The following is a 112,993-nucleotide window of genomic DNA, read 5'->3' on the forward strand; positions in this document are numbered from 1 at the left end:
TCCACATCAACGAGCTGCGCGAAATCACCGATGACGTCATCCAGGCCGCCGCCTCAACCCTCGTCATCGGAGCGGCCAATTAACGTGCAAAAATCAGTGCCACTTACCGTGAAAAGTCACACTCGGGCTGCGGTCGCAGCGCGGGTCAGCCGCGGTTCTTGCGGTTCTCTGCTACCAAGACTTCCATCTGATCAGCAGGCAGGTAGCCGCGCAGCAGTTCACCGCCCAGAACAAATGTGGGCGTGCCGGAGATCGACAGACGCTGGGCCAGATCGCGGGTCTGGCGCAATTCGCGGGTGACGTCCTCGGAATCCATATGGGCGAGGATGGCGTCGGCATCCAGATCCAGACCATCCGCCAGACGGCGCAGGGCGACTTCCCCCGGCTCGCCGGTCATCTCCATCAGGGCTTCGTGCACGGATTTGTACGCATCGCCGCCAGCCAGCTGTTTGGTTGCAACAGCAAAGCGCGACGACAGCACCGAGGCTTCGCCCAGGATCGGGAATTCCTTCACCACCCAGCGGATGTTGCCATCCTTGGCAAGCAGCTCTGCCACCTCGGGCGCGGCGCGGCGGCAATAACCACAGCGATAGTCCATGAACTCGACCAGGGTGATGTCGCCCTCGGGGTTGCCGCCGACCCAGGAATAGCCATCGTTTTCCAACTCCTGCAGGTTGTCGGCAACCAGCGCCTGATCGCGGGTGGCTTCGGCGGCGGCCTGACGTTGCTCCAGCAGGTTCACGGCCTCAAGGATCACCTCGGGGTTTTCCATCAGGTATTCCCGCACCTGAGCGCCAAAGGCTTCGCGTTCGGTGGCGCTCATGTTCGAAAGGTCCAGCGCCTGCGCGGGGGCGCCAAGCAGCGCAAGAGCAGTGGCAGCGCCTGCTGCTGCACGTGTAACACGGATCATTTTCGTTTCCTTTTCTGTGTTTTCTCATAGGCCACCAGCACGTCCTGCGCCCGGCGCCAGGCTGGCGATCCGGTGGGCAAAAGCGCGGTGGCGCGTTTGGCATGCAGACCGGCGTCGTCCAGACGCCCCTGCAGGGCATAGCGTTCCGCTGTCACCAGCGCGGCAAGCCCGGTCTGTTTGGTTTTAGCATAGGCCTGCGCCATGTCCCGCAGCAGCACCGTGTTGCGAAAATCGATGCTGCGGGATTTTTCCAGCGATTTGAGCGCGGCCCGAGGCTGCCCAGCAGCAAGCTGCGCCCGGCCATAACTGGCCAGCACAAGCGGGTCCGAGGGGGCCAGCGCGACCGCCTGCCCGTAACTGGAAAGCGCGGCATTCCAGTCGCGGTTTTCCATCAGGATCTGACCTTTGAGATCGTGATAAAACGGATCCTTGGGGCGCAGCGCGATGGCGCCGTTTATGGCGGTCAGCGCCTTCTTGCGATTGTTGAGCCGGTGATAGGCGATCGCCTCCCGCATGAGCCGGACATCCTTGTGGCTCTCGCTGCCTGCGCGCCGCAGCGTCCACTTCGGAGAGCGGACAAAGGCAGACAGCTTGCCGCGCAGCCGGGCGAACCAATACTCGGCCTCTGGATCGGTCGCGATGTCGGTGCCATGGCTGGCGACATAGGCCTGCGCCGCGCGAATGCGGTCGCGGCTGAGTGGATGCGAGCGCATGTAGGGGTCCTGATGCTGGGCGCTCAGCACTTCTTGTCCGGCAAAGGTCTGGTGCAGGTCGACCAGCCCCTGCGGATTGACGCCGGCGCGGCTGAGGTAGCCTGCTGCCGAGCGGTCAGCCGAGGATTCCTCGGCGCGGGTGTGTGACAGGAAGCCGCGCAGGGCCGAGCTTTGCGTGCCGATAGCGATCCCGGTCGAAGCCTCGCTTCCAGCGCCCGCAGCGGCGGCCAGAACCGCCAGCGCCATGCCCAGCCCGGCGGCACTTCCGGCCGAACGCATGTTCTGCATCCGCCGGGCCAGATGGCCGTTTGCGATATGGGCTGCTTCATGGGCCAGAACGGCCTGCAGCATCTCGGGGCTGTCGGACTTGAGGATCAGGCCGTAATGCACGAAAATCGTGCGGTTATCCAAAACAAAGGCGTTGTAGCTCGACTCGTTGACCACAAGGATCTTGGTGCGCCGGGCGTTGAGCCCCGCCGCCTGCAGAACCGGCGCCGCAAGCCGGTTCAGCGCCTGTTCCACATCTGCGTCCCGCAACAGGGTGATCGATGCCGCCTGCACAGCCGTCGCCGCATAGGCCAGCAGGCAAAACACCAGAGCCGGGATTGACGCCAGACGAGAGAAACGGTCAAAAGTCATGCGCGCACCATGGGAGAACATCATGCGAAACTCAACCCGCTCAGAGGTCGATCCGTTTATTGTGATGGATGTCATGGAGGCCGCCCGCAAGGCCGAAGGGGCCGGGCGCCGGATCATTCACATGGAGGTCGGCCAGCCTTCGACCGGGGCGCCGGTGGCGGCGCAGCAGGCGCTGGTGCAGGCGCTGCAAAGTGATGCGCTAGGGTATACCGTGGCGCTGGGGATTCCGGCGCTGCGCGAACGTATCGCACGCATGTATGGCGAATGGTATAACGTGGATCTGGATCCCGGGCGCGTGGTGGTGACCTCCGGCTCGTCCGGGGCGTTCCTGCTGGCCTTCACGGCGCTCTTTGACAGCGGTGACAGGGTCGGCATCGGCGCGCCGGGCTATCCGTCCTACCGGCAGATCCTGCATGCACTGGGGCTAACGCCGGTGGATATTGAAACGGCAGCGGAAAACCGCCTTCAGCCGGTGCCAAGCGATCTTTCCGGGCTTGATCTCGCCGGGCTGATGGTGGCCTCTCCGGCGAACCCGACCGGCACGATGCTGAACCGCGATGCCATGGCGGCGCTGATCGGCGCGACGCAAGAGGCTGGCGCAGCCTTCATCTCGGATGAGATTTACCACGGGATCGAATATGAGGCCAAAGCGGTCACCGCTCTGGAGCTGACCAATGATGCCTATGTGATCAACTCCTTCTCCAAGTATTTCTCGATGACTGGCTGGCGCGTTGGCTGGATGGTGGTGCCCGAGGATCATGTGCGGGTGGTGGAACGTCTGGCTCAGAACATGTTCATCTGCGCGCCGCACGCAAGCCAGGTGGCGGCGCTGGCCGCGATGGATTGCGAGGAGGAACTGCAGGCAAACCTGGCGGTCTATGCCCGCAACCGGCAACTAATGCTGGAGGGGCTGCCCAAGGCGGGTTTCAGCAAGATCGCACCGCCGGACGGGGCATTCTACGTCTACGCGGATGTGTCGGAGCTGACGCAGGACAGCCGCGCCTTTGCCGCCGAGATTCTGGAAAAGGCCGGGGTCGCGGTGACGCCGGGGCTGGATTTCGATCCGGTCCGGGGAGCCACAACGCTGCGGTTCTCTTATGCGCGCTCCACCGCCGATATCGAAGAAGGGCTGTCGCGTCTGCGCAGTTTCATGGAAAACCGCTAAGGTCCCCGTCAAAGGCGATGGGGGCGGTGGGTGCAAACACCCGCTGGTCAGAAGCAAAACAGAATGGGCAGGAACAGGATGACAGGCAGGATATTGGCGATCATCGCGGCGCTGTTTCTGGGTGGCGCGGCCATGGCGCAGGGGTTTTCCGGGCTCGCGCGCATTGATGCCGAGCAGAGCCGCATCAGGGATGCGGGGCAGGGGGCAGAGATTGATCTGCACCTTAGTCAGGGGGTGCCCTACCGCCTGTTCACGCTCGACAACCCTCCGCGTCTGGTGCTCGATTTTCAGGAGGTGGACTGGACGGGGCTGCGTCGCGAGAACCTGATCCAAGGCGAAAACCTGCGCGATGTGCAGTTCGGCACCTATGTGCCCGGCTGGTCGCGTATGGTTCTGGCGCTGGCCGGACCGATGCAGGTTAGTGCTGCTGGGATGGAGGTTGATCCGGTGACAGCGGGCGCAATCCTGTCGGTCACGCTGGACAAAACAGATGCCGAACAGTTTGCCGCCAATGCGGGCGCCCCGCAGGATCGGCGCTGGGACCTGCCCGCGCCCGAGCCGCTGACACCGGCTGCTCCGCGTGATGACAATGCGCCGCTGCTGGTGGTGCTGGACCCGGGGCATGGCGGCATCGATCCCGGTGCGCAGGTCGAGGGCGGCCTCGATGAAAAGACCCTGATGCTGCAATTTGCCTTTGAACTCGGTGAAATGCTGGTGCGCTCGGGCCAGTTTTCGGTGCAGCTGACCCGTGATGGGGATTACTTCGTATCGCTGGAGCGCCGGATTGCGCTGGCGCATCAGGCGGGGGCGGATCTATTCATCTCACTGCACGCGGATTCCCTCTCCGAAGGCGGCGCGCGGGGATCGACAATCTATACCCTGTCGAAAGAGGCTTCGGACAAGGCATCGGCCACCCTGGCCGAGCGGCACGACCGGTCGGATCTGCTGTCCGGCACCGACCTCAGCGCGGCGGATGATCTGGTGACGGATGTGCTGCTGGATCTTGCCCGGCAGGAAACCCAGCCACGCAGCGAGGCGCTGGCGCGCGCCATCGTCGAAGGGCTAGCGGAGCAGGGCGGGCCGCTCAACCGGCGGCCCATGCGCTCGGCCGGATTTTCGGTGCTGAAATCGGCGGATATCCCGTCGGTCCTTATCGAAATCGGCTTCCTGTCCAGCGCCCGCGATCTGAAGAATCTGAAGGACCCGGAGTGGCGCGCTCAGGCGGCGCGCGGTGTTCTGTCTGGCCTGATCGAATGGCGTATCCGCGATGATGCGCTGCGCCCGCTGGTACGCCAGTAGCCGGAAAGTAGGAAAAAGGCGCCCATGGGGATCGGCGCGCAGGTGCCGACCCATGGTTCGCATGCAACCACGCCTGTTGCTTTGGCGTCGAATCCTCTATGGTTTTCCTGATACCGGCGGCATATATTCGCCGCTTCCCGTTTTGACCCCGGTAACAGGGGCTCCTATATAGGCGGGACCGTGCGAGAGAGGCTTTATTCCGTGCTCAGGTTCATTCTATCCTTCTTCGGCTCCATTTTCAGTACCATCACGCTTGGCGTGGCGGTGGTTGCACTGACCATTGGCGCGGTCTTCTGGATGTATGGGCGCGACCTGCCCAGCCACGAATCCCTGGCGCAATACCAGCCCCCGACCATCAGCCGGATCTATTCGGGCGAAGGACAGCTGATCGACGAATTCGCCGAAGAACGGCGCTTGTTCACCCCGTCGCACGAGATCCCGGCGCTGGTGAAACAGGCCTTCGTCTCTGCCGAAGATAAGAATTTCTATTCCCACGCAGGCTATGATGCCCGTGGTATTGCTGCCGCCGCGATTGAAGCGGTTCGCTCGCGCGGGTCCAACGTGCGCGGTGCCTCGACCATCACCCAGCAGGTGATGAAGAACTTCCTTCTGTCCGGTGACCGTAAGGCCGAGCGCAAGATCAAGGAAATCATCCTCGCCACCCGGCTTGAGGAAACGCTCGACAAGGACCGAATTCTTGAGCTCTATCTGAACGAGATTTTCCTGGGTCAGAATTCTTACGGGGTCGCGGCGGCCTCGCAGACCTATTTCAACAAGACCCTTGGCGAATTGGCCCCGCACGAAGCTGCCACGCTGGCCTCCATGCCCAAGGCGCCGTCAGATTATCACCCGGTTCGGCGCAAGGACCGGCTGCTGGCCCGGCGCAACTACGTGCTACGCGAGATGTACGAGAACGGCTATATCTCCGAAGACGTCTACAAGGTGGAGGTCGAACAGCCGCTGCGCTCGGTCCAGAATGGCGATTTCGAAAGCTTCCGTACCGCTCTGCCGCCGCGCGATTATTTCACCGATGAAATCCGCCGCCAGCTGTCGCAGGACTTTGGGGAAGGCGAGTTCTTTACCGGTGGTTTCACCGTCCGCGCCACCATCGACGAGGAAATGCAGACAGAGGCCGCGCTAGCGATGCGCAAAGGTCTGGAGAAATATGACCGTTCGCGTGGGATCTGGAAGGGCACAGGGGTAACCCTCACCGAAGAGGAACTCGCCTCCGAAGAGATCTGGCGCGAGGCGCTGGGACAAGCCGATGTGTCCCGCGACATCGACCTGGGTGGGAAATGGCTGCCTGCCGTGGTGCTGACAGTGGCCGATCAGTCGCTGACCGTTGGCGTAGAAGGCGTCGCCGAAATCGGCAGCGTGCCGCGCTCTGACATCAAGTGGATGAAGGGCAATTTCAAGGACAACTTCACCCGCGGAGACGTGGTGCTGGTCCGCGCTGAGATGAAAGACGATGCCTTTAGCCATTGGTCGCTGCGGCAGGTCCCCGAAGTGCAGGGCGGTTTCGTTGCAATGGACGTCAACACCGGCCGCGTTCTGGCGATGCAGGGCGGGTTCTCCTATCAGCATTCGGTGTTCAATCGCGCCACCCAGGCGCAGCGACAGCCTGGGTCCAGCTTCAAACCTTTCGTCTATGCGGCGGCGCTGGACAGTGGATACAGCCCTGCGACCATCATCGTCGACGCCCCGATCGAGATCAACACGCCGCAGGGTCTGTGGCGGCCCAAGAACTCCAGTAACAAGTTCTACGGTCCGACGCCGCTGCGCACCGGGATCGAGATGAGCCGGAACCTGATGACCATCCGTCTGGCGCAGGAGGTCGGCATGCCGGTGGTCGCGGGCTATGCGGAACGCTTTGGCGTCTATGACAATATGGGCACCTATCTGGCCAACTCGCTGGGGGCCGAGGAAACCACGCTCTACAAGATGGTTGCAGCCTATGCGATGTTCGCCAATGGCGGCCAGCGGGTGCAGCCGACCCTTGTGGACCGCATTCAGGATCGCTTTGGCAAGACGATCTACCGCCACGATGACCGCGACTGCGTCGATTGCGCCGTGGCTTCCTTGGAGCCTGGACGGGCACCGCGTATCGTTGCCGACCGCGAACAGGTGATGGATCCGATCACCGCCTATCAGCTGACCTCGATGATGAAGGGGGTTGTCGACCGCGGCACCGCCTCCAGCGTGATCAACCTGCCGGTGCCCACCGCGGGCAAAACCGGCACCACCAACGATTCGCGCGATGTCTGGTTCGTCGGCTTCACCTCCAATATTGTTGCGGGTTGCTACATGGGCTTTGACCAGCCTCGCCCGATGGGACGTGGCGCCTATGGCGGCACCATGTGCGGGCCGGTGTTCCAGCAGTTCATGACCAAGGCTGTCGAGAAATTCGGCGGCGGTCCCTTCGAAGTGCCCGAAGGCGGCCATTTCATCAAGATCGACCGCTATACCGGCGCGCCTTTGCCGGATGATGCTTCGGGTGCCTATGTGGTGGCGGAATACTTCCGCGACGGGGCTGAACCGATCTTTGGCATGACCTTCGATGGCGGCTTTGCCATGGGCTCCAGCCTGCCGTTGATCGAAGAGGTCGAACAATCCGGGCGCAAGGTTACCACCTCAAGCGGTGGAACCGCGGTTCTGGGGCCAAAGGCCAGCTTTGGCACCATCAGTTCGGGCGGCCTTTACTGACCGCCCGCCTGTGCCTTTGCGGGCACCGGCTTTGACGGGGGTATTGCGCGCGGGGCGCGATTGTCGGCCGCCTATACGCACTGCTTGGCGATGGACAGGCGCAGACCCTTGTTCTGCCTTGGTCTCTGGGCTATCACGCCAGCCTGAACGTCATGACAGGATACTCCCAAGATGCGCGCTGAAACCCAGAATATCGTGACCGAGATTGAAAAATCGCTGGAGCTTCTCGCCCAGCGGCTCGATTGGGAAACTGCGGAGTTCCGGCTGGAGGAATTCAACGCCCGGGTCGAGGATCCGGGACTGTGGGACGATCCCGAAGCGGCGCAGAAACTGATGCGCGAGCGTCAGATGCTGGTCGATGCGATTGATACCTACAAGGGCATCAAGCAGGATCTGGCAGACAATATGGAGCTGATCGAACTTGGCGAGATGGAAGAGGACGAAGAGGTCGTCACCGACGCTGAGGACGCTCTGAAGGCGCTTAAGGACAAGGCCGCCGAGAAGGAGCTGGAGGCGCTGCTGGACGGCGAGGCGGACGGCAACGATACTTTCCTTGAGATCAACGCAGGTGCCGGCGGCACTGAAAGCTGCGATTGGGCTTCGATGCTTGCGCGAATGTACGTCCGCTGGGCCGAGAAGAAAGGCTACAAGGTCGAGCTGCAATCCGAAAGCGCTGGTGAAGAGGCAGGCATCAAATCCGCCGCCTACAAGATTTCCGGCCCCAATGCCTATGGCTGGCTGAAATCCGAAAGCGGCGTGCACCGTCTGGTGCGGATTTCACCCTATGACTCGGCTGCCAAACGCCACACGTCCTTCTGTTCGGTCTGGGTCTACCCGGTGGTGGACGACAATATCGACATCGAGGTGAACCCGGCGGATATCCGTATCGATACCTACCGTTCGTCCGGTGCGGGCGGTCAGCACGTCAACACCACCGACTCGGCGGTGCGGATCACCCACCATCCCACCGGGATCGTGGTGACCAGCTCGGAAAAATCCCAGCACCAGAACCGCGACATCGCCATGAAGGCCCTGAAATCGCGCCTGTATCAGCTGGAGCTGGACCGTCGCAACGCGGCCATCAACGAAGCCCACGAGAACAAGGGCGACGCGGGCTGGGGTAACCAGATCCGGTCCTACGTGTTGCAGCCCTACCAGATGGTCAAGGATCTGCGCACCGGGCACGAGACCTCTGACACCAAGGGCGTTCTGGATGGCGATCTCGATGGGTTCATGGCTGCGACCTTGGCGCTGAACGTCTCCGGCAAAAGCCGCGCGGACGCGCAGGCGGAGTAAGCGCTTTTTGTCCAAACGACCGTATTGGCCGAGATTTCACAGGTTGGAGCTAACTGTTATTGTTCCGGCTTGGTTCTTTGTGTTATTCGGCGGGCTTTTCTTTCAATTTCTTGTTGGCGGTGTCGTCCTTGATGCGGAAGTCCGCGATGGGGCATATCTGTTCGAGATGCGTGGAAGTGATGAACCCAATTTCTGGCAGCCGACGAACTGGTTCATGTTTTGGTGGTGGAAAGCTAACCTTTACGTTGGCATCTCCTGCGTGAGTTATGTCGCCCTGCGATATCTGATTAGCTGGCTCACAGCGCCGGGGGACGAAGGCGCGTGAACGTATCAGGAGCGAACTGAGACAAGTCACCGCTTTCTTTTGCAAAAATCTGTCGCTAGGCTTTGTTCATTCCCGGAATGGAGCCCAGTCGATCATGACCCAGTACAGCTCTGCCAGCGATCTTCTGGCGCAATTGCATGATGGCAGCCTGACGGCCACGGCGCTGATGGAGCGCACACTGGCGCGGATTGCGGCGGTGAACCCGGATCTGAATGCCATCGTGGCGCTCAGGCCCGCCGATGAGCTGATGGAGGAGGCCCGCAAGGCCGATGCCATGCGCGCGGCCCATGTACCGCTAGGTCCGCTTCATGGCCTGCCCATGGCGGTCAAGGATCTGGCCAATGTCAGGGGCATCGTGTCCAGCCAGGGCTCGCCGCTTCTGAAGGATTTCGTGCCCTCCGAGGATGAGCTGTTCGTTTCGCGCCTGCGGGCGGCGGGGGCGATCCTGATCGGCAAGACCAATACGCCTGAATTCGGGCTGGGGTCGCATACTTTCAACCCGGTTTATGGCGCGACGCGAAACCCCTTTGATCAGGGGCGCACCTGTGGTGGCTCTTCGGGCGGGGCGGCTGTGGCGCTGGCCGCTGACATGGTGGCGCTGGCGGATGGCTCCGACATGATGGGGTCGCTGCGCAATCCGGCGGGCTGGAACAATGTCTACGGCTTTCGCCCCACCTGGGGCTGGGTGCCCTCCGAACCAAAGGGGGATCTGTTCATGCACCCCCTATCGACCCTTGGCCCCATGGCGCGCAGCCCCGAGGATATCGGTCTGCTGCTGGACGTGATGAGTGGTCCGGACCCGCGTCAGCCGCTGGCCTCGGGCGGGGCGCCGGTGATGCCTTTGCCGGAGGCTGAAAAGATGCGGATTGGCTGGCTCGGCGACTGGGGCGGGGCCTTTCCGATGGAGCCGGGAATCCTTGAGCTATGCGAGGCGGCTGCCAAGACATTCGAAGACTTGGGTCATACGGTTGAAGCCGTGGCGCCCCCGTTCCCGGCTGAACGCATCTGGGAGGCCTGGATTACCCTGCGCTCCTTTGCCGTGGCGGCGGGCCTGCGGGTGTTCAATGATCGCCGCGAGCATCTGAAGGACACCGCCATCTGGGAGCTGGAGCGCGGCCTTTCGATGACGGCGCAACAGGTGCAGGAGGCATCCGATGCGCGCTCTGACTGGCAGCGGGCCGCGGCGCGGCTGTTCCAGGACTACGACGCCCTGATCCTGCCGACGGCGCAATGCTGGCCGTTCCCGGTCGATATCGATTACCCGCGGGAGATCGCAGGCGTTGAGATGGACACCTATCACCGCTGGATGCAGGTGGTGGTGCCGGTCAGCCTGCTGGGGTTGCCCTGTCTTGGTGCGCCTGCGGGGTTCAGCGAGGCGGGCCTGCCGATGGGCATCCAGATCTTTGGCGCACAGGGGCAGGATCAGAATATCCTGGCACTGGGCCAGCAGTATCACGCGGCCACGCAATGGCCGCAAAACGCCCCTCCACAGGGTTAAGGAAGGACCCGGGGGAGGGGAAACGTTTCGGGGAGGAAGCGTTTCGATGACAGAAAAGGCATTTGGTGTACCGGAAATGCAGCCGATGACCGCAGAAATCCTGCGCGAGGCGCTGCGACGCGGATGGGCGGATTTCCTGGCCAAGCCCGGATACGGGTTGTTCTTTGCCGGGTTTTACGTCTTGGCGGGCTGGGCGATGGCCTGGGTTACGGCACAGACCGGCACCACCTTCTGGCTGGTGCTGGCGGCCATCGGATTTCCCCTGATCGGTCCCTTTGCTGCCGTAGGGCTTTATGAGGTCTCACACCGGCGCGAACAGGGGCAGGCAATGGATGCCCGGGCCATTCTGGGGGTGGTTCTGCAGCAAAGCCGCCGCCAGCTGCCGTCGATCTGTGCCATCATCATTGTGGTGTTTCTGTTCTGGTTTTTCCTTGGCCACATGATCTTTGCCCTGTTTCTGGGGCTGTCGACCATGACCAATATCTCTACCTCTCTGGATGTCTTCCTGTCGGTCGAGGGGCTTACCATGCTGGCGGTCGGAACTGTCGTTGGCGCGTTGTTCGCGCTGCTGCTCTATATGATCACGGTGATCTCTCTGCCGCTGCTGCTGGACAGAGAGGTGGATTTTGTCACAGCTATGATCACCAGCTTTACCTATGTGCAGCAGAATTTTGCGCTGATGATGCTCTGGGCGGTGCTGATTGCGGTGCTGACCTTTGCGGCCATGCTGCCCGCCTTTGCCGGTCTGCTGGTGGTGCTGCCGTTGCTTGGCCACGCCACTTGGCACATTTACCGTCTCGCCACATCACCGACCTAGGGCGGCGGGGCTTCTCTGGTCAGGAGAACGGTTCGTTGATGCGCAGCAGGCGGCGGTGGTAGGGCAGCAGGTCCTCTTCGCTCACAAAGCCCGCATTGCGGGCCACGGCCAGCGCAGGCCCCATGTCGCGGCCGAGGTATTCATAGACCATCCGGGTGACCCGCTCATCGCCGCTTTCGCGCACGGTGCGGGCCACGTAGCCAACCCAGAAATTGTTTTCAAGCGAGGCCACGCGCGCCAAATAGTTGAAGGAAAAGGTCATCGCGCGGCGCCGTGAAATCAGGAAGGCGACGCCGTCCTCGTGACAGCTGAGCACGCCGCGGAACTCACGCGATGCCGGGTCTTCGGGCAGGCCCTGAAACCGCATCGCATCCTTGGCCTCAAAACCCTTGATATAGGCGACGCCGCCTCCATCGCGGCTTACGCGTACCAGGCCAACGACAAAACTGTCACCGTTGATGAAGCTGCGCCGGGTAAAACGGTAATAGCCAGAGGGGAAGATCTGCTCGCTCAGCTGCTCGATCCCATGGCCCAGAAAATCATTGAGGAAGGCGCCGTGCAGGATCTTGTCCTGTTTGCCAACTGTGTCGACCGGCTCCAGCAGGATACGCGCATCCACATCAAAGAAGCAGCAGATCCGGTCCAGAACGTCCGGCCGCGGAAAGCTTTCGCCGGACATGTAGCGATTGAACTGCGTCCGGTTGATACCAAGGCGCCGCGACAATTCGGAGATGGAGGGGTATTGCTGTGCCAGATGACGCAGGTTGGCGCCAAACATGTCGCGCAATTCTGCGGGAGAACGCGATTGCCGGGCGCGGTTGTCATCTCTTGCTGTTGCTATGGCAGCCATTGTGGCCTCAATCCCCGACCGCTGATCGCGACAAATATTTCCATTTTACGATGGGTTGTCGCTTTATCGCGTCAATGTTGTCTCTAAATCACGTCGGGATACTATCCTCGCTGACACAAATTGCAATAGTCCGACGCAGTATTTGCCATGTTGGCGCCTCTCCAATTGGCCCAGAATTGAGCGATAAACGAACGAGGCTTGCAACATGATCGGATATGTACTTTGGAGTGATGTCGCCGTCGGAAAAGCAATTATCTGGTGTGAGGATCAGGGGGATCTGGCCTATTATTCCCGGCACAGAGATGCCTCACAGACGGCGGTGTGTAAGGGAGATTGGGTACAGTTTGACCTGACCGAAAAAGGCAATATGCGGTTGGCAGCCAATGCGGTCATTCTGGAAGAGGTCGGGTATCCTGACCTGTGCGAGATGCTGGTCGAGGCAGCACCGCTGCCAAAAGCGGCTTTAACAGCGGTGACGGCCGATCATCAGGTTCGCACAACAGGTGCAGGGCGGAGTTTTGAAGCGTCTGGCGGTGTCGAGGTGGTAACGGAAGACAATGTGATACCCTTTCCGGCTTTCTCAAAATGGCACACGGCCGCGCGGTACGGGTAACCCCCGTACTGTCGGAACAGTCTGGCGCAGCGCTTTGTTACAAGCGGACATGGCGCTGCAGGCCCCGTAATTTTCTACTGACCCGGACGTCGCAAAAAGGCCGCCCAGATTGGGCGGCCTTTTGTATCATCGGTGCAAGACATGTGATCGGAAGGGGCAGGTGGTCCCTGCCGGCGCGGCAATCAGGTGCCGCGCAGCAGGGCAGCGACGCCGGTACGGGCGATTTCGATCAGACCCAGCGGGCGCATCAGGTCGGCAAAGGCGTCGATCTTGTCCGGGGCGCCGGTGATTTCGAAGATGAAGCTTTCCAGGGTGCTGTCCACGACATTGGCGCGGAAGATATCGGCCAGGCGCAGGGCTTCGACCCGCTTGTCGCCATCGCTCACGACCTTGAGGATTGCCAGTTCCCGCTCGACCGCGGGGCCTTCGACGGTCAGATCGTGCACCTCGTGAACCGGCACGATACGGCCCAGCTGCGCCTTGATCTGCTCGATCACCTGCGGGGTGCCGGTGGTGACCACGGTGATGCGGCTGAGGTGTCCGGTGTGATCGACTTCGGCGACGGTCAGGCTTTCGATATTGTAGCCGCGGCCGGAGAACAGGCCGATGACACGGGCCAAAACGCCGGGTTCGTTTTCAACCAGCAATGCCAGCGTGTGACGTTCCTGTGCGTCGGAAAACGTGGGCCGCAGGTTATACGCCGAATGTTTGCTGGCGCCTTTTTTGATGTGTAGGGCAGACATGGAATTGTCCTTTTTCATTCCTATCGGGCCGTGTCGGCGATTGCCGGGCCCATCAATTCGGTGAAGGGGAGCGGCGTGGATCAGACCAGCACCGCACCTCCGGCCTGAATGGCGCCCTGGGTCTCGGCTTCGCCCAGCAGCATTTCGTTATGGGGCTTGCCCGAGGGGATCATTGGGAAGCAGTTTTCATGCTTTTCAACCAGGCAATCAAAGACAACCGGACCGTCGTGGTTGATCATCTCCATGATCGCATCGTCCAGATCCTTGGCGTCCTTGCAGATGATGCCCTTGGCGCCAAAGGCCTCGGCGAGCTTCACGAAATCGGGCAGTGCTTCGGACCAGGAGTGGCTGTAGCGTTCACCGTGCAGCAGTTCCTGCCACTGGCGCACCATGCCAAGGCGTTCGTTGTTGAGGATGAACTGTTTTACCGGCAGGCGGTATTGCGCGGCGGTGCCGAGCTCCTGCATGTTCATCAGCCAGGACGCTTCGCCGGCGACGTTGATCACCAGTGCGTCCGGGTGCGCCATCTGCACGCCAATGGAGGCCGGGAAACCATAGCCCATGGTGCCAAGTCCGCCTGAGGTCATCCAGCGGTTGGGATCCTCAAAGCCAAGGAACTGCGCCGCCCACATCTGGTGCTGCCCAACCTCGGTGGTGACGTAACGGTCGTGGCCCTTGGTCAGCTCCTCAAGGCGTTGCAGCGCGTATTGCGGTTTGATGGTGCCTTCGGACGGGGTGTAGGACAGGCAATTGACCGCGCGCCATTCGGAGATCTTGGCCTGCCATTTGGCCAGCGCCTCCTTGTTGGTCTTGCGACCGCGGGATTTCCAGACCTTTAGCAGATCTTCCAGCACGTGGCCCACATCACCGACGATGGGGATATCGACGCGGATCACCTTGTTGATCGAGGAAGGATCAATGTCGATATGCGCCTTGGTTGATTTGGGGCTGAAGGCATCGATGCGGCCGGTGATCCGGTCATCGAACCGCGCGCCGATATTGATCATCAGATCGCAGTCATGCATCGCCATGTTGGCCTCATAAAGACCATGCATACCCAGCATGCCGAGCCAGTTCGGGCCAGACGCAGGGTAAGCGCCAAGGCCCATCAGGGTCGAGGTCACGGGAATGCCGGTGGCATCCACCAGTTCGCGCAGCAGTTGGCTGGCGCCGGGGCCGGAGTTGATCACGCCGCCGCCGGTATAGAACACCGGGCGTTTGGCGGTCTCGATGGCGGCCACCAGTTCGGTGATCTCTTCCATATCGCCCTTGACCGGCGGCTGGTAATGCGAAGCCGAGGGGCGCGGTGTCGTGTAGGTTCCGGTGGCGAATTGCACGTCTTTCGGAATGTCGATCAGAACCGGACCGGGGCGGCCCGAGGTGGCGACATGGAACGCCTCGTGCAGGGTACCGGACAGCTTGTCGGTGTCCTTCACCAGCCAGTTGTGCTTGGTGCAGGGGCGGGTGATGCCAACGGTGTCCGCCTCCTGGAAGGCGTCCGAGCCGATCATGAAGGTCGGCACCTGACCGGTCAGCACCACAAGCGGAATGGAATCGAGCAGCGCATCGGTGAGGCCGGTCACCGCGTTGGTTGCACCGGGGCCGGACGTGACAAGAACGACGCCCGGCTTTCCGGTCGAACGCGCATATCCTTCGGCGGCATGCACCGCGCCTTGCTCGTGGCGGACCAGAATGTGGCGGATATCGTTCTGCAGGAAGATTTCATCATAGATCGGAAGCACGGCGCCACCGGGGTATCCGAATACCGTGTCCACACCCTGATCCTTCAGGGCCTGAACAACCATTTTTGCGCCGGTCATTTCACGTGTCATCTGCTTTTGCTCCAGTTGGCGGCAACGTCCATTCCGCATAAAAAAAGCCCCCGATTTTCTAAGTCGGAGGCGCATGGGTCAGATTATGGTCAACCGTTACCGGCCCATGCGCTTGGTTCCTACAATGACGACTAGGGAGGTCATTTACCCCAGGCTCCTCTTTTGCGTTGAAGCGCAGACTATGACCGGCCGGCAGGGGCGTCAACAGGCAAACCCATCAAAAATGCTCGTCTTTCGACATTTTCTTGCGCTCAAGGGGCGTGTTGCGACATTTCTCAAAAGGAGACTCCCGGAAATGTGACCGAAACCCGAGCCGCAGGGACTCAGCCGCAGGTGTCGCGTGCTCCAGATAATGGGGGGAGCAGGGGCTACAGCCCGACGCCAGTGCCCTGTAGAACGCCGTGTTGCAGCGCATAGCGGGTGAGGCCGGCGGTCGAGGAAATGCCCAGCTTGCGCTTGATGTTCTTGCGGTGGGTTTCCACTGTGCGCACCGAGATATCGAGCGCAAGGGCAACTTCCTTGTTGGATTTGCCCTGAGCCAGTTCCAAGAGGATGGTCTGTTCGCGCCCGGTCAGCGCCTCGCGCAGGCCGCTGTCCTTGGGCTTCAGCGACCCTTCGGCGCCGGTGCAGAGATAGCGTTCACCGAGCATCACCGCGTCGATAGCGTCCTTGATCTCTTCGGTGGGCACGTCCTTCAGCACATATCCCATGGCGCCATGGCTGAGCGCGGTAGAGATATATTCCGGGCTGTCGTGCATCGACAGGATCAGGATACGAGTGCTGGGGCTGCGCTCCAATATGATTTCGGTGGCGCCGAGGCCACCCAACCGGGGCATGTTGAGATCCATGAGGATCACATCGGGCGCCAGCTCGGCGACGCGGCTCACCGCTTCTTCGCCGTCGGTCAATGATCCGACCACCGCGATGTCATCGTAGCTTTCGAGAATCGACTGGATGCCCTCGGCGACCATCGGGTGGTCGTCCACGATCAGGACACGCACAGGCTCGCAATTTCCGTCTTTCAGCAGAGTGCCATCCCCCAACTGCCTATATGCTTCGGACCCGGCAGAGATACGGATCCTGCATCTGCCACTACGACACGCGTTTCGGAGCGGCTTCGTTCCCCGGTGGCAGCAGATGGCTCAAAGGGAGTGTTGCTTCGATCACCGTGCCGCTCTGGGTGCCCCGTGATGACAGAATCCGCAAGGTGCCGTCAAGCTGATCGATCCGCTCTTGCATGTTGCGCAGGCCGATGCCCGGCTCGCCTTCGGGCTTTTTCTGGGGCAGGCCACGGCCATTGTCGCTGATGCGCATGGTGGCGCCGCGGGCGTGGCCACGCAGGTCGATACTGACATGGCTTGCATCCGCGTGCCGTTCGATATTGGTCAGCGCCTCCTGCGCGATGCGGTACATGGCGATCTTGGCATCCTGATCCAGCCGGTTGCGGAATACCACAGTGGTAAAATCCGTTTCGATTCCAGTGCGGGCCGCAAAATCATCGGTAAGCGCCTTCAGCGCAGGACCAAGGCCCAGATCATCCAGCACTCCCGGGCGCAGATCCCGGCTGATGCGGCGCACTTCGGAGATGGCGATGCCAAGGTGTTCGATGCCTTTGTCGAGCGGATCCGAAGCGCCATCGTGATCGCCCCGCATCAGGCGCCGCCGGGTGTTGTCCAGCGCATAGCGTACCCCGACGAGCAACTGGCTGATCCCGTCGTGCAGCTCGCGGGCCACGCGTCCACGCTCTTCTTCCTGCGCGTCGAAAACCCGCTGTGTCAGTTCCTTCAGCTTGGCATCGGCAAGGCGGCGTTCGCGGATGTTCAGAACCATGCCCGATGCAAAGACAAGGACCAGTGCGACAAGGGTAATTCCGCCAATATAGATAAAGGTCCGGCGCACCCGGGCTTCCACCTCGGCGCGGCTGGCGGCGACCGAGGCCAGTACATCGTCGATGAAGACGCCGGTCCCGACCGCCCATTGCCAGTCCTGCAGGCCAAGGACGTAGGTTACCATCTGCGCTTCTTCGCCAGTCGATGGTTTTTCCCACATGAAACTGTGCCAGCCTGCGCCTTGGCGCGCCTGCTCGATGAAGGTGTCCACGACTGGCGTGCCCTGGCTGTCGGTAAGCCCGCGCCAGTTCTGGTTGATGAACTCGGTTTGCCGGGGGCTGACCAGATTGTTGCCGTCGTAGTCATAGACGAAAAAGAAGCCGTCCTGGCCGTAGATCATCGCGCTAAGGATTTGCGTCACCCGCTCCTTTGCATCCGCATCATCCGGCGCAGCCAGACCATAGATATGGGAAAAGGCATTGCGGGCCTGGGTGACATAGTTGCGCAGTTCGGCCTTCTTGGCTTCGATCAGCTGGCGCTCCAAGGCCTTGATCTCCCGCTCGGCGAGGGCGCGGGACTGATTGGCCACCAAGAGCGCAATCGCAGCCACTGCCACCACAAGAGGCAGCGTCGCCAGAAGCGAAAGTTTCTGCGCATAATTCGGTCGGAACAGGCTGGAAAACAGGCTGGAGAACGGGGGCATAGGGCTGTCCGGCGGCTGTGAGAGAGGGAAGGCGAATCGTTACGCAATCGAAATCCGAAAGCAAAGGGGGCTTTGAGGCAGATTTTGCCGTCACCTGCGTAACAAAAGAAGCCTGCGCTCAAAATTAGTGCAACAATCGGACTGAAACTTACAAAAAAAGCGCCGATCTACGCAGTACTAGGTATTCACAAGTTTGGCCCCGTGGCTAGGCTGACGCCACTCGAACCGATCCGCCCAAGGCTTTGCTGCGGGCAATCCATATATCTGGGAGGAAAACATCATGGATCGTCGTTCCTTTTTGAAAACATCCGCTCTGGGCGGTACCGCCGCTGCTGCGTCCACTCTGGCAGCTCCGGCTTATGCTCAGGGTAAGCGCACCCTGACCATGGTTACCACCTGGGGTCGTGGTCTGGCTGGCGTGTTTGACGCCGCGCAGCGCGTTGCAGACAACGTCACAGCCATGTCCGATGGCAACCTGACTGTCGACATCAAAGCCGCCGGCGAACTGGTTGGCGCGTTTGAAGTGTTTGACGCCGTTTCCTCGGGTCAGGCTGACATGTATCACGGCGCCGACTACTACTTCGTTGGTCAGCACCCGGGCTATGCCTTCTTCACCGCCGTGCCCTTCGGCATGACCGCGCAGGAACTGTCCAACTGGTACTACTTCGACGGCGGCATGGAGCTGCACGACGAGCTGGGTCAGATCTTTGGTCTGAAATCCTTCCTCGGCGGCAACACCGGCGCGCAGGCTGGCGGCTGGTTCTCCAAAGAGATCAACAGCCCCGAAGACTTCAACGGTCTGAAGTTCCGTATGCCGGGTCTGGGTGGCAAGGCACTGGGTAAACTGGGCGCTTCCGTTCAGAACATCCCGGGTTCCGAAGTGTACCAGGCTCTGTCCTCTGGCGCCATCGACGGCACCGAGTGGATCGGCCCCTGGGCGGACGAAAAAGCCGGCTTCCAGGAAATCACCAAGACCTACTACACCGCTGGCTTCCACGAGCCGGGTGCAGGTCTGTCGGTTGCAACCAACCGCGACGTATTCGAGAGCCTGAGCCCCGCGCATCAGAAGATCATCGAAATCGCATCGGCTGAATGCCACCAGTGGAACCTGGCACAGTTCCTGGCCAACAACGGTGCCGCTCTGCAGCGTCTGCAGGCCGGTGGCGTGAAACTGATGGAATTCCCGGACTCCGTCTGGGATGCCTTCGGTAAGGCTTCCATGGAAGTGCATGCGGAAAACATGGGCGACGATCTCTACAAGAAGATCCACGACAGCGCCATGGCTTCGATGAAGTCCTCCTCCGCCTGGATCAAGACTTCCTCGGGCACCTACGTGTCGCAGCGCGACCGCGTTCTGGGCTAAGCGGCGTACCTACGCTTTCATCGGATCCTCCGCCATTGTGCGGGGGATCCCTTTTCCATTGCAGCAGGTCGAACCGGGCAAGCCAGCTCCTTGTGGAGCACCGCCAGCTCATCTAAAGACCCGCCGCAATCAATGATCCCGGGGGAACAATGCAGGACGACAGTGGCATTTCCTTTTTCGGCGCCCTGTGGGGTGGTCTTGTCTGGCTGGTCCAGAACATCGCTGGCGCCTTTTACAATCTTGGCTACGCGCTCTCCCATACCAGCGAATGGCTGGCATGGACCGGAGGGCTGGAGTCCGTAGAGGACAAACAGTCGCTTATGCGCTTTGTCTACTTCGGTGGCTCGGTCGAGTTCTTCTTTGTAGTGTTTACCGCGTTTCTGGTTCTGACAGCGGTGGGGATTTACCAGCGCCAAGTCATGTGGGGCGTGGTGCGCGGGCTGGAAGGCTTTGCCAATACCATCGGCCGCCTGTTCGCCTGGGCCGGTCTGATCATGGTCATCCAGCAGATCATCATCGTTTTCATGCAGCGGGTCTTTGCCCGACCGGACATGAGTTTCGGTCTGGGGATCGAACTGCAGATGGACATCTCGTGGTTTGCCGAAGAGTTGAAGCTCTATAACGCGTTGGTGGTCTGTATGTGCGTTGCCTACACATTCGTGCAGGGCGGCCATGTGCGGGTTGACCTGATCTACTCCGGCATCAGCTTCCGCGCCAAGCGGGTGATCGACATGATCGGCTCGCTGATCTTCATGATGCCTGCGGCTGTTCTGACCTGGATGTATGGCTGGTTCTTCCTGTGGCGCCACCTGATCGTGCCGAAGCCTTCGGCCTCTGATGGGCTTGACCGGCTGGTAATGAAAGCACGTGCGCTGCGCTGGAACGTGGAAACCATCGGGTTCAGCCCGAACGGCTTCAACGGGTACTTCCTGTTCAAAATCCTGCTGGTCTCGTTTGCAGGCATCGTCTTCCTGCACGCCATTGCCTTCTTCTACCGCTCGTTCCTCGAGTTCGTCGAAGGTCAGGGTAGTGAAAACAAATACCTCGACAAGGATACCCTTGGAGAGGGCGAAGAAGCCTATGAAGGCGCGCATTAAACTAAGGGACAGCTGACATGCTATTCGGTCTTGATGGCGTCGAAATCGGCCTGATCATCGTATTCTTCTGCCTTTTCGGAGGCATTCTTTCCGGCTTCCCGGTGGCCTTTGCCATCGGCGGCGCCGGCATCATCTCCTTCGGGATTATCGCGGCGCTCGACAGTGCCGGGCTTCTGGTTCACCAGGCCATCGACACCTCGTCGCAGGTCTACCGGGATCTGGTGAATTCGGGCGTCAAACCCGATGTCATATCCATCTTCCGATATCCGGATCTTCCACGCGTTGCCGAGCATGTGTTCCCGCAGGGCTGGGAAAGCGCGATGGATCGCAACGTCTCCTTCATCGTGAACCGCATGAACGAGCGGGTTCTGGCAGGGGCGTCGATTGAAACGCTGCTGGCGGTTCTGATGTTCGTTCTGATGGGGATCACCCTGGAGCGGTCGAAGATCGCCAACGATCTGCTGACCACCATGGCGCGCGTCTTTGGCCCGCTGCCCGGCGGTCTGGCCGTGTCCATCGTGGTTGTGGGGGCCTTCCTGGCCGCTTCGACCGGCATCGTGGGCGCGACTGTGGTGACCATGGGGCTTCTGGCGTTGCCCACCATGCTGCGCAACAACTACTCGCCGGAGCTGGCGACGGGTGTGATTGCGGCTTCGGGCACGCTGGGGCAGATCATCCCGCCCTCTATCGTGATCGTTCTTCTGGGCACGCTGGCAGGGGATCTTTACTCCACTGCGCAGGAAAACCGTGCGCAGGAAGCGGGCTGTACCGATGCGCTGACCTTCCTGGGTGAGCCTGCGGTCGTTTCGGTCGGGACCCTGTTCCAGGCGGCGTTGCTGCCGGGCATCATGCTGGCGCTTCTTTATGCGCTTTATGCCTTTGGCTATGCGCTGATGAACCCGGAAAAGGCACCTGCGGTTGAGCTCGGCGGCGCCAGTGACGAACCGGTGACCCGCACCGAGGCCCTGACCTGGTTCCTGGGCGCGCCTGCTGCGATCATCGTCGGTACCGTGCTGCTTGGCTCGTTCGGCGTCGTTGGCTCGCAGAACATCAATGTGTCCAGCTTCTCCGACGCTGGTCAGACCGCGTCGCTGCGCACCTCGGTCGGGGCCGAATGTCAGGCCTCGATGATCGAACTGCATGGTCAGGAAGCCTGGGATGCAGCGGTGGAAGAGCAGAAGGCGATTGATGCCGCTGGCGGTGTCGCCTCGGCTGAGCGTCTGAGCGAGGAAGAGATCGCTGCGGCAGAGGTTGAGAAGATTGCCAACGCGGCGCCGATTGGCACCGGTATCGCGGTGATCATCGTTCTGCTGGGCCTGGTTCTGGCCGTTGGCCGCGGTGTTGCGCCGTCGCGCGATACCAAGCCGCTGATCGTAGGGGCCATCGGTCTTCTGCTGCTGGCACTGGTCGACATTCTGCTGATCGCGCCGACCACGTCCCCCGGGGCGACGGTGCTGCTGATGCTGATCCCGCTGGCGATCGCGCTTTACGGCTGTAAAGAGGCGGCGATCCGCTGTTCGCGCAACGATCTGATCCGGGTGGTCTTCCCGCCGCTGGTTCTGATCGTGGCCGTGCTCGGCTCGATCCTTGGCGGTATCACCAACCCGACGCCCGCTGCGGCGCTGGGGGCAGGCGGTGCCATCATGCTGGCGGCGTATCGCCGTCTGCAGGACGAGGGACGCTCGGGCAAGGTGATCATCTGGTCCACCTTCGCGGTGATCCTGTGCATCCTGATCGGGGTGAACTTCGATCTGCGGATCAATCAGGACAATGTGTCGTTCGAAAGCTGGGTGGCCTTCTTCTTCGCTTATGCGGCCTACCTTTATGCGCTGTTCGGCCTGCTGTTTGGCTGCTGGGTGCTGTTCAAGGGCGGGGTTCTGACGCCGATCGTGCGTGAGACGGCGAAGGTGACCTCGATGGTCTTCACCATCCTGATCGGCTCGCAGCTTTTGAACCTGGTGGTGATCTCCTTTGGCGGTGAGCACTACATTCAGCAGTTCCTGAAGAGCTTTGACAACGAGATGACGGTCTTCCTGATCGTGATGCTGGTGCTGTTCTTCCTGGGCTTCGTGCTCGACTTCCTTGAGATCATCTACATCGTGATCCCAATTGTCGGGCCGGTGATCTACGGCGGCTCCTTCGATCCGAAATGGGTGACCATCATGGTTGCGGTGAACCTGCAGACCTCGTTCCTGACACCGCCCTTCGGCTTTGCGCTGTTCTACCTGCGCGGGGTTGCACCGAAGGAGGTGACAACGGGTCATATCTATCGCGGGGTGCTTCCCTTCGTGCTGATCCAGGTGGTTGGTCTTGCGATCCTGTGGCTGTTCCCGTCGATCGTGACAATCGTACCGGCGCTGATGCCGGGCTGATCCGGTTCAGGAGATCATAAAGACTTAAGGGGCCCCTCGCGGGCCCCTTTTCCATGGCGGCGGTGCAGATGGTGGTGACTGGAGCGCACAGGCAGACAGGCCGGACCCGGCGAGATCCGCCGGATAGCGTCAAGTTCGAGCTGTGGAGACGCGCGTGCAGCCCCAAGAGACGCCTTCAGCGGTTGGCTGCGTGGTTGTTGGGGCTAGGGCCCCGACTGCTGGAGAGTTACCGCCCGCGGTGGACCGGCTGCTGGGGGAGCTGAATATTGGCGACCTGTTCGGAAATCGTATCGGTCGCAGGGCTGTCCGCAGTATCTTGAACCTCGGACATCGCTGTCCACTTACCCCCTTGATAGACCTCAAGGCCCGAGAACTTGACCTTATAACCCATCTTGGGGCTGCCTTTGACCCAGTAGCCGAGGTAGACATAGGGCAGCCCTGCATCGCGCGCGATGTCGATGTGATCGAGGATCATATAGGTGCCCAGCGAATTCTGCGGCAGGTTCGGGTTGTAGAAGGAATAGACCATGCTCAACCCGTCTTCGAGCACATCGGTCAGCGACACCGCAGTCAGTGCGTTGTCTTCGGGATTGGTGTATTCCACCACCCGACTGCGCACCGGAGTCTCCTCGATCATTGCGGCATATTCGAACACGTCCATATCGGCCATGCCGCCATCCGCGTGGCGGCTGTCCAGATAGTCGCGGAACAGCTGGTACTGGTCCTCGGTTGCCCAGGGCGATGTTGCCCGGCGGACCAGATGCGCGTTGCGCTTGCTGGTGCGTTTCTGGCTGCGGCTGGGTGTGAACTCTGCCACGTTGATGCGCGCCGACAGGCAGGCCGAACATTCCGAACAGGACGGACGATACAGCACGTTCTGAGAGCGCCGGAACCCCTGTTGCGAGAGGCTATTGTTCAGCTGCTCGACACCATCGCCCTGCAACGCCGTGAACAGCTTCCGCTCCATCCGCCCCTCCAGATAGGGGCATGGTTGGGGCGCAGTCACATAGAACTGCGGTGCGATCGGAAGAGTATGGCGCATAGGGTCGGGCTTGAGTCCAAGGCTTGTCAAAAAACACAATAAGGCTGGAGTTCACGATAGCAACGACCAACCCGCCCGCCAAGGCCGGTCTGCACAAATGGTTTAACAGTGATTGCCAAGCGGGATGTTTGCCCAGAGTTGACCGCTATCGCTGGATGCTGCGCCGGTTCAGCATCACCGTGCCGAGAATGGCATCGCCCAGCCCCTGACCGCGTGCTGATGTCAGCATCATGATCACCGAGACCACCTGCAAAAGCGGCACGGCCAGAGCAACCGTATAAGCACCCGTATGCAGCGCGGCCATCTGCAGATCCATCCGCTGGCCGGAAAGGTCACGCAGCTCGATCCCGGCAAAGCGCATCCCCAGCGTGGCAGAGCCGTTGGCGATGGTAATCGTCCGGTAGGCAAAGCCGATCGTCAGATAGAGCAGCGGCCAGATGAAGAGCCCGACAAAGGCAGTCATCACCACTGTCGCCATACACAGGCCGAATATGATCAGGCTGTCGACGACCCAGGCCAGCAGCCGTTTGGGGGCAACCGATGCGTAGAATTCAGCTTGGTAATCCGGGTCGGGCAGGGCGGTCATCTCAGGTGTCCTGTTTTGCGGGCGTGTGGGGGCAGGCGGGCAACCGAGGCCTCCCACCCGTATCTATGGGCGGGAGGCGCTGATGTCAGCAGGATCAGTGGCGTTTGTCGCCGATATCCTCGTCGCTGATGTCTTGCGCTTCGGCAGGGGCGGCGGCGCGCTGCTCCATGAATTCGTCGAACTCAGCCTTGTCCTTGGCTTCGCGCAGGCGCTGCAGGAAGGCGTTGAAATCGTCCTGTTCCTGTTCCAAGCGGCGCAGCGTATCGGCCTTGTAGGCGTCAAAGGCGCTGTTGCCGCTCGAGGTCATGGCGGACATGCCGTGGCGGGTCCAGGATTTGCGGTGGCGGCAGGATTTGTTGAACATACGTTTGCTCCAGATCATGTAAAACAGCAGGGCGAGGCCGATTGGCCAGAAGAACACAAAGCCAAGCACCATGGCAGCAATCCAGGCGCCTTTGCCCTTGCTGTCCAGCCAGGCCTCGCTGCGGGAAAACCAGCCCTGGTCATGCGGGGCGGCTGCGGTGGGGGTGATACTCGTCATTGGAACCTCCGGTATTGGGTTGATGTAAATCGCCTTCACATCCTCAATATCGTGCGCTCGCCTGCGCCCTGCAAGTCTATAAGTAAATGTTTTTTACATTTACTTTGTAAGGTTTTGATAAACAGTCTTAAAATATTACCGTGAAGAGGGGTGAGTGGCTGGGGTTTCCATGCCTCCGTGGGGCAAGTGGGGCTATGTCTGGGCTCCAAAACCGCCCGACCACTGCAAAAGGGGGGGCTATGCGCGCCCGCCCTTGGGGTCGTCTGTCTGTATGGGGTCGCGTTTTCGCAAGGGGCACTTTGCGCGGCGCAGTGTAAGCCCGGCGCCCCGCGGTGCCCGGCCTAGTGGTCGACGGCGTGGCGGATGTCGCCTGTGTCCAGCACTGGGGACGCGTCGATGTCGTCGGCATCCAGCATCGCCGCCACGCGTTCAAGGCCCGCCACCAGCATCGCCTGCTCCCAGTCTTCCATCGCGTTGAACTTGCGTACAAAGCGTTGTTGCAACGGATCGGGTGCCTCAGTCAGGACCTGACGACCGGCATCGGTCAGCAGGATATTGGTCTGCCGCCGGTCCTGGCTCGACTTTTCACGCAGCACCAGACCGTCACGCACCAGCTTGTCGACAAACGAGGTGATGGTGCCCTGGGACACCCGCATCCGCAGCGAAATCGCCTTGGCAGTGCTGTAGCCCTGTTCTCCGATGATCTGAAGAACCCGGAACTGTGCAGGTGTCACGCCAGTGGTTTGTCGTATCTCACGTCCGAACAATTCGGTGGCCCGGACAATGCGCCGAAGCGCGATCAAGCTGCTGTCGATGCGATCCATGAAGACTCCGTTGTTTTGATCATCAAACTATATAGGAAGATATGACGCTATTCAAAGCAGAATACACTTTGAAATATAAAGGATGCAGGGGGCCAAATACGACGTTCCCCGCGACATAATGCCTAAAAGCGACGTTTGTGTCGCAAATTTTGCTTTGCCTGTTGAAGTTTTCGTGAGGCGCTGCTATTTCGATTGCCGAAGCGAAAGGAGCGAACACATGCAATACCACGCTGACCCGAGGCGGATCCCGCTGCCCACACTGCGTAAACCGACAGCGTCGGATGGCGCGGATATCTGGGAGCTGGTCCGCAGCTGCAGGCCGCTTGACGAGAATTCGATGTACTGCAACTTGCTGCAGTGCGATCATTTTGCCGACACATGCGTACTGGCCGAGCTGTCGGGCGAGGCCGTGGGGTGGATCTCTGCCTACGTCATGCCCAATGATCCCGAGACACTGTTTGTCTGGCAGGTTGCCGTGTCCGAAAAGGCACGTGGCCGCGGTCTGGGCGCGCTGATGCTGCAATCGATCATGCAGCGTGAAGCCTGCGAAGGCGTTACCCGCCTGCAGACCACGATTACCGCCGACAATGACGCCTCCTGGGCGTTGTTCCGCAAGTTCGCCAAGCTTCAGGACAGCGGTCTGGATATTCAGCCCTACTACACGCAGGCGCTGCACTTCCAGGATCGTCATAAAACGGAAAACCTGGTGACCATCCCTCTGGACGAGCGCGCTCAGCTGGCTGCTTGAGCCGCGCAGACGTCGGTTTTCACTTTCAACTCTTCTCCCACCCAAAAGAGGTCGTATGTCTACGAACACCTCCACCACAACTGTATTCAAACGTCGGGAATCCGAAGCGCGCAGCTATTGCCGCGGCTTTGATACCGTCTTCACCTCGGCGCAGGGTTCTGAAATGACCGCCCGCGACGGGAAAACCTATATCGATTTTCTGGCCGGCTGCTCGTCGCTCAACTACGGGCACAACGACCCGGACATGAAAGAGGCGCTGATCGCGCATCTGCAGGCCGATGGCATCGCCCATGGTCTTGACATGCACACCGATACCAAGGCCGATTTCCTCGAGACCTTCGAGAACGTCATCCTGCGTCCGCGCAAGATGGACCACAAGGTGATGTTCACCGGTCCTACCGGTGCCAACGCGGTCGAAGCGGCGATGAAAATTGCCCGCAAGGTGACCGGACGCAGCAATATCGTGGCCTTCACCAATGGGTTCCACGGTGTGACGCAGGGTGCGCTGGCCGCCACCGGCAACGGCTATCACCGCGGCGGCGCCGGGCTGCCCCTCAATAACGTGACCCGTCTGCCGTTTGACGGCTACATGGGGCAGGGCACCGATACCGCCGATTACCTAGAGGCGATGCTGAACGATCCGTCTTCGGGTCTGGACGCACCTGCTGCGATCCTGCTGGAGACTGTGCAGGGCGAGGGCGGCCTGAACGCCGCGCGCGCCGAATGGGTGCAGCGCATTGCCCGTCTGGCAAAGGAAGCAGGCGCTCTGCTGATCATCGACGACATTCAGGCCGGTTGCGGCCGCACCGGGACCTTCTTCTCGTTCGAAGAGTTCGGCATCGACCCCGACATCGTCACCATGGCGAAATCGGTTTCGGGTTTTGGCCTGCCGATGGCGCTGGTTCTGGTGAAGCCCGAACATGACGTGATGGGCCCTGCCGAACACAACGGCACCTTCCGGGGCAACACCCATGCCTTTGTCACGGCCCGCGTCGCGATCGAGAAATTCTGGTCGGACAGCGCCTTTCAGGATGACATCGCCCGCCGGGCGAAGATCGTCGAAAAGGCCCTGCAGGAAATCGCCGACATGGTGCCCGGCTCGCGGCTCAAGGGGCGCAGCATGATGCGCGGTGTCGATGTCGGATCTGGTGAGCTGGCTGGCGATATCTGCGCCCGTGCGTTCCAGAATGGCCTGATTGTCGAAACCTCTGGCCCTAATGATGAGGTCGTCAAGATCCTCGCCCCCCTGACCACGCCCGACGCCCAGCTCGAAGCTGGCCTCAGCATTCTCAAGGATGCCGCGCGGGACGTGATCGGAACAACCAAAGTTGCAGCGGAGTAAGACAATGATTGTCCGTGACTATAACGATATCCTTGAAAAAGACCGCGACCGCGTGGTCAGCGATGCGGAGTGGACCAGCGTCCGTATGCTTCTGGCCGATGATGGGATGGGCTTTTCCTTCCACATCACCTTCCTCGAGGCAGGCTCGGAACATACGTTCGAATACAAGAACCACTTTGAAAGCGTCTATTGCATGCAGGGCACCGGGTCGATCACCGACCTGGCAACCGGCGAGACGCATCACATCCGTCCCGGCGTGATGTATGCGCTCGACAAACACGACCGCCACGTGTTGAAGGCTGACGAACAGCTCGTGATGGCCTGCTGCTTCAATCCGCCCGTTACGGGAACCGAAGTACACCGGGAAGACGGATCCTACGCGGCGCCAGAAACCGTCGAGGCTTAAGCCATGACCCATACTGTAGAAAAGATCGGCGGGACATCCATGTCCCGCATGAACGAGCTACGGGATACGCTGTTCATCAAGAACGATGAGCCCGAATACGGGCGTATTTTCGTGGTGTCCGCCTTTGGTGGCATCACCAACCTGCTGCTGGAGCACAAGAAGACCGGTGCGCCCGGTGTCTATGCCCGCTTTGCCAATGCCGAGGATGACCACGGCTGGTTCGATGCCCTGAACGAGGTGTCGGCCGCGATGATCGCCGCGCATGAGGCGGTTCTGGACAATGCCGGCGATGTTGCCCAGGCGACCGCCTTTGTGCAGGAACGTATCGAAGGCGCCCGCAATTGCCTGATCGACCTGCAGCGCCTGTGCTCCTACGGACATTTCCGCCTCAACACACATCTGCTGCAGATCCGCGAGCTGCTTTCTGGTCTCGGCGAGGCGCATTCGGCGCTGGTTGCCGTGCTGATGTTGCAGCGGGTGGGCGTCAACGCGCGTCTGGTGGATCTGTCCGGCTGGCGCGGCGATGCGGATATGTCGCTGGAACAGCGGATTGAAACGGCTCTGGAAGGGGTCGACCCGGCGCAGGAAATGCCCATCGTCACCGGCTACGCGCAATGCGCCGAAGGCCTGATGCGGGAATTCGACCGGGGCTATTCTGAGGTGACCTTCTCGCAGCTGGCGGCGCAGACCGGCGCGCGTGAGGCGATCATTCACAAGGAATTCCATCTGTCCTCTGCCGATCCGAAACTGGTCGGTGCCGAGAACGCCCGCAAACTGGGCCACACCAATTATGACGTGGCCGACCAAATGGCGAACCTTGGCATGGAGGCGATCCACCCCTCGGCGGCAAAGACCCTGCGTCAGTCCGGTGTGCCGTTGCGCGTCACCAACTGCTTTGAGCCCAATGATCCGGGCACGGTTATCGACGATCAGCCCGCGCCCAAGGCGGCGGCCGAAATCGTCACCGGCCTTGATATCATTGCGCTGGAGCTGTTCGAACAGGACATGGTCGGCGTCAAAGGCTATGACGCTGCGGTGCTGGACATCCTCACCCGCCACAACGTGCGGATCGTGTCGAAGGTGACCAATGCCAATACGGTGACCCACTATCTGGACGCCTCGCTGAAATCGATGCGCCGGGTCGAGGCCGATCTGTTGGCCCGCTTCCCGCAGGCAGAGGTCAACAGCGAAAAGCTGTCGCTGATCTCCGTCGTGGGACGCGATCTGAGTGGCCTGCACGTCCTGGCACGGGGGATGAATGCCCTTGAGAAGAAGGATATTTTGCCGCGCGGTGCAACGCAGGGGCCACGCAATGTGGACACCCAGTTCATCCTGCAGCGCGAGGACAAGGACGCAGCCATCGCACTGCTGCATTCGGAGTTCTTCGGATCCACCGAGTCCCAGGCGCTGAAAGCGGCCTAAGAGCGCAAGCGATTTAGGCAAAAACGACCGGTTTTCAGTCGGGTGGCGCGTTTCGTGCCCCGCGTTCTGAAAACTGGTTGTTTTGCGTTTTTACAGACGTGTTCGGGAGCTGTCGAAACACGCGGCCAAAGCATAAGCCTCCACGCGAATGCCTTTTAGGCTATACGCGCTAGGTCTGTCGGGGCGGTCTGCGCAGGGGGGCGCGGCTGCGTTCGTTACCAGCGGCTGTCGCCTTTTGCAGCAGCGCCATGAATTGTTCCTGCTCTTCAGGGCTGAGGCCGGTCAGGATCTCGCCTTGCACCTCGCGTACAAGGGGGTGCGCCCGGGCCAGAACCTCTTTGCCAGTTTCGGTCAGGGTCAGCTGTCGCGCGCGGCGATCCCGCGGGCTGACGGTGCGGTCGATCAGCTGTTTCGCTTCCAGCCGGTCGATCACCTTGCCCAGTGTCGCCCGGTCATAGGCAATAAGCCCCGCAACCGAGGCCTGATCAATGCCAGGGTTGGCATCAATGGCTTTCAGCGCGGCGTATTGAACAGGGGTGAGGTCGATATCGTGGGCGGCGACCTTTTCGGTGAACTGGGCCACCGAAATCTGATGCAAGCGGCGGATCAGGTGACCGGGAAACTGATGCAGATCCAACGCGTGATCATCCTCGTCTTGTGCGTCCATAAACCCTGTTCCGGCTGTTGCTGTCTCGTCCGACTGTGATGCACAGATAAACCAGAATAGTGGGTAAATGGCCACCATATACGGTGTCGCAGCCGGTCAATCGGCAGCCGGGTCCGTAAAACCCGCTTTCCCTTGTGGATGCAGCGGGCTAGACCCTGTTTCATGGTGAAAAGTTTTTCTTCCCTTCAGGATATGTACGATCATGGCTATGACACCATCATTGATGTGCGTAGCCCGGCCGAATTTGCAGAGGATCACGTCCCCGGTGCTATCAACCTGCCGGTCCTGAACAATGAAGAACGGGCCGAGGTTGGCACGATTTATGTGCAAGAAAGCCCCTTTCTGGCGCGCAAGCTGGGCGCGGCCATGGTGTTCCGCAATGCCGCGCGGCACATCGAAGAGACGCTGAACCAATACGAAGGCGGCTGGCGGCCGCTGGTCTATTGCTGGCGCGGTGGGCAGCGCTCCGGCAGTTTCACCTATCTTTTGCAGCAGATCGGCTGGCGGGCCGAGATGATCTCAGGCGGCTACCAGTCCTACCGCAGGCTGGTGCATCAGATGTTGTATGAGGATGATCTGCCTTACCGGCTTGTATTGCTGGATGGCTATACCGGCACGGCGAAGACCGACCTTCTGAAGCATGTGGCAGAACTGGGCGCGCAGGTGCTGGATCTGGAAGGTCTGGCCAATCATCGCGGCTCGCTGCTGGGCGGTATGCCGGATGGGCAGCCCTGTCAGAAGGCGTTTGAATCGGCGCTGGCGGCGGCGTTGACCCGTTTGGATCCCAGCCGCCCCGTGCTGGTCGAGGCGGAATCGAGCAAGGTCGGAGACCGGATCATTCCCCCCAGCCTCTGGAGCCTGATGAAACAGGCGCCACGGATCGAGGTCAGCGCCTCGGTCGAAGAACGCTGCCGCTACCTGCTGCGGAGCTACAGCGACGGTCTGCCAGATGCGGATACACTGTCCGAAATGCTGGAGCGGCTTCGTGCGCGTCGCTCGAATGCGGTGGTGGATGGCTGGCTGTCCCTGATCGAAGAGGGCGATATGGCAGGCTTGGCGCGCGCCCTGATGGAACAGCATTACGATCCGGCCTACCGCAGTTCACGCCGCAGCATCGGCGTTGATGCCGTGGCAGAAGTACAACTGAAGGATCTGGACGATCAGACGCTGCAATCTGCCGCCACAACCATCTGCGACACGCTTGAAGGTCTGGCCGCAAAGGGTTTTTAAGTCAAAACAATTTGCCCTGCGCCCTGGGTAACCTTCCCGATGATCGCCGCCGGGTAACCTGCCTCTTTCAGCTGCTGCACCACCCCTTCGGCCTTGTCCTGCGGCAGGGCCGCGAGCAGGCCGCCAGCGGTCTGCGGGTCGAACAGCAGGTCCTGCGCGCCACTGGTGCGCCATTCCGGCAGCAACGCAGCGTTTTCTGGGAATAGCGAGGAGCGGATGCCGCTGTCGGCCAGCTGCGCGGCGCCCTCCATCAGCGGCACGGCGGCAAAATCAATCTCTGCACTGACGCATGAAGCCTCGCAGATGCCAAGGAGATGCCCGGCCAGACCAAAGCCAGTGACGTCGGTCATCGCGTGGGCTTCGGGTGCCAGAATGCGGGAGGCTGCGGCCTGCGGCTGTGCCATCTGTTCAAGCGCAGCGGTAACCCAGGCGCCTTCGGCCTTGCCTGCCATTTCGGCGGCCATGATCACGCCAGAGCCGAGCGGTTTGGTCAGGACCAGTGCGTCGCCCGGCTGCGCCCCGGCAAGGGTCACAGGATCCTGGCTGCAAAGCCCTGTGACGGTGAACCCCACAGTCAGCTCATCCCCCAGCGAAGTATGACCGCCGATGATCTCGGCGCCTGCATCCTCCATCACGCTGCGCGCGGCGGTCATGATTTCAATCAGGGTCCGTTGCTGCAGGGCTGGCGCCAGACGCGGCAGGATCAGGTTGGCGGTGGCGGCCTGCGGGGCGGCGCCCATGGCCCAGATATCGCCAAGCGCGTGCACCGCTGCGATACGGGCCATCACGAAGGGATCAAGGCTGAAGGCGCGCAGATGATCGGTGCTGATCACCTGCCGCACGTCGCCCATGGTCAGTAGCGCGGCATCATCTCCGGGCAGGGCGGTGACATCCTCACGCAGACTCGCCACGCGCGACACGCCTGCCGCATGCAAGGTGGCGCGCCCGGCCTTGGCACCGCAGCCGCCGCACATGGGTTTGTTGCCCAGCACTGCAGGCAGGTCCAGCGTATGTTCGGGCGGCAGGTCTGGCACTTCCATTTCGGGCAGGCTGCGGAATTGCTCCATGAAGTTCTGATCGATCCGGTCCTTCCAGCGCCAGATCATTGGGCCGGAAAACTGTGTGCCGAACCTTTCTCCCAGCGCTTCCTTGGCGCCCATGGAGATCAGTTTCAGGTAATCCTTCTGCGGCCGGTAGTGGCGCATCGGATCGCCGGCAATGGCGGCGCGCAGATTGTGCAGCAGAACCGGGGCCTGCCGCACTGCGTAGACACCGGCCTTCGGGCGCGGTGCATAGGCCAGATGCGCGCAATCCCCGGCGGCAAAAACCTGCGGGTCAGAGGTTTGCAGGCTGTCCGAAACCGTAAGGAAGCCGTCCTGTACCTCAAGCCCGGTATCGACCAGCCAGTCATGCGGGCGCGCCCCGGCAGCGCCGGTGGTGAAGTCCGAGAGAACCTCGCGCCCGCCTTCGAGTTCGATATGGCTGGAATGGATGCGATTGACGGCGGTGTTCTCAACGACGGTGACGCCCTGTACGGAAAAGGCGCGGCGCAGCCGCTCGCGGATCCCGGCGCTGGCGGTGCCCAGAACCGTGCCGCTGTCGATCAGGGTGACTTGTTCCAGGCGGCCCCGGCTGCGCAGGGCATGAGCCATCGCCAGAACCAGCTCGGCCCCGGCCACGCCGCCCCCGATCACCGCGATACGGGCAGGGCCATCGCCGCCGCGGAACGCGTCCCAGCGGCGGGCAAAACTACCAAGCGGCTTCGCCGGGATGCCATGTTCTGCAAATCCGGCTAGGTCCGGCATTTCGGAGGTAATCCCCACATCGACCGAGGCCACGTCATAAGCGATGTCAGGTCGCCCCGGCACCCGGATGCTGCGGGTTTCGGGATCAAGCCCCTCGGCCGCGCCCTGCACCAGCCGCGCTCCGGCAAAGCGCGCCAGCCGGACCAGATCGATATCAAGATCGCCCCGCGCGTAGTGACCGGCGACAAAGCCGGGCAGCATCCCCGAATAGGGCGCGGTGGGGCCGGGGTTGATCAGCGTCAGCCGGGCGCCGGGCAGCGGGCGCATCCCCCATTTCAGCAGCACCAGCGCATGGGCATGCCCGCCTCCGATCAAAACCACATCTTTGGTTTGGGGCAGGCGGGAGGTATCCATTTCGGTGGCTCACTTTCTGTTTCTGGGGCCGTGGGCCAATGGCCCGGGGGGGCTATTGCGGCTGATCTGTGCTTTCGGGATCTTCCGGCGGGGTGTTGTGGGTGGCCCAAATCGCATCCGGTCCAGCCGAAGGCAGGGTGCCTGTTTCCTCGCGACGGTGAATGTGCACCTTGGCGATGAAATGCGCGGTCACCGGGGCGGTCAAGAACAGAAACAGCGTGATCATCAATTCGTGTAGCGACAGGCGCCCTTCAAAGGCGATCGCGTGCACCATCGAGGCAAGAAGAACCCCGCCCACGCCCAGCGTCGTCGCCTTGGTCGGGGCGTGCAGCCGCGACATCGGGTCATTGAGTTTCAACAGGCCGTAAGAGCCGACAAAGCCGAACACACCGGCCATGACCAGAAAGCCTGCAATCAGAACGTCGAGTATCATATCCATAAGAGCCTCACTCGATGATGTTGCCGCGCAGGATAAAGCGCGCGTAGGCCACGGTTGAAACGAAACCGAGCATGGCGATGATCATCGCCGCCTCGAAAAAGATCTCGGTTCCGAGCGCCAGCCCATAAAGGACCATCAGCGCGATTGCGTTGATGAACATGGTATCAAGCGCAAGGATACGATCAGCTATGGCGGCGGCGAACATCACCTTCCAGAGGTTCATCAACAGCGCCAGCGCAAAGCAGACAAAGGCAAAAAGAGCCGCAGTTTCAATCATTCGAAAATCTCCATCAGGCGGCGCTCGTAGCGCTCTTTGATTTCGTCCCGAACCGCATCAGGGTCGTCGCAATCAAGGCAATGCACCAGCAAGGCGTGACCTTCGGCGGAGACGTCCGCGGTGACGGTGCCCGGCGTCATGGTGATGGTGCCGGCCAGCACGGTGATCGCCTCGGGGGTGCGCAGCTCCAGCGGCACGGTCACCCAGTTGGGCTGCCGTTTTGCGTTGGACTTGAACACCACGATCCGCGCTACGGTGATATTGGCAACAACGATGTCCCAGATCACGATCAGGATATAGGCCGCGATCTTGACGGGGTGTTTCACGCGCAGTTGCTGCGGCCAGAACGGCTGGGTCAGGAAGGGGATCAGCAGGCCCAGCAGAAAGCCGAAGACCAGCGAGTTCAGCGTGAAGCTGTTGACGATGAGAACCCAGGTGAGGGTCAGCAGCAGCGTCAGCACCGGGTGCGGCAGAAGTCGATGCATCAGTTTCATTCCCCGGTCCTCCCCAGGACGGTGTCAATATAGGCATCCGGCGCAAAGAGTTGCGCGGAGGTGGCCTCGGCGTAGTCCATCATCGGACCTGCAAAGACGGTCAGCAGAATTGGCCCGGCCAGAAGACCGAAGCTGGCCACGAAAGGCAGGGACGAGCCGCGTTGCGCCTGCACCGGCGCCTCCTCTGGGTCATCTGCTTCCACTTCGCTTTCAGCATCCTCTTGCGGTGCAAGTCCGTGGCTTTTCCAGAAGATCAGGCTGCCCGCCCGCGCCAGACCGATGATGGTAACCAGCGACGACACCAGAATGACGCCCCAGATCCACCAGACCAGATCATGCCCACGCGCAGCATCCATCACCAAGAGCTTGCCCAGGAAGCCAGACAGAGGCGGCATACCCGCCATGGCGATGGATCCCCCAAAGAACAGCGCCGCGATCAGCCCGCTTTGCTTCATCACCGGTTTCGGGGCGATCTCTCCGCCCTGACGTTCCATCACCATATCGGCGACCAGGAACAGGAAGGCCGTCGCAAGGGTCGAATGCACGGTGTAGTAAAGCGCAGCGCCGACCGAGGCTGGCGTGAACAACGCCACCGCCGTCAGCAGGGTCCCCATCGAGGTGATTGCGCCAAAGGCCACAAGCCGCCCTATCTCACGCGCGCCAAGAACACCGATGGCCCCCACGGCAAGCGTCAGCAGCGCAGCAGGCAGCAGCCAGTCTCCGGCCAGCCCCGCGGTGATCTCGGCCTCGGGGCCAAAGACCAGCGTGTACATGCGCAGGATGGCATAGGCGCCGACCTTGGTCATGATCGCAAACAGGGCCGCCACCGGCAAAGGCGCGTTGGCATACGAGGCTGGCAGCCAGAAATGCAGCGGCAGCACCGCGGCCTTGATGGCAAAGACCAGCAACAGCATGATCGCGCCGACCCGCAACAGGGCTGTATCCTCGGCCGGAAGTTCGGCCACGCGGACTGCCAGATCGGCCATGTTCAGCGTGCCGGTCACGGAATAAAGCGTGCCAAGCGCAAACAGGAACAGCGTTGATCCCAGCAGGTTGTAGACGACATATTGCACACCGGCCTGGAACCTTGTGGCGCCGCCTGCGTGGATCATCAGACCATAAGAGGCGATCAGCAGGACCTCGAAGAAAACGAAGAGGTTGAAGGCGTCGCCGGTCAGGAAGGCACCGATGATACCCATCAGCTGGAACTGGAAGAGCGCATGGAAATTGGCGCCGCGCGCGTCCCAGCCGGTTCCGATGGCGTATAGCACCACCGCCAGCGCCAGCACCGCCGTCAGGACGATCATCATCGCAGACAGGCGGTCCAGCACCAGCACGATGCCAAAGGGCGCAGGCCAGTCGCCGAGCTCATAGACCTGCACCGTGCCATCGGCGGCCTGGCTGGCCAGAACCAGAGTGATCAGGGCAATCGCAACCGTGCTGGCAATCGAGAAGATGCGTTGCAGATCCAGATGGTAGCGCACCACCATGATGATGAAGGGGGCAACGATCGCGGGCAGAACGATGGGGGCAATCAGAAGATGGTTCATGCGTCCTCTCCCGTCTGCGTATCGCTGGTCATGTCGATGCGGTCATCGCGCGAGGACAGGAACGCCCCCAGCGCGATCATCACCACAACCGCCGTCATCCCGAAAGAGATCACAATGGCCGTCAGAACCAGCGCCTGCGGCAGCGGATCCGTGTAGGCGACTTCCTCGTATTTGTTGAGGATGGGCGGCGCGTTGACCATCAGGCGCCCAGTGGCGAACAGGAAGACGTTCACCGCATAGGATACCAGCGACAGGCCCAGAATCACCGGAAAGGTGCGTTTGCGCAGGATCAGGTAAATCCCTGCGGCGGTCAGGATACCAACAGCCGAAGCAACCAGAAGTTCCATGCTCAGACCTCGTTTTCGTTCTTGGGCTCGTCATCGCGGGCCGGGTTGATGTCCATGGCGTACTCCGAGGAAATCCCCGGCTGCCAGGCAAAGCGGGAGAGGCTTTCCAGTGCCAGCAGCACCGCGCCGACCACCGCCAGGAAGACGCCGAGGTCGAACAGCGCCGCAGTGGCCCATTCGAATTCTTTCAGGGGCGGCCAGTGGATATAGCCGAAGGCGGATGTCAGGAACGGCATGTCGTTGAACCAGGCGCCGATACCGGTGGCGGCGGCGATCAGCACGCCGGAGCCGATGATGCCGTGGTAGTAGAACCGCTGCCGTTCAGAGGTCCAGGCAAAGCCCGAGGCCATGTATTGCATGATGACAGCAATGGCCGCGATCAGGCCGGCGATAAAGCCGCCGCCCGGCAGGTTGTGACCCCGGAAGAAGATATAGGCGGCCACCATCAACGCCAGCGGCATCATCACGCGGGTCGCCACCACCATCATCATCGGGTGGGCATCGCCTGCCTGCGGCAGATCCGGTTTGCGGTTCAGCAGATAGGCCCGCACCCGGGTGCCTAGAACCGCCTCGGTCAGGGCATAGATGACCAGTGCCGCGATGCCGAGAACGATAATCTCGCCAAAGGTATCAAAGCCCCGGAAATCCACCAGAATGACGTTCACCACATTGGTGCCGCCGCCGCCCTTGTAGGAGTTGGCGAGGTGGAATTCGGAAATGCTGGGCGCTGCGAAATCGCGCGTCATCAGCGCATAGATCAGCCCGCCTGCGCCAAGACCGGCCACAACGGCGATGGCACCATCGCGCAGCCGGATCAGCGCCGGGGTCTCGACCGGGGTTTCCTTGGGCATGAAGTTCAGCGCCAGCAGCATCAGCACGATGGTCACAACCTCGACCGACAGCTGGGTCAGCGCCAGATCGGGGGCCGAGAGGTAGTTGAACGACATGGAGACCACCAGACCCACGACGCCGATCAGGACCAGTGCCAGCAGGCGGTTGCGGTGACGCGCAACGATCAGCAGCGTTGCGAGAACCAGGCTGAGCCACCCGAGTGCCGGGATCGCGCCGATTTCCTGCAGGCTGCGGGTTGCCGGGCCAGTGGTGCCGGTGGAATAGGCATACCAGCTGATCGCCACGGTAAAGCTGATCATCACCGCGCCATAGCGGGTGATCGAGCCATTGTGCAGCCCGTCGGTCACCGCCTTGGCCAGACGCGCCAGCACCGACATCAGGGCATCAAAGATATCCTTGGCCTCGGGGCGGGGGGCGGCGTTCCAGGCGCGCATCAGGGGCTTGTGCAGCGCGAGCAGCAACGCACCGCCGCCCACAGCCACCATCGACATGTAAAGGGCGGGTGTCAGCCCGTGCCAGAGCTTCAGCGAGTAATAGGGCAGCTCTTCTCCGCCGATCACGGCACTTGCGGCCACGGCCACCAGCGGCCCGGCGATCTTGGCCGAGAACAGCCCGATCAGCACCACCAGCGTGATCAGGAAGGCCGGGGCCAGCCACATGCCCGCACCCGGATCATGGGGATGCGCGGGATAGTCGTCCCGCTTGGGGCCAAAGAAGACATGAACGATGAAGCGGAAGGAATAGGCTGCCGAGAACAGCGCCGCGATCAGTGCAAGGCCCGGCACCAGATAGTGCGATCCGGCCCAGACCGTGTGTACGGTTTCCTCCAGCATCATCTCCTTGGACAGGAAGCCGTTGAAGGGCGGGATACCCGCCATCGACAGGGCGGCGACAAAGGCGATGGTGAAGGTCACCGGCATCAGGTGGCGCAGACCGCCCAGACGTTTGATGTCGCGGGTGTGCGCCTCGTGATCGACGATTCCGGCCGACATGAACAGCGCCGCCTTGAAGGTGGCGTGGTTGATGATGTGGAATACTGCGGCAACCGCTGCGATCTTGGTGCCAAACCCCAGAAGCATGGTGATCAGGCCCAGATGGCTGACGGTGGAAAAGGCCAGCAGACCTTTGAGATCATCCTTGAACAGGGCAATTACGGCACCGATGAGCATGGTCACAAGGCCCGTGGTCGCCACGATGTAGAACCACTCCGGGGTGCCGGCCAGAACCGGCCACATCCGCGCCATCAGGAACAGGCCTGCTTTCACCATGGTGGCGGAGTGCAGATAGGCCGAAACCGGCGTCGGCGCCGCCATGGCGTGGGGCAGCCAGAAATGGAACGGGAACTGTGCCGATTTGGTGAAACAGCCCAGCAGGATCAGGATCAGCGCGGGCAGGTAGAGCGGCGACGCCTGGATAAGGTCCTTGTTCTCCAGGATCACGCTCAAATCATAAGAGCCGACGATATTGCCGAGGATCAGCATGCCCCCGATCATCGCTAGGCCACCGGAGCCGGTCACTGTCAGCGCCATGCGCGCGCCCTGACGCCCTTCGGGAAGGTGTTTCCAGTATCCGATGAGCAGAAAGGAGGACAGCGAGGTCAGCTCCCAGAACACCAGCAACAACAAGATGTTATCTGAGAGGACGATGCCGACCATCGCACCCTGGAACAGCAACAGGTAGGTGTAGAACTGCCCCATCGGATCTTCGCGCGACAGGTAAAACCGTGCGTAAAGGATGATCAGCATCCCGATCCCAAGGATCAGCGTGGCAAAGAGAAACCCAAGCCCATCCAGAAAGAAATTCGCATTGAGCCCCAGACCGGGCAGCCAGTCGAATGTGGCCGTGATGACCTCTCCGCGAAATACAGCGGGGGCATGCAGCAGAAGGCCGGTTAGGGCCAGGAAGGTGGTCAGACCAGCCGCCGAAGCGGAGGCGTTACGCCCCGCCCGGATCAGCAGAGCGGGAAAGACCGCTCCTAGAAAAGGCAGGGCCGCAATCAAAAACAGGGACACGTGCAGATCTCCTGGTAGGGCTAGGCGAATTTTGACTTTGCCTAAGCAATTTTTCGCTTCTGTGCCAGCCCCGCAGGCCCGGTTCTGAGGAAGATCGGGCAAATGACGCTGGAATTGTTGGACATTGCGCCACTACTTGGGGCTGGGGGGCGGAGTTGACAAGATTTTGAATGGCCAAAATTCGCCCTCTGTGCTGATCGGGAATACAAATGCTGCTAGAACGGTGTCCAAAGGGATGGCACCCGCCCGAAACACGGCGCTGCGGGGCGTGTTTTCCCGTTTATTGGAGAGACGCAGATGCAAGACCCAATCAGTGCGGAGACGCAGGAGGCCAGCGGGCGATCGGTCACTATGTCGCGGCGCAAGCTGTTGTCCTCTGCGGGCATCCTTCTGGGCGCTGCGGCGGTCGGCGCGGTGGCCTGGCGCTATCGGCCCGCGCCGGATCACGACCGTCCGTGCCTGTCCGTGGCCGAGGCGTTTTCCGCTGCCGGAGCGGGGTCGATCACCTTGGTGGACATCCGCACACCCCGGGAATGGCGCAGTACCGGCGTTCCGGTCGGTAGCGTCCAGATTGACATGCGTCGTGACGATTTTACTGAGGCGCTGTCCCGCGCTTTGGGTGGCAACCGCGCCGCGCCGGTGGCGCTGATCTGCGCCCGCGGTGTGCGTTCGGCCCGGATGGTGCGGCGCATGGCAGAGGCAGGGTTTTCACAGATCATGGATGTGCCCGAAGGCATGCTCGGCTCTGGTGCCGGACCGGGGTGGATCGCGGGCAACCTGCCGGTGGCGCGGTGGCAGGGCTAGGCCCCGCGCGCCGACGGCGCAGCCTGCGCCTCCGCCGGGCCGGAGGAACTCTTCTTTCGTTGTTCGTGGCGGCGCTCTGCGCACGCCCTGCATTGGCAAGTTGCGGCGCTGCCGCAGATGCTTGTGAGCTATCGTCCGGTGACTATCACATAGCAACACCCGTTTCGGGCGCCTCGGCCAGCACGGAAGCAACAGGCACTCCGGCGGTGGTGTTTCTGCACGGCTATGGCGGTTCGGGCGCCGGGGTGTTGCGCAACCGCGCCCTTGTAAAGGAGCTGCAGGAGCAGGGCTATGCGCTCATCGCGCCGACCGCCTTGCCGCGCTGGAATGGCAAGAGGTCGTGGAACTTCCTACCTGGCGCCGAGGGACGGGATGAGGCGCAGTTCCTGCAACAGGTCCTTGGCGATGCGGAGTCGCGGTTCGGCATCGACCGGCAGAGGGTTGTTCTTGCTGGATTTTCCGCCGGGGCCTTTATGGTGAACTACCTCGCCTGCGCCCATCCCGGGGATTTTGCTGCCTTCGCTCCGGTGGCGGGAGGATTCTGGCGGCCACGGCCCGAGACCTGCGCCGGTCCTGTCCGGTTGCTGCACACTCACGGCTGGGCCGACAAGGTCGTGCCACTGGAGGGGCGCATTCTGGGCAGCAGCACGCGCGAACAGGATGATATCTTTGCCGGGCTGGCCCTGTGGCGGCAGGTGAACGGCTGCGCCGATGACGCGCCCGATTATTTGTGGGTTACAGGAGCGGAGCTGCATCGCCGCTGGGATTGCCAATCCGGGGGCGATATTGAACTGACGCTCGGCCCGGGGGGGCACCGCATTCCGGACACCTGGCCGACGCGGGTCGTCGAATGGTTTGAGCGGACCCCGGACTGACGCCCGGGACACGCGGTTCTTCTATTCCGCCGCTGAACGGTGGTCAGGTGTCCCGGCAAAGACGCGTTCAACCGCTTTGCGATAGGTCCGGGCGGTCCGGGCGATACGGGGTTCGGCAAAAACCTCGCGCGTGCCCATCCAGAACCTGAGCCGAAGTGCGGGACGCATCCCCGACAGGGCCGACAGCGGCAGCACCAGTAGCAGCGACAAGGCAATTGGCGCCAGCCAGGCGGAAACCATCCCGGCCAGGATCCCGGCGCTGAGCGCAAGACCGCTGATGAATTCGAGTGCATGACAGATCAGCATGGTCTTCAGCCCATAGCGTCCGCCATCCCGCGCCTGCGGCGCCCAGCCCCGCTGCAGGCGCAGGGCGCTGCGCAAGACGGCGATCATCTGCTGCACCATCAGGATCGGGGCATAAAGGATCGCAAGCAGGATCTCGGAGGTCACGGAGAGCGCGAACTGCCGACCGCCGCCATAATCCGATAGCCGCGCGCCAGTCAGGGGCAGCGCGGCAAGGGCCAGAAGTTTCGGCGCCAGCAGCATCGCGTAGATAACCAGGATCACGGCGACATGGCGCGGCTCTGACATATCCGGCCAGGAGGGGCGCAGCGGGTCGGCGGGGCTGAAATACTGCAGCGCCGAGGTTTCCCCGTCTTCTCCGATCAGCGCCCATATCACCAGAAGCGCAAACCAGATCGGCGCCATCAGGTACCCGATCGCCCCATGCAAGAGATGGAACCGTGAAATCGCGCAGAAACCCTGCGCGCTTAGGAGTTTCAGGTGCTGCAGATTGCCCTGGCACCAGCGCCGGTCGCGCAGGATGTGATCGATCAGGGTCGGCGGCGTCTCTTCATAGGAACCTTGGATGCGGGGCAGGAAATGCACGCCCCAGCCGGCCCGGCGTAACAGACCTGCCTCGACGAAATCATGGCTCATGATCAGGGTCTTGCCGCCGAATGTCTGCTGCAGCTCGGGCAGTCCGGCGCAGGCGGCAAAGGCGCGGGTGCGCAGGATGGCGTTATGGCCCCAGTAGTTACCCTCGGCGCCGACCCAGCGTGCCAGCCCTTCGGCCATGGCAAGGCCATAGACCCCGTTGGCAAACTGCTGCATGCGGCCAAAGACGGATCTGGCGTCGATCAGCTGTGGGAAGCTCTGGATCAGTCCGGCTGCCGGATCTCGGCGTAGCGCATCGGCCAGTTGGGCAATCGCCCGGCCGGTCATCAGACTGTCGGCATCCAGCACCAGCATGGCGTCATAGCCGCCACCCCAGCGGCGCACCCAATCGGCGATATTTCCCGCCTTGCGCCCGGTGTTGTCCTCGCGGCGGCGATAGTAGAGCCGGATACCGGGCGGCAGCGCGGCGCGCAGCGCCTCTACGCCCGCCAGTTCCTGCGCCGCGATCCGGTCATCCCGTGTGTCGGACAGGATGAACATGGCGTAATCATGCGCGCCGCCCCAGGCATGCAGATCCTCCAGCATAGTGCGGGCGTTGCCGAACACGGCGGCCGGATCTTCGTTGTGGACGGGCACCAGCACGGCAACGGTAAGCGGCGGCGTGTCGGGTGCGATGGGACCGGTCGGAACCCGGCGTTCGGCCTCTTGCCTGCGCTGCCACAGGCTGAACAGGCCCAGGAGCACGGTGGAGACCGAAAAGCAGATCCAGAAGAAATTGAAGGCAATGAGCGCCAGAAGCAGAACCTCGATCATCATGAAGCCGCCATCGGCAAACCAGCCTTGCATCACGAAGGTCAGCAAGGCGGTTGCAACCATCGCCGGGGAAAAGGCAATGACCCGCCAGAGCGCCACGCGCATCTGCGGCGCAGTCCCGGGGGCGCTCACGTCGCGGAAAGCGGCGCCAAAGTTCTGCTCTGGCATCGCCATGGGCTGTTCGGGCGGCAGCATCTTCGCCGCAGAGGGGGCGGAGATCAGATCTTTCATGCGGTCCACCTGTAAAGCCAGACTTCGGTGGCAGGCTGCCCGTCCCGGCGCAGCGCCGCCCGTAGCTCCACAAGGGAGCGGTCACCGGGTTCAAAGCTGAAGGCGAGCCGCAGGCCACCGGTGGCCGGATTGCGCTGCAGGACCCCGGTGCTGAGCTCGACATGCGGCGAGGAAAGCACGACGTCGAAGTTTTCGGGATCGCCTGCCAAAAGCGGATGATCTTCGAAGTCCACGGTCATGATCCGGCCCGGATCGCCAAAGACACGTGCGCCCGCGGCGGTGTCCACCACCTGCGCCAGCGTACCATTGGGGCCGGTGCCCCAGGTCAGGCGGTAGTCAAGCCGCACCTCGGCTCCGGCAGGATAGGGCGTGCGCGGGCGCCAATAGGCGACGATATTGTCGTAGATTTCCTTGTCCGCCGGGATCTCTACCAGCGTGACGGCGCCCTTGCCCCAATCGCCCTTGGGTTCGACCCAAAGGCTGGGCCGGTCCTGATAATGCGCCTCAAGATCGGCGAAGTCCGACAGGTTGCGGCTGCGCTGCATCAACCCGAAACCTCGGGGGTTCTCGTCGACAAAGGAGGACACCTGCAGCTGCGCCGGATTGGCCAGTGGTCGCCACAGGGTTTCGCCGTTGCCATTCTCGATCAAAAGCCCGTCGCTATCGTGCACGGCGGGGCGGAAATCGTCGAACCGGTTGCGGTTGGTGCGATCAAACAGGAACATCGAGGTCAGCGGACCGATACCCGCGTGGGTCAGCTCTTCGCGTGGGAACAGCGTTGCTTCGACCTCCATCACGCAGGCGGCGCCTGGGGTGATGGTGAACCGGTAGGCGCCTGCGGCCGAGGGCGAATCCATCAGCGCATGCACGACCATGTGGCGCTGGCCGGGGGCAGGGGCCTCCAGCCAGAATTCGGTGAACTCGGGGAATTCCTCGCCTTCGGCGTCGCCGGTGTGAAGGGCCAGCCCGCGCGCCGACAACCCATAGGCCTGGCCGATGCCAATGGCGCGGAAATAGCTGGCGCCCTGAAAGACGCAGAATTCGTTCTTCTTGCCCGGCTCGCTCAGCTCGGTGCGCAAGCGAAAGCCCGAATACCCCAGCGCTCCTTCGGTGCTGAGATCCGGCGCCTTGTCTGTCTTGTCGAACAGGGTCAGATCAAAGGCAACAGGCTGCGCCAGCCCGTCCGCGACGCTGTGCATCTGCACCGCACGGGGGAAATAGAGGCCCGGCAGGAAGAAATCGACGTTATAGCTGCGCTCGGTCTTGCTCCACAGGGCGTCGCGGCTGCGGAACCAGCGGGTCTGGTAATCCTCATAGGTCAGATCCAGCCAGTCCTGCGGCACAGTGGGGCGCGCACGATAAGGCATATGCGCCAGCATGCGGGCCTTGTCGATTACATCCTGATGCCGGAACGGAACGGCGGCGGCCTTGACCGCGCGCGGTGCTGTCAGCGCAAGGCCAGAGACTCCGGCAAGGAAACTGCGGCGCGAAAGGCGGCTCATCGCTTTGCCCTCCAGGGGTGGGATTTGAACCAGGCAGCAGCAAAGGCGCAGGCAATGATCAGGCAGAACCCGGCGATATTCGCCGCCGCCGTGATCAGGATGCCCCGGTCGGTCTGATCCAGCGCAAATCCGATCAGCCGGGCCAGCGCCATCGAGAAGACAAAGACCGCAAGGGACTGCTGGCCGACCTTGGTGATGATGCGCAGGGCAACGGCCCAGAGGCGCGCCAGCCCCGAATGACCGGAGGCGATCAGCCGCTGACCACCAGCTCCGGCGGCCACCCAGCCGAGATAGGCCAGCGCCAGAAAATGCGCATAGCGCAGCAGGCCGAAATCGGTTTTCTCGCGCCACTCGTCGGTAAATGCCCAGGCCGGGCGGATAGTGGCGGCCAGATCTTCGTTCCAGGCCTCAACCCACAGGAAGACCTTCCAGGAGCCAAAGGGGGCAGAGAAGATCAGGAAGGCTGCAGATACAAGCACCAGTGCCCGCGACACGGGCGGCGCCGGAAGCCAGCCTTTCATGAAGGCAAAGCCGGTGAAAAACAGCAATTGCCAGCCGAAGGGGTTGAAGAACCATTCCCGCGCCGACCAGGGTTCGGCAGGCAGGGATGCTCCGTCCGGTCCAAGGCCGATCATATAGGGGTTCGCGGCCAGCCAGATCAGCGCCGAAGCTGCGGCAACGGTCCAGAGGCCGATGCGCTCCAACCCCATCATCAGCGGCATCAGCGCCAGCACCACCAGATACATTGGCAGGATGTCAAAGTAGTTCGGCACATAGGTCAGGGTGAACAGGCCCACCAGCTGCGGCATCGGGTCATTGAAGAAATGGCCAAGGTTCAGAGAGTTGACGTAGCTTTTTTCAAAGGCACCGGTCAGGTCCAGCGCCGCCATGGTCATGGCGACAAATAAGAACAGGCCAATATGAGCCCAGAACACCTGCCAGCAGCGGAATACCACCCGCGCAGTGCCCATCAGCCAGCCACGGTGCGCAAAGGACCCGCCAAAGGCGATGGCCGAGGCCATGCCCGAGCAGAAGACAAAAATCTCGGTCGCATCGGAAAACCCGAACCGGGCTGGGATCCAGCCGGTCCAGCGGTTGCCGGGAATATGGGCAACCAGGATGATGAACATGGCAATGCCGCGATAGAAATCGAGCCGCGGATCGCGGACGCGCTTTTGCCCGCCTGCCGGGGCTGGGGCATGCTCCGATGCGGGCGCACGGCGGGTGTTGGCCGCTGCCGGACCTGCCACGGCCGGAATCTCTGCTGTGGGAGAGGGGAACTTGGAAATACGCGCCATCGTTAAGCGGTGTCCTTCCTGTCAATCAAACTTTGTGGCGGCGATGTCAGGGCGCGCCCGAGGCCAGGACCGGCATCCGGGCGCGCTCCGATCATTTCGCAGATCACTCGGCCGGCAGGCTGCGGCTGTCCGGCTGATTGCGCGCCTCGCTGATCAGGGCACGGCGGGCCAGAGCATAGTTGTCCTCGGCGCCACCGCGCTGGGCGCGGCGGCTGTCCAGCATGCGGGATACCTCGCTCAGGCGACCTGCGCGGATCCCGGCATCGATGGTCATGCGTTCAAAAACGTCGCGCTGGGCGTGGCTGCCACCGGCCAGTTGCATTGAGCCACGGGCCTGCGCCAGGTGGTCAAAGGCGAGCGCGAAATCACCTTCGCCAAAGGCCTCCAGCCCGCTGGCGGCGGCACGGCCGGGATCTGCCATGCGCTTCCGCGCCTCGTCCCCGCCTGCGGCTGCCGCATCGGCGTGGATACGCTGCACCATCCGGGTGGTTTCATCCGGGCGCCCGCGCCCGGCCAGCGCCAGAAGGTAGTGCAGATCGGCAAAGATCAGGCTGCCATCCTCGGTCCGGGCGGCGCAGAGGTTGGAAAGTTCTTCCCAGCGGTTGCCGACGGCAATGCCTTCCAATTCCAGCCGCATCAGCAGCGAGGTGGCATTGGAAATATCGCGGTAATCGTCGGTCTTGTCCTGGCGGATCTCGCGGTCGTAAAGGTCAAGAACGGTGTCGGTCTGGCCCAGGTCCAGATGCATCAGCGCCTTGTGCCACCAGACATGATAGCGGAAGTTATTGCAATGGCTCCAGGCCTCTTCGCGGCTAGTCAGCCAGTCGAGTCCGGCCTTGGCGTTGCCGGTCATGTCGTGCACATGCGCCACCGCATGCAGACCCCAGGCATCATCCGGCGCCATCCAGAGTGCCTGACGCCCGGCAGTCTCCGCCTTACTGTAGTCGCCGGTTTCCTCCAGCGCGAAGGCGTGACAGCCAAGCAGATAGCCGCGCCCGGGGTGATCCGGCGCATAGGCGGGCATCACCCGTTCCACTGACCGGCGCATCCCGGCGCTGTCGCCAAGGACGAAACGGATCGCCTGGCTCATCTTCATGGCAAGGCTGTCGGCAGGGTGAGAGCGCAGGACCTGCTCCAGCTTCTCAACGGCGGCGGTGGGGCGGCCCGCCAGCCAAAGCTCCAGCGCATCGGCGAAGAGCCGCTCCCGGGGCAGGGCAGAGGCATAGGCGATGCGGGCAGCAGCCAGCGCATCGCGGGCAGGGGTGCGCATTTCGCGGCGGCCCAGCAGCAGCAGGAACAAACCCTTGGCAGCCTGCCCAAGGGTGAATTCGGGGGCGGCCTCCAGCAGCTTACCCAGATGCACCGGGGCCTCTGCGCTGTGCGACAGAACCCCGATCTGAACCGCGTTCCACAGATCCAGCATTTCGGGATCTTTCAGGCTCGTCTCCTGTCCGAAGAGATCATGTGTCATTTGGGTCCAATCCTTACCACCGGTGTTGTTCACTAGGGGAAGGTTAGAACAGTGGTTTTCATCGCGCGACGGGCGCTCTCGCTTTGGTGAAGGCGCGTGTTTGAAGGTGGGGAAACCCGCTGAAACCTGTAATATTTGCGGGCAATTTCCCGCCAGACGGGTCTTTGAAACGCAAAACGCCCACCACGAAGGCAGGCGTTTGCCGGTTTTTGTAACATTCGGCCGGATCGTGCCGGGCAGAATATGGCCTAAGCCTTGGAAAACGGGTCCTCGGCGCCGAGAATCCGGTCGCTGTCAGCGCCGCAGCTGGGCGGTGCGTGGCGGTAGGTGACCGGGGTGCGCGAGAAATTGAGCGGATTTCCAAGCAGTTTCACGGGAGTGTCCCCGGCCTGCATGTCGATGGCCATGCCCCGCGCAGCCACCTGATCGGAGGCAAAGACCCGGTCGAGCGTCTGCACCGGACCGGCGGTCACCTTGCGGGCCTCCATCGCGGCGATCACCTCGTCCATGGTGAAGCGTTTGAGCGCCGGGATCATGATGTCGTTGAGCGCCGCGCGATGCTCCAGCCGCGCCGGGTTGGTGGCAAAACGGGGATCGTCTGCAAGGCCTTCGAGCCCGAGGAACTCCATCACCCGTCGGAACTGGGCATCGTTGCCCACCGCCAGGATGACGTGGGAGTCCGAGGTCTCGTAGACGCCATAAGGCATGATGCTGGGGTGTTCGTTGCCGCGCCGGGTCGGCAAGGTGCCGGTGTTGAGATAGGCGACGCCTTCGTTGATCAGCCAGGCAATGGTACTATCGACCAGAGCGAGGTCGATCTGCTGCCCTTCACCGGTTTTTTCCTGGTGGCGCAGCGCAGCCAGAATGCCAATGCAGGCATACATACCGCACATCACATCGGCGATGCCGGTGCCAACCTTCACGGGCTGCCCCTCGGGATCGCCGGTGAGTGACATGATGCCGCTAAACCCCTGTGCGACAAGATCATATCCCGGGCGGTGGTTGTTGGGACCGGTCTGCCCGTAGCCCGAGATCGAGCAGTAGACCAGCCGGGGAAACTCATCCTTGAGGCTGGCATAATCCAGCCCGTATTTCGCCAGTCCGCCGGGTTTGAAATTCTCGATCAGGATATCGGCCTCGGCAGCGAGCCTACGGATCTCGGCCTGACCTTCGGCCGTGGTGATATCCACCGCGACCGAGCGTTTGTTGCGGTTGGCGGCCATGTAGTAGGCCGACAGATCCGTGGGGTTGCCGTCGGCGTCCATGGCATAGGGTGGGCCCCATTGGCGGGTATCGTCACCCCCCGATTTGGGGTTTTCCACCTTGATGACCGTGGCGCCGAGATCGCCCAGCAGCTGGGTACAGGTGGGGCCGGCCAGAATGCGCGACAGGTCGAGAACCTTGACCCCATCAAGGGCCCCGTGTGGCAGCGTGTCAGATGCGTCCATCATATCCTCCGGGTTCGATTTCGGCAGAGATGACAGTGAAACGATCAGAAGCCAAGGCATCGGTGAGGGCGGCGCGCAGTTCCGTGCGGTTACGTACCGTCACGCCGTTGCCGCCAAAGGCCCGGCCCATCGCCGCAAAATCGTGCCGAGCGAAATCGACGCCGCGGTTTTTAAGCTGACGCTGGCGCTGTTTCAGCTCAATCAGGGCGAGGCTGGCATCGGCAAAAACCACGAAGATCGGCGCCACATCCAATTCGGTAGCGGTGGCCAGATCCCCGGCCACCATCAGGAAGCCTGCGTCGCCGGAAAAGCTGACGACGGGACGGTCTGGCTGCGCCAGCTTGCGCCCGATCGCCATCGGCACGGCACAGCCCATTGTGCAAAGCCCGGATGACTGGATCAGCCCGCGCGCCTCGTTGCACTGCCACATCTGGCTGAGCAGGATCCGGTGGGCCCCACTGTCTGCGGTGGCCAGCGTCTCGGCAGGCAGAGTGGCGCGGCATTCGGCGATCACGCCCGCCGGTCCCCAGCTGTCATCCTGCGGATCAAAGGCGGCGTGCAGCGCCTGTTGTGCCGTGCTCAACTCTCCGCCGGGCCAGCGCGTCGGCGCCGTTTCGGCTTTCTCCGTCAGGGCTTCCAACGTGGGGGTAAGCGGCGCCACGATGTTGAGGCTGGCCTGGTGCATGTAATGGGTGTTGGGTTCGGCAGCGATCTCGATCACGCGCTGGTGGGTTGGGTCCCAGGCGTTGCGCCAGCCGGGGCGCATTTCGATAGGATCATAGCCAAGCGACAGGATCAGATCCGACTGCGCCGCCAGCGGCAACAGGTGACTGTCCGCCAGGGGGGACAGCCCGGCGCCGCCAAGGCACAGGGGGTGATCTTCGGGCAGGATGCCCTTCGCCTTGTAGCTGGTGACAAAGGGGATCTGATGCGCCTCCAGAAAGGCGCGAAGGGCAGGACCCGCGCCTTCGGCCACCGCATCAAGTCCGATGATGGCAAAGGGACGCTCGGCCTGCGCCAGCCAGCTGCGCGCCTGCGCCAGTGTGTCATTGTCTGGCTGGGTGGGCGCAGCAGGCGCGCGGCGGATGTTGCGATCCCTGGCGGGCGCATCCGCGACCGAGATCGGCACGTCGATATGCACCGGACCATTGCGCGGCTCGGTCGCGATGGCGACCGCCTTGTCTGCGATCACGTCAGCCGCATCCGCATCCAGACGGAAGGTCGCCTTGGTGATGGAGGCAAAGACGGCGCCATGGTCGAGCACCTGATGGGTGTAGCTTTGCGCCTCGGCTGCATCGACGCAGCCGGTGAGAACCAGCATCGGCACCCGGTCCTGATGGGCGTTGGCCACCACATTGACCCCGTTGAGCGCGCCGGGGCCGAGGGTGGCAACCAGAATGACCGGGGCACCATAGGCATGATGCACACCTTCGCCCATGAAGCCGGCAGCGTTTTCGTGTTTCGCCAGATGGAAGGTGATGCCTGCTGCCTCAAGCGCGTCGACCAGCGTCAGCACCTCGCCACCGGGCATGCCAAAGGCGTGGCGGCACCCGGCCGCATAAAGGCGCCGGGCCAGAACGTCGGCGGCGCGTAAACTGTCAGTCATGGCGATCTGTTCCTATCTGATGTCAGAGCCAGATTGCCTGCCCTGACGCCGGGTGCAAGCACCCTCACGGCTCTGTGACCCGGTGGCGTTACTTCAACGCCTCCTGTGCGATCTGATCAAACCTCTGGTCCAGCTCCTCTGCAAGCGCCATCAGCCTGTCGCCGCCTTCGTCCCGGTAGGGTGCAAAGACATGGCTTGGCCGCTTATAAGAGAGCTGCGCCGTGCCGCCCGCTATTTCGGTGACATAGAGGCGGATCGGGGCTTCGATCATGGCGGCGGTCGAGGTTTCTAGAATGTTGACCGCAAATACATTGTTGAAGACGCCGATGACCCGGTTGCCCGGAATGGTGATCCCGCGCGCCGCCGCTGCGCCGGTGGGACCGGCCTGCGTGACGATGGCCAGATCGCTGGCCCGCACCGCCGCCTGCGTATCCTGCAACAACTGCTGGTAGGATTTCGCCGTGTCATGCACCTCCCAGCCGGGGCGGGCAGACACCTCTCCGGCGATGCTTGCCTGCGCGCTCAGGGTAACGGTCGAAAAGGCCAGTCCGGACAGCATTGGCAGACTGAAGGCAAGTGCGACGAGGATTGGGCGCAGGTTCATCATTGGCTCCGTTGTTTTGTGGAGCCACAAGCCTAACCCGGATTGCAATCACGCAGGTGTCACATCCCCGTGCTGCTGACTATGCCCCGGCGGGAGGTTGGGCGGCATCAGCAAAGAAAAACGCGCCCCTTTTGAGGGCGCGTTGAATGCTTTGTTCATGCCAAGGGCAAAGATTACATGGCGATCTTGCCGCCGCCCTTTTTCGTAACCACGACGACCGAGGGCCGCGGCGGCATCTTGGGGTCAAAGTCGGGCCAGCGGGTGGCCGGATCCTCAAAAGTCGAGGCGCGCTCGAACCCTTTCAGGGCCTTGGTGCCATCGGTGCCGGGGTGCTGCACCGCCAGGAACAGGGTCTCGCCGTTGTCGGTGAAGTAGGGGCCGCAGAGCTCACCGCCGACGGGGCAGCGGAAGAACAGCTTGGAGGTGCCGCGCAGATCGCCTTCGGTCTCGACGCCATAAAGGCCATCGGATTTGCCGGTCTTGCCCCATTTGCTGCCCTGGTCGGTGGAGACCCAGAGGCGGCCATCGGCGTCAAAGGCGCAGTTGTCCGGGGAGCCGAACCAGCCGTTGGCGCTGGTTTCCGGGTTCCATTGGGCGCCCACCTCGGCCAACTCAGGATCGCCGCATTTGACCAGGATCGACCAGGTGCCGCGGGTGGCCGCGTGATCGCCGCCTTCTTCCTTGACCTCGATGATGTGACCAAAGTTCGATTTGGCACGGGGGTTTGCGGCGTTAACCTGATCCTCGGCGCGCTTGGAGTTGTTGGTCAGCATGATGTAGGCGGTGCCGTCGCCGCGCGGCTGCGCGTCTTCGGGGCGGTCCATCGGGGTGGCGCCCAGGGCATCGGCAGCAAGGCGGGTGTCGATCAGGACATCGGCCTGGCTGGCAAAACCGTTTTCAGTGGTCAGCGGGCCGGTGCCATGCACCAGCGGCAACCATTCTACGCTGCCGTCTTCGTTAAAGCGGGCCACGTAGAGGGTCCCGTCGCTGAGCAGGGCGCTGTTGGCGGCGGCATCGTCGGACACTACGCCGTTCGAGACATATTTGTACTGGTAGTCAAAGCGGTTGTCGTCGCCCATGTAGACGACCAGCTTGCCCGAAGAGGAAACAGTGGTTTCGGCGCCTTCGTGGCGGAAGCGGCCAAGGGCGGTGTGCTTCACAGGCTTGGCACCCGGATTGCGCGGATCGACTTCAACAACCCAGCCAAAGCGGTTGGGTTCATTGGGTTCCTTGTCGATATTGAAACGATCGTAGAACTTGCCCCAGGCATACCAGCGGCCCGGCACGCCGTAGCGTTTCATGTTCTTCGCTTCGGGTTGGGCCGAGATATCGGGCTTGCCGTCGCCATCAACCACATCGGTCCAGAAATAGCCGTGGAAGTTCTCTTCGGCCATCAGGTAGGTGCCCCAAGGCGTCATGCCGCCGGCGCAGTTGTTGAGCGTGCCGATGACCGAAAGGCCCGAAGCATCGGCGTTGGTTTTCATCCGGTCATGACCGGCGGCGGGGCCGTCGATGGTCATCTCGGTATTGAGGGGGGTGATGCGACGGTTCATCTTGCCGTCACGCACCACGGACCATTTGCCGTCGGCGCCCTTGGCGATCTCCACCACGGTACCGCCATGGGCGGCCATTTCGATGTCGACCAGCTCCTTGGTCATGCCTTCGAACCCGGCGCGGTCCTGACGGCCCAGACCGGGGAACATGACTTCTTCGTTGGTGTATTCGTGGTTGACGCAGAGCAAGCCACGGGTGCCTTCGGCGTTCAGCGGGGTGAAACCGACGTAGTCGTTGTTGTAGCCGAATTGCTTCAACTGGGCTTCGGCGCTTTGGTTCATTACGTCGAATTCCGGGGCATCGGCGGTGATCGGATCACCCCAGCGCAGTAGAATGTCAGCGTCATAACCTTCGGCGATATGGTGGGTCTCGTCGTTGCCCCAGGTCAGTTCCTCGAAGTTGTAGCGACCCGCGCCATGGCTGCCTGCAGCGGCTTCGGTCGGGGCGATCAGAGCGGAGGTGCCGAACAGGGCGGTGGTGGCGGAGACGCCCAGCATGCCTTTCAGCAGGTCGCGACGGCCGTAGCGGGCGTTGATCACATCGCCGATGGTGCGTTCAAGCCGAGGATTGGTAGGGATGTCGTCAAAGGCTTCATAGGCTTCCGCCTTGTTGCCGATTTCGGGATCGTTGATGATTTGCTTGCGGTCCATGGCTTGCTCCAAAGTTCCAGATGCCGACGGTGCGTCGTCGCGTGCTAAGTTGCGCGGACCTGTAACAATTGCGTGAGGTGCTCCAAGGTTTTACCAAACCGTTACAACTTGGGCCATTTTTCGCCTGTTCGTGATACTTCATCTAGAGCCGATGCCCCGTATATCAAGCTGTGGCAGCGTCGGCGAAGGGGCGAATCCAGATCACTCGGCGGGGCGGAAGCCTTCGATCAGCTGCCGCAGGCCAATCGCCGCCCCCGCAAAAATCGCCAGGAAGGTGACCGGCGCGGAAACGGCCAGCAGCGAAAAGGCGCTGAGCCCCTGACCGACGGTGCAGCCCATGGCGATGACGGCACCTGCGCCCATGATGCCCGCACCCACGATCTGGCGGCGCAATTCGCGGGGGTCTTCGCAGGCCTCCCAGCGAAAATGCCCCTTGATCAGCGAGCCGATGAAGGCCCCGGCCCAGACCCCTGCGATGGAGCCGACGGCAAAGGACAAGGGGCGCAGGCTGCCGGTCATGGTCCACAAAATAGTCTCGCCCAGAGGGGCAGAAAAGGAATGCGACACCACCGGGAGGGCTTCGAAACCGGTCTGGTTGACCTCGCTGGTCAGGCCCCAGCCCGAAACGATGGCAAGGCCGACGATCACGGACCAGAAGACCGCGCTCTTATCCTGACGCAGTTCGCGTCCGCAAAGCGCGGCGATGACCAGTACGGCGCCGGCGGCAAGCCCGATGGTGTGCAGTGGCAGACCCGTCAGGGCAGCGGCGTGATGGGCCAGCCCGGGGGGAATATCGGTCGTGACCTGATGCTGCTCAAAGAAGAAATTGCGCAAGGGCGCAAGCGGACCGGAAAGAACCACATAGGTGGACACGCCCATGACCAGCACGATGACGAAACTGCGCAGATCACCACCGCCCAGTCGGGCGATAGCGCCATAGCCGCAATTGCCGCTAAGCGCCATTCCGTAGCCGAACATCAAGCCCCCGATGATTGAAGCCAGAGGCATCCATCTGATGCTGAGGTAGAAGCTTTCGCTTTCATCCATAAGTCCTGCTGCGATAAGGGAAAAACTGCCGATAACGGCGACGCCGATTGCCAATATCCACATGCGCATGCGCAGGGTGGAGCCGCCATAAAGGACGTCCTCGATCGCGCCAAGCGTGCAGAACCTGCCCAGCCGGGCAGCAAGGCCAAGAAGGATTCCGCCTACGAGGCCTGCAATGGCCGCCAGGTGATGTTCTGTCAGCATATCAAACATGAGACGCCCCTCCCGGCAGGTTTCCTATCCTTCGAGTCATGCAGAAAGGAGGTGTGCGATGCAAGCGGCATCGCGCTGTCGCCGCCTGCTGTCGATGGGCAGGTGGTCAGCTATGGGAGCTCGGGAACGCAACGGGGCGGACAGATGTTGAAGGATCTACAGGTCGCTCAGGCCGTGCGTATCTTGCTGGCCCCGGACCGGGACAAGACGGGTAGGGCAGGGAGAAAATCTAGGTCGTGCTTAGTTGCAGAAGAGGTCGTAGACCACTTCGAGGATGCGGCGCGGACGGTCGTCTGCCAGCCGGTAGTAGATGGCCTTGCCGTCGCGGCGCGGCACAACCAGGCCTTCAAGGCGCAGGCGGGACAGTTGCTGCGATACCGCTGCCTGACGCGCCGAAAGCAGCTCTTCCAGCTCGGTGACGGATTTCTCGCCGGTGACCAGATGGCACAGGATCATGAGACGACCTTCGTGGCTGATCGCCTTGAGGAAATTGGACGCCGTGGTGGCGTTGTCCATCATCTTCTCAAGATCGTCATCTGCCATGTCTACCGAAAATTGCGGCAACCCCATCGCTCATTCTCCTTTGTGGCGGGCCGAATGGCCCCGCACATCTATACTTGTCCCAGTCAGCCAGACGTGTCGGTCTCCAGACCGGTCAGCTGTCGCCCACTTCTCCATCCGGCGCAAAGTCTGCATGATCGCGCAGCAGCGCCTCAAGCAGGGGCCAGAAAAAATCGGCCCCCGGATATCCTTCGAGCCGGGCCTTCTCATGACCGTCCTCCACAATCAAGAAGGTCGGGGTAAAAAGAACGCGACGAGTTGTTTCCAAGTCATCCGGCATATTGCGCAGATCCACCCGGCGCAGCGGCGCAAAGGCGCCTTCGGCCGTTTTGGGATAGATCGGCGCGATTTCTTCGTTCCAGCGCGCGCACCATTCGCAGCCATGCTGTTCGACCATCACCAGTTCCACTGCCCGGGCAGGCAGGCTGAGCGCGCACAGCACAAAAAAACCGGCCAGCAACCGGCGCAGCAGCAGCAAGGGCCGCAGAGGAACTGTGAACGCAAAAACCATGATGAAGCCGTTCGAAGCCGTTGACGAAGGTGCAGTGAGTAGGTTCTTTATGTAACACAACTTAATTTGAATATGTGAATGAGACAAGGCGCGCCGACCCCGAATATCGGCTAATGCGCCCAAAAAAGGTGCTGAGATGCTCGAAATATCGTACTTTGGGGCCCTGTTTGCCGGTTTGTTGAGCTTTTTCACGCCCTGCATCCTGCCGATGGTGCCTTTTTACCTGTCCTACATGGGCGGGCTTTCGATGGCTGAACTGCGCGGCGACGGGCGCATTGCGCCGGGGGCGCAGCGTCGGCTGGTGATCTCTGCGCTGTGTTTCGCAGCTGGTGTCACCACGGTGTTCATGCTGATGGGCGTGGGAGCTACCGCGCTGGGGCAGCTGTTCGGGCGCTACATGGATATTCTGGCCTATGGCGCCGCCGGGGTGCTGGTCCTGTTCGGCCTGCATTTCCTGGGCGTGATGCGCATTCCGCTCCTATACCGCGAGGCACGCATGGAAAGCTCGGCCGAGCCTTCCACGCTGATCGGGGCCTATCTGATGGGGCTGGCCTTTGGCTTTGGGTGGACTCCCTGCGTGGGACCGGCGCTGGCGTCGATCCTGATGATCGCCTCTGGCATGGGGGACATCTGGCGCGGTGGCCTGCTCTTGCTGGTCTACGGTGTTGGAATGACAGCGCCTTTCGTCGTTGCCGCCCTGTTTGCAAAGCCGTTCCTGGCCTGGGTGGCGCGGCACCGGACCGCTTTTGCTTGGGTGGAAAAGGCGATGGGGGTTATGCTGATCCTGTTCGCTGTGCTGATTGTCACCGGAGGTGTCAGCTACATTGCCGATGCAATGATCCGCTGGATGCCCGGACTGTCCACAATTGGCTGACTGTCACCATAAATGGGAGAGACAAGGCAATGAATAGATTACTCAAAATGATTTCCGCACCGCTTGCCGCGCTGGCGCTTCCGGTGCTTCTGGCCGGGCCGGTGGCAGCGGTCGAGGTGGGCGACGACGGCCTTCATAAAACCGCATGGATGCGTGACACCTTCAAGGACCTTCAGGAAGATCTTGCCGAGGCGAATGCAGAGGGCAAGCGGCTGGTTCTTTTCTTTGAGCAGCGGGGCTGCATTTACTGCGCTAAGATGCACGAGGAGGTGTTCCCGCGTCCGGAGGTCAGCAACTACATCGAAGAGAATTATTTCGTCGTTCAGCTGAACCTGCACGGATCCACCGAGGTAACGGATTTCGACGGTGAAACCCTGCAGGAGCGGGAGATGGCGCGGAAGTGGAACGTGCTGTTCACGCCGACGATTCTTTTCCTGCCGGAAGAGGTACCCGAGGATCAGACCGCGGTGCAGGCGGCCGTTTCCATCATGCCGGGGGCCTTTGGGGCGGGGACCACGCTCGATATGTTCACCTGGGTCAACGAGAAGCGGTACGAGCTTGATAATGGGGAGGATTTCCAAAGGTATCACGCGCGCCGCATTCAGGAGCGCAACAATGGATCAACAGACTGATCCTTTGCGCAAGAGAATTAAAATTCACATTAATGAATTTGTTGTTGCGTCCCAGGCCTTCGGTGGCCTACGGTATGCAATAGCTAAGCAGGCCACTTCGCGGTGGCAGCCAACGGGAGGAACCATGAAGAGACTATCTCTGACACTGGCCATGTGTCTGGCCGGGACCATGTCGCAGGCGGGCGAAGTCGCGCCGAAAGACGTGAAATTCACCGAGGATGGCGCAATTGCCGAATCGTTGACAGGTGTTGCTGGCGACGCGGCCAACGGTGCGATCATCGCCGGGACCAAGTCCAAGGGGAACTGCGTGGCCTGTCATCAGGTGACTGCACTGGCTGACGTGCCCTTCCACGGCGAAATCGGCCCCATGCTGGACGGCGCGGGGGAGCGCTGGAGTGAAGCTGAGCTGCGTGGCCTCGTGGCGAATGCAAAAATGACCTTCGAGGGCACCATGATGCCTGCGTTCTACAAGGTCGACGGGTTTATCCGTCCGGGCGATGCCTACACCGGTAAGGCGGGCGCAGAGCCGCTGCCGCCGATCCTGACCGCCCAGGAGATTGAAGATGTCGTCGCTTTCCTCGCGACGCTGAAAGAAGAGTGAGACAGCAGCTTCCAGCTGCTTGTCCGAGCGAAGTCAAAGGAGACAAATGATGGAGTTCTCACGTCGCGAAACCCTGGCGATGGGCCTGGGCGCCGCCGTGCTGACGGTTCTGCCCTACCGCCTGAGCGCATCGGCAGACGATAAGATCGCCGAGTTCACCGGCGGTGCCGATATGGCCGACAGCGGTATTGAACTGACTGCGCCGGAGATTGCCGAAAATGGCAACACCGTGCCGATTTCGGTCAACGCCCCCGGCGCGACCGCGATCATGGTTCTGGCCACCGGCAACCCGACCCCCGGCGTTGCAACCTTCAACTTCGGCCCCGGTGCCGCCAGCCAGTCCGCATCCACCCGGATCCGCCTTGCTGGTACCCAGGACGTCGTGGCCATTGCTAAAATGGCAGACGGCAGCTTTGCCAAGGCAAGCGCCGCTGTGAAAGTGACCATCGGAGGCTGCGGCGGCTGATCGCCCCGCATCCCTTTCCGAATTCAAGGAGTTAAGACATGGCATCCGGTGTAAAACCCCGCGTCAAGGTCCCGAAGAAAGCCGCTGCTGGCGAAGCCGTCACCATCAAGACGCTGATCAGCCACAAGATGGAAAGCGGCCAGCGTAAGGACAAGGAAGGCAACGTCATTCCGCGTTCGATCATCAACCGTTTCACTTGCGAGTTTAACGGCGCCATGGTGATCGACGTCACGATGGAACCGGCGATTTCCACCAACCCTTACATTGAGTTTGAAGCCACCGTGCCTGAAGCAGGCGACTTCAAATTCACATGGTATGACGATGATGGATCCGTCTACGACACGGCGAAGTCGATCAAGATCGCCTGATCCTTTCCGGATCTCAAAGGCAAGCGTCTCGTCCGCCACTCCGGCGGGCGAGGCGGATACCCAAGGGAGGATATGGAATGAAATATAAGGCACTCACTGCCATTGCCACCGTGCTGGCCCTGCCGATGGCCGCCTTCGCCGGCGCAGACGACGACACGCTCGTGGTGAACGAAGAGATCGAAATGGTCACCAAGACTGCGGCTCCGGCTGCAGTCGCTGACGCATTGGACGAAGTCATGTCTGGCTGGCACTTCCGCTCGGACGAGACCCAGGCCCTGCAGATGGACGATTTCGAAAACCCCGCGATGGTCTTTGTTGATCAAGCAATGGACAGCTGGGAAACCGTCGAAGGATCCGAAGGCAAGTCCTGCGCGTCCTGCCACGACGATGTTGCCGACAGCATGAAAGGCGTGCGCGCAGTCTATCCCAAGTGGAACGAAGAAGCTGGCGAAGTCCGCACCCTGGCCATGCAGATCAACGACTGCCGCGAAAACCAGATGGGCGCCGACAAGTGGAAATACACTGGCGGTGACATGGCGTCGATGGAGGCTCTGATCTCTGTCCAGTCGCGTGGCATGCCCGTCAACGTTGCCACCGATGGTCCGGTTCAGGCGATGTGGGAAAAAGGTAAGGAAATGTATTACACGCGTACCGGCCAGCTCGAGCTGTCCTGCGCGAACTGCCATGAAGACAACTATGGCAACATGATCCGCGCCGACCACCTGAGCCAAGGCCAGATCAATGGCTTCCCGGCCTACCGCCTGAAAAACGCCAAGCTGAACACAGTTCATGCCCGTTTCAAAGGCTGCGTACGTGATACCCGCGCCGAAACCTACAAGCCCGGTTCGCAGGATTTCGTCGCACTTGAGCTTTATGTCGCTTCGCGCGGCAACGGCCTGTCGGTCGAAGGACCGTCTGTCCGTAACTAAACCCGGAACGACCCCGTGCCAGTTCATGGTGCGGGGTCTTTCGTTCTTTCAATATTCACGCATGCGAATATGTCGTATGTTTACACAGGATATCAGAGTACCATGATCTCGCGCCGTGATTTTCTGCAGGTTTCGATGGCCGCCTCTGCCCTGGTCGGGGCATCTGGTTTTGGCAATTGGGGGCGTCTTGCGGCGCAGCAAAGCCTGACTCAGGATCAATTGCTGGAGTTTGATACCTTCGGCAATATCAGCATCATCCATGTCACCGACATTCATGCGCAGCTGAAACCGATCTATTTCCGTGAACCCTCGATCAACCTCGGGGTGGGCGCGAACAAGGGTCAGGTGCCGCATATCACCGGTGCCGACTTCCGCAAGGCCTATGGCATCGCGGATGGCAGTCCTTCCGCTTACGCGCTTACCTATGACGATTTTTCCTCCCTCGCCAAAGGATACGGGCGCGTAGGCGGTCTGGACCGCATGTCGACAGTGATCAATGCCATCCGTGCGGATCGGCCTGATGCGCTGCTGCTGGACGGCGGTGACACCTGGCACGGCTCCATGACCTGTCACAAGACCGAAGGTCAGGACATGGTCAACGTGATGAACGCGCTGAAACCGGATGCGATGACCTTCCACTGGGAGTTCACGCTGGGCTCTGACCGTGTGAATGAGATCGTCGAAGGTTTGCCCTTTGCCGCGCTGGGGCAGAACATCTTTGACTCGGAATGGGACGAACCGGCCGAGCTGTTCAAGCCGTACAAGTTCTTCGAACGCGGCGGCGCCAAGGTCGCCGTCATCGGTCAGGCCTTCCCCTATATGCCCATCGCGAACCCCGGCTGGATGTTCCCGGAATACTCGTTCGGGATCCGTGACGAGCATATGCAGGAGATGGTGGACGAAGTGCGCGCAGCAGGCGCCGATGTGGTGGTCTGCCTGTCGCACAATGGTTTCGACGTGGACAAGAAGATGGCCAGCGTTGTCACCGGTATCGACGTGATTCTGTCGGGCCACACCCACGATGCGCTGCCCGAACCGGTGCTGGTGGGCACGACCCACATCATCGCCTCCGGTTCCAACGGCAAATTCGTCTCCCGCGTGGATCTGGACGTGCGCGATGGCCAGATGATGGGTCTGAAGCACAAGCTGATCCCGATCTTCTCGGATGTCATCGCGCCCGATCCTGTGATCTCCAAGCTGATCGACGAACAGCGCGCGCCGTTCAAAGCCGAGCTGGAAGAGGTGATCGGCCAGACCGACTCGCTGCTCTATCGCCGCGGCAACTTCAACGGCACCTGGGATGATCTGATCTGCGACGCGCTGCTGAGCGAACGCGAGGCTGATATCGCAATGTCGCCCGGCGTGCGCTGGGGCCCGTCGCTGGTACCGGGTGACGACATCACCCGCGAAGACATCTGGAACGTCACCTCGATGAGCTATGGCGCCGCCTATCGCAGCGAGATGACCGGTGAATTCATCAAGGTGATCCTGGAAGACGTGGCTGACAACATCTTCAACCCGGACCCGTATTACCAGCAGGGCGGCGACATGGTGCGCATCGGTGGCATGGGCTACCGCATCGACATCACCAAACCGCAGGGCGAACGGATCACCGAGATGACGCTGCTGAAGAACGGTGAGGCGATCGATCCGGCGAAGACCTACATGGTCGCAGGCTGGGCCAGCGTCAACGAAGGCACCGAAGGTCCGCAGATCTGGGACGTCGTCGAAAACCACATCAAGAAAATGGGCACCGTAACGGTCAACCCGAACAACTCGGTCAAGGTGGTCGGCGCTTAATCAGCGCCGCCGCCTGACGGGCAAATTTTGCGCCGATGAGGCCCTGCCAGGGCACTCATCTAAATATGGAGGCATGAACAAGATGAGCGATAATTCAAAGGGTTTCACCCCGTCGCGCCGTCAGTTTCTGGCGGGTGCGGCTGCGGCCGGGGCCGGATCTGCGGTTGCTGGTGCGGCCCAGGCGGCCGGGCCTGACCCGCTGATCACGGAAGTCCAGGAATGGGCCAGTGGCCTGGGTGATGGCGTCGACGCCACCCCGTATGGTCTTCCGATCAGCTATGAATCGGATGTGATCCGCCGCAACGTGGAATGGCTGACCGCCGATACGATTTCGTCGATCAACTTTACCCCGATCCATGCCCTGGATGGCACCATTACGCCGCAGGGTTGTGCGTTCGAACGTCACCACTCGGGCGCGATCGAGTTGAAGAAAGAAGACTACCGCCTGATGATCAACGGTCTGGTCGACACGCCGCTGGTCTTCTCCTACGCCGATCTGGAGCGTTTTCCCCGTGAAAACCGCGTCTACTTCTGCGAATGCGCGGCGAACTCGGGTATGGAATGGGCGGGTGCCCAGCTGAACGGTGCCCAGTTCACCCACGGCATGATCCACAACATGGAATATTCCGGCGTCAGCCTGCGCACGCTGCTGGAAGAGGCCGGTCTGGATGCTGCAGGCGATCTGAAGGACAAATGGGTCTATGTGGAAGGCGCCGATGCCTCCTCTAACGGCCGTTCGATCCCGATGGACAAGGCGCTGGACGACGTTCTGGTGGCTTTCAAGGCCAACGGCGAAGCCCTGCGCAAAGAGCACGGCTATCCGGTGCGTCTGGTCGTTCCCGGCTGGGAAGGCAACATGTGGGTCAAGTGGCTGCGTCGCATCGAAGTCACCAACGGCCCGGTTGAATCCCGCGAGGAAACCTCGAAGTACACCGACACGCTGGCCGACGGCACCAGCCGCAAATGGACCTGGGAAATGGATGCGAAATCCGTTGTCACCAGCCCCAGCCCGCAGTCGCCGATCACCCACGGCAAGGGTCCGCTGGTCATCACCGGTCTGGCCTGGTCCGGTCGCGGCCACATCACCGGCGTTGATGTCTCCATTGATGGCGGCAAGACCTGGAATGAGGCCCGCCTTGCGGCGCCCGGAACCGATAAGGCGCTGACGCGCTTCTACCTCGATATCGACTGGGACGGTCAGGAAATGTTCCTGCAAAGCCGCGCCCGCGACAGCTCGGGCTATGTGCAGCCGACCAAGACCCAGCTGCGCGACGTGCGTGGTCTGAACTCGATCTATCACAACAATTCCATCCAGACCTGGTGGGTAAAGGCAAACGGAGAGGCGGAAAATGTCGAAGTTTCCTAATCTGATCGCAGCAACAGCAGTGGCCACCGCCTTGGCGGTGCCTGCCTATGCAGAGAAATTCGGACTGGGCCGCCCGGCGCTGCCCGAAGAGATCGCTGCGTGGAACCAGGACGTCAGCCCCGATGGGACCGGCCTGCCCGAAGGTTCCGGTGATGTCTTCACCGGCGAAGAAATTTTTGCCGAACAATGCGCTGTCTGCCATGGCGATTTCGCCGAGGGCGTTGGAAACTGGCCGAAACTGGCGGGCGGTGCCGACACGCTGGACCACGAGGACCCGTTGAAGACCGTGGGTTCCTACTGGCCGCATCTGTCGACCACCTGGGATTACGTCAACCGCTCGATGCCGTTTGGCGCGGCGCAGACGCTGGAACCGGATGAGGTCTATGCCATCGTGGCCTATATCCTGTACTCCAACGATCTGGTGGATGACGAGTTCACCCTGTCGAACGAGAACTTCCTGGATGTGGAAATGCCCAACGCGGATGGCTTCATCGTCGATGACCGCCTGACCTCCGAAGCGCATTTCTGGACCGACACGCCTTGCATGGAAAACTGCAAGGACAGCGTGGAAATCACCATGCGTGCGGCGGTTCTCGATGTGACCCCAGACGAAACTGGCGAAGTCCCTCCGGCGGAAACCGGTGAAGCCGTGGTTGAAGAGGCCAAGGCGGAAGAGCCTGCCGCCGCTGAGCCGGTGGAAGAGGTTGCCGCGCTGGACCCTGAACTGGTTGCAGATGGCGAAAAGGTCTTCAAAAAGTGTAAGTCTTGCCACCAAGTGGGTGACAAGGCCAAGAACAAGACCGGTCCGGTTCTGAACGGAATCGTTGGTCACGCTGCTGGTGCTGTGGAAGGCTTCCGTTATTCCAAGGCCATGAAGTCGGCCAATGAAGACGGTCTGGTCTGGACCGAAGAAGAGCTTTCTGCCTTCCTGGCAAAGCCGAAGAAATACATGAAAAAGACCAAAATGTCCTTTGCTGGGCTGAAGAAAGACGACGACATCGAAGCGGTCATCGCCTATCTGAAGTCCTTCGGCGGCTGATGGTCTGACGGCCATATGGTTCTGGCGTTGCCGCTCTACATGGGGCGGCGGGGCCGGGCAGTCCACCTGGCAACACATTTCTGAAAACAGGCGCGGATCGCTTCCGCGCCTGTTTTTTATTGCCGAACAGGATTGATTGTCGGCTGGGTCGCTGTGGTTCGCGCATCCGCGAACAAGGCATAGGAATTTACTATGATTGCTATCATTAAAAATAACTTATTTTTATCACGCGGATTTGTTAGAACGTTTCTAGGTTAAGGGAGGGAGGCCTTTAGGGCTGCGGATCCGATCTGCGTTTCTGCACTCCACGCAAAGGCTCTTCTCCTGACAGACACTTGTCCTTCTGGAATGGCCCATTCCGGGGCAGGTGTCGCGCCACGACGACAGAAACGTAGCAATAATCGGAGGAAAAAATGGACGGCAATGATATTCCCAGCGGCAAATGCCCGGTGATGCACGGCGGCACAACCACCTTTGGCGCGCGCGTCAACAGCGATTGGTGGCCGAACCAGCTGAACCTGCGGATCCTGCATCAGAACAGCGCAAAGTCCGACCCGATGGGGCAGGCCTTTGATTACGCAGAAGAATTCAAGAAACTCGACCTGAAGGCGCTGAAGAAAGACCTTTATGCACTGATGACCGACAGCCAGGACTGGTGGCCGGCGGATTACGGTCACTATGGCGGTCTGTTCATCCGCATGGCCTGGCACAGCGCAGGCACCTACCGCACCGGCGATGGCCGCGGGGGCGGTGGCACGGGGCAGCAGCGTTTTGCGCCGCTGAACAGCTGGCCGGATAACGGCAACCTCGACAAGGCGCGTCGCCTGCTGTGGCCGATCAAGCAGAAGTACGGCAACAAGATCTCCTGGGCCGACCTGATGATCCTTGCGGGCAACTGCGCGCTTGAGGACATGGGCTTCAAGACCTTCGGTTTTGCCGGTGGCCGCGCTGACGTGTGGGAGCCGGAAGAGGACATCTACTGGGGCGCCGAAGACGAATGGCTGGCGACCTCTGATACGGAAAACAGCCGTTATTCTGGCGATCGTGAGCTGGAAAACCCGCTGGCCGCCGTGCAGATGGGCCTGATCTACGTGAACCCGGAAGGTCCTGACGGTAACCCGGACCCCATCGCCTCGGGCCGCGACATCCGCGAAACCTTTGCCCGCATGGCGATGAACGACGAGGAAACCGTGGCGCTGACCGCTGGTGGCCACACTTTCGGCAAGATGCACGGCGCGGGCGATGCCGCCCATGTGGGCGCCGAACCCGAAGCCGCGCCGATGGAGGCGATGGGTTTTGGCTGGCTCAGCAGCTACAAATCCGGCAAGGGCCGTGACACCATCACCTCGGGTCTGGAAGGCGCCTGGACGGCGAACCCGATCAAATGGGACAACGGTTATTTTGACGTGCTGTTCAAATACGAATGGGAAAAGGTCAAAAGCCCGGCCGGTGCCTGGGTCTGGACTCCCAAGGACATCCAGGAAGAGGATATGGCGCCGGATCCGGAGGATCCGTCCAAGAAGGTTCCGATCTTCATGTCCACTGCCGACATGGCAATGCGCATGGACCCGGCTTATGAGAAGATCTCGCGTCGTTTCCACGAGAACCCGGACGCGTTCGCAGATGCCTTTGCCCGCGCTTGGTTCAAGCTGACCCACCGCGACATGGGGCCGAAATCGCGCTACCTGGGCGATGAGGTTCCCGCCGAAGATCTGATCTGGCAGGATCCGATCCCTGCCGTGACCCATCCGGTCATTGGTGAGGCGGAAATCGCCGAACTGAAAGAGAAGATCGCGGCTTCGGATCTGACCATCCCTGAGCTGGTTTCGACCGCCTGGGCCTCGGCCTCGACCTTCCGTGGGTCGGACAAGCGGGGCGGTGCCAACGGTGCCCGTATCCGTCTGGCGCCGCAAAAGGACTGGGAAGCCAACCAACCCGAACAGCTGGCCCGTGTTCTGGGCGTGCTGGAAGGGATCCAGGGCGACTTCAACGCAGGCCGCAGCGATGGTAAACAGGTGTCGCTGGCAGATCTGATCGTGCTGGGTGGCTCGGTTGGTATCGAGCAGGCTGCAAAGAAGGTTGGGCAGGACATCACTGTGCCTTTCACCCCCGGACGCGCGGATGCAACGGCTGAGCAGACCGATGTTGAATCCTTCGAGGTGCTGGAACCGGTGGCTGATGGTTTCCGCAACTACCAGAAGACGCAGTTCACTGTTGCGCCGGAAGAGATGATGCTGGACCGGGCGCAGCTGCTGACGCTGACGGCGCCGGAAATGACGGCACTTGTCGGTGGCCTGCGGGTTCTGAACACCAACGTCGGGCAGACTGCCCATGGTGTTTTCACGGATAAGCCTGAAACCCTGTCGAACGACTTTTTCGTCAATCTTCTGGACATGTCGACCGAGTGGAAACCCACCTCGGACGAGGCACAGGAGTTCGAAGGCCGCGACCGCGCCAGCGGAGAGGTCAAATGGACAGCCACCCGTTGTGATCTGGTCTTTGGCTCCAACTCGCAACTGCGCGCCCTGGCCGAGGTCTATGCCCAGGCGGACAATGGCGGAAAATTCGTCAATGACTTCGTGGCGGCCTGGACCAAGGTGATGAACGCAGATCGCTTCGATCTGGCCTGAACACGGCTTTTTGACCTGTCCGCAAAACAACCAACGCCCCGGCAATTGCCGGGGCGTTCTTACTTGGGCGCCGGGCATCAGCCCGTTGGGTGTCAGGACCAGCCTTTACGGAAGAAATGCGGGCTGGCACCGAATTTGCGTTTGAACTGGCGGGAAAAATGCGTGGTGCTGTTGAAGCCCGAAGCCAGCGCGATCTCGGTCACCGACATCGAGGTTTCATTCATCAGGGCAAAGGCATGGCTGAGCCGCATATCGCAATAGACGTGCATCGGGCTCTGGTTCAGGTAGCGGGCAAAAAGCCGCTCCAGCTGGCGTCGGGAGATATCCAATCGGGCGCAAAGATCGCCGATCTGAAGCGGTTCTTCGATCGCTTCTTGCATCAGCTGCAAGGCGTTCAGCAGACGTTGGTTGCGGCTGCCGATGGCAACCGCGAAATTCGACTTCTGCGGCGCGGCCTGTCCGCCGGAGCGGGCATGCAGGCACATGTCGGCCACGATAATGGCCAGCTGTTTGCCGTGGCGCGCTTCAATGAGGCTCAGCATCAGGTCGGTCGCGGCATTGCCGCCGCCGCAGGTCATCAGGGGGCCCGAAACCTCGAATGTATTGGCGGATGGGGTCAAGCGCGGAAATCGTTCGATGAACCCCGGCTGGTTTTCCCAGTGCAGGGTGAATTTCTGATCCTTGATCAGCCCGGCCTGCGCCAGTGCAAACGCGCCCGTGCAGATGCCACCGATGGAGCGGCCAAAGCGGCTTTCGCGGCGCAGCCAGTTGAGCGTGGCCTCGCCAGCGGTGCTTTGGGGTTCGACCCCGGCACAGACAAAGCCAAGACTGTCGGCGGGCAGGGGGCGCAGGGGCATGTCCGGCGTGATCATCATCCCGTTTGAACACCGGATCGGTTCGCCATCCTCGGTCATCACGAACCAGCGATAAAGCCGCGTGTTGGTGACCTGATTGGCGATCCGCAGAGGTTCGATTGCGGCTGCGACGGGCAGCATCGTCGCCTTTTTCAGCAGCAGGAAATAGAAATCCTGCGGTTCCCCTTCAAATGGCACGTCCAGCTTTGCCGCCGCACCTTTTTGAACGAAGCTGTCATCTGTCATGGCATGGATCCGCCGCCGGGAGTGTCTCTGTGTCTTAAGCCAGAGTTTTGCAGGCAGGCCGGGGAATTGCGACCGGGGATTCGCGAATAGCGACCTGCTGGCCCGGGGTGCGGAACCGGTCGCAGGAGGAGCGGCAGGACGGGCGCAGGCAGTTTAAATTCGCATACCGCCCCTTGCAGGCCTTTTGGGCGAGCACTAAGACTCAGGTAACAGTTGGTCCGATATGATGGCGGACATAATTCAAAGCAGGCAGGTCCTAATGATTGATCCGACAGAAACATACATGAACACTCTGGTGCCCATGGTGGTTGAACAGACCAGCCGGGGTGAGCGCGCCTACGATATCTTCTCGCGCCTGCTGAAAGAGCGTATCATCTTCCTCAACGGTCCGGTTCACGATGGGATGAGCTCGCTGGTCGTGGCGCAGCTGCTGCACCTTGAGGCGGAAAACCCGTCCAAGGAAATCTCGATGTATATCAACAGCCCCGGCGGTGTTGTGACCTCGGGCCTGTCGATCTACGACACCATGCAGTACATTAAACCCAAGGTCTCGACCCTGGTGATTGGTCAGGCGGCCTCGATGGGCTCGCTTCTGCTGACCGCGGGTGAGCCCGGCATGCGCTTTTCGCTGCCCAACAGCCGCGTGATGGTACACCAGCCGTCCGGCGGGTATCAGGGTCAGGCGACCGATATCATGATCCACGCCGAGGAAACGCTGAAGCTGAAGCGCCGCCTCAATGAAATTTACGTGAAGCACACCGGCCAGGAATACGAGCAGGTCGAAAGCGCGCTGGAGCGTGACAATTTCATGTCGCCCGAAGAAGCCAAGGCCTTTGGCCTGATTGACGAAATCGTCGAAAGCCGCAGCAAAGGCGACGACGAAACCAGCTAAGCCCGGTAGATCAACTGGGTGTGTGCCCCTATCCCTTTGGGGCACACTTTGACATTGTGACCGCTTGAGCAGTGTCTTAAGCTGTCAAAAAGGCGAAGGGGGCTGACGGCTCTTTTTCGGCCCGAGCGGACTGAAAGGTAGATCATGGCAACGAACTCAAGCGGCGACAGCAAGAACACGCTTTACTGTTCCTTCTGCGGCAAAAGCCAGCATGAGGTGCGCAAGCTGATTGCAGGACCGACCGTGTTCATCTGCGACGAATGCGTCGAACTGTGCATGGACATCATCCGCGAAGAAACCAAGGCGTCGGGGCTGAAGGCCACCGATGGCGTGCCCACGCCCAAGGACATCTGCGAGGTTCTTGACGATTATGTGATCGGTCAGGCCACGGCAAAGCGGGTTCTTTCGGTGGCGGTGCACAACCACTACAAGCGTTTGAACCACGCGCAGAAAACCGCCAGCGATATCGAACTGGCGAAATCAAACATCCTGCTGATCGGCCCGACCGGCTGCGGCAAGACGCTGCTGGCGCAGACGCTGGCGCGCATTCTGGATGTGCCCTTTACCATGGCTGACGCCACCACGCTGACCGAAGCCGGTTACGTGGGCGAGGATGTGGAGAACATCATCCTCAAGCTGTTGCAGGCGTCGGAATACAACGTCGAGCGCGCTCAGCGCGGCATCGTCTATATCGACGAGGTCGACAAGATCACCCGCAAGTCGGAAAACCCCTCGATCACTCGCGACGTATCGGGCGAGGGCGTGCAGCAGGCGCTGCTGAAACTGATGGAAGGTACCGTGGCCTCCGTTCCGCCGCAGGGCGGGCGCAAGCATCCGCAGCAGGAATTCCTGCAAGTGGACACCACCAATATCCTGTTCATCTGCGGTGGCGCGTTTGCCGGTCTCGACCGGATCATCGCGCAGCGCGGCAAGGGCTCTGCCATGGGCTTTGGCGCCGATGTGCGTGACAATGATGACCGCGGCGTAGGCGAGATCTTCCAGGATCTGGAACCCGAAGATCTGCTGAAATTCGGCCTGATCCCGGAATTTGTTGGCCGTCTGCCGGTTCTGGCAACGCTGGAAGATCTGGATGAGGACGCGCTTGTCACCATCCTGACCAAGCCGAAGAACGCGCTGATCAAACAGTACCAGCGCCTGTTCGAGCTGGAAGACACCGAGCTGGACTTCACCGACGAGGCGCTGATGGCAATTGCCAAGAAAGCCATCGAACGCAAAACCGGTGCCCGGGGCCTGCGCTCGATCCTCGAAGATATCCTGCTCGACACCATGTTCGAATTGCCGGGCATGGAGAACCTCACCAAGGTAGTCGTGAACGAGGAAGCGGTGACATCGGATGCGCAGCCTCTGATGATCTACGCTGACGAAAAGGAATCCGCATCGGCCGGTTAACCCGCTGATGTGGATCGCATTTGCGCTGTTGCGTGGAGGGGCGAACGTCATTTTGACGTTCGCCTTTTTCTATGGGGTTTGGGATTCAATACAGAGAGGGTCATTTCATGACGATCAAACGCATTTCATCCGGCGGTGAATTTGAGAAAAAGGTTGGCTATTGCCGGGCCGTTGTGGCGGGCGGTTTCGTGCATGTCGCAGGCACCGTGGGGCAGGGAGAGGATGTTGTCTCTCAGTGCCGCTCGGCGCTGGATATCATTGCAAAGGCACTGGCGGAGGCTGGCGCTTCCTTTGCCGATGTGGTGCGGGTGAACTATTACCTGCCGGACCGGGCTGAATTCGATGCCTGCTGGCCGATGCTGGCCGAAACCTTTGGGGATAATCCCCCCGCTGCAACCATGATCGAATGCGGGCTGATCGACCCGAAGTATCGGATTGAAATCGAAGTTACGGCCCTTCTGCCCCAGTAAGCCTGGGATCGTGCCAATTCCTGCCATGCTGTTAGCCACAGGGTGGCAACCCACTGGACCTCGCGCCGAAAGTACGCCATATCAGGGGCAACATTTTCGGAGGCACCCATGGGAATCCTGAACTCTCTTCTGCGCGCTGTGACCTGGTGGAACGGCTCCACGCTCAACACCGCTATCTACACCCGCCGCAAAGGCATCAAAGTGGGCGAGGATGACGCGGGCAATGTGTTCTACCGCAATGCCGATGACAGCCGCCGCTGGGTCATGTTCAACGGCGAGGCCGAAGCTTCGCGTGTCAGCCCCGACTGGCATGGCTGGCTGCACCGGACCTTTGACGAGGTGCCGAGCGACAAGCCGCTGGCGCATAAGACCTGGGAAAAACCGCATCAGGAAAACCTGACCGGCACCGCGCTGGCATATGCTCCGGCCGGATCGATCCGCCGGGGCGGTGAGCCTGAGCGGCGCAGCGACTACGAGGCCTGGGTTCCCGAGTAACCCCTGACATCTTTGCGATGTCAGCTGACGACAAATAACGATTTAGGCAGGCGATATGTCCCATAATACCACAGAGGTTCTGGCCGGTGGCGTTGTCGTTGCGGCGGCGCTTGCCTTTGCCGTCTACGCTGGACAGGCTGCGGGCCTGTCGCGCGGCGGGGCTGGCTATCCGCTCAGCGCCTCTTTCCGCTCTCTCGAAGGGGTCACCGTCGGCACCGATGTGCGGCTGGCTGGGGTCAAGATCGGCACCGTCACCGGGGTCGAGCTGAACCCGCAGACCTTCCGCGCCGATACCAGTTTTACCGTGGACAATGGCATCGTGATTCCCGACGACAGCTCTGCAGTGATCTCCTCCGAAGGGTTGCTGGGCGGTAACTTCGTCGAGATCATGCCCGGTGGTTCGCCGCTGAACCTGGAGGCCGGGGAGGAGATCCTCGACACTCAAGGCGCTGTTAGCCTGATTTCGCTTCTGGTGAAATTCGTTTCCGGAAGTGGTGGAGAAGACCAGTGACGCACCTCGCGGCCCGGCTGCGGACTGTCAGATCGGCGCTGCTTTGGGGCTGCGCGGTTTGTGCCGGGTTCGGCCTGACCGCGATGGATGCCGCGGCGCAGGCGGTGATTACGCAGGAGCTGTCAGAACAGGATCAGGCGGCACAAGAACAGGCCGCATCGGGCTCTGCTGCCGTTTTGCGCGGCCTTGATAAGGTCAACGGGCGCACGGTGGATGCCGAGATCCCCGTCGGTGGCAGCGCAGAAATCCTGGGCCTGATCGTGACTTTGGGCGAATGCCGTTATCCTGCTGACAACCCGACCGGCGATGCCTATGCCTTCCTCACCGTGCGCAGCCCGGCCAATGGCGAAGTCTTCTTTGAAGGCTGGATGATCGCCTCAAGCCCGGCGCTGAATGCGCTGGATCACAATCGCTATGACGTCTGGGTCATCCGCTGCAAAAGCGAGTGAGGCGTCGGTGTTTGCGGGCGGGTGAAATCACCGCTCCCTTCCATGGCATCGCGCAACTGCCGCCGATAGGCCGCACGGCTGATCTCGATCGCGCCTAGTGAGGCCAGATGATCGGTCAGGAACTGAGTGTCGCACAGAACAAATCCGCCCTGCCGCAACCGGTCCACCAGGTACGCCAGCGCCACCTTTGATGCATCCCGTTGGCGCGAGAACATGCTTTCGCCAAAGAACGCCGCGCCGAGCGACACCCCATAGACGCCTCCAACCAGTTCATCGCCATGCCGTACCTCAAGCGAATGCGCATGGCCGATCCGGTGCAGGTCCATATAACGGTCGAAAATCTCGCCATTGATCCAGGTATCCGGGCGGTCGGCGCAGCCCGCGACCACACCAGCGAAATCGCGGTTGATGGTGATCGAAAAGCCGCCGTTGCGGATGCGCTTGGCCAGCGAGCGGGAGATGTGAAACCCATCCAGAGGCAGGATGCCGCGCCGTTTCGGATCAACCCAGAAGATCTCCGGATCGTCGCGGTGTTCTGACATGGGGAAGACGCCAACGGAATAGGCATGCAGCAAGAGTTCGGGCGTAAGGCTCATGCGGGTGCCCCCGGGGGCTTTGGTGGCTTCGGTCGTCTTGGTGGCCTTTTCCTTATTGGCAGGCCCTCAGGCGACAGGGCGGGCATGGACGCGCCCCGTCGCAATCATTTGCATCCCGGCCCTCAGGCGGGCAGGTTTTCTTCCAGCCAGTGCTCCAGCCAGTGGATGTCATAATCCCCGGCCAGAACGTCACGCTCCTGCAGCAGGGCGTGGAACAGCGGAACGGTGGTGTCGATGCCATCGACGATCAGCTCACCCAGCGCGCGGCTGAGACGCGCCAGCGCCTCGGGCCGGTCGCGGCCGTGCACGATCAGTTTCCCGATCAGGCTGTCGTAATAGGGCGGGATCGAATAGCCGTCATAGAGCGCCGAATCCATCCGTACACCCAGACCGCCCGGCGCGTGGAACGCGGTGATCTTGCCGGGACAGGGGGTAAAGTTCGGCAGTTTCTCAGCGTTGATCCGCACTTCGATGGCATGGCCGTTGATCTGCAGATCGTCCTGACCAAAGGACAACGGCTGACCCGAGGCAACGCGGATCTGTTCGCGTACCAGATCGACACCGAAAATACCCTCGGTTACCGGATGTTCCACCTGCAGGCGCGTGTTCATCTCGATGAAATAGAACTCGCCGTCCTCGTAAAGGAATTCGACCGTACCGGCGCCGGAATAGCCCATCTTGCCAATAGCATCGGCGCAGATCTTGCCAATACGGGCGCGCTCTTCCGGGCTGATCGAGGGGCCGGGGGCCTCTTCGAAAACCTTCTGGTGGCGTCGCTGCAGCGAGCAGTCACGCTCGGCAAGATGCAGACCGGTGCCCTTGCCGTCGCCAAAGACCTGAACCTCGATATGACGCGGCTTCTGGAGGTATTTCTCCATATAGACTTCGTCATTGCCAAAGGCTGCCTTGGCTTCGGAGCGGGCGGTGGAAAAGGCCATTTCGAGCTCGGCTTCGTCCTTGGCCACCTTCATGCCGCGTCCACCGCCACCAGCGGTAGCTTTGATGATCACGGGATAGCCCATGTCGGCCGCAGCGGCCTTGGCCGTGGCCAGATCCGGCACACCGCCTTCGGAGCCCGGCACCACGGGGATACCCAGTTCCTTGGCGGTTTCCTTGGCGGTGATCTTGTCGCCCATGATGCGGATATGCGCAGCCGAGGGGCCAATGAAGGTCAGCCCGTGATCCTCGACGATCTGCACGAAGTTGGCGTTTTCCGACAGGAAGCCATACCCGGGGTGAATCGCCTGGGCGCCGGTGATTTCACAGGCCGAGATGATCGCCGGGATCGACAGATAGCTTTGGTTGCCGGCGGGCGGGCCGATGCAGACCGACTCATCTGCCATGCGCACGTGCATCGCATCGGCATCGGCGGTGGAATGCACCGCGACGGACTGGATGCCCATCTCTCGGCAGGCCCGGATCACGCGCAGGGCGATCTCGCCGCGGTTGGCAATCAGGATCTTGTCAAACATGCTGGATCCTTACTCGACGATGACCAGGGGGGATCCGAACTCCACGGCGGCGCCGTCTTCGACCAGAATGCGCTTCACCGTGCCGGATTTCGGCGCGGGGATGTGGTTCATCGTCTTCATCGCCTCGACGATCAGCAGAGTATCACCCTCTTTGACGCTGTCACCGACCTTGATGAAGGAAGGCGCGCCGGGTTCGGGCTGCAGATAGACGGTGCCGACCATGGGCGAGGTCACCGCGCCGGGGTGGCTGGCGGGATCTTCTGCGGCTTCCGGTGCCGGAGCTGCAGCGGCTGCTGCCGGGGCCGGTGCGGCGGCAGCGGCCGGTGCCGCTGCGATCGTCTGCACCGGGGCAGGGGCGGCGGCGATTTGCCGTGAAACCCGCACGTTCAGGCTGTCATCTTCACCGTAGTCCCGTTTGACCTGCAGTTCGGTCAGGTCGTTTTCGCGCAGCAGTTCCGCCAGCGCCTTGATGAATGCCACGTCAGCTTCGTGAGATTTTTCTGTCATTTTGTCCTCAGCCGGTTCCGACAGGCCTGCGAAGATGTCGCAGGCTGGAAATTAGAGCGCTTATAGGCCAAGCTTTACCACAAGGAAAGCGCTGCCGATCATGCGCGGTCTATTAGCGCCAACATGGGGGCGTCGCGCGGGATTCGCAATTGCAGAGGGGCCTGTGATTGGCCAAAGGCAGCTGTCATGGCCTCTTAAAGGCTCATAATGGCATCCCGGTCAGCTTGGCCACCAGTTCGGGCAGTTTGCGGGCGCCGAACTTTTCCAGAAGGTGCGCCCGGTGGGTTTCTATGGTGCGGTAGGAGAGGTTCAGCTTGGCGCCGATTTCCTTGGCCGACAGGCCCTTGCAGGTCAGAATGGCAACCTCGCGTTCCCGCGGGGTCAGGCTGACCACGGGGCGGTCGTCTGAGATATCGGCAAAGGACCAGACGCCGGTCTGAAACGGCGCTTCTGGGGACACGGATCGCCCACGCACCCGGCACCAGAAGAGTTCTCCTGATCGGCGGCGCATGATGCGTTCGTCGCTATAGCTGCCGGTGCGGTGCTCTTCTTCCTGCAAAAGCGCGCCAATACGGCGGAACTCTTCCTGGGTGGGATAAAGATCCGCGATCAGCATTTCGTCATAGTCGGCTGGCTCCCCGCCAAAGGTCGCGGCGAACTGGAGATTGCAGCGTTTGATCACACGGCGTTCCAGCACGGCAAGGCCGACGGGCGCATGGCTAAAGGCGATATCTGTCATGACCTCTATTAACCGGGTATTTTTGCGGAATTGAAGAGGCCGGGGCCGCATGAAAATGTATTTCTGCCGCTCAACAGGGCGCGCTATGGGAGGATTAGCATGAATATCGGAATGTGGCTGGCCCGTCAGGCTGCGGCGGGCGGGGACCGTCCTGCCTTGTTTCTGGGCCGCGATCAGGTGGCGGACTACGACAGCTTCCACCAAAAAGCCGCACGTGTTGCAGGCTGGCTGGTCTCACAAGGGGTAGAGCCGGGGGACCGCGTCGCAATCTTCATGAAGAATTGCCCGGACTATCTGATCGCCCTGTTCGGGATCTGGTATGCCGGAGCAGCGGCGGTGCCGGTCAACGCAAAGCTGCATGGGCGCGAGGCGGCCTATATCCTGGAAAACTCCGGCACCCGGCTGGTCTTTGCCTCGGCTGGTCTGGATACGGCCCTGCGCGAGGCCGGGGTGACGCTGGATATCATCGATTTCTCCGGCGCAGACGGGGCCGCTGTGCTGGCTGCGGATCCTGTGACTGCGCCGGTCCGACGGGCACCGCAGGATCTGGCCTGGCTGTTCTACACGTCGGGGACCACAGGCAGGCCAAAGGGGGTGATGATCACCCACCGGATGCTGGTCACGGTCTCGCTGGCCTATCTCAACGATGTGGATGCGGCCAGCGCTGAGAATCAGATCCTATACGCTGCCCCGATGAGCCACGGAGCAGGCCTTTATGCCATGCTGCACGTGCTGGTCGGCGCCGCACATGTCTGCCCGCCGTCGGGGGGATTTGAACCGCATGAGATTTTCGATCTGGCCGAGCATTTTGGCCGAGTCCAGATGTTCGCCGCGCCTACCATGGTGACGCGCATGACCGCGCAGGCCAAGGCGGCAGGACGCAGCGGACGCGGCCTGCGCACCGTGGTCTATGCGGGCGGGCCGATGTATCTGGCGGACATCATCGAGGCGGTCGATCATTTCGGTCCGGTCTTTGTACAGATCTACGGACAGGGCGAATGCCCGATGGGGATCACCGCGCTCAGCCGTCATGACGTGATCGACCGAAGCCATCCGGAATGGCGCGCCCGGCTGGCTGGTGTGGGCCGCGCCCAAAGCCCGGTCGAGGTGCAGATCGGATCGCCGGATGGCACAGCGCTGCCGCCAAGAGAGGTCGGAGAGATCATGGTGCGTGGCGATGCGGTGATGCCGGGCTACTGGAACAATGAGACCGCCACCGCAGAAACGCTGAAAGACGGCTGGCTGATGACCGGGGACATGGGCGTCATGGATGCAGCGGGCTATCTGACGCTGCAGGACCGCTCCAAAGATATGATCATCACCGGCGGGTCGAACGTCTACCCGCGCGAGGTCGAAGAGGTGCTGCTGATGCACCCGGATGTGCAGGAGGTCTCGGTCGTGGGGCGCAGGCACGCGGACTGGGGCGAAGAGGTGGTGGCCTTTATCGTGGGGACAGCACCCGAGGCAGAGCTTGATGCGCTTTGCAACGATCAGATCGCCCGCTTCAAGCGGCCCAAGGCCTATATCCGCACGGCGGAGCTGCCCAAGAACAACTACGGCAAGGTCCTGAAGACCGAGCTGCGCAAAATGCTGGAGGAAAACGCATGACGGATCTGACTGGAAAAACGGCGCTGGTGACGGGATCGGTTCAGGGGATCGGCCTTGCGATCGGAAAGGAACTGGCGGGCGCGGGCGCCCGTATCGCTGTTCATGGCATCGCCGATGAAGCAACCGCGCAGGCAGCGACGGAGGCCCTGCAGGAGGCCGGGGCACCCGAGGCACGATTCTTTGCCGGGGACCTGAGTCAGCCGGAAGAGATCGACGCGCTGATGAGCGCCGTTGCGGACTGGGGCGGCGCAGATATCGTGGTGAACAATGCCGGGATCCAGAAAACCGCGCCTTTGGCCGAAATGCCGCGCGAGACCTGGGATGCGATCCTAGCGGTCAACCTGTCGGCGGCCTTTCACATCATGCAGGCGGCGCTGCCGGTCATGGCGGCGCGCGGATTTGGCCGGGTGATCAATATCGCCTCGGTCCACGGGTTGGTCGCCAGCAAGGACAAGGCGCCCTATGTGGCCGCGAAATTCGGTCTCGTTGGTCTTAGCCGGGTGGCGGCGCTGGAATATGCCGATCAGGGCAGCCGGGACACCGGCGGCGTGACGGTGAATTGCATCTGTCCGGGCTGGACCGAAACCGCGATCATCGAACCGCAGGTGGCTGCGCGAGCGGCGCAGATGGGCGGCGACAGAGAGGCGGGGATAGCCGATCTTCTGTCCGAAAAACAGCCTAGCAAACGGCTGTCGGATCCATCGGAAATCGGTGCGCTGGCGCTGTGGCTCTGTGCTCCGGTGGCGCATAACGTCACCGGTACCGCCATTCCGGTTGATGGCGGCTGGACCGCGCAGTAGGCGCCAAAATGCACTGTCCCGGATGCGCCGGTCAGCCCGATTTGGCCAGCGGTTCCGGGGCGGTGTCCTTGCCGTGACCCATCAGCGTGTCGATCAGGAGGCTCATCAACTCGGCGCGGTTGCCGCTGCCGGATTTGCGGTAGATGGCATTGAGTTGCGCCTTGACGGTGCCTTCGGCGCTGCCGCGCATCTGGGCGATTTCGCCAGTGCTCAGCCCCTTGACTAGAAAGGTCGCCACATCCCGTTCTGCCGGGGTCAGGTTCCAGGTGGAAAACTCGGTATCGATGACTTCCTGAATGGCGCCCTGCGCGCTCTTCAGGCTTTGCTCCAGATGCGCCTTGCGCCGCAAGAGCCACATCAGGATGCGCACCTCGACCACGATGGCCGCGATCAGGCCGAAGGTGGCAATCGCTTCGATCGCCGCGTGCCGCCCTTCAGTATTCATCGCGCCGGGCATCAGAAGATCGGCAATGATATCACCGAGAAAGATCGCCGCGCAGATGGACTGCACGACGATCAGGGCGATCAGAACGGAGGGTTGGGCCGGGTCAAATCTGCTGTTGGTCACTGTTGGGTCTCCGGGGGACTCGTCGGTAGGTCCTTGTACCCCGAGACCATGGAACGCGCCAGATTGACCCTTGTGCGGCGGCTTTCATAGATCACCGCAGCGATATGCAGCACGACCGAGATTTCGGCCCAGGTGACCAGTGCTTCGTGCAGCTCTTCGGGCCATTCGATGCCCCAGAACATGTCGGTGGTCATCAGATAGCCGGTGAGACCGATGCCAAGGATCGTCAGCAGCAGGTTGTAGATCATCAGGGCGCCAAGCGGCGTATGGCCCCGGTGCGGACGCACCCGCCCAGTGGCAATATCCGTCAGCTGCCCGACAGCGCCCGAGAAACTGGGGGGGAAACTGGAAAACCGGGCATAACGGCTGCCAATCACCCCCCAGAGTATGCGCACCCCGATCAGGCCAACGATCACGTACCCCAATACCTCGTGAATCCTCTCGTCCGGATCGGTCAGCAGCGCATTAGCGGCGAACAGAATGACAAGTGACCAGTGAAACAGACGGATCAGCGGATCCCAGACATAGTGACGTTGCATGAGGGTCTCCCAATCGAATGGATGCGGCATTTGGTCGGGCGGAGCGGTACGTGCAGCCCGGCTCCGCCCGGGCTGGCTTTAGTCTTCCTTGACGCGGATGATTTCCATCTTGTCGTTGAGATAGATCTCCAGCTTTTTGCCGTCTTTCAGGGCGTAGGCCTCGTACATGCCGTCTTCGGATTCGATCTTGCGCACCTCATAGCCCTGTTCGGTCAGTGTGGCGCGGATCTGCGCTTCGACTTCGGCGCTGGGCTTGCCATCCGAGGCCAGTGCCGCGACGGGCAGCGACAGAGGCAGGACAAGGGCGAGGGCCAGGATGCGGGCAGAAGGTTTGAACATGATAAGTCTCCTTGATGTGACAGTCTGATGTGACTGCGGCACGCCATGCGGGCCGTGGTGGACATATCGGAGCGGGCAGGGCGGATCTGGAATAGATCGGGGGATGGATGCGGGGGCATTTTCGGGGGCGTATAACCCCGGTTTATGCGGGTTTTCGCCCTATTCCCCTGCTGCAAAACAAAAAAGACCGGCTCCAAAGGGAGCCGGCCTTGAGGTAACCGCACCAGTCACAACACCAGTGCGACGGGGAGAATTGAGATCAGATCGCCAGATATTCGGCGCGCAGCTCGGCGTTTTCCAGAACCTCGGAGGCGGTGCCGTCAAAGACGATCCCGCCGGTGTCCAGAATGACCGCCCGGTCGGCAAGTTCCAGCGCGCGCACCGCGTTCTGTTCCACCAGAATCGTGGTCATGCCCTGTTCCTTGATGTGGATGAGGGTCTTTTCGATCTCGTCCACGATGACCGGCGCGAGGCCTTCATAGGGTTCATCTAGCAGCAGCACCTTGATGTCCCGGGCCAGTGCGCGGGCAATGGCGAGCATCTGCTGCTCACCCCCCGAAAGGGTCACGCCTTCCTGCTTGCGCCGTTCACCAAGGCGCGGGAACAGATCGTAAAGGCGCTCGATGGACCAGCCGATGGGCGGGGCGATCTGTGCCAACTGCAGGTTTTCCTCGACCGTCAGGCCGGGGATGATGCGCCGGTCCTCGGGCACCAGACCCAGACCGGCGGCGGCCGCTTCATGGCTTTCCATCTTGTGCAGCGGCTGGTGGTCCAGCCAGATCTCACCCTGGGTGACCATCGGGCTGCCGGTGCGGGCGATCGACCGCAGGGTCGATGTCTTGCCCGCGCCGTTGCGGCCCAGCAGGGCAAGGATCTCGCCTTCGTGGACGTTAAAGTTGATGCCCTGCACGATGTAGCTTTCGCCGTAATAGGCGTGCATGTCCCAGACTGACAGGAAGGCCGGAGCCGTTGTCGCCTGGTTGGCGTTCTTGGAGAAATCCGGTTTGACGTTCATCTCTGTTTCTCCTTATGCGCTTTCGCCCAAGTACGCTTCGCGCACCTTGGGGTTGCCACGGATGTTCTGCGGATCGTCTTCGACCAGCGGCGTGCCCTGCGCCAGAACCGTGATCCGGTTGGCCAGGCTGAACACCACATGCATGTCGTGTTCGATGATGGCGATGGTGATGTCGCGCTCGTCCGAGATCTGTTTCAAGAGATCGATGGTGTTGTTGGTGTCGGCCCGCGCCATGCCGGCGGTGGGTTCATCCAGCAGCAAGAGGCGGGGTTCCTGAGACAGGCACATGCCGATCTCAAGACGCCGTTTGTCGCCGCGCGACATGGCGGCGGCATGCATGTGCCGTTTGTCCGCCATGTTCATTTCCACCAGCATCTGCTCGGCCTTTTCCAGCACATCCTTCTGCTTGGCGACCGAGGCGATGGCGTTCAACTCGAACGCCCCGTCCCGTTTGGCAAAGCAGGGGATCAGCATGTTTTCCAATACCGTGAGATCGCCAAAGATCTCGGGCGTCTGGAACACGCGGGAAATGCCCATCTGGTTGATCTCATAAGGCGCCCGGCCCAGCACCGACTGACCGTCGAACATGACCGATCCGGTGTCTGGGATCAGCTTGCCCACCAGACAGTTCAGCAGGGTGGATTTGCCCGCCCCGTTTGGGCCGATGATGGCGTGAACGGAGTTTTCCTTGACGCTGAGGTTCACATCCGACAGCGCCTGAAGGCCGCCGAACCGTTTGCCCACGTTTTTGACTTCGAGGATACCCATTGATCCTGTCTCCTTATTCCGCAGGTTCGGTTTTTTTGCTGGCCGAGCTGTCCTTGGACTTGCGCCCTTTGAACCAGCCTGCAATGCGCTGCCCGCCTTCGACGAGGCCACCGGGCAGGAAGATCACCACCAGCATGAACAGGATGCCCAGCGTCAGGTGCCAGCCTTTGCCGATGAAGGGGTGGACGATGAAGACCATGAAGTCTTCGATCCCGTCGGGCATAAAGCTGAACCAGCTGTGCAGAACGTTGTCGTTGATCTTCGAAAAGATGTTTTCGAAGTATTTGATGAAGCCCGCGCCCAGAACCGGACCGATCAGGGTGCCGGCACCGCCGAGGATGGTCATCAGGACGACCTCGCCGGATGCGGTCCACTGCATACGCTCGGCGCCTGCCAGCGGGTCCATCGAGGCCATCAGGCCACCGGCCAGACCGGCATACATGCCCGAGATCACAAAGGCCGCCAGTGTGTAGGGACGGGTGTTGAGACCGGTGTAGTTCATCCGCTGCTGGTTCGATTTCACCGCCCGCAGCATCATGCCAAAGGGCGAGCGGAAGATGCGGATCGCCAGATAGAAGGAGGCCAGCATAACGAGCGCGCACAGGTAGTAGCCCGCGTTGAACTGGAAGGCCCAGGGACCCACCGCCATTTCAAAGGTCGAGCGCATCTCCATCCCGAAGAAGTTGGTCACGGGGATTGAGCCGTCCGCGGTGGCAGAGACACCCAGAACGCGGGGGTCTTCCAGCGTCAGCTGCAGGCCGGTTTCACCGTTGGTGATCGGCGTCAGCACCGAATAGGCCAGGTTGAACGACATCTGCGCAAAGGCCAGCGTCAGGATCGAGAAGTAGATGCCCGAACGGCGCAGGGACACAAATCCGATCAGGAGCGCGAACAGCCCCGCAATGATCACCGACAGGATGATGGCCGGGACGACGTTCATGCTGAGCAGCTTGAACATCCAGACCGCCGAGTAGGAGCCCACCCCCAGAAAAGCCGCGTGGCCAAAGGAGAGGTAGCCGGTGAGGCCGAAGAGAATGTTGAACCCGATTGCGAAGATCCCAAAGATCACGAAACGCTGCATCAGGTCAGGATAGCCCGCGTTGAACTGCGCCATGGCGCTGTCTGCCGGGAAGGGGTTCAGGATGAATGGTGCGCACAGGGCCAGGATGGCGACCAGCAGCAGCATTCGAGTGTCTTTTTTGTCCAGTCCGAACATGTGCTTAGTCCTCCATCACGCCTTTGCGGCCCATCAGGCCCCGCGGGCGGGTGAGCAGAATGATGATCGCGACCACATAGATGATGATCTGGTCGATGCCGGGGAGAATGGATTTGATTTCATTCATCGAAGCAAAGCTTTCGAGAACCCCCAGAAGGAAGCCGGCCAGGACGGCGCCGGGCAGGGAGCCCATGCCGCCCACAACCACAACCACGAAGCTGAGAACCAGGAAGTCCATGCCCATGTGGTAGTTGGGAGAGTTGATCGGCGTGTACATCACACCGGCAAGTCCCGCGACCGCAGCGGCAATACCAAACATGATGGTAAAGCGGCGGTCAATGTTGATGCCCAGAAGGCCGACGGTTTCCCGGTCTGCCATCCCGGCGCGCACAACCATGCCGAAGGTGGTGAATTGCAGGAAGCTGAAGATGCCGCCGATGATCACCACCGCAAAGAAGAAGTAGACCACGCGCCAGACCGGATAGACGATGTCCATGCCGATGACCGCGCCGAGATTCACAACGCCGTTCAGTGCCTCGGGGGCCGGGGTTTGGATCGGGTTCGCGCCATAGAAATACTTGACGATTTCCTGCAGCACGATGGCCAGGCCAAAGGTCACAAGGATCTGGTCCGCATGTTCGCGCTTGTAGAAATGCTTGATCAGCCCGCGTTCCATCACGTAGCCGACGAAGATCATGATCGGGATCGCAAATAGGATCGCCAGCGGCACCGCCCAGTCGATGATTGCACCGCCCACCTCGGGGCCGAACCAGGATTCAACATACGGCGTCTTGACCTTCAGCGGGTTGCCAAGAAAGTCTTTCTGGCTTTCGTCGACGGTCTCAAAGCTGAGGTTCAGAATGCGCTGCAGGGTCACGGCGCAGAAGGCGCCGATCATGAACAATGCGCCGTGGGCGAAGTTCACAACGCCCAGCGTGCCGAAAATGAGTGTCAAACCCAGCGCGATCAGCGCATAGGCCGAGCCTTTGTCCAGCCCGTTCAAGATTTGCAATAGGATTGCGTCCATAGTCCCCACCTTCGGGTTCTTCAGTATGGAAGTGATAGAGTCCGACCGTTCGCGGGACGTGCCCCGGCGTTCTGTGCGGAGGCGCTCCGCATGGCAGATGAATGGACGGACGTTTCTGAAAGGGGCCGGGCGCAAGACGCGCCCGGCTTTTCATCCGGATCAGGCGCCCGGGTTGCAGGTGCCAAGGGCACCGCCTGCAAACATCGGGTGATCCGGCGGATAGGTAACCTGAGCGGCCGGGGTGACCTCGACAACTTCCAAGAGGTCAAACTCGGAGGTCGGGTTCTCTTTCCCGCGCACAACCAGAACGTCTTTGAAGCACTGGTGATCTTCGGCGCGATACAGTGTCTTGCCGTTGCCCAAACCGTCAAATTCGAAGCCTTCCAGAGCCTCGGCCACACCGCAGGGGTTGAAGGTGCCCGCGCGCTCACATGCATCTGCATAAAGCAGGGTCTGGCAGTAAACGGTATGCGCCGCCTGGCTGGGCGGGAAGCCGTATTTGGTGCCGAAGGACTGCACGAAGGCTTTCGATGCATCGTCCTGCAGCGACCAGTGCCAGTTGGTGGAACCGTGAATGCCCTTCACGTTTTCGCCGGCGCCTTTCGCCATCAGGCGGGAGTAGAGCGGAACGACGATTTCGAACTGCTTGCCGTTGACGATCTTGTCGCGCAGGCCGAACTGAACCGCGTTGGTCAGCGAGTTCACCATGTTGCCGCCATAGTGGTTCAGAACCAGAACGTCGGCGCCGGAGTTCAGAACCGGGGCGATATAGGACGAGAAGTCGGTCGCGGCCAGCGGCGTGCGTACCTTGTTGACGGTGTTCCAGCCCAAGGCCTCGGTCGCGGCTGCGATCGATTCTTCCTGGGTCCAGCCCCAGGTGTAGTCGGCGGTCAGGTGATAGGCGTTACGGTCGGTGCCATACAGGTTCTTCAGCACCGGCGCCAGCGCGGCACCCGACATGTAGCCGTTAAAGAAGTGACGGAAGCCGTTGGCTTTCTTGTCTTTACCGGTGGTGTCGTTGGAGTGGGTCAGACCCGCCATGAAGATCACGCCGGCTTCCTGGCACAGGCCCTGAACCGCGATGGCCACGCCCGAGGACGAGCCGCCGGTGATCATCACCGCGCCGTCTTTTTCGATCATCGACTTGGCCGATGCACGGGCCGCGTCGGATTTGGTCTGGGTGTCACCGGTGACGAATTTGACTTCCTTGCCCAGGATGCCGTTCCCTTTCAGCGCCTTGGAGCTGAAGGTGTTCATCATGCCGCCGTCGCCGCCACCGTTCAGGTGCTCGACTGCCAGCTGGTATGCGCGCAGCTCGTCTGCGCCCTCATCGGCGTAGGGGCCGGTCTGCGGCACGTTGAAGCCGAGGGTGACGGTGCTGCCGGTCGGCTCGTTGGTGTAAGCGGCTGCGGACGACGCAGTGAAGATCGTCGGAAGCGCAACGCCAGCGCCCATCATGGCACCGGACTTCAGTACCCCGCGACGCGAGACATCAGATTTGGACATGTAATCCTCCCTTAAGATTTTAACGCCTAGCAGCTCCTCACTTCCGCTCGGCGTCGGCACGGTTTTCGTGCAAAATCAGTATGAGGGCAGCTTGTAAAATCGCGCAATAAATCCCTTGTAAAGCAGGCTTATTCTGTAAATAAATGAACAGTATTCCACGGCATTCTGTAAAGAAACTTATGCCGCGCCGCGGAAAGCCCTTGAAATAGCGGCCTTTTGGGAAAGACCTGTAAAATGGCACGTGACACTCTGACCGGCAGCAGAATCCGCGAACGGCGGCTCATCCTCGGGATGCGTCAGGCGGAACTTGCCCGCGCCGCCGGTATTTCGGCCTCATATCTCAATCTGATCGAACACAACAGGCGCAGAATCGGCGGCAAGCTGCTGGTCGGGATCGCGCAGGTTCTGGGGGTGGAGCCTTCGATGCTGAGCGAGGGCGCCGAAGCGGCACTGATCGCCAGCCTGCGCGAAGCAGCAGCAGACAGCGGCGTGCCCGTGGCTGAGCTGGACCGGGCGGATGAGTTCGCGGGCCGGTTCCCCGGCTGGGCCGAGGTGCTGGCCACCAGTCACCGCCGCATCGCCACTCTGGAGCGGACGGTGCAGACCCTGTCGGACCGGCTGACACACGATCCGCATCTGGCCGCTTCGCTGCACGAGGTCCTGTCGACCGCTGCGGCGATCCGCTCGACCGCGTCGATCCTGGCCGAAACCAATGAGCTGGAGCCGGAGTGGAGCGACCGGTTCCACAAGAACCTGAACGAGGATTCCCTGCGGCTGGCCGAAAGCAGCCGCGCCTTGGTGAGTTTTCTTGACGAAAGCAATACGGGCGCAGACCGGCGCGGAGTGCCGCATGAAGAGGCCGAGGCTTTCTTCCTCGCTCAAGGCTATCATTTCCCGGATTTGGAAACCGCCAGCGGCAGCCCGGAGGAATTGGTTTCTGGCGCGCCGGAACTGGTCAGCGATGCAGCAAGGCTGATCGCCCGCAGCGCACTGGAGCAATATCAGCGCGATGCCGCAGCGCTGCCGCTGGAGCCATTGCGGGCGGCACTGGACAAGGGGGGTATTCGTCCCGGGGTGCTGGCGGAACAGTTCGGCTGTGACCTGCCCACGGTGCTGCGCCGTATCGGTCTTCTGCCTTTTGAAGTGCTGGGGCAGGAGGCCGGGCTGGTGATCTGCGATGCCTCGGGCTCGATCTTGGTGCGCAAACCGGTGACCGGATTTGCACTGCCGCGTTTTGGCGCCTCATGCCCGCTCTGGCCGATTTATACCGCGTTGGCGCGCCCGCACGTGCCGGTACGCCGCAACGTGGTGCAGCAGGGGCGCTCGGCGCTGGCGTTTAAATGTTTGGCGGTGGCATGGGATCATGTGACACCGGATTTCGACAGCGATCCGCTCTATCACGCGGTGATGCTGATCCTGCCGCAAAGCGAAGTGCCGGAAGGCGCGCAACCTGTGGGCGCCAGCTGCCGGATCTGCCCGCGCCGGGGATGTCCGGCCCGCCGCGAGCCGTCGATCCTGAAGGAAGAGTTTTGACAGCTGCGGGGCTGCGCGGCTACTCTAACGTGAAACGGGCATGTGCGCCGGGACCGTTATGGGTCCGGGGAGCGGCGCTGGGAGGACCTTCTGCCAATGAGCAGACACGTAATTCTGATCGAGGATGAGCCGAATATCACTGAGGCGATCCGCTTTCTTCTGACGCGCGATGGCTGGCAGGTTGATGCCTACGCCGATGGGACCGGCGCTGTCGAGGTGATACGCGAGGCCCAACCGGATCTGGTGATTCTGGACCTGATGCTGCCGGGCAAAAGCGGGCTTGAGATCATCCGCGAGCTGCGTGAGGTCGACGGGTTTGCCTCCTTGCCGGTTCTGATGCTGACCGCCCGCGGCCAGATGAAGGACCGGGAAATGGCCGAACGCGCTGGCGTGACCCGGTTCATGACCAAGCCCTTTTCCAACTCCGAGGTTCTGACAGCCGTGCGGGACCTGCACGCTCAGGCCAGCCAGGGATGACCCCGAGCGGTCGGATTTGGCCCTCAACAGGAGGCAGCCTTGGCTGCCGCCCTGACCGGGGGCGCTCATGATCCGGGGTGACGGGGCCGGGCGGCAGGATGAGATCTCTGCTCCCTTTGTCGAGCGGCGCACCTATCGCCGTCGCCGCCTGATGGATATTGCCCGGCTGTTGCCCATCCTGGGCGCCTTGCTGTTCCTGATGCCTTTGATGTGGCCCGACCCCGATCCCTATCCTGCGCCGGGCAGCCATGGCGGCATGGCGATGTCCTCGGCCATCATCTATATCTTTGTGGTCTGGGCGATCCTGATCGCGGTCAGCCTTGCCTTTGGAGAAGCGGTGCGCCGCTGGGCCGAACACTGGACCGCAGGCGGGCATTCCGAAGCTGAGCCCTATCAGGCACAGGACGCGGCGGTTGGTTCTGGGACAGAGCAGGGCAGCGCAGAGGCTCCGCGCGATTGATGGCCTCTCTCAATGTTCTGGTCCTGGTCTGTTTTACCTATGTTGCGCTGCTATTTCTTGTGGCCTTTCTTGCGGACCGGATGGCCAGTCGGGGGCGCAGTGCCGCCTGGATGCGCTCGCCGCTGACCTATACGCTGTCACTGTCGATCTATTGCACCGCCTGGACCTTTTATGGCGCGGTGGGATACGCAGCGCGCTCGGGGCTGGAATTCATCACCATCTATCTGGGGCCGACGCTGGTCATGCTGGGCTGGTGGTGGGGGTTGCGCAAACTGGTGCGGGTCGGGCGCAGTCAGCGCGTCACCTCCATCGCCGACCTTCTATCGGCGCGCTATGGCAAGTCCAATACTCTGGCCATCGGCGTGACCATCTTGGCCGTGATCGGGGTGACGCCATATATTTCACTGCAATTGCAGTCCATTACCCTGTCTTTTTCAATCTTCGCCGAGGCTGATCCCCTGCGCGGATATAACGAGACCAAGACGGTATTCTGGGTCTCGGCGGGCCTTGCCGTCTTTGCCATCCTGTTCGGTACCCGTAACCTCAATGCCAACGAGCGCCACCACGGGGTGGTGACGGCGATTGCGCTGGAGGCGGTGGTCAAGCTGGTCGCCCTGCTGGCAGTGGGGATCTTCGTGGTCTGGGGCATCGCTGGCGGGCTGCCAGAAACGTTTGCGCGGATTGATGCCTCGCGTATTGGCCAGTGGCAGGTGGACGGGGGCCGCTGGGCCACCATTACCTTCCTTGCCGCTGCCGCCTTTGTCTGCCTGCCGCGCATGTTTCAGGTCATGGTCGTCGAAAACGAGGACGAGCGTCATCTGCGCGTCGCCGCCTGGGCGTTTCCGACCTACCTGCTGCTGATGTCGATGTTTGTGGTGCCCATCGCTGCCATCGGGCTGGAGCTGCTGCCGACGGGGGCGAACCCGGATCTGTTCGTTCTGACGCTGCCGCTGCATCAGGGGCAGCAGAACCTTGCAATGCTGTCCTTCCTTGGCGGGTTTTCCTCGGCGACCTCAATGGTGATCGTCGCGGCGATGGCCCTGTCGACCATGGTGTCGAACCATATCGTGATGCCGATCTGGCTGCGGCTGCAGGGCGCGGCGGGTGCCTCGGTCTCGGGCGATGTGCGTGATGTGGTGCTGTTTACCCGCCGTGTGACCATCGCGGTGATCATGGCGCTGGGGTACTTCTATTACACGCTGTCCGGCGGCGGCGCGGCTTTGGCAGCGATCGGACTGATTTCCTTTGCCGGGGTGGCGCAGATGCTGCCGGCGCTGGTGGGCGGCTTGTTCTGGCGCGGCGCCACCCGTAGCGGCGCCCTGGCAGGGCTGACCGTCGGTTTTGGCATTTGGGCCTATACCATGCTGCTGCCGACCCTCGGCGGAGGGGTTCTGCCCGATACGGTGCTGGCCGAAGGTCTGTTCGGCCTGTCCTGGCTGCGCCCGCACGCCCTTTTCGGGATCGAGGCGCTCGACCCCACGGTGCATGCCGTCCTTTGGTCCATTGGGCTCAATGCCGTGGTGTTCTGCATCGTGTCGCTCGCCAGTTTCCCGAGCCCGATGGAGCGGCTGCAGGGCGCGCAATTCGTCAATGTTTTCGATCACTCATCCGGCCCGCGCGGCTGGACCGGCTCGGTGGCGCAGAGCGAAGACCTGATGGTGATGTCGCAGCGGATCCTGGGCGCCACCGAGGCGCAGGCGTTCTTCCAGCGCGAGCTGGCCCGGCAGGGCGGTCGGGGTAGCCTGCCAGAGCCGACGCCGGTGTTCCTTGAACGGCTGGAACGCGAGCTGAGCGCGTCGATCGGGGCGGCCGCAGCGCATGCGATGATCGGTCAGATCGTTGGGGGCTCTTCCGTTTCGGTTGAGGATCTTTTGGCGGTGGCGGATGAGACAGCGCAGATGCTGGAATATTCGAACCGTTTGGAAATGCAGTCTGCCGAATTGTCCAGGACGGCGCGCAAGCTGCGGGAAACCAACGAAAAACTGACGCAGATTTCACGCCAGAAGGATGCTTTCCTCAGCCAAGTCAGCCACGAATTGCGCACGCCGATGACCTCGATCCGAGCCTTTTCCGAAATCCTGCGGGACGATGATACCCTGGCGCAGGAGGGTAAGGCCCGATATGCGACCATCATCCATGACGAGGCGTTGCGGCTAACGCGCCTGCTGAACGATCTGCTGGATCTCAGCGTGCTGGAAAGCGGTCAGGTCAGCCTCAACATGACCCGTGGCACGCTTAAAGAGGTGCTGGACCATGCGGTTTCCACAGCCGTAGCGGGATTTGATACCCCAATGCGGGTGCTGCGGGATCCTGCAAGTGAAGATATTAAGATTTCATCGGATCTGGACCGGCTGGCGCAGGTCTTTATCAACCTGATCGCCAATGCCCAGAAATACTGCGATGCGGAACATCCGGAGCTGAGCATCCACGTGTCCCGCGAGGGCTCGCAGGTGCTGATCGATTTCATCGACAACGGCAGCGGCATTCCGCCCGAGTTCCAGCAGATGATTTTCGAGAAGTTTTCGAGGGTTAGCCCGGAGCGGGCTGGCGGAGCGGGGCTGGGGCTGGCGATCTGCCGCGAGATTGTGCAGCGGCTGGATGGCGATATTTCCTATCTTGCAGGCGCCTCTGGTGGCGCCTTCCGGGTAACCCTTTCCGGTATCCGTGAAAAAGCCGCATAAAGCCCAGAAATAAAGATCTTGGTAACCCTCCGTAGTCTAAAACAGAGACAACAGGCGCTAAGGGTTCAGGTTCACGACGTATGTCTGACACGACGACACAGGATTCGACAGGAAGCAAGCCAGGGGTTCTTGCCCGCAAGCTGGCGGCAACCAAAGAGGGGTCGGGAGCATTCAGCAGTTCGCTGACGCTCAAGGCGCTCCGGCGGTCGCTTGCGCGTGCAGCAGCCGAGCTGTGCGAACTGCCGCTTGCGGTTCTGGCCGCACGCCAGGTGAACCGTGCGTCGGATGAATTGCCCGAGATGCTGTCTGACAAGCATCTGTTGGTTGTTCTGGACGGCCCTGATGGCCGCCTTGGCGCTGCGACTATGGACGCCGCCCTCGTGACTGCTCTGATCCAGAAGCAGACCATTGGTCAGGTCATGGGGAAAACCCCTACAGAGCGGCATTACACACCGACCGATGCTGCGATGACGGCCGATTTCCTCGAAAGCGCCTTGAAAAAGGTGGTCGTGATGTTGGAAGGCCAATCCGACCAGGCCATCTTCTCTGGCTATCAGTTTGGCGCCCAGGTCGAGGACCTGCGCAGTCTGGCCCTGGGGCTTGAAGCCGATGATTATCGCGTTCTGACCCTGACTGTTGATCTGGCCATCGGCGCCATGCAGGGCGAATTGAACCTGATCCTGCCCGAACCCACGCCCGAGGAACTGGGCAAGGGGGGCGGCTCCGGTCCGTCCCTTGGGCGCAACCTTGGGGCCATGCGGGCCGAATTGTCCGCCGTTCTTTGCAAGATGCGGGTGCCGCTCAACGAATTTTCCGGATTGAAGACTGGCGATCTGCTGCCGCTGGATCAGGCATTCCTTTATGAAACGGATCTTCAGGCGGTGAGCGGTCAGTCGATCGCTCAAGGGCGCCTTGGGCAGTTGAATGGAGCGCGCGCGGTGCGCCTCAATCAGCCGCGCACCAAGTTGGTGAATGACATGGAAGCGGATCAAGCCGGGTTTGCAGATGGTGTCGGGGCTGACGCCATGCCTGCCGCCGCTGACGAAATGCCCACGCTTGATCTTGGTATTGCAGCCGAGGATCTGCAGGACCCCCTGGACAGCGGCATGGGCGGCGGTGGTCTCGGTTCCGGTCTGGGTGGTGATTTCGATACCGGCGGTCTGGGCGATATGAACAACCTTGGTGGTGACCTCGGCTCCGATATGGGGGGAGATCTGGGTGCGGACCTGGAGAACGATTTTGCGGCGGCCCTTGGAGGAGGGGATCTTGGCGGCAACTTCGGCGGGGATCTGGGCGGTGGCCTCGGAGGCGATTTGCCCGCGTTGCCGGACACCGGGATGGATGAGTTCAACCCGGATGATGCTGCGGCGGAAATATCCAAACTGGCTGGACTTGGCTCTGGCTGACAAGGCGATCACGGCAAGCGCAGCTGAACTGCGGCCTCCCGATCCGTTCGCAACAGGATGAGCGAAACACGAGCCCGGCATATTTAGATGCCGGGTTTTGCTATTTGGGGCCACTCCTGGCCACTTCTCGCAAATGTCAGGGGAGGGTAGGATCCGCAGTTCGCCCCTCGATGTCAGAGCAATGAAAAAGACCCCAGCCGTAGGGCTGAGGTCTTTGAGTGTTGTGAGTGATGGTCTTAAAAGTTGGGGGTGGGAAATATTCTTTGATCTGTCTCGCTTCGGCTCAGGACTTGCCCGCAGCCTCAAGCGCAGGACGCAAACCATCCAGCGCGTAGCCCGCTGCTGCAGTTTTGCCGAGGATCTCATCCGCCGACATCTCCTGCGCCTGACCCAGCGCCCAGACTACCGAAGAGCGGGTGCCCGATGCGCAATAGGCCAGCACCTGACCCTCGGCGCCTTCGTAGAGTTCACGCTGGCGCGCGACGTTTTCCGGCGTCATGGTCTGGTGGGTCAGCGGCAATTCTTCAAAGCGCAGCCCGGCAGCCTCGGCCGCTGCGCGGATTGCAGCGGCCTGATGGCTCGGCTGAACCTCGGAATCGGGGCGATTGCAGATCACCAGTTTGAAACCGGCTTCGGCGATTGCGGGAATGTCTTCGACCGAAATTTGCGGCGAGACGGCGTAGCGGGGCGTTATGTCACGAGCTTGCATGGGCAATCCTTTACGCCTTTGCGGCCATCCGGTCCAGTTGCACGCCGATCGGCGCCGAAGCCAGCATACCGGCCGACATGGCTGCAAGGAAAATCAGCCCACCCCAGCCGTTGTAGGTCAAAGACGCGAGTGCCGGCCCCGGGCACAGACCGGCCAGGCCCCAGCCCATGCCGAACAGGACCGAGCCGGTGATCAGCCGGTGATCCAGTTCCGGACGCGGAAGGGTCGGGAAATCGCCGCCCACCAGCGGTTTGCGGCCATGGGTCAGACGCCAGGCAAAGAACATCGGAATAACGGCGCCGCCCATCACGAAGGCCAGTGTTGGGTCCCAGTTGCCAAAGACATCAAGCCAGCCCTGCACCTTGGTGGCGTCGGTCATGCCGGAAATGAAAAGTCCGCCGCCAAACAGGCTGCCTGCGATAAGAGAAAGAAGAATACGCATCAGATCAGCCCCAGAACGTGACGGAAAATGGCCAGGGTCAGACCACCGGCCAGAATGTAGAAAACGGTGGCAACGATGCCGCGCAGGGACAGTCGGGAAATTCCGCATACCCCGTGGCCGGAGGTGCAGCCATTTGCGATACGGGTTCCGACGCCAACCAGAAGGCCGGCCGCAATGATCACACCAACATTGGTGGTCATATGGGTGTCGATCTCAACGTTATAGATCGGCCAGAGGATCAGCGGGGTGACGATCACGCCGACCAGAAAAGCCAGCCGTTCCCACAGGGTGTTCCAGCCGCTGCCATCGATGAGCCCGCCAAAAATACCACTGGCGCCCATGATCCGGCCATTGCCCAAAAGGTAGACGGCACCGCCGAGGCCGATAATACCGCCTCCGACGAGGCCCCAGATCCAGTCTGTTTCCATTGTTCGCGTTTCCTTGGTCTTTGCGCTGCGGATATTCGTGCTGACAGCGCGTGTTTTGAAGCTGCAGCGCCGGGCCAACAGGGGCGCGGCGCTGCAACCGGGGTTCTGGTGTTAGATCTTGTTGACCGGGATTTTCAGGAAGACATCGCCCTGATCGTCCGGCTCGGGCATCTGGCCTGCGCGCATATTGACCTGCAGCGACGGCAGGATCAGCCGGGGCATACCCAGCGTCGCGTCGCGGGCGTCGCGCATCGACACGAAGTCTTCGATGCTTTTGCCCTGACCAATGTGAATATTCAGCGCTTTCTGCTCTCCGACCGTGGTTTCCCAGGCGTATTCGTCCCGGCCCGGCGCCTTGTAGTCGTGGCCGACGAAAATGCGGGTTTCATCGGGCAGGGCCAGAATCTTCTGGATCGAGTTGAACAGCGTTTCGGACGAGCCGCCGGGGAAGTCGCAGCGTGCGGTACCGAAATCGGGCATGAACAGCGTATCGCCGACAAAGGCCGCATCGCCGATGACATAGGTCAGGCAGGCCGGTGTGTGACCGGGGGTGTGCAGCACTTCGCCGCGCAGCTGGCCGATCATGAAGGTATCACCTTCCTTGAACAGCTGATCGAACTGGCTGCCGTCGCGCTGGAATTCGGTGCCTTCGTTGAAGACCTTGCCGAAGGTATCTTGGACGATGGTGATGTTCTCGCCGATACCGATCTTTCCGCCCAGACGCTCTTGCAGATAGGGCGCGGCCGACAGGTGGTCGGCGTGCACGTGGCTTTCCAGGATCCACTCGGTTTTCAAACCTTCCGCGGTGATCCAGTCGATGATTTCATCCGCTGAGCTGGTGTCGGTCCGGCCTGCCGCATGATCGAAATCCAGAACCGAATCGATAATGGCACAGGCGCTGCCGTTGGGATCGCGGACAACATAGGAAACAGTATTGGTCGCTTCGTCGAAGAAGGCTTTGACGATAGGATTCATGATGGGGCTCTCCCTTGCGTTTCACTATACATATGTTGAAATCAGAATGTGTTTCAACCCTTCGCGTGTGGTTAACTTAGCTGTCCCGGCGGCAGGGCGGTGTTGATCTGGCTCAATCGCCTCCCGAACCGGATCCTGTAGGGGCGCAAAACATCTATCCGGGACTGCTGTTTTTGCCGGTATTTTGGCCGGTATTTTGCCTGTCTGCTGTGCAATTTGCCCGATATTGCGCCAACCTCCGCCGATGATGACTCAAATCAAGGAGTTTTGCTGTATTTCTGTTTCAAACCCCTGCCAGAATGTTCCGTACGACAGGGAGGATGAAACATGACAGACGCAGTTTTGCTGCAGAATGCGCAACATCTTGAAAAACAGATTCGCACCGCATCGGGGCCGACACGTGAACGGCTGGTGGATGAATTCTTCAGCGCGCTGACCCGGCTGCGCGCTTCGGGCTCGGCCATTCCAGGCGCCCTGCGCCGGGTCAAGGCCAAGCTGGAAGACGAAGCGGTGGAAGATCAGTTCGACAATATGCCGGTCTGAGCTGCCACCACACGGAGCGGTCATTTCAAAACTTGTAAGTAACGAAAAAGCGGATCCTTGGCAGGGTCCGCTTCAGGCGTTTTGCAGGTTCTATTACAGGGGGTCATAGAGTGCGTGCAGGGAGTGCGCGCAGGGCAGAGGTCAGGACAGGAAAATTCCGACCATGACCAGCATCAGCCCGATCACCGACAGCAGCAAAGCGCCAAGGTTCAGCGGTAGCACTGATTGCACCACGGCGCGCAGCGCCTCGTCGTCCAGTTTCTGTCGCCGCGCCTTTGCGACGCGCAGGATGCACCAGACCAGCCCCAAGAGACCGCCCACGGACAGGGCCGCGCCCACCCAGACAAGGATTTCAAACATGCCAGTCTCCTGCGGTTTGCATGCTGCTGCGGGTAGCGGATTGGCCTTGTGGATGCAAGATGCTTGCAGGCAGAGGCGGGCATCAGGGCCCCGCGCAGCGCGCAAAACATCGCCCGAAGGCACGATGGCGGGCTTTCCCGGCTTGCGGTGATCAGGCCGGACCGCTATCCCCTTTTATCGACCGCAATGACATGCCTTGCTGACGGAGCCGCACATGGATCTGACCGAAGACGAAAAGAGTGAAAACTACCGGGTGACCGCCGGGGAACTGCGCCAGTTCATCGAACGTTTCGAACGTCTGGACGCAGAAAAGAAGGACATCGCCGAACAGCAGAAAGAGGTGATGGCCGAAGCCAAGGCGCGCGGCTATGACACCAAGGTCATGCGCAAAGTTATCGCCCTGCGCAAGCGGGACAAGGACGACATCGCCGAAGAAGAGGCGGTGCTGGACATGTATAAAGAAGCGCTTGGCATGTAACTGCCCGCCGCTTTGCCGATTGAATTCTACCGCGCATCTCCTTTGGATGCGCGGTTTTTCTTTGGCCCCTGGTATCAGCGCCGCAGGGCGCTGCACGGAAGCCGCCCGCAATGCAAATCGCTTCAGGTATGAAATTTTAAGCTTGAAATACTTTGCGCGCTGGCGGATATTGCCAGCAGCACTGCAAACAGAACCGAATTGAGGAGACAGGCAATGCCCGCAATCAATGTGCACCCCGAAGGCTGGAAGCCGGCCAAGGGCTATGCCAATGGCATGGTCGCCGAGGGCAAACTGCTGTTCGTCGGCGGGCAGATCGGCTGGACCGCAGATCAGGTCTTTGAGGCAAAAGACTTTATCGGTCAGATGAGCCAGGCGCTGCGCAATATCCTCGATGTGGTCGAGACCGCGGGCGGCGCGGCCAGCGATATCACCCGGCTGACATGGTATGTCACCGACAAGGCGGAATATATGGCGCATCAGGCCGAAGTGGGCAAAGCCTACCGTGACGTGATGGGCTATCACTTCCCAGCCATGACGATGGTTGTGGTCTCGGCGCTGGTCGAGGATGAAGCTAAGGTCGAGATCGAAGCCACCGCGGTTCTTTCGAACTGATCTGTCTGCCGGGCCAGATGCCTTTGGTTTTTGGCCCGCCGACACACAATTTGGTGAATTTGGTTGGAAATTCCCCTAGGATACCCCAGATCTGTCCCCGACAGATGAGGGGAGTCACAGATGCGGATCAATGCCGATTTTTCACAGCGTGTCGCGGTTCACTTTGACGATATTCCCTGGGTGCAAAGCCCGGCCGCCGGGGTCGAGCGGAAGATGCTTGACCGGATCGGCGAGGAAGTTGCCCGCGCCACGACCATCGTGCGCTTTGCGCCGGGCTCGTCCTTTTCCGCGCATACTCATGACGGCGGCGAGGAATACCTCGTGCTGGACGGCGTATTTCAGGACGAAACGGGGGACTTCCCTGTTGGTTCCTACGTGCGCAACCCGCCCACGTCCCGCCACGCGCCAGCGGCCGCAGATGGCGCGATGATCCTGGTGAAACTGCACCAGTTCGATCCCGAAGACCGCCAGACTGTTCATATTGACACTGCTGAGGCCCAGGATCCGCATCTGCCGCTTTACTCCGATCCGCACGAGGATGTGTGTTTGGTGAACTGGGCCCCGGGGCTGGAAGTCTCCTTCACGGCCGAGGGCGGCGCCGAGCTGTTTGTGCTGGAAGGAAGCTATCAGGATGGGGATGAAACCTTTGGCCGCTGGGACTGGCTGCGCCTGCCGCCGGGCGGGCAAATGGATGCCAAAGCGGGTCCAGATGGAGCGCGTGTCTGGATCAAATCGGGGCATCTGACCGAGATGGTGAAAAACTAAGCAAGCGTCTTTCGTAATATAAATCAATAGCATGTCGGCCATTCCTCAGAATTGGCCGATATTTTTTGGTTCATCAAAAATTTTACCAGTTGATAAAAAAACAAACTGTGGCACTCTGACTTGCAGAAAAATAACAGTCAGGGAGACACCCAATGGCGAGTAGCCATCAGGCATCCGGGATCCAGGCTGGACGTTTGTCCGCCCCAGAGATCGCCGAGAATTTCGGGGATCTGCATGCCCCCTATGATCAGCACGAAGCCGCCGTTGCTGCGGATCGTTGCTATTTCTGCTATGACGCGCCCTGCATGACGGCCTGTCCGACCTCGATCGATATTCCGCAGTTCATTCGCGAAATTCAGGCTGGGCATCCGACGTCAGCGGCCAAGACCATTCTGGATCAGAACATCCTTGGCGGCATGTGCGCCCGCGTTTGCCCGACCGAGACCCTGTGCGAAGAGGTCTGCGTGCGCGAAACTGCCGAAGGTAAGCCGGTCGAGATCGGCCGCCTGCAGCGCTATGCCACCGATACGCTGATGGCCAAGGGTGAGCATCCCTTCACCCGTGCCGAGGCGACGGGCAAGCGGGTTGCGGTTGTCGGCGCTGGTCCTGCGGGCCTGTCGGCCGCGCACCGTCTGGCGATGCTCGGGCACGACGTCACCGTCTATGACAGCAAGGACAAGGCCGGCGGTTTGAACGAATTCGGTATTGCCGCCTACAAGTCCACCAATGATTTCGCCGCACGCGAAGTCGATTGGCTGCTGCAGATCGGCGGTATTTCAATGGAATACGGCAAGAAGCTCGGGTCCGAACTGTCGCTTGAGGCGCTGAAGGGCGACTTTGACGCGGTGTTCCTGTCTATCGGTCTGGGCGGCGTCAACGCGCTGCGCAGTGAGGGCGAAGACAAGGACGGCGTGCGCGATGCAGTGGACTTCATCGCCGATCTGCGTCAGGCTGACGATCTGACCACGCTGCCCGTCGGGCGTAATGTCGTGGTCATTGGTGGCGGCATGACGGCGGTCGATGCCGCTGTGCAGTCGAAACTTCTGGGCGCCGAAAACGTCACCATCGCCTATCGCCGTGGCCGCGATGCCATGGGCGCCAGCCGGTTCGAACAGGATCTGGCGGCCTCCAAGGGCGTCAAGCTGATGTTCAACGTGATGCCAAAGGCGATCCATGGCAACGGTGCCGCTGCCGAGATTGAGCTGGAATACACAGAGGTCAAGGATGGCCGCGTAACCGGCACTGGTGAGACCCTGCGCCTGGCAGCGGATCAGGTCTACAAGGCGATCGGTCAGACCCTTGAGGGACAGCCCGACGGGCTGGAAATCGACGGTGGCAAGATCAAGGTCTCGGAAACCGGGCGCACCTCGGTAGCCGGTGTCTGGGCTGGGGGCGACTGTGCCTCGGGTGGCGAAGACCTGACCGTGACCGCCGTGGCCGAGGGCCGCGACGCCGCAATGGACATTCATTCCAGCCTGATGGGCTAAGCCAGCCCGCTGTCCCTGAAACAGGGACAGCAGGCGAGCATGAAAAGGAACAGATAAATGGCTGATCTGACAACTGAATTTCTGGGGATTCAATCTCCGAACCCGTTCTGGCTGGCCTCGGCGCCGCCGACCGACAAGGAATACAACGTCCGCCGCGCCTTTGAGGCTGGCTGGGGCGGTGTGGTCTGGAAAACCCTCGGCTCTGAAGGCCCGCCAGTGGTCAACGTCAACGGGCCGCGTTACGGCGCGATCTGGGGCGCGGACCGGCGTCTGCTGGGTCTCAACAATATCGAGCTGATCACCGACCGCAGCCTTGAGACCAACCTTGAGGAAATCACCCGCGTCAAGAAGGATTACCCGGACCGCGCGGTGATCGTCTCCATCATGGTGCCTTGCGAGGAAGAAGCCTGGAAGGCGATCCTGCCCAAGGTGGAAGCCACCGGCGCGGACGGGATCGAGCTGAACTTCGGCTGCCCGCACGGCATGGCCGAACGTGGCATGGGCTCTGCCGTGGGGCAGGTGCCGGAATACATCCAGATGGTCACGGAATGGTGTAAGAAATACTATTCCAAGCCGGTGATCGTGAAGCTGACGCCGAACATCACCGATGTGCGCTTCCCGGCCCGCGCGGCCAAGGCGGGCGGCGGCGATGCGGTGAGCCTGATCAACACCATCAACTCCATCGTCTCGGTTGACCTCGACAACATGGCGCCCGAGCCGACCATCGGCGGCAAGGGCACCCACGGTGGCTATTGCGGCCCGGCGGTAAAGCCGATTGCCATGAACATGGTTGCGGAAATCGCCCGTGATCCGCAGACACATGGCCTGCCAATCTCGGCCATCGGTGGCGTCACCACCTGGAAAGATGCGGCTGAATTCATGGCGCTTGGCGCGGGCAACGTTCAGGTCTGCACCGCGGCGATGACCTATGGCTTCAACGTGGTGAAAGAGATGATCTCGGGCCTGTCCACCTGGATGGACGAAAAGGGCTACACCTCGACCCAGGACTTCATCGGCATGGCGGTTCCGAACGTGACCGACTGGCAGTATCTGGATCTGAACTATGTCGCCAAAGCGAAGATCAGCCAGGATGACTGCATCAAATGCGGTCGCTGCTTTGCCGCCTGCGAAGACACCTCGCACCAGGCCATCGAGATGAGCGAAGACCGCACATTCACTGTGAAAGATGACGAATGCGTCGCCTGTAACTTGTGTGTCAACGTCTGCCCGGTCGAAGGCTGTATCACCATGGAAGAGGTGCCCGCCGGTCAGGTCGATCTGCGCACGGGCAAGGTGGTGTCGGATCAATACGCCAACTGGACGACGCATCCGAACAACCCCTCGGCCACGGCTGCTGAGTGAGCTTTCGCCCTTAACAATCTGATAACAAATAAAGAGGGGCGCCCGGTGCGGGCGCCCCTTTTGCTCTTTCGGGTGGTGCGACGTGGTTTAACCCGTTGGCGTCAGCATGCGTCGATAGAAGGTATCCAGAAAAGCAGGTGCTGCCTCGAACGGATCTTCTTCTCCCATCAGGGTCCGGACCTGAACGTCGAAATCCGCATAGTGCTGGGTCAGCGACCAGATCGAAAAAATCAAATGTTTGGGGTGGCTGGGCTGCAGTTTTCCCGCGTCCATCCAGCCTTGGATCACGGCGGCTTTTTCCTCGACCAACTGTTTCAGATCGGTCGAGAGCGCCTCCAGCATCCGCGGCGCGCCTTGCACGATTTCGTTGGCAAACAGGCGGCTTTCGCGGGGGAAGTCCTGGCTCATCTGCAATTTGCGCTGCACATAGGCCAGCATTTCCTCCAGCGGTTCACCCTCGGGATCCAGTTCCCGCAAGGGATCCAGCCAGGTATCCAGAAGTTCCGAGAGCAGCGCGGTGAAAATCGCCTCTTTCGACGGGAAATAGTACAGCAGATTTGGCTTCGACAGCCCGGCCTCACCCGCGATCTGATCTACGGTGGCGCCGCGGAAACCATGGGTGGAAAACACCTCAAGCGCGGCGTCCAGGATGGCGGCGCGATTCTTTTTCTGAATGCGGGTTGGGGATCTGTCCTTGGGCATTGGCGGGTTTTTCGTCCTTGGGTGTCCGGGAGTCGGAAAAACGCCTCTATTTCACACATTTCACCTGTAAACCAAGTGTTTTCCCAGTCCTTGTGACGCAATTTCTTGACTGACTGCGCCCTCATGTTAGCTTGAGTTTGACCAGTTGGTCAAATCCGGTCCGAAAAGACTTTGACCAACGCTTCAAAGCCACCAAAATGGCGCCAAGCCAAAAATAGCCCGCAAAACAGACGGGACCAACAGGAAGGAAGCTGCGATGACGTCGCTTGGACAGAATCTGAAGATCAATGGCGATCGGCTGTGGGACAGTCTGATGGAGATGGCCAAGATCGGCCCCGGCGTTGCGGGCGGCAACAACCGTCAGACCCTGACCGATGAAGATGCCGAAGGGCGCGCCCTGTTCCAGAAATGGTGCGAGGATGCCGGGTGTACGATGGGGCTCGATCAGATGGGCAATATGTTTGCCCGCCGCGAAGGCACCGATCCCGATGCGCTGCCGGTCTATGTGGGTTCGCACCTTGATACCCAGCCGACGGGCGGCAAATACGACGGCGTGCTTGGTGTCCTGGGCGGCCTCGAATTAATCCGCTCGCTCAACGATATGAATATCAAGACAAAACACCCCATTGTGGTGACCAATTTCACCAATGAGGAAGGCACCCGTTACGCCCCGGCGATGCTGTCGTCCGGGGTTTTTGCCGGCATCCATACACAGGACTGGGCCTATGACCGCGAAGACGCGGAAGGCAAGAAATTCGGCGATGAGCTGAAGCGGATCGGCTGGCGCGGCGACGAAGAAGTTGGTGCCCGCAAGATGCACGCCTTCTTTGAACTGCATATCGAACAGGGCCCGATCCTTGAGGCCGAAGGCAAGGATATTGGCGTTGTCACCCATGGGCAGGGGCTGAGCTGGACGCAGGTGACGATCACCGGCAAGGATGCGCACACCGGGTCGACCCCGATGCCGATGCGCCGCAATGCCGGCCTTGCCATGGCGCGGGTGCTGGATGCGGTGGACGAAATCGCATGGTCCCATGCGCCGCATGCGGTCGGCGCGGCGGGTCATATCGATGTCTTCCCCAATTCGCGTAACGTGATCCCCGGCAAGGTGGTCTTCACCGTCGATTTCCGCAGCCCCGAGCTGGAGGTGATCGAGGATATGGAACTGCGCCTGCGGGAGCAGGGACAGGAAATCGCCGATGCCATGGGCGTGCAGATCGAGTTCGAGAAGGTCGGCGGCTTTGATCCGGTGAAATTCGATGAAGCCTGCGTGACCGCAGTGCGCAGCGCCGCCGAGCGGCTGGGATATTCCCACCTCGACATTATCTCGGGCGCCGGCCATGATGCCTGCTGGATCAACCGCGTGGCACCGACCGCAATGGTCATGTGCCCCTGTGTCGACGGGCTAAGCCACAATGAAGCCGAAGAGATCAGCAAGGACTGGGCCGAAGCAGGGGCAAACGTCCTGTTCCACGCCGTGGTCGAAACTGCTGAGATCGTGGAATAATCCGGTGACCCTCAAGCCCATGTTCCGGACCCCGCTATTGCGGCGGATGGTCCTACGGTGATCGGCGCCGACCTCTCCATCCCCGATCGGATCAAACATCTGATCGAGACGGAGGTCGCCGAATTCCCGATCACCAGTAACGTGGGCTTTGAAACCCTTGCCGCCTTTCGCAGCGCGCTGTGCGAGCCGGAAGAGGTCACCGTCAATTTTTCCGGCGGCCTGACGCAGGACTGTTGGGCCGTCACCCAGCCGAATGGCGACTACCGGGTGATATATCTGCCGCTAGCGGGCTACTTCTCGCTTTGCGTTGAATCTGTTTTCGGCCCGCTCGCCATCGGCGTACACGGACATGCAATCGGTTGTTTCAGTTCAGTCTGAAACGGATCGAACATATAAATAACAGGGAGTTAGAAACCATGAGTAAAGTCATCAAGAACGGGACCATCGTCACGGCTGACCTCACCTACAAGGCCGACGTGCTGATCGAAAACGGTGTGATCACCGAAATCGGCCCCGATCTGAAGGGTGACGAGCAGTTGGACGCGACCGGCTGTTACGTGATGCCGGGCGGGATCGACCCGCACACCCATCTGGAAATGCCTTTCATGGGGACCTATTCCTCGGACGATTTCGAAAGCGGCACCCGCGCAGGTCTGGCGGGCGGCACCACCATGGTTGTCGACTTTGCCCTGCCGAACCCGGGCGAAAGTCTGCTGGATGCGTTGAAACGCTGGGACAACAAATCGACCCGCGCCAACTGCGACTATTCCTTCCACATGGCCGTGACATGGTGGGGCGAGCAGGTCTTTGACGAGATGAAGACCGTGATCGAAACCCGCGGCATCAACACCTTCAAGCATTTCATGGCCTATAAAGGCGCGCTGATGGTGAACGATGATGAGCTGTACTCCTCGTTCCAGCGCCTGTCGGAACTGGGCGGTATCGCCATGGTGCACGCTGAAAACGGCGATGTGGTGGCCGAGCTGAGCGCCAAACTGCTGGCCGAGGGCAACAACGGCCCCGAGGGGCACGCTTATTCCCGCCCGCCGCAAGTCGAGGGCGAGGCCACCAACCGTGCCATCATGATCGCCGATATGGCCGGTGTGCCGCTTTACGTGGTGCATACCTCCTGCGAGGACAGCCACGAGGCCATCCGCCGCGCCCGCATGCAGGGCAAACGCGTCTGGGGTGAGCCGCTGATCCAGCACCTGACGCTGGATGAAAGCGAGTATTTCAACCAGGACTGGGATCACGCCGCCCGCCGGGTGATGTCGCCGCCGTTCCGCAACAAAAAGCATCAGGACAGCCTCTGGGCGGGCCTTCAGTCCGGCTCGCTGTCGGTGGTGGCCACCGACCACTGCGCCTTCTCGACCGAGCAGAAACGCTATGGCGTTGGCGATTTCACCAAGATCCCGAATGGCACCGGCGGCCTTGAAGACCGTATGCCGATGCTGTGGACCCATGGTGTTGAAACCGGCCGCCTGACGCCGAATGAATTCGTGGCCGTCACCTCGACCAACATCGCCAAGATCCTGAATTGCTATCCGAAAAAAGGTGCGGTTCTGGTGGGCGCCGATGCCGATCTGGTGGTTCTGGACCCGAACAAGACCAAGACCATCAGCGCCGAGACACAGCAGTCCTCCATTGACTACAACGTCTTCGAAGGCAAGGAGGTCAAAGGCCTGCCGCGCTTTACCCTGACGCGCGGCCATGTCGCCGTCTACGACGGGGAAATCCGCACGCAGGAAGGCCACGGCAAATTCGTCGAACGTGAGGCCAACACCACCGTCAACAAGGCGCTGTCGACCTGGAAAGAGCTGTCCGCGCCGCGTCCGGTGGAACGGTCCGGTATTCCGGCAACCGGCGTGTAATTGGTATCAAACAGGAGACGGGCCTCAGCACATGGTGGCCCGGCCTCCCGTCCTATTAAGGCAACGACATGAACAACGAAACGACTACCCAGGCCGGATCCCCCCAGGCCGTCGTCGAAGCGCGCAACCTGGACCTGGTGTTTGAAACCAACGACGGGCCGGTGCAGGCGCTGAAGGATGTAAACCTCACCATCAACAAGGGAGATTTCGTCAGCTTCATCGGCCCCTCGGGCTGCGGCAAGACCACCTTTCTGCGGGTGATGGCGGCGCTGGAACACCCGACCGGCGGCAGCATCACGGTTAACGGCATGACCCCGGATGAGGCGCGCCAGAAACGCGCCTATGGCTATGTGTTTCAGGCGGCGGGTCTTTATCCCTGGCGCACCATCGCCAAGAACATCAAGCTGCCGCTTGAGATCATGGGATACTCCAGGGAAGAGCAGGACAAGCGCGTCGCGCAGGTCCTTGAACTAGTGGAACTTTCCGGTTTTGGCGGCAAATACCCCTGGCAATTGTCCGGCGGGATGCAGCAGCGGGCCAGTATCGCCCGCGCGCTGGCCTTTGATGCCGATATCCTGTTGATGGACGAACCCTTTGGCGCGCTCGATGAGATCGTGCGCGACCACCTCAACGAGCAGCTGCTGAAGCTTTGGGCGCGCACGGATAAGACTATCGGTTTTGTCACCCACTCGATCCCCGAGGCCGTGTACCTGTCGACCAAGATTGTCGTTATGTCGCCGCGCCCGGGCCGGATCACCGATGTGATCGAAAGCACCCTGCCAAAGGAACGGCCGCTCGACATCCGCGACAGTCAGGAGTTCATCGACATCGCGCACCGGGTGCGTGAAGGTCTGCGCGCGGGGCATTCCGATGACGCATAACCCCACGTTGAACCCGAATGGGGAGGGCTGGGCATGAAAAGCTTTTTTGCCGTTCTCACCGTTGTCGCTGCCATCATCGCCTTCTGGTATTCCGCCTGCGTTCCGATGAATATCAAAGGTGTTCTGGATCAGGCAGAACGGGCAGGGGCCGAAATCACCCCGGCGACTGCCAAGGAACGCCGCGATATGGGGACCTTTGGGCTGGTGGCGAAGAACACATTTGCCATTGGAGACACCTGGGCGCAGGACCGCCCGCGCCTGCCCGCGCCACATCAGGTCGCGGTGGAACTGTGGAAAACCACGGTGCAGAAAAAGGTCACCTCAAAACGCAGCCTGATCTATCACGGGCAGGTGACGCTCTCCGCGACGCTTCTGGGTTTTGCCATCGGCACGGGCCTGGGGATCCTTCTCGCCGTGGGTATCGTGCATTCCAAGGTGATGGATATGTCGGTGATGCCCTGGGCTATCGTTAGCCAGACCATTCCGATCATCGCTCTGGCACCAATGATTATCGTGGTGCTTTATTCCATAGGGGTGCAGGGGATCTTGCCAAAAGCGATCATCTCGGCCTATCTCAGTTTCTTCCCGGTCGTTGTTGGTATGGTAAAGGGCCTGCGCAGCCCCGATAGCATGCAACTCGACCTGTTGAAGACCTATAGCGCGAGCACATCGCAGGGCTTCTGGAAGCTCCGGTTGCCGTCCTCGCTGCCGTATCTCTTCGCTTCGCTCAAGATCGGCATCGCGGCCTCGCTGGTGGGTGCCATCGTCGGGGAACTGCCGACTGGCGCGGTTGCGGGCCTTGGCGCTCGGCTTCTGGCGGGCAGCTACTATGGGCAGACGGTGCAGATCTGGTCGGCGCTGTTCGCAGCGGCCATTCTTGCGGCGCTTCTGGTGGCGCTTCTGGGTCTGATCGAACGGGTTGTTCTTAAACGCATGGGGATGAGCGCATGATCGAAGTTGTTTTTGCTGCTCTGGTCTGGATTGCGGGCTGGTGGATCAACAGCCGTTTGGCCAATAGTCCCGCGGCCAAGACGCAAGCTGTGAAGCTGGCCGTTCCGCTGATCTTTGGCGTGACCGTGCTGATCGTCTGGGAACTGCTTGTGCGGGGGCTTGAGGTCTCCATGGTGATCCTGCCTGCGCCTTCGCTGATCGCGGCGCGTTTTGCCACCTCGATCCCGATCCTGTGGCAGGATTTCTCCCAGACCTTCATCAAGGGGGCTTTGTCCGGCTACATCATGGGCTGCGTGGCTGCGCTGCTGATGGCGGTGGCTGTGGATCGCAGCGACTTCCTGCGCCGGGGGCTGCTGCCCGTGGGTAACTTTGTCGCGGCCCTGCCGATTGTTGGTACCGCGCCCATTCTGGTGATGTGGTTCGGCTTTGACTGGCAGTCCAAGGCGGCGGTTGTCGTGGTGATGGTTTTCTTCCCGATGCTGGTGAACACGGTTGCCGGTCTTCGGGAAACCTCGGCCATGCAGCGCGACCTGATGCAAACCTACGCGGCGAGCTATTGGCAGAGCTTTTTCAAGCTGCGCCTGCCGGCCGCGCTGCCCTTCATCTTCAACGGGCTGAAGATTTCCACGACGCTGGCGCTGGTTGGCGCAATCGTTGCGGAGTTCTTTGGCTCGCCCACCGTGGGCATGGGCTTCCGGATTTCCACCAGCGTCGGCCAGCTGGCGCTGGATATGGTATGGGCCGAAATCCTGGTGGCCGCGCTGGCCGGGTCCGCCTTTTACGGCGTGATCGCACTGGTCGAGAAAACACTGACCTTCTGGCACCCTTCGCAGCGGGGCTGAAGATCCATCCACCACCCGGAATACGTCTTCGGGTGGTGGCAAAAACGGCGCTGCGGCCCATGGTTGAACGGTGAAAATGCCGCGCATAACATGGGCGCAGCGCGCTGCTTAATACTTGCGCGCGGGCAGCGATGCCCAAGTTTGATATAGTAAAAAAACTTTGAACAAATGGTCAAATTCGCGCAAGCTCTATCCATAACAACAGGGAGAACCTACCAATGAAACACATTCTGACAGCCGCCGCGCTGGCGCTTGGCGCAGCCGGAGCCGCGCAGGCAGCCGACGACGTTAAGCTGCAGTTGAAATGGGTGACACAGGCACAGTTCGCTGGCTATTACGTGGCGCTCGACAAAGGGTTTTACGAAGAAGAAGACCTGAACGTCACCATCCTGCCTGGCGGCCCGGACATCGCTCCGACGCAGGTGATCGCAGGTGGCGGCGCTGACGTGACCGTCGAATGGATGCCTGCCGCGCTGGCAGCCCGCGAAAAGGGCCTGCCGCTGGTCAATATCGCACAGCCGTTCAAATCCTCGGGCATGATGCTGACCTGCTGGAAAGACACCGGCATTTCTGAGCCTGCGGACCTGGCCAATCGGACCCTGGGCGTGTGGTTCTTCGGCAATGAGTTCCCCTTCATGAGCTGGATGAGCAAGCTGGGCATTTCCACCGAAGGCAAGGGCGAGATGGGCGTCGAAGTGCTGAAGCAAGGTTTCAACGTGGACCCGCTGCTGCAGCGTCAGGCCGACTGCATCTCGACCATGACCTATAACGAATACTGGCAGGTCATTGACGCAGGCGTCTCCCCGGATGAGCTGGTGACCTTCAAGTACGAAGATCAGGGCGTCGCGACGCTGGAAGACGGTCTTTATGTGCTTGAGGAAAACCTCAGCGACGAAGCCTTCACCGACAAGATGGAGCGTTTCGTGCGCGCCTCGATGAAAGGCTGGAAATACGCCGAGTCGAACCCGGATGAAGCGGCTGAGATCGTTCTGGACAACGACGCCTCGGGCGCACAGACCGAAATGCACCAAAAGCCCATGATGAGCGAAGTTGCCAAGCTGACCGCAGGCAGCAACGGCGCGCTGGATGTGGCCGACTATGAGCGTACGGTTGAAACCCTGCTGACAGGCGGTTCTGCCCCGGTGATCACCAAGACGCCTGAAGGCGCCTGGACCCATGCCATCACCGATGCAGCCCTGAAATAAGGCTTTTCGGGCACGTCCCGGACAAAAACTGACCCGCCGCTGCGCTCTGCAGTGGCGGGTTTTTTCATGCCTGTGTGGGTGAAGCCTGGGCTGGCGCCTCAGGATTGTTCCAGGAACCCGCCGTAAAGACCCTGTTTAAAAACCAGCCCTTTGCCCGCCTGCCTGGTGAAGCCGGTCACCTGGCCGAGGATGATCGTGTGATCGCCCGCGTGATGGGCGCTGTGGGCGGCGCAGTCAAACCGCGCAATCACTCCATCAAGGTGTGGTGTCCCATCCTCGGCGGCCTGCCAGTCGACCGGGGCGAAATCATCGCCGCTGCGTGCGAAATGGATCGCCAGATCCAGTTGGTCCTGCGCCATCACATGAATGGAAAATCGCTGCGCCGAAACAAAGGCATCGTGCCGCAGGGAACTGCGCGCCGGGCACCAGAGCAGAAGGGGCGGATCCATCGACACCGAGGTGAAACTGTTGGCGGTGATCGCCAGCGGCCCGTTTTCCGTCAAGGTGGTGATCACGGTGACGCCAGTCGCGAAACATCCCAGTGCGTCGCGATAGGCCCGGAGGGTCTCCGGGCCGGGGGTGATTGTGGTTTCCGGCATGTCGCGCGCCTTCTGTCAGGTCTTGCTCCCGACCTGCCATGCGTCGCCCTGTTTGTCCACAGGGTTCAGGTCCTGCAAAAGGCGACCGTGCTGGCGTGTCTGCGCGATCACATCTCCCAGCGTGGTAAACCCGCGCGCCTCCAGCATCGGCAGCATCCGGCACAGGACCTCGGCCGTGGCGCGGGCATCGCCAAGCGCGGTATGCCGCAGTGCCGTGGGGATGGTCACATCCAGCCTCTCACAGAGTGCATCCAGCGTATGCGGCACCGAGGCGCCGAACAGGACCGCGCTCAGCAGCACCGTATCCAGCACCGGGTGATCCCATGTCAGGCCACTTTCCTTGGCGGCGCAGCGCAGGAATGCCATGTCAAAGGGCGCATTATGCGCGACGATTACCGCGTCCGTCGCGAAATGATGGAAGGTGGCAGAAACGCTTGTGATGTCGGGGGCGTCTTTCACCATGGCATCGGTGACACCGTGCACCCGGGTGGAGGCCGCCGGGATCGGCGCGCCGGGATTGACCAGCAGGTCCAGAGTTTCACCTTCGACGATGCGGCCGCGCAGAACCCGCAGCGCACCCAACTGCACAACGTGGTCCTTATGCGGCAGCAGACCGGTGGTTTCGGTGTCAAACACGGCAAAGGACAGATCGGAAAGGGGCCTGTCCTCGATCCTGCGCGTCGCGGGATTGAGCAGGGCAAAGTCATAGATCAGCGGGCGGGCGGCCTCGGGTGGGATTTCCGCCTCGGCGCTGTCCAAGATCACTACGTAACCGTGCGAATCCCCGAGCGGTTTCAGCTGCACGCCATAGGTCTGGCGCCCATCGGTGCCGGTGATACGGGCGCTGACCTCCTTGCCGGTGCGGATCATCTTCTTATGGGCGGCCTCCAGCAGGTCGCGTTCGAGGTAGTCACCCAGCGAGGCGCCTAGGCGGGCAGGGGCGATCTGGGACAGAACCGCCGCGGCCTGCGCGTCATATAGAACGATCCGGTGATCGGGCGCCGCCATCACGGTAGCAACGGGAACCTCGGAGAGTAGCGTTGTCAGCCGGGCCTTTTCCGCTTCCAGCCGCGCGGTTTCGCGGGCGATAGCCTCGGCGGTGGAGAGGGTCGCGGCGCCCAGCTGACCAGCCAGATCCGAGGCCGCCGGGGCCAAATCGCCAAGGTAGCGCGCCGTGTTCTGATCCAGCGCGGAAGTGACGCCACCATGGGCCCGTGCGCGCAGATGCGCGGCCAGCCGTTCGATCGGCTTGGCGACGTTTTCATCAAACAGAAGCCAGATCCCGGCGCAAATCCCAAGGATGGCAAAGAGGCTGAGCGCGCCGGAAAACACGAAGGCATCCAAAAGCTCTGGCGCGGCGGCCCGGGTATAACCGATCCACAGGGCGACCACGACGGCGGCGATTGCGGCAAGCGCGATCAGGCAGAAAAACAGGAAGATCCGCAGTCTGAGGCTCAGCCGTGTCAGCATCAGACCGCTCCGCAGAATGTGGTCAGAAGGCCGTCGTCTTCGGGCGGGGTGATCCAGTCGACCGTCGCATCATTCGTCCCAAAGGCGCCGCCCGAGGCCACCACGGCGCGGCGCCAGCCGGTGCAGTCCAGCCGCGCGGTCAGGGTGCTGACAGGGGACCAGCGGCCAAAGAAATAGACCTCTGCCAGATATTGCCCGGGCAGCTCGGCATGGCTTTTCGCGCTGGCCACATCAACCGCGGCGAACCGTTCGGTATAGGGCACGAGATAGGTCCAGGGCCGGTAAAGGCTGCGGTTCTGACCGGTTTCAGCCACCACGACCCCATCGGGCAGGGACGCGCGGGTGCGATCGTACCAGCCGTATTCCGAAGCAATCGTAACGCCGATCATTGCCAGGGCAGCGGCCACAGGCGCCAGCCATTTTGGCAGTCGTCCGCCGCTGATCCGTCCCGCCAGCATGACGACGCCTGCGACGGCAATACCGGCAAAGATCACCGCGATCAATTCCAGAAACATCCGTGTTCCTCCCTCGTTGCTGGCCTCAGCCCAGCATCCCCTTGCCGTGTCCCAGCGCCGATTGCATGGTCTTTACCACAACAAAGGCATCGCGCAGATGACTTCGCTCAAAATCCGACAGATCGGAGGGCGCCAGGAAGTTGTCGGGCGCTGTACCGCTGCGAATCTGGTCCGCCTGATGGGTCAGCCGGGTTTCGGCAATCAGATCATAGGCATCCAGCAGATCCCGCGCGCCGGAAGGGCTAAGAACCGAGGTCAGCGCCGCCGCCTCCAGCCGGGCACGGGTGTTGACCGGGGTGAGCCGCGCCTGCAAGGCATAGATCCGCCCCAGATCGACCACTGGCACCACGCCGTTGTGTTTCAGATCCAGCGTATTGCGATGCTCACCCGAGCGGATAGTGGCAATCCCGCGCAAGAGACCAAGCGGCGGCGTGTGTTTCAGCGAATTCGAAATCATATGGGCGGTAAAGATGGAGTTGGCACTGGCCGCCTGTAGCACTTCCTCTTGCAGCCCGTTGAACAGATCACGGTTGCCGCCGATGGGCCGCAGGTCAAACATCACCGAAGCCAGCATCTGCGCCATGGGATCGGGGGTCTTGATCCAGCCGTCAAAATACTGCCGCCATATGCGCAGGGGCTGACGCCAGCGCGGGGTGGTCGCCATCATGTCGCCGGGGCAATAGACATAGCCGCAGGTATTGAGCCCGTCGCAGACGAAACGCGCCAGCGCCTCGAAATAGGGGGCGTCATCCTCTTGCATGGCATCATCGATCATCAGGCAGTTGTCCTGATCGGATACGCCGGTCTGTTCCTGCCGCCCCTGCGACCCGCAGGCCAGCCACAGGTAAGGCACGGGCGGCGGTCCAAGGCGCTCTTCGGCCAGTTTCAGGAGGCGCCGGGTGGCGGCATCGGCGATATCGGTGATCAGGCGGGTGACCACCTCGTGCCGGTTGCCACCTGCCACCAGCTGCATCAGCAGGGCCGGAATGCGGGCGGTGACCCTGGCCATCGCAGCGGCATCCGGGGCGCTGGCGATTTCGGCAATCATCTCGGCCGAGCTCATCGCCTGAAGGCGCGTCAGGTCGGTCTGGGTGACGATCCCCGACAGCTTGCCCGTATCCACCACGGGAACATGGCCGATCCGATGCTCCATCATCGCGTGCAGCACATCGGATGCGATGGCTGAGGAAGGCAGCGTCAGTGGATCGCGCGTCATGATCCACGCAACGGGGGTGGAGATGGGCAGGCCCTCTGCCAGAACCTTTTCGGTCAGGTCGCGGTTGGTGAGAATGCCTTCCAGCGTGTCTCCATCGGTCACGCAGACTGAAGAGATATGATGCTCCCGCATCAGTTGCGCGGCGCTTTGACAGGTGAGGCCGCTGGAGCAGGTGATCGGCTGAGTGGCCATGAAATCAGCAACCCGGCGGGTGGCTAGGCTGATTTGCGCAGGTCCGCCCGGGCGGCGGCGGTCGAAAAAGCGCGCGACCTTGGGTTCGGCCTGCATCAGCGCATCGAAATCGGCGCGCGGCAGGAGCAAAAGCGCGCTCTCGGCGTTGGCAGAGGCGGTGGTAACAGCGATGCCGTCCCGGGTGAGACCACGCTCGCCAAAGGAATTGCGTGGCCCAAGGATGGAGACGGCCATACCGTTCTCGTCAAAGACTTCCACCTCGCCGTGATGCACGAGGTAGAGACCCTGCATTGGCGCACCAAGGGCATAGATCTCTTCGCCTGCATTGGCGTGGATCACCTCGAACTTCGGCGCAAGCTGCGCAAGGCGCGCGGCATCTAGGCTGTCATAGGGGTGCACCGTCTTCAGGAACTGGATCAGACCGTCTGGGGAAAGGGGCATGTCAAAAGCCTGTTGGATAAGCCGGGATAAAAGTCATCCTGCCCGAGTGTGCCCGGACAGGATGGTGAGGAAAAGAGGGCGGGCCAGAATACCGAGGGAGGCGGCCCGCCCGGGGAGGAAACCCTCGATCAGTGGTCCTGGGCAGCACCTGCACCGCGCGGGATGCGGACGCTTTCCACCAGCTCTTCGATCTCGGCCGGGATGGCGTCGGTCGATTTGGACACGAAATAGGCCACCGCAAAGTTCACCATCGCGCCAACCGCACCAAAGGAGGTGGATTTGATGGTGCCCAGCAGCGGATCTGCATCCGTGAAGCTGTTGGTGCCAGGGATGAAGAACCAGCCCTTATGCAGGAAGATATAGATCAGCGTGACCAGCAGACCTGCGATCATGCCTGCAACCGCGCCTTTGTTGTTCACCTTGGTGAAGATGCCCATCATCAGCGCCGGGAAGATCGAGGCCGCCGCCAGACCAAAGGCCAGCGCCACGGTCTGCGCTGCAAAGCCCGGAGGGTTGAGGCCCAGATAGGTGGCCACCGCGATGGCAACGGCCATGGCAACACGGGCCGAAAGAAGCTCGCCTTTTTCCGAGATGTTCGGATTGATCGAGCCCTTGATCAGGTCGTGCGACACCGCCGAAGAGATCGCCAGCAGCAGACCCGCCGCAGTAGACAGCGCCGCCGCCAGACCGCCTGCAGCCACCAGACCGATCACCCAAGAGGGCAGGTTGGCGATTTCAGGGTTGGCCAGCACCAGGATATCCCGGTTGAACTTGGTCAGCTCATTACCCTGCCAGCCGTTCTCCTCGGCTTTGGCCTGCATCTCGGCGTTCTTGTCGTTGTAATACTGGATCTTGCCGTCGCCGTTCTTGTCTTCCCAGTCCAGCAGGCCGGTTTTCTGCCAGGTGGCCATCCAGTCATAGCGGGCGTCATTCTCGATCTGCTCGACCGAGACCGCTTCGCTGTTTGTGCCATTGGGCCACATCATGTCGGTGATGTTGAGACGGGCCATGGCGCCAACAGCCGGGGCAGTCAGATACAGCAGCGCGATGAAGACCAGCGCCCAGCCTGCGGACCAGCGTGCATCGGACACCTTGGGAACGGTGAAGAAGCGCATGATCACGTGCGGCAGACCGGCGGTACCGATCATCAGCGACAGGGTGAACAGCACCATGTTCAGCGTATCGGCGTGGTGGGCGGTATATTCATTGAAACCCAGCTCGCGCACGATGGCGTCGAGTTTCGCCAGAAGAGGCTCACCCGAGGCAACGTGATCGCCAAAGAGACCCAGCGCCGGGATCGGGTTGCCGGTCAGTTGCAGCGAGATGAAGATGGCCGGAATTGTATAGGCCATGATCAGCAC

The 112,993-nt window shown here is 61.3% G+C and carries 108 protein-coding genes (1 of these 108 cut by a window edge); 54 read left to right on the forward strand and 54 right to left on the reverse strand.

Annotation, left to right across the window (positions count from 1 at the left end; genetic code table 11):
* Positions 1-145 precede the first annotated feature (145 nt).
* Positions 146-910, reverse strand: coding sequence for a DsbA family protein (locus SM763_RS12620; protein ID WP_347508990.1), 765 nt, complete (start codon positions 908-910; stop codon positions 146-148).
* Complete coding sequence (locus tag SM763_RS12625) at positions 907-2,286, reverse strand: M48 family metalloprotease (RefSeq protein ID WP_368998879.1); 1,380 nt, start codon at positions 2,284-2,286, stop codon at positions 907-909. The genes SM763_RS12620 and SM763_RS12625 overlap by 4 nt, the downstream gene beginning before the upstream one ends.
* On the opposite strand from SM763_RS12625, the gene SM763_RS12630 reads away from it, so the two are divergent.
* The 7 genes from SM763_RS12630 to SM763_RS12660 all read left to right on the forward strand — a co-directional run bounded on the left by SM763_RS12630 (position 2,285) and on the right by SM763_RS12660 (position 11,365).
* Complete coding sequence (locus tag SM763_RS12630; protein WP_368998749.1) at positions 2,285-3,427, forward strand: pyridoxal phosphate-dependent aminotransferase; 1,143 nt, start codon at positions 2,285-2,287, stop codon at positions 3,425-3,427. The genes SM763_RS12625 and SM763_RS12630 overlap by 2 nt on opposite strands.
* A gap of 78 nt (positions 3,428-3,505) precedes the next feature.
* Positions 3,506-4,726, forward strand: coding sequence for an N-acetylmuramoyl-L-alanine amidase (locus SM763_RS12635; protein WP_347508988.1), 1,221 nt, complete (start codon positions 3,506-3,508; stop codon positions 4,724-4,726).
* 201 nt (positions 4,727-4,927) lie between these two features.
* Positions 4,928-7,429: a penicillin-binding protein 1A gene (locus tag SM763_RS12640; protein WP_368998880.1), complete on the forward strand. Its 2,502-nt coding sequence runs from the start codon at positions 4,928-4,930 to the stop codon at positions 7,427-7,429.
* 171 nt (positions 7,430-7,600) lie between these two features.
* The gene (gene prfB, locus SM763_RS12645; protein ID WP_368998750.1) at positions 7,601-8,725 is read left to right on the forward strand and encodes a peptide chain release factor 2; all 1,125 of its coding nucleotides are present in this window, start codon (positions 7,601-7,603) and stop codon (positions 8,723-8,725) included.
* Positions 8,726-8,768: 43 nt separating this feature from the next.
* The gene (locus tag SM763_RS12650) at positions 8,769-9,050 is read left to right on the forward strand and encodes a hypothetical protein (protein ID WP_347508985.1); all 282 of its coding nucleotides are present in this window, start codon (positions 8,769-8,771) and stop codon (positions 9,048-9,050) included.
* Between the two features lie 94 nt (positions 9,051-9,144).
* On the forward strand, positions 9,145-10,548 hold the full coding sequence (locus SM763_RS12655; protein WP_368998751.1) for an amidase: 1,404 nt from the start codon (positions 9,145-9,147) through the stop codon (positions 10,546-10,548).
* 46 nt (positions 10,549-10,594) lie between these two features.
* On the forward strand, positions 10,595-11,365 hold the full coding sequence (locus SM763_RS12660) for a DUF2189 domain-containing protein (protein ID WP_368998752.1): 771 nt from the start codon (positions 10,595-10,597) through the stop codon (positions 11,363-11,365).
* Positions 11,366-11,384: 19 nt separating this feature from the next.
* On the opposite strand, the gene SM763_RS12665 is transcribed toward SM763_RS12660, so the two are convergent.
* A complete protein-coding gene (locus tag SM763_RS12665) occupies positions 11,385-12,143 on the reverse strand; it encodes a helix-turn-helix domain-containing protein (RefSeq protein ID WP_065270606.1) in 759 nt (252 codons plus the stop codon).
* 277 nt (positions 12,144-12,420) lie between these two features.
* Between SM763_RS12665 and SM763_RS12670 the strand changes: the two genes are divergently transcribed.
* Positions 12,421-12,828, forward strand: a complete 408-nt coding sequence (locus tag SM763_RS12670; RefSeq protein ID WP_368998753.1) for a hypothetical protein — start codon at positions 12,421-12,423, stop codon at positions 12,826-12,828.
* Positions 12,829-13,010: 182 nt separating this feature from the next.
* Here the strand turns inward: SM763_RS12670 and ilvN are convergent, their stop codons facing one another.
* The 4 genes from ilvN to SM763_RS12690 form a co-directional block, all read right to left on the reverse strand.
* Positions 13,011-13,571 carry an acetolactate synthase small subunit gene (gene ilvN, locus SM763_RS12675; protein ID WP_368998754.1) on the reverse strand — a complete coding sequence of 187 codons (561 nt, stop codon included), beginning with the start codon at positions 13,569-13,571 and terminating at the stop codon, positions 13,011-13,013.
* Positions 13,572-13,651: 80 nt separating this feature from the next.
* Positions 13,652-15,403, reverse strand: coding sequence for an acetolactate synthase 3 large subunit (locus SM763_RS12680; RefSeq protein WP_368998755.1), 1,752 nt, complete (start codon positions 15,401-15,403; stop codon positions 13,652-13,654).
* Between the two features lie 368 nt (positions 15,404-15,771).
* A complete protein-coding gene (locus SM763_RS12685) occupies positions 15,772-16,404 on the reverse strand; it encodes a response regulator transcription factor (RefSeq protein WP_368998756.1) in 633 nt (210 codons plus the stop codon).
* A gap of 91 nt (positions 16,405-16,495) precedes the next feature.
* Positions 16,496-17,935, reverse strand: a complete 1,440-nt coding sequence (locus SM763_RS12690; RefSeq protein WP_065270602.1) for a cache domain-containing protein — start codon at positions 17,933-17,935, stop codon at positions 16,496-16,498.
* 280 nt (positions 17,936-18,215) lie between these two features.
* Between SM763_RS12690 and SM763_RS12695 the strand changes: the two genes are divergently transcribed.
* The 3 genes from SM763_RS12695 (at position 18,216) to SM763_RS12705 (ending at position 22,767) form a co-directional block, all read left to right on the forward strand.
* The gene (locus SM763_RS12695) at positions 18,216-19,298 is read left to right on the forward strand and encodes a TRAP transporter substrate-binding protein (protein WP_065270601.1); all 1,083 of its coding nucleotides are present in this window, start codon (positions 18,216-18,218) and stop codon (positions 19,296-19,298) included.
* A 149-nt stretch (positions 19,299-19,447) separates the two neighbouring features.
* On the forward strand, positions 19,448-20,395 hold the full coding sequence (locus tag SM763_RS12700; RefSeq protein ID WP_065270600.1) for a TRAP transporter small permease subunit: 948 nt from the start codon (positions 19,448-19,450) through the stop codon (positions 20,393-20,395).
* A 17-nt stretch (positions 20,396-20,412) separates the two neighbouring features.
* Positions 20,413-22,767, forward strand: a complete 2,355-nt coding sequence (locus tag SM763_RS12705) for a TRAP transporter large permease (RefSeq protein ID WP_368998757.1) — start codon at positions 20,413-20,415, stop codon at positions 22,765-22,767.
* A gap of 226 nt (positions 22,768-22,993) precedes the next feature.
* Here the strand turns inward: SM763_RS12705 and SM763_RS12710 are convergent, their stop codons facing one another.
* The 4 genes from SM763_RS12710 to SM763_RS12725 all read right to left on the reverse strand — a co-directional run bounded on the left by SM763_RS12710 (position 22,994) and on the right by SM763_RS12725 (position 25,760).
* Positions 22,994-23,809 (reverse strand): arginyltransferase, encoded by an 816-nt coding sequence (locus SM763_RS12710; protein WP_274828962.1) that lies wholly within the window; start codon positions 23,807-23,809, stop codon positions 22,994-22,996.
* A 145-nt stretch (positions 23,810-23,954) separates the two neighbouring features.
* Positions 23,955-24,395 carry an RDD family protein gene (locus tag SM763_RS12715; RefSeq protein ID WP_065270597.1) on the reverse strand — a complete coding sequence of 147 codons (441 nt, stop codon included), beginning with the start codon at positions 24,393-24,395 and terminating at the stop codon, positions 23,955-23,957.
* Between the two features lie 94 nt (positions 24,396-24,489).
* Positions 24,490-24,936 carry a DUF2852 domain-containing protein gene (locus SM763_RS12720; protein ID WP_065270596.1) on the reverse strand — a complete coding sequence of 149 codons (447 nt, stop codon included), beginning with the start codon at positions 24,934-24,936 and terminating at the stop codon, positions 24,490-24,492.
* 341 nt (positions 24,937-25,277) lie between these two features.
* Positions 25,278-25,760, reverse strand: a complete 483-nt coding sequence (locus SM763_RS12725; RefSeq protein ID WP_065270595.1) for a MarR family winged helix-turn-helix transcriptional regulator — start codon at positions 25,758-25,760, stop codon at positions 25,278-25,280.
* 217 nt (positions 25,761-25,977) lie between these two features.
* On the opposite strand from SM763_RS12725, the gene ectA reads away from it, so the two are divergent.
* From ectA to SM763_RS12745, 4 genes are read left to right on the forward strand one after another with little or no spacing between them, the layout of a single operon-like run.
* Positions 25,978-26,508 carry a diaminobutyrate acetyltransferase gene (gene ectA, locus SM763_RS12730; RefSeq protein WP_065270594.1) on the forward strand — a complete coding sequence of 177 codons (531 nt, stop codon included), beginning with the start codon at positions 25,978-25,980 and terminating at the stop codon, positions 26,506-26,508.
* A 55-nt stretch (positions 26,509-26,563) separates the two neighbouring features.
* A complete protein-coding gene (gene ectB / locus SM763_RS12735; RefSeq protein WP_368998758.1) occupies positions 26,564-27,850 on the forward strand; it encodes a diaminobutyrate--2-oxoglutarate transaminase in 1,287 nt (428 codons plus the stop codon).
* A 4-nt stretch (positions 27,851-27,854) separates the two neighbouring features.
* The gene (locus SM763_RS12740) at positions 27,855-28,256 is read left to right on the forward strand and encodes an ectoine synthase (RefSeq protein WP_274833388.1); all 402 of its coding nucleotides are present in this window, start codon (positions 27,855-27,857) and stop codon (positions 28,254-28,256) included.
* 3 nt (positions 28,257-28,259) lie between these two features.
* Entirely contained in the window at positions 28,260-29,678 is a 1,419-nt protein-coding gene (locus SM763_RS12745) for an aspartate kinase (protein ID WP_368998759.1), read from the forward strand.
* 169 nt (positions 29,679-29,847) lie between these two features.
* Here the strand turns inward: SM763_RS12745 and SM763_RS12750 are convergent, their stop codons facing one another.
* Positions 29,848-30,345, reverse strand: a complete 498-nt coding sequence (locus SM763_RS12750; protein WP_368948040.1) for a MarR family winged helix-turn-helix transcriptional regulator — start codon at positions 30,343-30,345, stop codon at positions 29,848-29,850.
* Positions 30,346-30,507: 162 nt separating this feature from the next.
* Here SM763_RS12750 and mnmH point away from each other — a divergent pair, with 162 nt between their 5' ends.
* The gene (mnmH, locus tag SM763_RS12755) at positions 30,508-31,575 is read left to right on the forward strand and encodes a tRNA 2-selenouridine(34) synthase MnmH (RefSeq protein ID WP_368998760.1); all 1,068 of its coding nucleotides are present in this window, start codon (positions 30,508-30,510) and stop codon (positions 31,573-31,575) included.
* On the opposite strand, the gene selD is transcribed toward mnmH, so the two are convergent.
* The 7 genes from selD to SM763_RS12790 are packed head-to-tail and all read right to left on the reverse strand — an operon-like array spanning position 31,572 to position 39,705.
* On the reverse strand, positions 31,572-33,734 hold the full coding sequence (gene selD, locus SM763_RS12760; RefSeq protein WP_368998761.1) for a selenide, water dikinase SelD: 2,163 nt from the start codon (positions 33,732-33,734) through the stop codon (positions 31,572-31,574). The genes mnmH and selD overlap by 4 nt on opposite strands.
* Before the next feature lie 52 nt (positions 33,735-33,786).
* The gene (locus SM763_RS12765; RefSeq protein ID WP_065270587.1) at positions 33,787-34,173 is read right to left on the reverse strand and encodes a Na+/H+ antiporter subunit G; all 387 of its coding nucleotides are present in this window, start codon (positions 34,171-34,173) and stop codon (positions 33,787-33,789) included.
* A gap of 7 nt (positions 34,174-34,180) precedes the next feature.
* On the reverse strand, positions 34,181-34,450 hold the full coding sequence (locus SM763_RS12770; protein WP_368998762.1) for a K+/H+ antiporter subunit F: 270 nt from the start codon (positions 34,448-34,450) through the stop codon (positions 34,181-34,183).
* Complete coding sequence (locus SM763_RS12775) at positions 34,447-34,944, reverse strand: Na+/H+ antiporter subunit E (RefSeq protein WP_368998763.1); 498 nt, start codon at positions 34,942-34,944, stop codon at positions 34,447-34,449. The genes SM763_RS12770 and SM763_RS12775 overlap by 4 nt, the downstream gene beginning before the upstream one ends.
* Entirely contained in the window at positions 34,941-36,494 is a 1,554-nt protein-coding gene (locus SM763_RS12780) for a monovalent cation/H+ antiporter subunit D (RefSeq protein ID WP_368998764.1), read from the reverse strand. Before SM763_RS12780 ends, SM763_RS12775 begins: the two co-directional genes overlap by 4 nt.
* Positions 36,491-36,841, reverse strand: coding sequence for a Na+/H+ antiporter subunit C (locus SM763_RS12785; RefSeq protein WP_274828998.1), 351 nt, complete (start codon positions 36,839-36,841; stop codon positions 36,491-36,493). The genes SM763_RS12780 and SM763_RS12785 overlap by 4 nt, the downstream gene beginning before the upstream one ends.
* Before the next feature lie 2 nt (positions 36,842-36,843).
* Positions 36,844-39,705 (reverse strand): monovalent cation/H+ antiporter subunit A, encoded by a 2,862-nt coding sequence (locus SM763_RS12790; protein ID WP_368998765.1) that lies wholly within the window; start codon positions 39,703-39,705, stop codon positions 36,844-36,846.
* Between the two features lie 297 nt (positions 39,706-40,002).
* Here SM763_RS12790 and SM763_RS12795 point away from each other — a divergent pair, with 297 nt between their 5' ends.
* Together SM763_RS12795 and SM763_RS12800 are read left to right on the forward strand one after the other, a co-directional pair.
* On the forward strand, positions 40,003-40,509 hold the full coding sequence (locus SM763_RS12795) for a rhodanese-like domain-containing protein (RefSeq protein WP_368998766.1): 507 nt from the start codon (positions 40,003-40,005) through the stop codon (positions 40,507-40,509).
* Positions 40,510-40,574: 65 nt separating this feature from the next.
* Entirely contained in the window at positions 40,575-41,384 is an 810-nt protein-coding gene (locus SM763_RS12800; protein WP_274835955.1) for a CE1 family esterase, read from the forward strand.
* Between the two features lie 21 nt (positions 41,385-41,405).
* On the opposite strand, the gene mdoH is transcribed toward SM763_RS12800, so the two are convergent.
* The 11 genes from mdoH to SM763_RS12855 form a co-directional block, all read right to left on the reverse strand.
* Complete coding sequence (gene mdoH, locus SM763_RS12805) at positions 41,406-43,325, reverse strand: glucans biosynthesis glucosyltransferase MdoH (RefSeq protein ID WP_368998767.1); 1,920 nt, start codon at positions 43,323-43,325, stop codon at positions 41,406-41,408.
* The gene (locus SM763_RS12810) at positions 43,322-44,827 is read right to left on the reverse strand and encodes an OpgD/OpgG family glucan biosynthesis protein (RefSeq protein WP_368998768.1); all 1,506 of its coding nucleotides are present in this window, start codon (positions 44,825-44,827) and stop codon (positions 43,322-43,324) included. Before SM763_RS12810 ends, mdoH begins: the two co-directional genes overlap by 4 nt.
* Positions 44,824-46,125 carry an OpgC family protein gene (locus tag SM763_RS12815; protein ID WP_368998769.1) on the reverse strand — a complete coding sequence of 434 codons (1,302 nt, stop codon included), beginning with the start codon at positions 46,123-46,125 and terminating at the stop codon, positions 44,824-44,826. Before SM763_RS12815 ends, SM763_RS12810 begins: the two co-directional genes overlap by 4 nt.
* A 103-nt stretch (positions 46,126-46,228) precedes the next feature.
* Positions 46,229-47,596 (reverse strand): tetratricopeptide repeat protein, encoded by a 1,368-nt coding sequence (locus tag SM763_RS12820; RefSeq protein ID WP_368998770.1) that lies wholly within the window; start codon positions 47,594-47,596, stop codon positions 46,229-46,231.
* A 248-nt stretch (positions 47,597-47,844) separates the two neighbouring features.
* Positions 47,845-49,044: a CaiB/BaiF CoA transferase family protein gene (locus tag SM763_RS12825; RefSeq protein WP_425537268.1), complete on the reverse strand. Its 1,200-nt coding sequence runs from the start codon at positions 49,042-49,044 to the stop codon at positions 47,845-47,847.
* Entirely contained in the window at positions 49,031-50,650 is a 1,620-nt protein-coding gene (locus tag SM763_RS12830; protein WP_368998771.1) for a thiamine pyrophosphate-binding protein, read from the reverse strand. Before SM763_RS12830 ends, SM763_RS12825 begins: the two co-directional genes overlap by 14 nt.
* An 88-nt stretch (positions 50,651-50,738) precedes the next feature.
* A complete protein-coding gene (locus SM763_RS12835; RefSeq protein WP_368998881.1) occupies positions 50,739-51,209 on the reverse strand; it encodes a DUF302 domain-containing protein in 471 nt (156 codons plus the stop codon).
* A gap of 218 nt (positions 51,210-51,427) precedes the next feature.
* Positions 51,428-53,458, reverse strand: a complete 2,031-nt coding sequence (locus SM763_RS12840; RefSeq protein WP_368998772.1) for a PhoX family protein — start codon at positions 53,456-53,458, stop codon at positions 51,428-51,430.
* A gap of 201 nt (positions 53,459-53,659) precedes the next feature.
* Complete coding sequence (locus tag SM763_RS12845; RefSeq protein WP_368998773.1) at positions 53,660-54,718, reverse strand: YeeE/YedE family protein; 1,059 nt, start codon at positions 54,716-54,718, stop codon at positions 53,660-53,662.
* A 240-nt stretch (positions 54,719-54,958) separates the two neighbouring features.
* A complete protein-coding gene (locus SM763_RS12850) occupies positions 54,959-55,288 on the reverse strand; it encodes an ArsR/SmtB family transcription factor (RefSeq protein ID WP_065270573.1) in 330 nt (109 codons plus the stop codon).
* An 85-nt stretch (positions 55,289-55,373) separates the two neighbouring features.
* Entirely contained in the window at positions 55,374-55,790 is a 417-nt protein-coding gene (locus SM763_RS12855) for a hypothetical protein (RefSeq protein WP_490363284.1), read from the reverse strand.
* 136 nt (positions 55,791-55,926) lie between these two features.
* On the opposite strand from SM763_RS12855, the gene SM763_RS12860 reads away from it, so the two are divergent.
* From SM763_RS12860 to katG, 10 genes are all read left to right on the forward strand, one after another.
* Entirely contained in the window at positions 55,927-56,664 is a 738-nt protein-coding gene (locus tag SM763_RS12860; protein ID WP_368998774.1) for a cytochrome c biogenesis CcdA family protein, read from the forward strand.
* A gap of 29 nt (positions 56,665-56,693) precedes the next feature.
* Positions 56,694-57,296, forward strand: coding sequence for a thioredoxin family protein (locus tag SM763_RS12865; protein ID WP_065270570.1), 603 nt, complete (start codon positions 56,694-56,696; stop codon positions 57,294-57,296).
* A gap of 124 nt (positions 57,297-57,420) precedes the next feature.
* Complete coding sequence (soxX, locus tag SM763_RS12870; protein WP_065270569.1) at positions 57,421-57,897, forward strand: sulfur oxidation c-type cytochrome SoxX; 477 nt, start codon at positions 57,421-57,423, stop codon at positions 57,895-57,897.
* A 49-nt stretch (positions 57,898-57,946) separates the two neighbouring features.
* The gene (gene soxY, locus SM763_RS12875) at positions 57,947-58,363 is read left to right on the forward strand and encodes a thiosulfate oxidation carrier protein SoxY (protein WP_065273490.1); all 417 of its coding nucleotides are present in this window, start codon (positions 57,947-57,949) and stop codon (positions 58,361-58,363) included.
* A gap of 38 nt (positions 58,364-58,401) precedes the next feature.
* A complete protein-coding gene (gene soxZ / locus SM763_RS12880) occupies positions 58,402-58,731 on the forward strand; it encodes a thiosulfate oxidation carrier complex protein SoxZ (protein ID WP_065270568.1) in 330 nt (109 codons plus the stop codon).
* A gap of 77 nt (positions 58,732-58,808) precedes the next feature.
* Positions 58,809-59,660 (forward strand): sulfur oxidation c-type cytochrome SoxA, encoded by an 852-nt coding sequence (soxA, locus tag SM763_RS12885; protein WP_368998775.1) that lies wholly within the window; start codon positions 58,809-58,811, stop codon positions 59,658-59,660.
* Between the two features lie 102 nt (positions 59,661-59,762).
* The gene (gene soxB / locus SM763_RS12890; RefSeq protein WP_274829019.1) at positions 59,763-61,460 is read left to right on the forward strand and encodes a thiosulfohydrolase SoxB; all 1,698 of its coding nucleotides are present in this window, start codon (positions 59,763-59,765) and stop codon (positions 61,458-61,460) included.
* Positions 61,461-61,542: 82 nt separating this feature from the next.
* Entirely contained in the window at positions 61,543-62,826 is a 1,284-nt protein-coding gene (gene soxC / locus SM763_RS12895) for a sulfite dehydrogenase (protein WP_065273489.1), read from the forward strand.
* Complete coding sequence (locus SM763_RS12900) at positions 62,810-63,865, forward strand: c-type cytochrome (protein WP_065270565.1); 1,056 nt, start codon at positions 62,810-62,812, stop codon at positions 63,863-63,865. Before soxC ends, SM763_RS12900 begins: the two co-directional genes overlap by 17 nt.
* Positions 63,866-64,278: 413 nt before the next feature.
* Entirely contained in the window at positions 64,279-66,495 is a 2,217-nt protein-coding gene (gene katG / locus SM763_RS12905; protein WP_368998776.1) for a catalase/peroxidase HPI, read from the forward strand.
* Positions 66,496-66,587: 92 nt separating this feature from the next.
* Here katG and SM763_RS12910 read toward each other — a convergent pair whose 3' ends face one another.
* On the reverse strand, positions 66,588-67,595 hold the full coding sequence (locus SM763_RS12910; RefSeq protein WP_065270563.1) for a GlxA family transcriptional regulator: 1,008 nt from the start codon (positions 67,593-67,595) through the stop codon (positions 66,588-66,590).
* Between the two features lie 259 nt (positions 67,596-67,854).
* Between SM763_RS12910 and SM763_RS12915 the strand changes: the two genes are divergently transcribed.
* From SM763_RS12915 to SM763_RS12940, 6 genes are all read left to right on the forward strand, one after another.
* A complete protein-coding gene (locus tag SM763_RS12915; protein WP_368998777.1) occupies positions 67,855-68,487 on the forward strand; it encodes an ATP-dependent Clp protease proteolytic subunit in 633 nt (210 codons plus the stop codon).
* A 144-nt stretch (positions 68,488-68,631) separates the two neighbouring features.
* Positions 68,632-69,897, forward strand: a complete 1,266-nt coding sequence (gene clpX, locus SM763_RS12920; protein WP_368998778.1) for an ATP-dependent Clp protease ATP-binding subunit ClpX — start codon at positions 68,632-68,634, stop codon at positions 69,895-69,897.
* A gap of 107 nt (positions 69,898-70,004) precedes the next feature.
* Positions 70,005-70,367: a RidA family protein gene (locus SM763_RS12925; protein WP_274829027.1), complete on the forward strand. Its 363-nt coding sequence runs from the start codon at positions 70,005-70,007 to the stop codon at positions 70,365-70,367.
* A 108-nt stretch (positions 70,368-70,475) separates the two neighbouring features.
* Entirely contained in the window at positions 70,476-70,862 is a 387-nt protein-coding gene (locus tag SM763_RS12930) for an NADH:ubiquinone oxidoreductase subunit NDUFA12 (protein WP_065270558.1), read from the forward strand.
* Positions 70,863-70,917: 55 nt separating this feature from the next.
* Positions 70,918-71,373: an outer membrane lipid asymmetry maintenance protein MlaD gene (gene mlaD / locus SM763_RS12935; protein ID WP_065270557.1), complete on the forward strand. Its 456-nt coding sequence runs from the start codon at positions 70,918-70,920 to the stop codon at positions 71,371-71,373.
* Positions 71,374-71,456: 83 nt separating this feature from the next.
* A complete protein-coding gene (locus SM763_RS12940; protein ID WP_065273488.1) occupies positions 71,457-71,822 on the forward strand; it encodes a DUF2155 domain-containing protein in 366 nt (121 codons plus the stop codon).
* On the opposite strand, the gene aat is transcribed toward SM763_RS12940, so the two are convergent.
* The 4 genes from aat to SM763_RS12960 form a co-directional block, all read right to left on the reverse strand.
* On the reverse strand, positions 71,786-72,418 hold the full coding sequence (gene aat / locus SM763_RS12945; RefSeq protein WP_347508770.1) for a leucyl/phenylalanyl-tRNA--protein transferase: 633 nt from the start codon (positions 72,416-72,418) through the stop codon (positions 71,786-71,788). The genes SM763_RS12940 and aat overlap by 37 nt on opposite strands.
* A gap of 122 nt (positions 72,419-72,540) precedes the next feature.
* Complete coding sequence (gene accC, locus SM763_RS12950) at positions 72,541-73,890, reverse strand: acetyl-CoA carboxylase biotin carboxylase subunit (RefSeq protein WP_065270555.1); 1,350 nt, start codon at positions 73,888-73,890, stop codon at positions 72,541-72,543.
* Between the two features lie 9 nt (positions 73,891-73,899).
* Positions 73,900-74,397 carry an acetyl-CoA carboxylase biotin carboxyl carrier protein gene (accB, locus tag SM763_RS12955; protein ID WP_065270554.1) on the reverse strand — a complete coding sequence of 166 codons (498 nt, stop codon included), beginning with the start codon at positions 74,395-74,397 and terminating at the stop codon, positions 73,900-73,902.
* Between the two features lie 202 nt (positions 74,398-74,599).
* Complete coding sequence (locus SM763_RS12960) at positions 74,600-75,136, reverse strand: LuxR C-terminal-related transcriptional regulator (protein WP_065270553.1); 537 nt, start codon at positions 75,134-75,136, stop codon at positions 74,600-74,602.
* Between the two features lie 99 nt (positions 75,137-75,235).
* On the opposite strand from SM763_RS12960, the gene SM763_RS12965 reads away from it, so the two are divergent.
* Together SM763_RS12965 and SM763_RS12970 are read left to right on the forward strand one after the other, a co-directional pair.
* On the forward strand, positions 75,236-76,744 hold the full coding sequence (locus SM763_RS12965) for a class I adenylate-forming enzyme family protein (protein ID WP_368998779.1): 1,509 nt from the start codon (positions 75,236-75,238) through the stop codon (positions 76,742-76,744).
* Positions 76,741-77,544 carry a 3-hydroxybutyrate dehydrogenase gene (locus tag SM763_RS12970; RefSeq protein ID WP_368998780.1) on the forward strand — a complete coding sequence of 268 codons (804 nt, stop codon included), beginning with the start codon at positions 76,741-76,743 and terminating at the stop codon, positions 77,542-77,544. The genes SM763_RS12965 and SM763_RS12970 overlap by 4 nt, the downstream gene beginning before the upstream one ends.
* A 31-nt stretch (positions 77,545-77,575) precedes the next feature.
* Here SM763_RS12970 and SM763_RS12975 read toward each other — a convergent pair whose 3' ends face one another.
* The 8 genes from SM763_RS12975 to SM763_RS13010 form a co-directional block, all read right to left on the reverse strand.
* The gene (locus SM763_RS12975; protein WP_274837208.1) at positions 77,576-78,112 is read right to left on the reverse strand and encodes a helix-turn-helix transcriptional regulator; all 537 of its coding nucleotides are present in this window, start codon (positions 78,110-78,112) and stop codon (positions 77,576-77,578) included.
* Complete coding sequence (locus tag SM763_RS12980) at positions 78,109-78,651, reverse strand: cytochrome b/b6 domain-containing protein (protein WP_065270549.1); 543 nt, start codon at positions 78,649-78,651, stop codon at positions 78,109-78,111. The genes SM763_RS12975 and SM763_RS12980 overlap by 4 nt, the downstream gene beginning before the upstream one ends.
* Positions 78,652-78,729: 78 nt before the next feature.
* Complete coding sequence (locus tag SM763_RS12985) at positions 78,730-78,990, reverse strand: PepSY domain-containing protein (RefSeq protein WP_065270548.1); 261 nt, start codon at positions 78,988-78,990, stop codon at positions 78,730-78,732.
* Between the two features lie 259 nt (positions 78,991-79,249).
* Positions 79,250-80,005 carry an ABC transporter ATP-binding protein gene (locus SM763_RS12990; protein WP_065270547.1) on the reverse strand — a complete coding sequence of 252 codons (756 nt, stop codon included), beginning with the start codon at positions 80,003-80,005 and terminating at the stop codon, positions 79,250-79,252.
* A 12-nt stretch (positions 80,006-80,017) separates the two neighbouring features.
* Positions 80,018-80,773 carry an ABC transporter ATP-binding protein gene (locus SM763_RS12995; RefSeq protein ID WP_065270546.1) on the reverse strand — a complete coding sequence of 252 codons (756 nt, stop codon included), beginning with the start codon at positions 80,771-80,773 and terminating at the stop codon, positions 80,018-80,020.
* A 13-nt stretch (positions 80,774-80,786) separates the two neighbouring features.
* Complete coding sequence (locus SM763_RS13000) at positions 80,787-81,989, reverse strand: branched-chain amino acid ABC transporter permease (RefSeq protein WP_065270545.1); 1,203 nt, start codon at positions 81,987-81,989, stop codon at positions 80,787-80,789.
* 4 nt (positions 81,990-81,993) lie between these two features.
* Complete coding sequence (locus SM763_RS13005) at positions 81,994-83,016, reverse strand: branched-chain amino acid ABC transporter permease (RefSeq protein WP_065270544.1); 1,023 nt, start codon at positions 83,014-83,016, stop codon at positions 81,994-81,996.
* 159 nt (positions 83,017-83,175) lie between these two features.
* On the reverse strand, positions 83,176-84,522 hold the full coding sequence (locus SM763_RS13010; protein WP_065270543.1) for a substrate-binding protein: 1,347 nt from the start codon (positions 84,520-84,522) through the stop codon (positions 83,176-83,178).
* Positions 84,523-84,756: 234 nt separating this feature from the next.
* On the opposite strand from SM763_RS13010, the gene SM763_RS13015 reads away from it, so the two are divergent.
* The 5 genes from SM763_RS13015 to SM763_RS13035 all read left to right on the forward strand — a co-directional run bounded on the left by SM763_RS13015 (position 84,757) and on the right by SM763_RS13035 (position 91,079).
* On the forward strand, positions 84,757-86,055 hold the full coding sequence (locus SM763_RS13015) for a short-chain fatty acyl-CoA regulator family protein (RefSeq protein ID WP_368998781.1): 1,299 nt from the start codon (positions 84,757-84,759) through the stop codon (positions 86,053-86,055).
* A gap of 96 nt (positions 86,056-86,151) precedes the next feature.
* Complete coding sequence (locus SM763_RS13020; protein WP_065270541.1) at positions 86,152-86,532, forward strand: response regulator transcription factor; 381 nt, start codon at positions 86,152-86,154, stop codon at positions 86,530-86,532.
* 67 nt (positions 86,533-86,599) lie between these two features.
* Positions 86,600-86,992: a hypothetical protein gene (locus SM763_RS13025; protein ID WP_274829036.1), complete on the forward strand. Its 393-nt coding sequence runs from the start codon at positions 86,600-86,602 to the stop codon at positions 86,990-86,992.
* Positions 86,992-89,673, forward strand: coding sequence for an ATP-binding protein (locus tag SM763_RS13030; protein WP_368998782.1), 2,682 nt, complete (start codon positions 86,992-86,994; stop codon positions 89,671-89,673). Before SM763_RS13025 ends, SM763_RS13030 begins: the two co-directional genes overlap by 1 nt.
* 80 nt (positions 89,674-89,753) lie before the next feature.
* A complete protein-coding gene (locus tag SM763_RS13035; protein WP_065270538.1) occupies positions 89,754-91,079 on the forward strand; it encodes a FliM/FliN family flagellar motor switch protein in 1,326 nt (441 codons plus the stop codon).
* A gap of 283 nt (positions 91,080-91,362) precedes the next feature.
* Here the strand turns inward: SM763_RS13035 and SM763_RS13040 are convergent, their stop codons facing one another.
* The 4 genes from SM763_RS13040 to SM763_RS13055 all read right to left on the reverse strand — a co-directional run bounded on the left by SM763_RS13040 (position 91,363) and on the right by SM763_RS13055 (position 93,633).
* On the reverse strand, positions 91,363-91,788 hold the full coding sequence (locus tag SM763_RS13040) for a protein tyrosine phosphatase family protein (RefSeq protein WP_274833420.1): 426 nt from the start codon (positions 91,786-91,788) through the stop codon (positions 91,363-91,365).
* Between the two features lie 10 nt (positions 91,789-91,798).
* A complete protein-coding gene (locus SM763_RS13045; RefSeq protein ID WP_368998783.1) occupies positions 91,799-92,230 on the reverse strand; it encodes a DUF6691 family protein in 432 nt (143 codons plus the stop codon).
* Positions 92,230-92,658 carry a YeeE/YedE family protein gene (locus tag SM763_RS13050; protein WP_065270535.1) on the reverse strand — a complete coding sequence of 143 codons (429 nt, stop codon included), beginning with the start codon at positions 92,656-92,658 and terminating at the stop codon, positions 92,230-92,232. Before SM763_RS13050 ends, SM763_RS13045 begins: the two co-directional genes overlap by 1 nt.
* Positions 92,659-92,769: 111 nt before the next feature.
* Positions 92,770-93,633, reverse strand: coding sequence for an MBL fold metallo-hydrolase (locus SM763_RS13055; RefSeq protein ID WP_274833421.1), 864 nt, complete (start codon positions 93,631-93,633; stop codon positions 92,770-92,772).
* Positions 93,634-93,960: 327 nt separating this feature from the next.
* On the opposite strand from SM763_RS13055, the gene SM763_RS13060 reads away from it, so the two are divergent.
* On the forward strand, positions 93,961-94,176 hold the full coding sequence (locus SM763_RS13060) for a hypothetical protein (protein ID WP_368998784.1): 216 nt from the start codon (positions 93,961-93,963) through the stop codon (positions 94,174-94,176).
* 141 nt (positions 94,177-94,317) lie between these two features.
* Here SM763_RS13060 and SM763_RS13065 read toward each other — a convergent pair whose 3' ends face one another.
* Positions 94,318-94,536, reverse strand: coding sequence for a hypothetical protein (locus SM763_RS13065; RefSeq protein WP_065270532.1), 219 nt, complete (start codon positions 94,534-94,536; stop codon positions 94,318-94,320).
* Positions 94,537-94,750: 214 nt separating this feature from the next.
* Between SM763_RS13065 and SM763_RS13070 the strand changes: the two genes are divergently transcribed.
* The 5 genes from SM763_RS13070 to preA all read left to right on the forward strand — a co-directional run bounded on the left by SM763_RS13070 (position 94,751) and on the right by preA (position 99,240).
* Positions 94,751-95,014, forward strand: a complete 264-nt coding sequence (locus tag SM763_RS13070; RefSeq protein WP_065270531.1) for a DUF2312 domain-containing protein — start codon at positions 94,751-94,753, stop codon at positions 95,012-95,014.
* A 213-nt stretch (positions 95,015-95,227) separates the two neighbouring features.
* Complete coding sequence (locus tag SM763_RS13075; protein WP_065270530.1) at positions 95,228-95,626, forward strand: RidA family protein; 399 nt, start codon at positions 95,228-95,230, stop codon at positions 95,624-95,626.
* Between the two features lie 120 nt (positions 95,627-95,746).
* Positions 95,747-96,391 (forward strand): cupin domain-containing protein, encoded by a 645-nt coding sequence (locus SM763_RS13080; RefSeq protein ID WP_368998785.1) that lies wholly within the window; start codon positions 95,747-95,749, stop codon positions 96,389-96,391.
* A gap of 152 nt (positions 96,392-96,543) precedes the next feature.
* On the forward strand, positions 96,544-97,878 hold the full coding sequence (locus SM763_RS13085; RefSeq protein WP_065270528.1) for an NAD(P)-dependent oxidoreductase: 1,335 nt from the start codon (positions 96,544-96,546) through the stop codon (positions 97,876-97,878).
* A gap of 57 nt (positions 97,879-97,935) precedes the next feature.
* Positions 97,936-99,240 (forward strand): NAD-dependent dihydropyrimidine dehydrogenase subunit PreA, encoded by a 1,305-nt coding sequence (gene preA, locus SM763_RS13090; protein WP_368998786.1) that lies wholly within the window; start codon positions 97,936-97,938, stop codon positions 99,238-99,240.
* Positions 99,241-99,327: 87 nt separating this feature from the next.
* Here the strand turns inward: preA and SM763_RS13095 are convergent, their stop codons facing one another.
* Entirely contained in the window at positions 99,328-99,942 is a 615-nt protein-coding gene (locus SM763_RS13095) for a TetR family transcriptional regulator C-terminal domain-containing protein (RefSeq protein ID WP_065270526.1), read from the reverse strand.
* A 256-nt stretch (positions 99,943-100,198) separates the two neighbouring features.
* On the opposite strand from SM763_RS13095, the gene SM763_RS13100 reads away from it, so the two are divergent.
* The 7 genes from SM763_RS13100 to SM763_RS13130 all read left to right on the forward strand — a co-directional run bounded on the left by SM763_RS13100 (position 100,199) and on the right by SM763_RS13130 (position 107,199).
* Positions 100,199-101,449, forward strand: a complete 1,251-nt coding sequence (locus SM763_RS13100) for a Zn-dependent hydrolase (RefSeq protein WP_368998787.1) — start codon at positions 100,199-100,201, stop codon at positions 101,447-101,449.
* Between the two features lie 57 nt (positions 101,450-101,506).
* The gene (locus SM763_RS13105; protein ID WP_368998788.1) at positions 101,507-101,827 is read left to right on the forward strand and encodes a hypothetical protein; all 321 of its coding nucleotides are present in this window, start codon (positions 101,507-101,509) and stop codon (positions 101,825-101,827) included.
* 38 nt (positions 101,828-101,865) lie between these two features.
* Positions 101,866-103,320 carry a dihydropyrimidinase gene (gene hydA / locus SM763_RS13110; RefSeq protein WP_065270523.1) on the forward strand — a complete coding sequence of 485 codons (1,455 nt, stop codon included), beginning with the start codon at positions 101,866-101,868 and terminating at the stop codon, positions 103,318-103,320.
* A 68-nt stretch (positions 103,321-103,388) separates the two neighbouring features.
* The gene (locus SM763_RS13115) at positions 103,389-104,201 is read left to right on the forward strand and encodes an ABC transporter ATP-binding protein (RefSeq protein ID WP_065270522.1); all 813 of its coding nucleotides are present in this window, start codon (positions 103,389-103,391) and stop codon (positions 104,199-104,201) included.
* 33 nt (positions 104,202-104,234) lie between these two features.
* Complete coding sequence (locus SM763_RS13120) at positions 104,235-105,152, forward strand: ABC transporter permease (RefSeq protein ID WP_368998789.1); 918 nt, start codon at positions 104,235-104,237, stop codon at positions 105,150-105,152.
* On the forward strand, positions 105,149-105,994 hold the full coding sequence (locus tag SM763_RS13125; RefSeq protein WP_274829054.1) for an ABC transporter permease: 846 nt from the start codon (positions 105,149-105,151) through the stop codon (positions 105,992-105,994). The genes SM763_RS13120 and SM763_RS13125 overlap by 4 nt, the downstream gene beginning before the upstream one ends.
* A gap of 218 nt (positions 105,995-106,212) precedes the next feature.
* Entirely contained in the window at positions 106,213-107,199 is a 987-nt protein-coding gene (locus tag SM763_RS13130) for an ABC transporter substrate-binding protein (protein ID WP_368998790.1), read from the forward strand.
* A gap of 98 nt (positions 107,200-107,297) precedes the next feature.
* On the opposite strand, the gene SM763_RS13135 is transcribed toward SM763_RS13130, so the two are convergent.
* The 5 genes from SM763_RS13135 to SM763_RS13155 all read right to left on the reverse strand — a co-directional run.
* Complete coding sequence (locus SM763_RS13135) at positions 107,298-107,798, reverse strand: flavin reductase family protein (protein WP_065270518.1); 501 nt, start codon at positions 107,796-107,798, stop codon at positions 107,298-107,300.
* 15 nt (positions 107,799-107,813) lie between these two features.
* Positions 107,814-109,268, reverse strand: a complete 1,455-nt coding sequence (locus SM763_RS13140; RefSeq protein ID WP_368998791.1) for a 3'-5' exonuclease — start codon at positions 109,266-109,268, stop codon at positions 107,814-107,816.
* Positions 109,268-109,783, reverse strand: coding sequence for a hypothetical protein (locus SM763_RS13145; protein ID WP_347508792.1), 516 nt, complete (start codon positions 109,781-109,783; stop codon positions 109,268-109,270). Before SM763_RS13145 ends, SM763_RS13140 begins: the two co-directional genes overlap by 1 nt.
* Before the next feature lie 25 nt (positions 109,784-109,808).
* Entirely contained in the window at positions 109,809-111,632 is a 1,824-nt protein-coding gene (locus SM763_RS13150) for a DUF294 nucleotidyltransferase-like domain-containing protein (protein ID WP_368998792.1), read from the reverse strand.
* Positions 111,633-111,760: 128 nt separating this feature from the next.
* A protein-coding gene (locus SM763_RS13155; RefSeq protein ID WP_274829061.1) for a sodium:solute symporter family protein crosses the window boundary here: on the reverse strand, positions 111,761-112,993 show its 3' portion. Its footprint extends 549 nt past the window's final position; only the last 1,233 of its 1,782 coding nucleotides appear in the window; the start codon falls outside the window, past its right edge; the stop codon is at positions 111,761-111,763.

The sequence above is a fragment of the Pseudophaeobacter sp. C1-32P7 genome (assembly GCF_041008775.1).
GTDB lineage: Bacteria > Pseudomonadota > Alphaproteobacteria > Rhodobacterales > Rhodobacteraceae > Phycobacter > Phycobacter gallaeciensis_A.

Excerpts from the sequence above, each read along its gene's own strand:
- katG (WP_368998776.1), top strand. The coding sequence starts at position 64,279 with ATGGACGGCAATGATATTCCCAGCGGCAAATGCCCGGTGATGCACGGC.
- SM763_RS13030 (WP_368998782.1), top strand. The coding sequence starts at position 86,992 with ATGGCCTCTCTCAATGTTCTGGTCCTGGTCTGTTTTACCTATGTTGCG.
- SM763_RS12815 (WP_368998769.1), bottom strand. The coding sequence starts at position 46,125 with ATGGCGCGTATTTCCAAGTTCCCCTCTCCCACAGCAGAGATTCCGGCC.
- SM763_RS12825 (WP_425537268.1), bottom strand. The coding sequence starts at position 49,044 with ATGGACGCATCTGACACGCTGCCACACGGGGCCCTTGATGGGGTCAAG.
- SM763_RS12795 (WP_368998766.1), top strand. The coding sequence starts at position 40,003 with ATGCAAGACCCAATCAGTGCGGAGACGCAGGAGGCCAGCGGGCGATCG.
- SM763_RS13125 (WP_274829054.1), top strand. The coding sequence starts at position 105,149 with ATGATCGAAGTTGTTTTTGCTGCTCTGGTCTGGATTGCGGGCTGGTGG.
- mdoH (WP_368998767.1), bottom strand. The coding sequence starts at position 43,325 with ATGAAAGATCTGATCTCCGCCCCCTCTGCGGCGAAGATGCTGCCGCCC.
- SM763_RS13150 (WP_368998792.1), bottom strand. The coding sequence starts at position 111,632 with ATGCCCCTTTCCCCAGACGGTCTGATCCAGTTCCTGAAGACGGTGCAC.
- SM763_RS12700 (WP_065270600.1), top strand. The coding sequence starts at position 19,448 with ATGCAGGACGACAGTGGCATTTCCTTTTTCGGCGCCCTGTGGGGTGGT.
- mnmH (WP_368998760.1), top strand. The coding sequence starts at position 30,508 with ATGGTGAAAAGTTTTTCTTCCCTTCAGGATATGTACGATCATGGCTAT.
- SM763_RS12810 (WP_368998768.1), bottom strand. The coding sequence starts at position 44,827 with ATGAGCCGCCTTTCGCGCCGCAGTTTCCTTGCCGGAGTCTCTGGCCTT.
- SM763_RS12915 (WP_368998777.1), top strand. The coding sequence starts at position 67,855 with ATGATTGATCCGACAGAAACATACATGAACACTCTGGTGCCCATGGTG.
- prfB (WP_368998750.1), top strand. The coding sequence starts at position 7,601 with ATGCGCGCTGAAACCCAGAATATCGTGACCGAGATTGAAAAATCGCTG.
- SM763_RS12820 (WP_368998770.1), bottom strand. The coding sequence starts at position 47,596 with ATGACACATGATCTCTTCGGACAGGAGACGAGCCTGAAAGATCCCGAA.
- SM763_RS12850 (WP_065270573.1), bottom strand. The coding sequence starts at position 55,288 with ATGGGGTTGCCGCAATTTTCGGTAGACATGGCAGATGACGATCTTGAG.
- accC (WP_065270555.1), bottom strand. The coding sequence starts at position 73,890 with ATGTTTGACAAGATCCTGATTGCCAACCGCGGCGAGATCGCCCTGCGC.
- soxZ (WP_065270568.1), top strand. The coding sequence starts at position 58,402 with ATGGCATCCGGTGTAAAACCCCGCGTCAAGGTCCCGAAGAAAGCCGCT.
- SM763_RS12965 (WP_368998779.1), top strand. The coding sequence starts at position 75,236 with ATGAATATCGGAATGTGGCTGGCCCGTCAGGCTGCGGCGGGCGGGGAC.
- SM763_RS12680 (WP_368998755.1), bottom strand. The coding sequence starts at position 15,403 with ATGACACGTGAAATGACCGGCGCAAAAATGGTTGTTCAGGCCCTGAAG.
- SM763_RS12940 (WP_065273488.1), top strand. The coding sequence starts at position 71,457 with ATGGATGCCGCGGCGCAGGCGGTGATTACGCAGGAGCTGTCAGAACAG.
- SM763_RS12985 (WP_065270548.1), bottom strand. The coding sequence starts at position 78,990 with ATGTTCAAACCTTCTGCCCGCATCCTGGCCCTCGCCCTTGTCCTGCCT.
- ilvN (WP_368998754.1), bottom strand. The coding sequence starts at position 13,571 with ATGTCTGCCCTACACATCAAAAAAGGCGCCAGCAAACATTCGGCGTAT.
- SM763_RS12720 (WP_065270596.1), bottom strand. The coding sequence starts at position 24,936 with ATGACGAGTATCACCCCCACCGCAGCCGCCCCGCATGACCAGGGCTGG.
- SM763_RS12630 (WP_368998749.1), top strand. The coding sequence starts at position 2,285 with ATGCGAAACTCAACCCGCTCAGAGGTCGATCCGTTTATTGTGATGGAT.
- SM763_RS12770 (WP_368998762.1), bottom strand. The coding sequence starts at position 34,450 with ATGATTGAAACTGCGGCTCTTTTTGCCTTTGTCTGCTTTGCGCTGGCG.
- SM763_RS12765 (WP_065270587.1), bottom strand. The coding sequence starts at position 34,173 with ATGGATATGATACTCGACGTTCTGATTGCAGGCTTTCTGGTCATGGCC.
- SM763_RS12780 (WP_368998764.1), bottom strand. The coding sequence starts at position 36,494 with ATGAACCATCTTCTGATTGCCCCCATCGTTCTGCCCGCGATCGTTGCC.
- SM763_RS13000 (WP_065270545.1), bottom strand. The coding sequence starts at position 81,989 with ATGTTCGGACTGGACAAAAAAGACACTCGAATGCTGCTGCTGGTCGCC.
- SM763_RS13035 (WP_065270538.1), top strand. The coding sequence starts at position 89,754 with ATGTCTGACACGACGACACAGGATTCGACAGGAAGCAAGCCAGGGGTT.
- SM763_RS12925 (WP_274829027.1), top strand. The coding sequence starts at position 70,005 with ATGACGATCAAACGCATTTCATCCGGCGGTGAATTTGAGAAAAAGGTT.
- SM763_RS13060 (WP_368998784.1), top strand. The coding sequence starts at position 93,961 with ATGACAGACGCAGTTTTGCTGCAGAATGCGCAACATCTTGAAAAACAG.
- SM763_RS12900 (WP_065270565.1), top strand. The coding sequence starts at position 62,810 with ATGTCGAAGTTTCCTAATCTGATCGCAGCAACAGCAGTGGCCACCGCC.
- SM763_RS13010 (WP_065270543.1), bottom strand. The coding sequence starts at position 84,522 with ATGTCCAAATCTGATGTCTCGCGTCGCGGGGTACTGAAGTCCGGTGCC.
- mlaD (WP_065270557.1), top strand. The coding sequence starts at position 70,918 with ATGTCCCATAATACCACAGAGGTTCTGGCCGGTGGCGTTGTCGTTGCG.
- ectB (WP_368998758.1), top strand. The coding sequence starts at position 26,564 with ATGTCTACGAACACCTCCACCACAACTGTATTCAAACGTCGGGAATCC.
- SM763_RS13075 (WP_065270530.1), top strand. The coding sequence starts at position 95,228 with ATGCCCGCAATCAATGTGCACCCCGAAGGCTGGAAGCCGGCCAAGGGC.
- SM763_RS13015 (WP_368998781.1), top strand. The coding sequence starts at position 84,757 with ATGGCACGTGACACTCTGACCGGCAGCAGAATCCGCGAACGGCGGCTC.
- SM763_RS12970 (WP_368998780.1), top strand. The coding sequence starts at position 76,741 with ATGACGGATCTGACTGGAAAAACGGCGCTGGTGACGGGATCGGTTCAG.
- SM763_RS12930 (WP_065270558.1), top strand. The coding sequence starts at position 70,476 with ATGGGAATCCTGAACTCTCTTCTGCGCGCTGTGACCTGGTGGAACGGC.
- SM763_RS13085 (WP_065270528.1), top strand. The coding sequence starts at position 96,544 with ATGGCGAGTAGCCATCAGGCATCCGGGATCCAGGCTGGACGTTTGTCC.
- SM763_RS13080 (WP_368998785.1), top strand. The coding sequence starts at position 95,747 with ATGCGGATCAATGCCGATTTTTCACAGCGTGTCGCGGTTCACTTTGAC.
- SM763_RS12830 (WP_368998771.1), bottom strand. The coding sequence starts at position 50,650 with ATGACTGACAGTTTACGCGCCGCCGACGTTCTGGCCCGGCGCCTTTAT.
- SM763_RS13100 (WP_368998787.1), top strand. The coding sequence starts at position 100,199 with ATGACGTCGCTTGGACAGAATCTGAAGATCAATGGCGATCGGCTGTGG.
- SM763_RS12990 (WP_065270547.1), bottom strand. The coding sequence starts at position 80,005 with ATGAACGTCAAACCGGATTTCTCCAAGAACGCCAACCAGGCGACAACG.
- SM763_RS13135 (WP_065270518.1), bottom strand. The coding sequence starts at position 107,798 with ATGCCGGAAACCACAATCACCCCCGGCCCGGAGACCCTCCGGGCCTAT.
- SM763_RS13040 (WP_274833420.1), bottom strand. The coding sequence starts at position 91,788 with ATGCAAGCTCGTGACATAACGCCCCGCTACGCCGTCTCGCCGCAAATT.
- SM763_RS12980 (WP_065270549.1), bottom strand. The coding sequence starts at position 78,651 with ATGCAACGTCACTATGTCTGGGATCCGCTGATCCGTCTGTTTCACTGG.
- SM763_RS13115 (WP_065270522.1), top strand. The coding sequence starts at position 103,389 with ATGAACAACGAAACGACTACCCAGGCCGGATCCCCCCAGGCCGTCGTC.
- clpX (WP_368998778.1), top strand. The coding sequence starts at position 68,632 with ATGGCAACGAACTCAAGCGGCGACAGCAAGAACACGCTTTACTGTTCC.
- soxA (WP_368998775.1), top strand. The coding sequence starts at position 58,809 with ATGAAATATAAGGCACTCACTGCCATTGCCACCGTGCTGGCCCTGCCG.
- SM763_RS13140 (WP_368998791.1), bottom strand. The coding sequence starts at position 109,268 with ATGCTGACACGGCTGAGCCTCAGACTGCGGATCTTCCTGTTTTTCTGC.
- SM763_RS12695 (WP_065270601.1), top strand. The coding sequence starts at position 18,216 with ATGGATCGTCGTTCCTTTTTGAAAACATCCGCTCTGGGCGGTACCGCC.
- selD (WP_368998761.1), bottom strand. The coding sequence starts at position 33,734 with ATGGATACCTCCCGCCTGCCCCAAACCAAAGATGTGGTTTTGATCGGA.
- SM763_RS12690 (WP_065270602.1), bottom strand. The coding sequence starts at position 17,935 with ATGCCCCCGTTCTCCAGCCTGTTTTCCAGCCTGTTCCGACCGAATTAT.
- SM763_RS12785 (WP_274828998.1), bottom strand. The coding sequence starts at position 36,841 with ATGGAACTTCTGGTTGCTTCGGCTGTTGGTATCCTGACCGCCGCAGGG.
- SM763_RS12745 (WP_368998759.1), top strand. The coding sequence starts at position 28,260 with ATGACCCATACTGTAGAAAAGATCGGCGGGACATCCATGTCCCGCATG.
- SM763_RS13145 (WP_347508792.1), bottom strand. The coding sequence starts at position 109,783 with ATGTTTCTGGAATTGATCGCGGTGATCTTTGCCGGTATTGCCGTCGCA.
- SM763_RS12710 (WP_274828962.1), bottom strand. The coding sequence starts at position 23,809 with ATGCGCCATACTCTTCCGATCGCACCGCAGTTCTATGTGACTGCGCCC.
- hydA (WP_065270523.1), top strand. The coding sequence starts at position 101,866 with ATGAGTAAAGTCATCAAGAACGGGACCATCGTCACGGCTGACCTCACC.
- SM763_RS12960 (WP_065270553.1), bottom strand. The coding sequence starts at position 75,136 with ATGACAGATATCGCCTTTAGCCATGCGCCCGTCGGCCTTGCCGTGCTG.
- SM763_RS12750 (WP_368948040.1), bottom strand. The coding sequence starts at position 30,345 with ATGGACGCACAAGACGAGGATGATCACGCGTTGGATCTGCATCAGTTT.
- SM763_RS12995 (WP_065270546.1), bottom strand. The coding sequence starts at position 80,773 with ATGGGTATCCTCGAAGTCAAAAACGTGGGCAAACGGTTCGGCGGCCTT.
- soxB (WP_274829019.1), top strand. The coding sequence starts at position 59,763 with ATGATCTCGCGCCGTGATTTTCTGCAGGTTTCGATGGCCGCCTCTGCC.
- SM763_RS12665 (WP_065270606.1), bottom strand. The coding sequence starts at position 12,143 with ATGTTTGGCGCCAACCTGCGTCATCTGGCACAGCAATACCCCTCCATC.
- SM763_RS12865 (WP_065270570.1), top strand. The coding sequence starts at position 56,694 with ATGAATAGATTACTCAAAATGATTTCCGCACCGCTTGCCGCGCTGGCG.
- accB (WP_065270554.1), bottom strand. The coding sequence starts at position 74,397 with ATGACAGAAAAATCTCACGAAGCTGACGTGGCATTCATCAAGGCGCTG.
- SM763_RS12725 (WP_065270595.1), bottom strand. The coding sequence starts at position 25,760 with ATGGATCGCATCGACAGCAGCTTGATCGCGCTTCGGCGCATTGTCCGG.
- SM763_RS13005 (WP_065270544.1), bottom strand. The coding sequence starts at position 83,016 with ATGGACGCAATCCTATTGCAAATCTTGAACGGGCTGGACAAAGGCTCG.
- SM763_RS12835 (WP_368998881.1), bottom strand. The coding sequence starts at position 51,209 with ATGCTGTCCGGACTGGCCTTTTCGACCGTTACCCTGAGCGCGCAGGCA.
- ectA (WP_065270594.1), top strand. The coding sequence starts at position 25,978 with ATGCAATACCACGCTGACCCGAGGCGGATCCCGCTGCCCACACTGCGT.
- aat (WP_347508770.1), bottom strand. The coding sequence starts at position 72,418 with ATGAGCCTTACGCCCGAACTCTTGCTGCATGCCTATTCCGTTGGCGTC.
- SM763_RS13025 (WP_274829036.1), top strand. The coding sequence starts at position 86,600 with ATGATCCGGGGTGACGGGGCCGGGCGGCAGGATGAGATCTCTGCTCCC.
- SM763_RS12845 (WP_368998773.1), bottom strand. The coding sequence starts at position 54,718 with ATGTTTGATATGCTGACAGAACATCACCTGGCGGCCATTGCAGGCCTC.
- preA (WP_368998786.1), top strand. The coding sequence starts at position 97,936 with ATGGCTGATCTGACAACTGAATTTCTGGGGATTCAATCTCCGAACCCG.
- SM763_RS12620 (WP_347508990.1), bottom strand. The coding sequence starts at position 910 with ATGATCCGTGTTACACGTGCAGCAGCAGGCGCTGCCACTGCTCTTGCG.
- SM763_RS13050 (WP_065270535.1), bottom strand. The coding sequence starts at position 92,658 with ATGGAAACAGACTGGATCTGGGGCCTCGTCGGAGGCGGTATTATCGGC.
- SM763_RS12660 (WP_368998752.1), top strand. The coding sequence starts at position 10,595 with ATGACAGAAAAGGCATTTGGTGTACCGGAAATGCAGCCGATGACCGCA.
- SM763_RS13095 (WP_065270526.1), bottom strand. The coding sequence starts at position 99,942 with ATGCCCAAGGACAGATCCCCAACCCGCATTCAGAAAAAGAATCGCGCC.
- SM763_RS12705 (WP_368998757.1), top strand. The coding sequence starts at position 20,413 with ATGCTATTCGGTCTTGATGGCGTCGAAATCGGCCTGATCATCGTATTC.
- SM763_RS12910 (WP_065270563.1), bottom strand. The coding sequence starts at position 67,595 with ATGACAGATGACAGCTTCGTTCAAAAAGGTGCGGCGGCAAAGCTGGAC.
- SM763_RS12635 (WP_347508988.1), top strand. The coding sequence starts at position 3,506 with ATGACAGGCAGGATATTGGCGATCATCGCGGCGCTGTTTCTGGGTGGC.
- soxY (WP_065273490.1), top strand. The coding sequence starts at position 57,947 with ATGGAGTTCTCACGTCGCGAAACCCTGGCGATGGGCCTGGGCGCCGCC.
- SM763_RS13120 (WP_368998789.1), top strand. The coding sequence starts at position 104,235 with ATGAAAAGCTTTTTTGCCGTTCTCACCGTTGTCGCTGCCATCATCGCC.
- SM763_RS13045 (WP_368998783.1), bottom strand. The coding sequence starts at position 92,230 with ATGCGTATTCTTCTTTCTCTTATCGCAGGCAGCCTGTTTGGCGGCGGA.
- SM763_RS12655 (WP_368998751.1), top strand. The coding sequence starts at position 9,145 with ATGACCCAGTACAGCTCTGCCAGCGATCTTCTGGCGCAATTGCATGAT.
- SM763_RS12860 (WP_368998774.1), top strand. The coding sequence starts at position 55,927 with ATGCTCGAAATATCGTACTTTGGGGCCCTGTTTGCCGGTTTGTTGAGC.
- SM763_RS12715 (WP_065270597.1), bottom strand. The coding sequence starts at position 24,395 with ATGACCGCCCTGCCCGACCCGGATTACCAAGCTGAATTCTACGCATCG.
- SM763_RS12625 (WP_368998879.1), bottom strand. The coding sequence starts at position 2,286 with ATGATGTTCTCCCATGGTGCGCGCATGACTTTTGACCGTTTCTCTCGT.
- soxX (WP_065270569.1), top strand. The coding sequence starts at position 57,421 with ATGAAGAGACTATCTCTGACACTGGCCATGTGTCTGGCCGGGACCATG.
- SM763_RS13065 (WP_065270532.1), bottom strand. The coding sequence starts at position 94,536 with ATGTTTGAAATCCTTGTCTGGGTGGGCGCGGCCCTGTCCGTGGGCGGT.
- SM763_RS12775 (WP_368998763.1), bottom strand. The coding sequence starts at position 34,944 with ATGAAACTGATGCATCGACTTCTGCCGCACCCGGTGCTGACGCTGCTG.
- SM763_RS13130 (WP_368998790.1), top strand. The coding sequence starts at position 106,213 with ATGAAACACATTCTGACAGCCGCCGCGCTGGCGCTTGGCGCAGCCGGA.
- SM763_RS12855 (WP_490363284.1), bottom strand. The coding sequence starts at position 55,790 with ATGGTTTTTGCGTTCACAGTTCCTCTGCGGCCCTTGCTGCTGCTGCGC.
- SM763_RS12740 (WP_274833388.1), top strand. The coding sequence starts at position 27,855 with ATGATTGTCCGTGACTATAACGATATCCTTGAAAAAGACCGCGACCGC.
- SM763_RS13055 (WP_274833421.1), bottom strand. The coding sequence starts at position 93,633 with ATGAATCCTATCGTCAAAGCCTTCTTCGACGAAGCGACCAATACTGTT.
- SM763_RS13020 (WP_065270541.1), top strand. The coding sequence starts at position 86,152 with ATGAGCAGACACGTAATTCTGATCGAGGATGAGCCGAATATCACTGAG.
- SM763_RS12670 (WP_368998753.1), top strand. The coding sequence starts at position 12,421 with ATGATCGGATATGTACTTTGGAGTGATGTCGCCGTCGGAAAAGCAATT.
- SM763_RS12840 (WP_368998772.1), bottom strand. The coding sequence starts at position 53,458 with ATGGACCGCAAGCAAATCATCAACGATCCCGAAATCGGCAACAAGGCG.
- SM763_RS13070 (WP_065270531.1), top strand. The coding sequence starts at position 94,751 with ATGGATCTGACCGAAGACGAAAAGAGTGAAAACTACCGGGTGACCGCC.
- soxC (WP_065273489.1), top strand. The coding sequence starts at position 61,543 with ATGAGCGATAATTCAAAGGGTTTCACCCCGTCGCGCCGTCAGTTTCTG.